The 115,343-nt window shown below is 51.1% G+C and carries 95 protein-coding genes (1 of these 95 running past the window's edge); 43 read left to right on the forward strand and 52 right to left on the reverse strand.

Translation table 11 applies throughout. From position 1 onward, the window contains the following. A partial coding sequence (locus JMI88_RS31265; protein ID WP_268906040.1) for an amidase family protein occupies positions 1-980 on the reverse strand: 980 nt, incomplete at its 3' end. Positions 981-1,291: 311 nt separating this feature from the next. Here JMI88_RS31265 and JMI88_RS31270 point away from each other — a divergent pair. From JMI88_RS31270 to JMI88_RS31295, 6 genes are all read left to right on the forward strand, one after another. Beyond that, complete coding sequence (locus JMI88_RS31270; protein WP_201365972.1) at positions 1,292-1,531, forward strand: DUF8691 family protein; 240 nt, start codon at positions 1,292-1,294, stop codon at positions 1,529-1,531. After that, the gene (locus tag JMI88_RS31275; RefSeq protein ID WP_201365973.1) at positions 1,528-2,196 is read left to right on the forward strand and encodes an RNA polymerase sigma factor; all 669 of its coding nucleotides are present in this window, start codon (positions 1,528-1,530) and stop codon (positions 2,194-2,196) included. Before JMI88_RS31270 ends, JMI88_RS31275 begins: the two co-directional genes overlap by 4 nt. Before the next feature lie 121 nt (positions 2,197-2,317). Then, the gene (locus JMI88_RS31280; RefSeq protein ID WP_201365974.1) at positions 2,318-3,424 is read left to right on the forward strand and encodes a glucose 1-dehydrogenase; all 1,107 of its coding nucleotides are present in this window, start codon (positions 2,318-2,320) and stop codon (positions 3,422-3,424) included. A gap of 16 nt (positions 3,425-3,440) precedes the next feature. After that, on the forward strand, positions 3,441-4,706 hold the full coding sequence (locus JMI88_RS31285; protein WP_201365975.1) for a glycoside hydrolase family 15 protein: 1,266 nt from the start codon (positions 3,441-3,443) through the stop codon (positions 4,704-4,706). Next, entirely contained in the window at positions 4,694-5,269 is a 576-nt protein-coding gene (locus tag JMI88_RS40935) for a glycoside hydrolase family 15 protein (protein ID WP_201365976.1), read from the forward strand. Before JMI88_RS31285 ends, JMI88_RS40935 begins: the two co-directional genes overlap by 13 nt. Positions 5,270-5,315: 46 nt before the next feature. Beyond that, a complete protein-coding gene (locus JMI88_RS31295) occupies positions 5,316-6,143 on the forward strand; it encodes an MIP/aquaporin family protein (RefSeq protein WP_201365977.1) in 828 nt (275 codons plus the stop codon). Positions 6,144-6,191: 48 nt separating this feature from the next. Here JMI88_RS31295 and JMI88_RS31300 read toward each other — a convergent pair whose 3' ends face one another. After that, positions 6,192-6,863 carry a phosphoribosyltransferase gene (locus tag JMI88_RS31300; protein WP_201365978.1) on the reverse strand — a complete coding sequence of 224 codons (672 nt, stop codon included), beginning with the start codon at positions 6,861-6,863 and terminating at the stop codon, positions 6,192-6,194. Between the two features lie 521 nt (positions 6,864-7,384). On the opposite strand from JMI88_RS31300, the gene lysA reads away from it, so the two are divergent. After that, positions 7,385-8,674, forward strand: a complete 1,290-nt coding sequence (lysA, locus tag JMI88_RS31305; RefSeq protein WP_201365979.1) for a diaminopimelate decarboxylase — start codon at positions 7,385-7,387, stop codon at positions 8,672-8,674. A 75-nt stretch (positions 8,675-8,749) separates the two neighbouring features. On the opposite strand, the gene JMI88_RS31310 is transcribed toward lysA, so the two are convergent. Next, on the reverse strand, positions 8,750-11,374 hold the full coding sequence (locus JMI88_RS31310; RefSeq protein ID WP_201365980.1) for a family 43 glycosylhydrolase: 2,625 nt from the start codon (positions 11,372-11,374) through the stop codon (positions 8,750-8,752). Between the two features lie 198 nt (positions 11,375-11,572). After that, a complete protein-coding gene (locus JMI88_RS31315) occupies positions 11,573-12,538 on the reverse strand; it encodes a PhzF family phenazine biosynthesis protein (protein WP_201365981.1) in 966 nt (321 codons plus the stop codon). 717 nt (positions 12,539-13,255) lie between these two features. Between JMI88_RS31315 and JMI88_RS31320 the strand changes: the two genes are divergently transcribed. Further along, positions 13,256-15,007: an ABC transporter ATP-binding protein gene (locus JMI88_RS31320; protein ID WP_201365982.1), complete on the forward strand. Its 1,752-nt coding sequence runs from the start codon at positions 13,256-13,258 to the stop codon at positions 15,005-15,007. Next, positions 15,004-16,797, forward strand: a complete 1,794-nt coding sequence (locus JMI88_RS31325; RefSeq protein WP_201365983.1) for an ATP-binding cassette domain-containing protein — start codon at positions 15,004-15,006, stop codon at positions 16,795-16,797. Before JMI88_RS31320 ends, JMI88_RS31325 begins: the two co-directional genes overlap by 4 nt. A gap of 70 nt (positions 16,798-16,867) precedes the next feature. Here JMI88_RS31325 and JMI88_RS31330 read toward each other — a convergent pair whose 3' ends face one another. Both JMI88_RS31330 and JMI88_RS31335 read right to left on the reverse strand, forming a co-directional pair. Beyond that, on the reverse strand, positions 16,868-17,734 hold the full coding sequence (locus tag JMI88_RS31330) for an SDR family oxidoreductase (protein ID WP_201365984.1): 867 nt from the start codon (positions 17,732-17,734) through the stop codon (positions 16,868-16,870). Positions 17,735-17,926: 192 nt separating this feature from the next. Beyond that, a complete protein-coding gene (locus tag JMI88_RS31335; RefSeq protein WP_201365985.1) occupies positions 17,927-18,754 on the reverse strand; it encodes a MerR family transcriptional regulator in 828 nt (275 codons plus the stop codon). A gap of 337 nt (positions 18,755-19,091) precedes the next feature. Between JMI88_RS31335 and JMI88_RS31340 the strand changes: the two genes are divergently transcribed. The 8 genes from JMI88_RS31340 (at position 19,092) to JMI88_RS31375 (ending at position 29,241) form a co-directional block, all read left to right on the forward strand. Next, entirely contained in the window at positions 19,092-19,736 is a 645-nt protein-coding gene (locus tag JMI88_RS31340; protein WP_201365986.1) for a TetR/AcrR family transcriptional regulator, read from the forward strand. Positions 19,737-19,760: 24 nt separating this feature from the next. Continuing rightward, positions 19,761-21,044: a glycosyltransferase gene (locus JMI88_RS31345; RefSeq protein WP_201365987.1), complete on the forward strand. Its 1,284-nt coding sequence runs from the start codon at positions 19,761-19,763 to the stop codon at positions 21,042-21,044. Positions 21,045-21,152: 108 nt separating this feature from the next. Next, positions 21,153-21,737, forward strand: a complete 585-nt coding sequence (locus JMI88_RS31350; protein WP_236023133.1) for an O-methyltransferase — start codon at positions 21,153-21,155, stop codon at positions 21,735-21,737. Positions 21,738-21,921: 184 nt separating this feature from the next. After that, a complete protein-coding gene (locus JMI88_RS31355) occupies positions 21,922-23,133 on the forward strand; it encodes an ROK family protein (RefSeq protein WP_201365988.1) in 1,212 nt (403 codons plus the stop codon). Positions 23,134-23,332: 199 nt separating this feature from the next. Then, positions 23,333-25,168 carry an alpha-galactosidase D gene (locus JMI88_RS31360; RefSeq protein WP_201365989.1) on the forward strand — a complete coding sequence of 612 codons (1,836 nt, stop codon included), beginning with the start codon at positions 23,333-23,335 and terminating at the stop codon, positions 25,166-25,168. 727 nt (positions 25,169-25,895) lie between these two features. After that, positions 25,896-27,257: an ABC transporter substrate-binding protein gene (locus JMI88_RS31365; protein WP_201365990.1), complete on the forward strand. Its 1,362-nt coding sequence runs from the start codon at positions 25,896-25,898 to the stop codon at positions 27,255-27,257. A 121-nt stretch (positions 27,258-27,378) separates the two neighbouring features. Next, the gene (locus JMI88_RS31370; protein WP_236023134.1) at positions 27,379-28,302 is read left to right on the forward strand and encodes a carbohydrate ABC transporter permease; all 924 of its coding nucleotides are present in this window, start codon (positions 27,379-27,381) and stop codon (positions 28,300-28,302) included. Between the two features lie 45 nt (positions 28,303-28,347). Beyond that, positions 28,348-29,241 carry a carbohydrate ABC transporter permease gene (locus tag JMI88_RS31375; RefSeq protein WP_201365991.1) on the forward strand — a complete coding sequence of 298 codons (894 nt, stop codon included), beginning with the start codon at positions 28,348-28,350 and terminating at the stop codon, positions 29,239-29,241. A gap of 374 nt (positions 29,242-29,615) precedes the next feature. Here JMI88_RS31375 and JMI88_RS31380 read toward each other — a convergent pair whose 3' ends face one another. Then, positions 29,616-30,074 (reverse strand): winged helix-turn-helix transcriptional regulator, encoded by a 459-nt coding sequence (locus JMI88_RS31380; protein WP_201365992.1) that lies wholly within the window; start codon positions 30,072-30,074, stop codon positions 29,616-29,618. Between the two features lie 168 nt (positions 30,075-30,242). On the opposite strand from JMI88_RS31380, the gene JMI88_RS31385 reads away from it, so the two are divergent. From JMI88_RS31385 to JMI88_RS31400, 4 genes are all read left to right on the forward strand, one after another. Then, entirely contained in the window at positions 30,243-30,722 is a 480-nt protein-coding gene (locus tag JMI88_RS31385; protein ID WP_201365993.1) for a DoxX family protein, read from the forward strand. A 257-nt stretch (positions 30,723-30,979) separates the two neighbouring features. Beyond that, positions 30,980-32,269, forward strand: coding sequence for an MFS transporter (locus JMI88_RS31390; RefSeq protein ID WP_201365994.1), 1,290 nt, complete (start codon positions 30,980-30,982; stop codon positions 32,267-32,269). Positions 32,270-32,697: 428 nt separating this feature from the next. Next, entirely contained in the window at positions 32,698-33,639 is a 942-nt protein-coding gene (locus JMI88_RS31395) for an LLM class flavin-dependent oxidoreductase (protein ID WP_201365995.1), read from the forward strand. A 163-nt stretch (positions 33,640-33,802) separates the two neighbouring features. Continuing rightward, positions 33,803-34,204 carry an ankyrin repeat domain-containing protein gene (locus JMI88_RS31400; RefSeq protein WP_201365996.1) on the forward strand — a complete coding sequence of 134 codons (402 nt, stop codon included), beginning with the start codon at positions 33,803-33,805 and terminating at the stop codon, positions 34,202-34,204. Positions 34,205-34,293: 89 nt separating this feature from the next. On the opposite strand, the gene JMI88_RS31405 is transcribed toward JMI88_RS31400, so the two are convergent. From JMI88_RS31405 to JMI88_RS31420, 4 genes are all read right to left on the reverse strand, one after another. Beyond that, positions 34,294-35,163: an NmrA family NAD(P)-binding protein gene (locus tag JMI88_RS31405; RefSeq protein WP_201366079.1), complete on the reverse strand. Its 870-nt coding sequence runs from the start codon at positions 35,161-35,163 to the stop codon at positions 34,294-34,296. 219 nt (positions 35,164-35,382) lie between these two features. Further along, a complete protein-coding gene (locus JMI88_RS31410) occupies positions 35,383-35,652 on the reverse strand; it encodes a DUF2277 domain-containing protein (RefSeq protein WP_201365997.1) in 270 nt (89 codons plus the stop codon). Positions 35,653-35,814: 162 nt separating this feature from the next. Then, positions 35,815-36,408 carry a class I SAM-dependent methyltransferase gene (locus JMI88_RS31415; protein ID WP_201365998.1) on the reverse strand — a complete coding sequence of 198 codons (594 nt, stop codon included), beginning with the start codon at positions 36,406-36,408 and terminating at the stop codon, positions 35,815-35,817. A 542-nt stretch (positions 36,409-36,950) separates the two neighbouring features. Next, positions 36,951-37,607, reverse strand: coding sequence for a TetR/AcrR family transcriptional regulator (locus tag JMI88_RS31420; protein WP_201365999.1), 657 nt, complete (start codon positions 37,605-37,607; stop codon positions 36,951-36,953). A 441-nt stretch (positions 37,608-38,048) separates the two neighbouring features. Between JMI88_RS31420 and JMI88_RS31425 the strand changes: the two genes are divergently transcribed. After that, complete coding sequence (locus JMI88_RS31425; RefSeq protein ID WP_201366000.1) at positions 38,049-39,560, forward strand: acyl-CoA synthetase; 1,512 nt, start codon at positions 38,049-38,051, stop codon at positions 39,558-39,560. A 47-nt stretch (positions 39,561-39,607) separates the two neighbouring features. On the opposite strand, the gene JMI88_RS31430 is transcribed toward JMI88_RS31425, so the two are convergent. Genes JMI88_RS31430 through JMI88_RS31450 form a run of 5 tightly spaced genes read right to left on the reverse strand, consistent with a single transcriptional unit; the run spans position 39,608 to position 44,010 of the window. Then, entirely contained in the window at positions 39,608-40,378 is a 771-nt protein-coding gene (locus tag JMI88_RS31430; protein WP_201366001.1) for a 3-hydroxybutyrate dehydrogenase, read from the reverse strand. Positions 40,379-40,425: 47 nt separating this feature from the next. Then, positions 40,426-41,157 carry an ABC transporter ATP-binding protein gene (locus tag JMI88_RS31435; RefSeq protein ID WP_201366002.1) on the reverse strand — a complete coding sequence of 244 codons (732 nt, stop codon included), beginning with the start codon at positions 41,155-41,157 and terminating at the stop codon, positions 40,426-40,428. Then, entirely contained in the window at positions 41,144-41,983 is an 840-nt protein-coding gene (locus tag JMI88_RS31440; protein WP_201366003.1) for an ABC transporter ATP-binding protein, read from the reverse strand. The genes JMI88_RS31435 and JMI88_RS31440 overlap by 14 nt, the downstream gene beginning before the upstream one ends. Next, entirely contained in the window at positions 41,976-43,076 is a 1,101-nt protein-coding gene (locus JMI88_RS31445; RefSeq protein WP_201366004.1) for a branched-chain amino acid ABC transporter permease, read from the reverse strand. Before JMI88_RS31445 ends, JMI88_RS31440 begins: the two co-directional genes overlap by 8 nt. A 16-nt stretch (positions 43,077-43,092) precedes the next feature. Then, positions 43,093-44,010: a branched-chain amino acid ABC transporter permease gene (locus JMI88_RS31450; RefSeq protein WP_201366005.1), complete on the reverse strand. Its 918-nt coding sequence runs from the start codon at positions 44,008-44,010 to the stop codon at positions 43,093-43,095. Between the two features lie 221 nt (positions 44,011-44,231). On the opposite strand from JMI88_RS31450, the gene JMI88_RS31455 reads away from it, so the two are divergent. Then, on the forward strand, positions 44,232-45,461 hold the full coding sequence (locus JMI88_RS31455) for an ABC transporter substrate-binding protein (RefSeq protein ID WP_201366006.1): 1,230 nt from the start codon (positions 44,232-44,234) through the stop codon (positions 45,459-45,461). An 80-nt stretch (positions 45,462-45,541) separates the two neighbouring features. Further along, entirely contained in the window at positions 45,542-46,405 is an 864-nt protein-coding gene (locus JMI88_RS31460) for an alpha/beta fold hydrolase (protein WP_201366007.1), read from the forward strand. Positions 46,406-46,579: 174 nt separating this feature from the next. Here JMI88_RS31460 and JMI88_RS31465 read toward each other — a convergent pair whose 3' ends face one another. The 3 genes from JMI88_RS31465 to JMI88_RS31475 form a co-directional block, all read right to left on the reverse strand. After that, complete coding sequence (locus JMI88_RS31465) at positions 46,580-48,235, reverse strand: extracellular catalytic domain type 1 short-chain-length polyhydroxyalkanoate depolymerase (RefSeq protein WP_201366008.1); 1,656 nt, start codon at positions 48,233-48,235, stop codon at positions 46,580-46,582. A gap of 430 nt (positions 48,236-48,665) precedes the next feature. After that, positions 48,666-49,358 carry a response regulator transcription factor gene (locus JMI88_RS31470; protein WP_201366009.1) on the reverse strand — a complete coding sequence of 231 codons (693 nt, stop codon included), beginning with the start codon at positions 49,356-49,358 and terminating at the stop codon, positions 48,666-48,668. Then, positions 49,280-51,649 (reverse strand): sensor histidine kinase, encoded by a 2,370-nt coding sequence (locus tag JMI88_RS31475; RefSeq protein WP_201366010.1) that lies wholly within the window; start codon positions 51,647-51,649, stop codon positions 49,280-49,282. The genes JMI88_RS31470 and JMI88_RS31475 overlap by 79 nt, the downstream gene beginning before the upstream one ends. 423 nt (positions 51,650-52,072) lie before the next feature. On the opposite strand from JMI88_RS31475, the gene JMI88_RS31480 reads away from it, so the two are divergent. The 3 genes from JMI88_RS31480 to JMI88_RS31490 all read left to right on the forward strand — a co-directional run bounded on the left by JMI88_RS31480 (position 52,073) and on the right by JMI88_RS31490 (position 56,534). Next, a complete protein-coding gene (locus JMI88_RS31480; protein ID WP_201366011.1) occupies positions 52,073-53,329 on the forward strand; it encodes an MFS transporter in 1,257 nt (418 codons plus the stop codon). 192 nt (positions 53,330-53,521) lie between these two features. After that, a complete protein-coding gene (locus tag JMI88_RS31485; protein WP_236023136.1) occupies positions 53,522-54,931 on the forward strand; it encodes an MFS transporter in 1,410 nt (469 codons plus the stop codon). Between the two features lie 397 nt (positions 54,932-55,328). After that, complete coding sequence (locus tag JMI88_RS31490) at positions 55,329-56,534, forward strand: WD40/YVTN/BNR-like repeat-containing protein (protein ID WP_201366012.1); 1,206 nt, start codon at positions 55,329-55,331, stop codon at positions 56,532-56,534. A gap of 69 nt (positions 56,535-56,603) precedes the next feature. Here the strand turns inward: JMI88_RS31490 and JMI88_RS31495 are convergent, their stop codons facing one another. Continuing rightward, complete coding sequence (locus JMI88_RS31495; protein ID WP_201366013.1) at positions 56,604-58,370, reverse strand: MOSC and FAD-binding oxidoreductase domain-containing protein; 1,767 nt, start codon at positions 58,368-58,370, stop codon at positions 56,604-56,606. A 371-nt stretch (positions 58,371-58,741) separates the two neighbouring features. Between JMI88_RS31495 and JMI88_RS31500 the strand changes: the two genes are divergently transcribed. Beyond that, entirely contained in the window at positions 58,742-59,287 is a 546-nt protein-coding gene (locus JMI88_RS31500) for a COG4315 family predicted lipoprotein (RefSeq protein ID WP_201366014.1), read from the forward strand. Positions 59,288-59,419: 132 nt separating this feature from the next. Here JMI88_RS31500 and JMI88_RS31505 read toward each other — a convergent pair whose 3' ends face one another. Beyond that, a complete protein-coding gene (locus tag JMI88_RS31505; RefSeq protein WP_201366015.1) occupies positions 59,420-60,301 on the reverse strand; it encodes a QcrA and Rieske domain-containing protein in 882 nt (293 codons plus the stop codon). Between the two features lie 78 nt (positions 60,302-60,379). Beyond that, complete coding sequence (locus JMI88_RS31510; RefSeq protein ID WP_201366016.1) at positions 60,380-60,919, reverse strand: RNA polymerase sigma factor; 540 nt, start codon at positions 60,917-60,919, stop codon at positions 60,380-60,382. 1,423 nt (positions 60,920-62,342) lie between these two features. On the opposite strand from JMI88_RS31510, the gene dnaK reads away from it, so the two are divergent. Further along, the gene (dnaK, locus tag JMI88_RS31515; RefSeq protein ID WP_201366017.1) at positions 62,343-64,256 is read left to right on the forward strand and encodes a molecular chaperone DnaK; all 1,914 of its coding nucleotides are present in this window, start codon (positions 62,343-62,345) and stop codon (positions 64,254-64,256) included. Between the two features lie 94 nt (positions 64,257-64,350). Next, positions 64,351-66,966 carry an ATP-dependent chaperone ClpB gene (clpB, locus tag JMI88_RS31520; protein WP_201366018.1) on the forward strand — a complete coding sequence of 872 codons (2,616 nt, stop codon included), beginning with the start codon at positions 64,351-64,353 and terminating at the stop codon, positions 66,964-66,966. Positions 66,967-67,006: 40 nt separating this feature from the next. Here clpB and JMI88_RS31525 read toward each other — a convergent pair whose 3' ends face one another. The 5 genes from JMI88_RS31525 to JMI88_RS31545 form a co-directional block, all read right to left on the reverse strand. Beyond that, positions 67,007-67,888: a tyrosine-type recombinase/integrase gene (locus JMI88_RS31525; RefSeq protein WP_201366019.1), complete on the reverse strand. Its 882-nt coding sequence runs from the start codon at positions 67,886-67,888 to the stop codon at positions 67,007-67,009. Positions 67,889-68,134: 246 nt separating this feature from the next. Further along, positions 68,135-69,379: a sensor histidine kinase gene (locus JMI88_RS31530; protein WP_201366020.1), complete on the reverse strand. Its 1,245-nt coding sequence runs from the start codon at positions 69,377-69,379 to the stop codon at positions 68,135-68,137. A 266-nt stretch (positions 69,380-69,645) separates the two neighbouring features. After that, on the reverse strand, positions 69,646-70,746 hold the full coding sequence (locus tag JMI88_RS31535) for a WD40/YVTN/BNR-like repeat-containing protein (protein ID WP_201366021.1): 1,101 nt from the start codon (positions 70,744-70,746) through the stop codon (positions 69,646-69,648). A gap of 33 nt (positions 70,747-70,779) precedes the next feature. Next, entirely contained in the window at positions 70,780-71,058 is a 279-nt protein-coding gene (locus JMI88_RS31540) for a MoaD/ThiS family protein (RefSeq protein WP_201366022.1), read from the reverse strand. A gap of 262 nt (positions 71,059-71,320) precedes the next feature. After that, the gene (locus tag JMI88_RS31545; RefSeq protein ID WP_201366023.1) at positions 71,321-72,235 is read right to left on the reverse strand and encodes a 2-deoxy-5-keto-D-gluconate 6-phosphate aldolase domain-containing protein; all 915 of its coding nucleotides are present in this window, start codon (positions 72,233-72,235) and stop codon (positions 71,321-71,323) included. Positions 72,236-72,677: 442 nt separating this feature from the next. Between JMI88_RS31545 and JMI88_RS31550 the strand changes: the two genes are divergently transcribed. Next, positions 72,678-75,032 carry a glycoside hydrolase gene (locus JMI88_RS31550; RefSeq protein WP_201366024.1) on the forward strand — a complete coding sequence of 785 codons (2,355 nt, stop codon included), beginning with the start codon at positions 72,678-72,680 and terminating at the stop codon, positions 75,030-75,032. 105 nt (positions 75,033-75,137) lie between these two features. On the opposite strand, the gene JMI88_RS31555 is transcribed toward JMI88_RS31550, so the two are convergent. The 4 genes from JMI88_RS31555 to JMI88_RS31570 all read right to left on the reverse strand — a co-directional run bounded on the left by JMI88_RS31555 (position 75,138) and on the right by JMI88_RS31570 (position 80,869). Continuing rightward, a complete protein-coding gene (locus JMI88_RS31555; protein WP_201366025.1) occupies positions 75,138-75,560 on the reverse strand; it encodes a PPOX class F420-dependent oxidoreductase in 423 nt (140 codons plus the stop codon). A gap of 267 nt (positions 75,561-75,827) precedes the next feature. After that, entirely contained in the window at positions 75,828-78,263 is a 2,436-nt protein-coding gene (locus JMI88_RS31560) for a phosphoketolase family protein (protein WP_201366026.1), read from the reverse strand. 413 nt (positions 78,264-78,676) lie between these two features. Then, positions 78,677-80,203 carry a M6 family metallopeptidase gene (locus tag JMI88_RS31565; RefSeq protein WP_201366027.1) on the reverse strand — a complete coding sequence of 509 codons (1,527 nt, stop codon included), beginning with the start codon at positions 80,201-80,203 and terminating at the stop codon, positions 78,677-78,679. 465 nt (positions 80,204-80,668) lie between these two features. Then, entirely contained in the window at positions 80,669-80,869 is a 201-nt protein-coding gene (locus tag JMI88_RS31570) for a hypothetical protein (protein ID WP_201366028.1), read from the reverse strand. 491 nt (positions 80,870-81,360) lie between these two features. Here JMI88_RS31570 and JMI88_RS31575 point away from each other — a divergent pair, with 491 nt between their 5' ends. After that, positions 81,361-81,894 (forward strand): NADPH-dependent FMN reductase, encoded by a 534-nt coding sequence (locus tag JMI88_RS31575; protein ID WP_201366029.1) that lies wholly within the window; start codon positions 81,361-81,363, stop codon positions 81,892-81,894. 505 nt (positions 81,895-82,399) lie between these two features. After that, complete coding sequence (locus JMI88_RS31585) at positions 82,400-83,257, forward strand: SDR family NAD(P)-dependent oxidoreductase (protein WP_201366030.1); 858 nt, start codon at positions 82,400-82,402, stop codon at positions 83,255-83,257. An 80-nt stretch (positions 83,258-83,337) separates the two neighbouring features. Here JMI88_RS31585 and JMI88_RS31590 read toward each other — a convergent pair whose 3' ends face one another. Next, the gene (locus JMI88_RS31590; RefSeq protein WP_201366031.1) at positions 83,338-85,203 is read right to left on the reverse strand and encodes a hypothetical protein; all 1,866 of its coding nucleotides are present in this window, start codon (positions 85,201-85,203) and stop codon (positions 83,338-83,340) included. Positions 85,204-85,578: 375 nt separating this feature from the next. Here JMI88_RS31590 and JMI88_RS31595 point away from each other — a divergent pair, with 375 nt between their 5' ends. Next, positions 85,579-85,905 carry a S24/S26 family peptidase gene (locus JMI88_RS31595; protein ID WP_201366032.1) on the forward strand — a complete coding sequence of 109 codons (327 nt, stop codon included), beginning with the start codon at positions 85,579-85,581 and terminating at the stop codon, positions 85,903-85,905. Between the two features lie 100 nt (positions 85,906-86,005). Here JMI88_RS31595 and JMI88_RS31600 read toward each other — a convergent pair whose 3' ends face one another. The 10 genes from JMI88_RS31600 to JMI88_RS31645 all read right to left on the reverse strand — a co-directional run bounded on the left by JMI88_RS31600 (position 86,006) and on the right by JMI88_RS31645 (position 94,289). Then, complete coding sequence (locus JMI88_RS31600) at positions 86,006-87,169, reverse strand: baeRF7 domain-containing protein (RefSeq protein WP_201366033.1); 1,164 nt, start codon at positions 87,167-87,169, stop codon at positions 86,006-86,008. 301 nt (positions 87,170-87,470) lie between these two features. Then, complete coding sequence (locus JMI88_RS31605; protein ID WP_201366034.1) at positions 87,471-87,881, reverse strand: nitroreductase family deazaflavin-dependent oxidoreductase; 411 nt, start codon at positions 87,879-87,881, stop codon at positions 87,471-87,473. A 55-nt stretch (positions 87,882-87,936) separates the two neighbouring features. Beyond that, positions 87,937-88,395, reverse strand: a complete 459-nt coding sequence (locus tag JMI88_RS31610; protein ID WP_201366035.1) for a hydrogenase maturation protease — start codon at positions 88,393-88,395, stop codon at positions 87,937-87,939. Positions 88,396-88,425: 30 nt separating this feature from the next. After that, positions 88,426-89,715, reverse strand: a complete 1,290-nt coding sequence (locus JMI88_RS31615) for a Ni/Fe hydrogenase subunit alpha (RefSeq protein WP_201366036.1) — start codon at positions 89,713-89,715, stop codon at positions 88,426-88,428. Continuing rightward, positions 89,705-90,484, reverse strand: a complete 780-nt coding sequence (locus JMI88_RS31620; protein ID WP_201366037.1) for an NADH-quinone oxidoreductase subunit B family protein — start codon at positions 90,482-90,484, stop codon at positions 89,705-89,707. Before JMI88_RS31620 ends, JMI88_RS31615 begins: the two co-directional genes overlap by 11 nt. 1 nt (position 90,485) lies before the next feature. Continuing rightward, on the reverse strand, positions 90,486-91,328 hold the full coding sequence (locus JMI88_RS31625; RefSeq protein WP_201366038.1) for an FAD/NAD(P)-binding protein: 843 nt from the start codon (positions 91,326-91,328) through the stop codon (positions 90,486-90,488). Continuing rightward, positions 91,325-91,795, reverse strand: a complete 471-nt coding sequence (locus JMI88_RS31630; protein WP_201366039.1) for a Crp/Fnr family transcriptional regulator — start codon at positions 91,793-91,795, stop codon at positions 91,325-91,327. The genes JMI88_RS31625 and JMI88_RS31630 overlap by 4 nt, the downstream gene beginning before the upstream one ends. A 2-nt stretch (positions 91,796-91,797) precedes the next feature. After that, a complete protein-coding gene (locus tag JMI88_RS31635; RefSeq protein ID WP_201366040.1) occupies positions 91,798-92,943 on the reverse strand; it encodes a 4Fe-4S dicluster domain-containing protein in 1,146 nt (381 codons plus the stop codon). Positions 92,944-93,237: 294 nt separating this feature from the next. Next, positions 93,238-93,921 carry a VOC family protein gene (locus tag JMI88_RS31640; RefSeq protein ID WP_201366041.1) on the reverse strand — a complete coding sequence of 228 codons (684 nt, stop codon included), beginning with the start codon at positions 93,919-93,921 and terminating at the stop codon, positions 93,238-93,240. Between the two features lie 107 nt (positions 93,922-94,028). Further along, positions 94,029-94,289 carry a hypothetical protein gene (locus tag JMI88_RS31645; RefSeq protein WP_201366042.1) on the reverse strand — a complete coding sequence of 87 codons (261 nt, stop codon included), beginning with the start codon at positions 94,287-94,289 and terminating at the stop codon, positions 94,029-94,031. Between the two features lie 207 nt (positions 94,290-94,496). Between JMI88_RS31645 and JMI88_RS31650 the strand changes: the two genes are divergently transcribed. Beyond that, on the forward strand, positions 94,497-95,432 hold the full coding sequence (locus JMI88_RS31650) for an NADP-dependent oxidoreductase (protein ID WP_201366043.1): 936 nt from the start codon (positions 94,497-94,499) through the stop codon (positions 95,430-95,432). Between the two features lie 163 nt (positions 95,433-95,595). On the opposite strand, the gene JMI88_RS31655 is transcribed toward JMI88_RS31650, so the two are convergent. Beyond that, a complete protein-coding gene (locus tag JMI88_RS31655; RefSeq protein WP_201366044.1) occupies positions 95,596-95,940 on the reverse strand; it encodes a hypothetical protein in 345 nt (114 codons plus the stop codon). 167 nt (positions 95,941-96,107) lie between these two features. After that, positions 96,108-96,530 carry a VOC family protein gene (locus tag JMI88_RS31660; RefSeq protein WP_201366045.1) on the reverse strand — a complete coding sequence of 141 codons (423 nt, stop codon included), beginning with the start codon at positions 96,528-96,530 and terminating at the stop codon, positions 96,108-96,110. Positions 96,531-96,876: 346 nt separating this feature from the next. Between JMI88_RS31660 and JMI88_RS31665 the strand changes: the two genes are divergently transcribed. After that, positions 96,877-97,710 carry an aldo/keto reductase gene (locus JMI88_RS31665; protein ID WP_308438873.1) on the forward strand — a complete coding sequence of 278 codons (834 nt, stop codon included), beginning with the start codon at positions 96,877-96,879 and terminating at the stop codon, positions 97,708-97,710. A 143-nt stretch (positions 97,711-97,853) separates the two neighbouring features. Here the strand turns inward: JMI88_RS31665 and JMI88_RS31670 are convergent, their stop codons facing one another. Beyond that, entirely contained in the window at positions 97,854-99,092 is a 1,239-nt protein-coding gene (locus JMI88_RS31670) for an MFS transporter (RefSeq protein WP_201366046.1), read from the reverse strand. 460 nt (positions 99,093-99,552) lie between these two features. Next, the gene (locus tag JMI88_RS31675) at positions 99,553-101,601 is read right to left on the reverse strand and encodes a beta-galactosidase (RefSeq protein ID WP_201366047.1); all 2,049 of its coding nucleotides are present in this window, start codon (positions 101,599-101,601) and stop codon (positions 99,553-99,555) included. A gap of 531 nt (positions 101,602-102,132) precedes the next feature. Here JMI88_RS31675 and JMI88_RS31680 point away from each other — a divergent pair. From JMI88_RS31680 to JMI88_RS31705, 6 genes are all read left to right on the forward strand, one after another. Beyond that, a complete protein-coding gene (locus tag JMI88_RS31680; RefSeq protein ID WP_201366048.1) occupies positions 102,133-103,041 on the forward strand; it encodes a DUF2785 domain-containing protein in 909 nt (302 codons plus the stop codon). A 254-nt stretch (positions 103,042-103,295) separates the two neighbouring features. Continuing rightward, positions 103,296-104,387 carry an amidohydrolase family protein gene (locus JMI88_RS31685; protein ID WP_201366049.1) on the forward strand — a complete coding sequence of 364 codons (1,092 nt, stop codon included), beginning with the start codon at positions 103,296-103,298 and terminating at the stop codon, positions 104,385-104,387. A gap of 18 nt (positions 104,388-104,405) precedes the next feature. Continuing rightward, positions 104,406-104,762, forward strand: a complete 357-nt coding sequence (locus JMI88_RS31690) for a Rieske (2Fe-2S) protein (protein ID WP_201366050.1) — start codon at positions 104,406-104,408, stop codon at positions 104,760-104,762. A 74-nt stretch (positions 104,763-104,836) separates the two neighbouring features. Beyond that, on the forward strand, positions 104,837-106,198 hold the full coding sequence (locus JMI88_RS31695) for an ABC transporter substrate-binding protein (protein ID WP_201366051.1): 1,362 nt from the start codon (positions 104,837-104,839) through the stop codon (positions 106,196-106,198). Between the two features lie 168 nt (positions 106,199-106,366). Beyond that, on the forward strand, positions 106,367-107,284 hold the full coding sequence (locus JMI88_RS31700; protein WP_201366052.1) for a carbohydrate ABC transporter permease: 918 nt from the start codon (positions 106,367-106,369) through the stop codon (positions 107,282-107,284). Between the two features lie 20 nt (positions 107,285-107,304). After that, positions 107,305-108,207, forward strand: a complete 903-nt coding sequence (locus JMI88_RS31705) for a carbohydrate ABC transporter permease (protein WP_201366053.1) — start codon at positions 107,305-107,307, stop codon at positions 108,205-108,207. Between the two features lie 63 nt (positions 108,208-108,270). Here the strand turns inward: JMI88_RS31705 and JMI88_RS31710 are convergent, their stop codons facing one another. Further along, complete coding sequence (locus JMI88_RS31710; protein WP_201366054.1) at positions 108,271-109,938, reverse strand: purine-cytosine permease family protein; 1,668 nt, start codon at positions 109,936-109,938, stop codon at positions 108,271-108,273. 499 nt (positions 109,939-110,437) lie between these two features. On the opposite strand from JMI88_RS31710, the gene JMI88_RS31715 reads away from it, so the two are divergent. Then, positions 110,438-110,731, forward strand: a complete 294-nt coding sequence (locus tag JMI88_RS31715; RefSeq protein WP_201366055.1) for a GNAT family N-acetyltransferase — start codon at positions 110,438-110,440, stop codon at positions 110,729-110,731. Positions 110,732-110,827: 96 nt separating this feature from the next. Here the strand turns inward: JMI88_RS31715 and JMI88_RS31720 are convergent, their stop codons facing one another. From JMI88_RS31720 to JMI88_RS31740, 5 genes are all read right to left on the reverse strand, one after another. Next, positions 110,828-111,181: a cupin domain-containing protein gene (locus tag JMI88_RS31720; protein ID WP_201366056.1), complete on the reverse strand. Its 354-nt coding sequence runs from the start codon at positions 111,179-111,181 to the stop codon at positions 110,828-110,830. A gap of 129 nt (positions 111,182-111,310) precedes the next feature. Further along, positions 111,311-112,306 (reverse strand): adenosine deaminase, encoded by a 996-nt coding sequence (gene add / locus JMI88_RS31725; protein WP_201366057.1) that lies wholly within the window; start codon positions 112,304-112,306, stop codon positions 111,311-111,313. A gap of 28 nt (positions 112,307-112,334) precedes the next feature. Beyond that, complete coding sequence (locus tag JMI88_RS31730) at positions 112,335-113,369, reverse strand: LacI family DNA-binding transcriptional regulator (protein WP_201366058.1); 1,035 nt, start codon at positions 113,367-113,369, stop codon at positions 112,335-112,337. Between the two features lie 257 nt (positions 113,370-113,626). Next, on the reverse strand, positions 113,627-114,502 hold the full coding sequence (locus JMI88_RS31735) for an alpha/beta hydrolase (protein ID WP_201366059.1): 876 nt from the start codon (positions 114,500-114,502) through the stop codon (positions 113,627-113,629). A 179-nt stretch (positions 114,503-114,681) separates the two neighbouring features. Further along, positions 114,682-115,343, reverse strand: partial view of a vWA domain-containing protein gene (locus JMI88_RS31740; RefSeq protein ID WP_201366060.1) — the 3' portion only. It continues 457 nt past the right edge of the window; only the last 662 of its 1,119 coding nucleotides appear in the window; its start codon lies off the right edge, out of view; it ends in the stop codon at positions 114,682-114,684.

Below are 115,343 nucleotides of genomic sequence, written 5' to 3' on the forward strand. Positions count from 1 at the left end.
ATGTGTTTGCCATAGCGATGCAAAGGAATGGATATCGAGTTGACTTGTGCGCCTGACTCTGAGAAGCGCTGTGCCGCCAGTGTAACCATTTCATCAACATCTTTTTCGTAAAGCTCCGGCCAGCCAAATCCTTCATTCACAACACCTATGAGTATCCCATGCGTATCAGAATGAAGCGCGCTGGTATAACGTTCCGGCTTGATGCCGCATTGACGTGGATCCAGACCATCCTCGCCCGCGATGACTTCGAGTAGTAGCGCCATATCAGCGGTTGTAGCCGCTAGCGGCCCGATATGGTCTAATGTTAGTTCAACGGGAAATACGCCTGTATAAGGTATGAGTCCATAGGTGGGTTTGAGACCATAAACACCACACCAGCTACCAGGTATGGTGATTGAACCACCCTGATCTCCACCAATAGCCATGTCACACGCACCCGCGGCTACAAGCGCCGCGCTGCCACTGGAGGAGCCGCCAGCCGCATAGGCTGGATTATGAGGATTAAGCACTGGACCAGTGGCGGCACTGAAGCTGCTGCCACAAAAGCTCAGGTTTTCACAAACAGCCTTCCCTGCAATTTCGCCACCGGCGTCCAGTATACGTGTCACAATGGTTGCATCACATTCGGGGACGTAGCCTTCCAGCACAGTAGAGCCATTCATCATTGGTACGCCAGCCAGACAGATATTATCCTTGAGCACAATACGCTTCCCTTTCAGAGGACCATCTGCCGCCCCCTGGATCGAGCATTGCTGATACCAGGCATTGAGCGGATTCACCTGTGGAGAAGGACGTTGACTCTGGCGGGATTGTGAATAGTGTACAGGTAATGGAGGTTCCGTGAGTTGATCAATACAGTGATATGACGCAAAGGTGGCTTCCATCACCGCAAGGAAAGCTTCCATATCTGCATCATTCACATGCATGTTGTATACACGGGCGGTTGAGCGTAACTGTTCCAGTGTAGGTTTCATTGGCATATCGAAATCTCTTCTCCCGTATCACTAGAGCAATACATGACAATGAAAAATAACCCACAACCTACAGTAAAGAATAACCCACCACGACAGGAGAGATCATTATTATACCATGTCTGTCGATCAATCATATAAGCATTGTGAACTGTACATGAGTCTCCCTGTTTTAAAAATGTCTGCCAGAAGCTGATCAAAAAAATTAATCCCCTGATTACTCCATTAGTATGCTGCCTTTGACATCATTGCCGATTACACTCTTCTCTGAAACCAGATAATCCGTACTAAACAGTACTGTCAAGGAGGCGAGAAGTGTGATGGCCATGTATGAAATTTGCGTTAAAGGCCATCTCGATCAAAACTGGTCGGAGTGGTTTGATGGTATGACATTCACCTATAAAGAGGACAGGGATACGGTTATTACCGGGCCAGTGATTGATCAGGCGGCGCTGCACAGCTTACTTGTCAAGATCTACGACTTAAATTTAACGCTACTTTCGGTGACCTGCATTAAACCAGATCCAGTATTTGATAGAAAGGAGGAGAAGCTCCGATGAAGGTAGAAACATCGTCATTACCTGCTCCCCCGTCCTGCAATGATGACTCGCGTGTCATTAATATGTTACGCAGTGGTGATGAGGCTGTGTTTATGTCCCTGGTCAGTTTCTATACAAATACTATGGTGAACCGCGCCATGAATTACGTAACGGCACGCACCGTTGCCGAAGAGGTTGTTCAGGAGACATGGTTAGCAGTCTTTGAGGGTATCAATTGCTTTAAGGGGCACTCCTCACTGAAAACCTGGATTTTTCGTATTCTTACCAATATCGCCAAGACACGTGCCCGGCGTGAAAGGCGCAGTATCCCTTTCTCACAGTTGGTTGACTATGGGAGAGATAGCGTCGGACCAGTCGTTGATGCCGATTGCGGCCTTGAGACAGAGCAACTGGCGCCGCACCAATGGGCATCATTCTCAACAAACTGGGAGGGGATTCCTGAAACATGTCTGCTGTCCCGGGAGCGGTGCACTTGTATTGAGGACGCAATTAAAGCTCTGGTACCCAGTCAGCGGGTAATCATTATTTTGCGCGATATTGAAGGCTGTACTCCCGAAGAGACCTGTCATAAGCTCGGTATTTCTGAGGGTAATCAGCGCGTCCTGCTCCACCGTGCCCGCGCCAGGGTACGTCAGATGCTTGAACACTACTTCGCTGAACAGTGAAATACTCGCACCTTTATATCCCTTCAAGTGACCTGTAACGAAGCACACGGTTGTAAGACTGTATTAAGCACACAGAGAAAATGCATGCAAGTACTGCGCAGCTCATAAAGGAGGACAACCGATGAAAGCGTTAGCAGTTTACCCGGGTAAGCCAAATTCGATGCACCTTGAGGATGTGCCTATGCCAGATGTGCGCGATATCGCCGGTGGACGGGGTGTACTGGTAAAGGTATTGCGTGTCGGTGTTGATGGTACAGATAAAGAAATCAACGCCGCAGAGTATGGCAATGCACCTGAAGGGGAGGGATTCCTGATTACCGGTCATGAGAACTTTGGCCAGATTGTCGAGATCGGTCCTAACGTCCCGAGTACATTACGTCCGGGAACGTATGTGGTTGCAACTGTGAGAAGACCAGGGCATAGTATCTATGATGCCATCGGTTTACAGGATATGACCACCGATGATGTGTACTTTGAACGAGGCATTAATATGTGCCATGGTTACCTTACCGAGTATTATATTGAGGATGCCGCAAACATTGTGCCACTCCCTGCTACGCTACGTGAAGTTGGCGTCTTGTTAGAGCCACTTACCGTCGCTGAAAAAGGGATCAATCAAGCATACGAAATCCAAAGAAGGCTCAAGGTCTGGCAACCTCAACGCGCAGCGGTTATTGGTGCTGGCACGATTGGCTTGCTTGCAACGATGGCGATGCGGCTACGCGGCCTTGAGGTAATGTGTTACTCACGGCGCTTACCACCATACCATAATAGTGATCTGCTGATCGAACTGGGCGCTCACTATGTAAGCTCACAACAATCTTCCCTGATTGATGCGAGCGCAAAGTATGGACCGTTCGACATTATCTTTGAAGCATCAGGTTTTAGTCCACTGGCCTTTCAAGCTGCCGAGGCGCTTGGCAAGAATGGTGTGCTGGTCTTATCGAGCGTAACGGGTGGCGAGAAAAAAGTTGAAGTGAATGCTGATAAAATCAATCAAGGCTTTGTGCTGGGCAATAAAGTGATGGCTGGCACTGTCAATGCCTCGCGCGCAGATTTTGTCAGCGGGGTCAATGATCTGGTGAAAGCTGAAGCATTCTACCCTGGTTGGTTGAGCAAGTTGCTCACTACCCGCGTGCAAGGGCTGGATAACTACTCTGAGATGTTGCGCCATCTCACTGAAGATAAGGAAGCGATCAAAGTCTATCTTGAGATTGCGCAGGCATAAAATGAGGAGACACATCATGACTAATTTGCCGATTGCCGATTATGCGCTACTATCGGATTGCCGGTCAGCCGCGCTGGTAAGTCGTGGCGGTTCTATTGATTGGCTCTGCTTTCCACGTTTCGACGGCCCCTCAGTCTTTGCGCGTTTGCTTGATGAGCAGGCTGGTCACTGGTCAATCTCACCCACCAACACGCATGAGGTGAGCCGTCGTTACATTGCAGAGACAATGGCACTTGAGACAACCTTTCACACTCCAACTGGGAGTGTTGTGCTTGTGGATGCTATGGCCATGGGACGTAATGAGCGCGGACATGACCTGGGCATTGACTCGCCTGGCATTGTGCTGCGTTCTGTGTCATGCCAGAGTGGCACTGTTGAGATCGATTTTGAGTATGCTCCCCGCTTTGAATATGGCCTTATTTATCCTCTGCTGAAGCCTATCCCGGAAGGGATCGTTGCCCGTGGTGGCGCGGATATTCTGGCCTTATCCTCTACCGTTGATTTGGCGATCGAGGGCTCACGTGCTTATGCACGCTTCACGCTCCACGCTGGCGAACAGGTAAACTTTGCCGTGCAGCATCGAGCAAGCTGGGAAACAATTTCTCGGATGTATACACAGCGAGAGATTGCTGAATACTTACAAGACACTATTACGGGCTGGCGTACCTGGTCAGCCTTGCATCAAATGTATGAAGGACCCTGGCGTGACCTGGTTCATCACAGCGGTCGTGTCTTGCAAGCACTTATGTTTCGTCCTACAGGCGCTATTGTTGCAGCGCCGACCACATCCTTGCCCGAATCCGTGGGTGGAGAGCGCAACTGGGATTATCGCTTTACCTGGATTCGTGATGCCTGTTTGACATTGGATGCGTTGTGGGTCGCGGCCTGCCCCGACGAAGCGCATTGGTTCTTTTCCTGGATGGCTGGGGCGGTCGCAACTCAGATTAAACGTGGTGCTGATTTGCAGATTATGTTTGGCGTTGGTGGTGAGCACGATTTGAGTGAACGCACACTGAAGCAACTGGTTGGCTGGCGTAATAGTTATCCTGTACGTGTCGGCAATGGGGCCTGGGAGCAGCGTCAAATCGATGTCTACGGTGAACTTCTCAGCGCTGTACGCCGTCTGCGTGATCAGCTTGGTGGACTTGACGATGCGACACGTAGTTTCCTGGTTGAGGTCGCTAATGCGGCCGCCGCTCGCTGGCAGGAACGCGATCAGGGGATCTGGGAGGTGCGGGGGAGCCGCGTGATTTCCTTTATTCAAAGCTTATGTGTTGGGTAGCACTCGATCGTGCGATTGATCTCGCTCCTATCTTAAATGCCCATGAGCGTATTGCGGCCTGGACAGCTACACGTGAGCAGATCCGGGATGCCATTCTCAAGCAGGGTTGGAGTGAGCGTGCACAGGCTTTTGCGCAGGCTTTTGGCACTGATGAGCTGGATGCCTCTACGTTGATGATGCCCGTTGTTGGTTTCTTACCTGCTACCGATCCTCGTATGCGTTCCACCATTGACGCCATTGCTGAACGTCTTACCGACGAGCATGGCCTGGTATACCGCTATCGCTCAACCGATGGTCTGGCGGGAGAAGAAGGTACCTTCTTGCTCTGCACATTCTGGCTGGCTCAGGCGCAAGCACTGGCGGGAGAGGTTAAACAGGCCAGAGAAACTTTTGAACATGCGATTGTCTATGCGAATGATGTCGGATTGCTCTCTGAAGAGGTTGATCCGATGAGCAACGAGTTACTAGGTAATTTTCCTCAAGCATTCAGCCATATCGGTCTTGTGAATGCGGCCTGGGCGATTTCGCAGGCAGAAGCCAGTACCCCGGTACTTAGCTTTTAGCAGCAACCTCTGGCATAGCAAAGCTAAAGAAAGGAGCGAGAGTGCAATGCGTAGGCATAGCTGGTGGAAACGTCTCCATTGGCCTGAATATGGGGCTGAGTTCCTTGGAACCGCGTTTCTCGTCTTCGCGGGTATCAGTGCGGTCATCTTTGATTTTGATCCGAGCTTACCACCCGTGCATATTCTTGCCAATACGAGCCTGCGTATGCTTCTCACGGGCCTCCTATTCGCTGGTAGCGGTACGCTGGTTGCACTCTCCCCGATTGGTATGCTCAGTGGTGGACATATCAATCCAGCTGTCACACTTGCCTTCTGGATACAAGGCAAAATGCACCATTCTGACCTGGCGGGCTACCTGCTGGGTCAGTTCCTGGGTGCAATCCTTGGAAGTATGCTCCTCGTTCTGGTTTGGGGTAAACACGCCTCCACCATCAGTTACGGTCGAACAGTGCCCGGACCAGACTATCCACTCGCCTTCGTCTTTTTTGCTGAGGTTGGTCTGACCATGTTACTTGTGCTCGCCATCTTTGTATTCGTCAGTCATCATCATCTCATGCGTTGGACACCCTTCATGGTTTGGATTTTGGTGGCCGTCATGGTCTGGCAAGAAGCTCCCATTTCTGGTACCAGTCTCAATCCCGCACGTAGTTTTGGGCCTGCGCTTATCTCCTGGTTCTGGCAAGATCAATGGCTATATTTCATTGCCCCTCTACTAGGAGCCCTCCTGGCAGTCGGGATCTTTCGTCTGCTGACTCGTGGTGAACGCGACGTGCTAACCGGTAAGTTGTTTCACGTTCCCCATTATCGCAGTGTCTTCAAAAACGTCAGTGCCCCCTGCAAATCTGCTGATGAGAAACCATATTTAAACATCTAGCGCCTTCCTTCAATTGGTAGCATATTCGCTCAAGCGAAAACATTGCGTTTAGATGTTTTTGCAAGCATCCGGTCGCTCATGGCTGGCCTGTTCAAGCAAGGCGCGTACCTCTTCGTCGCTGGTTTGCTCAAAGTGTTCATACCAGCTACCAACAGAGTAGAGCATATCCTTCTTCAAAGGACAGATGACCTCATTTCCCTGGGCCGTAAGTTCATCACAGGTTGTAGTAGCAGCAACAGGGACTGCAATAATCGGATGGAAAGCTTGCAATTGTTTTACTACGGTTACGGCGGCACGCATGCTCGCTCCCGTTGCTATCCCATCATCCACCAGCACAACGGTACGACCGCGAACGTCATAGGCCGGGCGATTGCCTCGATAGAGCCATTCTCGTCGCTCCAATTCATGCTGTTCGCGTGCCGTAACCTTATCAATTACGACCTCGGGGATCTTTAAAGTGCCGACAACGTCTTTATTGAGTATGCGCACACCACCGGAAGCTATCGCTCCCATCGCCAGTTCTTCTTGCCCTGGCACACCAAGCTTACGGACAATCATAACATCCAGGGGAGCGTGAAGCTGGCAGGCAACCTCAAAGGCAACAGGAACGCCACCTCGAGGCAATGCCAGCACCAACACATCTGGACGATCTCGATATGCTGTCAATTGCGCTGCCAATTGTTGGCCTGCTTCTGTCCGATCACGAAATTGCTTCATCATGATGATTCCTCTTTCGTTCTTCACGATTCAGCTGTGTCCGATCTTTTCTCCCTATTATTGCACAAAACCAGACCAGGATAATGGCCGCGCTTATAATGGGTCGACTTGCCCGTAAATCGGCTCACTACTAGCTGTTGCTTCCAGCAAGTGTTGCAGTTTAGTTCGTGTTACCGCGTCCGGCGTGTAGATCATGAGCCTGACATCAGGATTGCTGAGCACCTGTAAGGTGAAATGCTCGAACTCTAGATATCCTAACGTCGGGTGCTCGATGATTTTGTGGCCATCCAATACACTCCGATGGAGCGCAAAACACAATTTATTCAGTGGTGCAAAAAGTGCGCACTGCGCACTTTTTGCACCACTGAATAAAAAATGTGCGGCCGCGCATGCGGCCGCCCACAAGAGAGTGATTGATTCCCATCATGATGGGAATCAATCACTCTCTTGCAGCCCTCTTACTGTATAATAATCAATTAAACCGTGATACTATTTAAAGATAATAATGTTCTAAGGATGGATAAATGGCAGAAAAGCAGCTCCCTTTTACACAGCAGCAAATTGAGAAAATTATTGAAATGTATCCAACACCATTTCATATTTACGATGAAAAGGGTATTCGCCAGTCGGTTCGTAATCTGCGTCAGGCCTTCGATTGGGCTGATGGCTTTATCAATTTTTTTGCCGTGAAGGCGCTCCCTAATCCCTATATTCTGCAAATAATCAAAGAGGAAGGCTTCGGTGCAGACTGTAGCTCTTTGCCAGAATTGATGCTGGCTGAAAGCGTCGGCCTGACTGGTGAAGATATCATGTTTACCTCGAATGAAACTCCTGCTAGCGAATATCGCAAGGCCAGCGAGGCGGGCGCCATTATTAACCTGGATGATATCAGCCATATTGATTATTTAGAGAAGTATGTTGGCATTCCAGATTTGATCAGTTTCCGCTATAATCCTGGGCCGCAACGGGATGGTAATGCCATCATTGGTAATCCGAAGGATGCTAAATATGGGCTGACATATGACCAGCTTTTTCAGGCCTACGCGCTGATGAAACAGAAAGGCGTGAAGCGCTTTGGACTCCACTCCATGATTGCTTCTAATGAGCTCAACCCACAGTATTTTGTTGATACCGCCAGCATGCTTTTCGACCTGATCGTTGAGCTTTCCCGACAGGTAGGCATTACGTTTTCGTTTGCCAACCTTGGCGGCGGTATTGGTATTTCTTACAGACCCGACCAGGAGGCATTCGATTTATCCACATTTTCTCGTGAGGTAAAAGCGCTCTATAAGAGTAAAATTGTCAAGAATGGCCTGCACCCTTTAAAGATCGTCATGGAGTGTGGTAGGCTTATCACTGGTCCTCATGGTTACCTGGTCGCGACTGTGCTGCATAAAAAAGAGACCTATAAAGATTATGTCGGACTCGATGCCTGCATGACCAACCTGATGCGGCCAGCTTTGTATGGTGCGTATCACCACATTACCGTTTTAGGGCAAGAGGAGCAGCCAGCATCACACACATATGATGTGGTTGGGTCGTTATGCGAGAACTTTGATAAGTTCGCCATCGATCGAAATTTACCACAGATCAACATTGGTGATACTGTCATTATTCATGACACTGGGGCCCATGGACATGCGATGGGCTTTAATTATAATGGTAAATTGCGCTCGGCTGAACTATTGTTGAGAGAAAACGGCGATATCCAGTTAATCAGGCGAGCAGAAACAGTAGCGGATTATTTTAGCACCCTGGATTTTGCTGGCCTGTCGCCATCTATGACGAAAACTGAAGAGATTTCAAAATTGTAATCAGAGAGGGACTTCTTATGAATGTTGAAGGAGAAGCCAGATAACCCCGGCTTCTCCTTCACTATAGCTCATCGATCAGGGCTGGCTATAGACGTGGACGTAATCAAAGTTGGCGGGAATAGTATTGACAGGTCCAGACGAAAAGGCGAACAGACCAATCTTGATGGGATATGCTGCTGAGACAGCACTGAGATCCCATGAGTTTCCTCTAACCCAGTGAACACCATCCAGACTGCTATAGGGCGTGTAGACATTGCCATTGCGATAGACGCGCAGCCAGGTGGTTACCGTTGGCTTCGTGGCCGTACTGCCGTTCATGGTTGGCTGAGGATTTGAGAGGTAATCCCAACTCTCACCTTCCAATGGACACTGCTGGGCAGTATAGGTTTTGATGGCAATGTTGCTGCCTGGAGCTGGCTGTACGTCGCAGGTCGTTCGATCACCTGGGACAGGCTCCAGCGTTTCATGGCCGGCAATAACCTTATTCAACGATTCATGATGCGTGACGCCCACTTTAATGTAGTGGTCATCATCGCTATAGACGAGCAAACCCGCTTGCTGATAGTTCGTGTTTGGATCAAATGTCATTTTGGTTTCAAACATATAGTTACCAGCGGGCGCATTCTCTAGCAGCAGATTGGTGGCGCTATTCGAGTTGCGATAGAGATCACCATTGATGGTAATCGAGAGTTGCCCGTTTGCCAGCGAATGCCGCGTGGGATCTTCATGCACCCATGACCACTGCGATCCCAATGTGCTGTTGAACTCATCAGAGTACTGTGAGAGCATAGAACCTGCAGATGGCGCTGGCTGTGGCGGTGCCACGTGACGGCTTAATGATGCGCTGGCCATATTGTCGAAGTCGGCCGTTGCATTCTCGGTGATAAAACCAACCTTGCCATCGTTCAGATGGAAGGAGGCGGGAAATGCTCGCTCCTGTACCGCGATCGGGTCGCGCTGCGAGTCAGAGAGAGTAAAGCGGAAGTTCGCCTGACCCGGCTGGCTGGTAACGTCATCAACGGCCAGGTGATGCCAGTCAGAGGGATCAAAGTTGGCCGGTAGCGGCGTGGCTTGCTCGCTCTGGATGGGGTGCCCATCTTGATAGGGAACGGTTACCAGTGTTTTGTTGACAGGATCAATGAAGGCGGCAATAAATGCGCCTTGATTGTCGCTCTGGTTATAAGCAACAAATCCACCATAGCGTCCGGCTGCTCCCGCTTTTTGCAGGCGCAGATCGAACTCTGTACGATCTCCCAGAGGGACTGTTTTCTGGCTGACGAGCAGAGCCTGGCCATCCGGTCCTGTTTGCGCGACATAGCCGCCAGAGGTGGCATCTCCAGTGGTGCTTTGCCAGTTTCCACTCAACGCATTCCAGTTCGTACTCAGATCACTATTGCTTGCCCCATTGAAGTTATCGCCAAAGGTTGGTGTGGTAACCGGAGCAATGTTGGTGAGCGATGGGCCTTTGCCATCATTGACGATCGGCCAGCCGTCTGCTGTCCAGTCTATGCGATCCATCAATAGCTGGCGGTAAGTGATGCCTGAGCCATTGACCCAGCCATTATTCGCATCAACGCCGTGATAGATGATCCAATCCTGGCCAGCGAGGTCAGTAATGATGGCATTATGTCCTATACCTCGCCACTTATTGCCGTTCTGCTTAAGCGTGGGATAACCACCACCCTGCGCTCCACTATTGACGCCCGCTGGATCGGTAGAAGGGCGCTGTGTCGGTACAGGCTGCCCGCTGGGCGTCTCCATAGGATAGCCGTTCTGATCGACAAACGGTCCCAATGGTGAGGTAGCACGGCTAACTTCGACGCTATAAGCAGTCTCAGGACCAACGCAGCAATTAGCCGCGGAAGAGAAGTTGTAGTAATACGCCTTGCCATTGACATCGTGACGGATGATATACGTGCCCTCATAGTGATCCCAGTGTCCGACCTGATATACAGAACCAGTAACCTGCAAACCATCGGATGCTAATTTCTGAACCACCGTACCACCAAAGAAGCTACCGTAATACATATAGCGCTGGCCGTCGTGGTCGGTAAAGACCGCGGGATCAATGGTCCAGTAATAGCAATTTGGATCGGTATTGAAGACGCAGGAACGTGGTGGAACAATTGGTCCATGCTGGAAGCTACCGCCAGCTGAAGGACCCGCATCCTGCCACGGACCAGCCGGATTATCAGCTACCGCCACACCGATCGAACTGGGGCCCGCCCCTGTGCCATATTTCGGCAGAGCTTTGGTGTTCGAAACCGTATAGTACATATAATATTTGTGGTTGAAGTACTGGATATCGGGTGCCCAGAGGCCAGCGGTGGGATCCACCCAATCAGGCCGACTCGAGAAGGCATCGCCCACAAATTGCCAGTGTACCAGATCTGTCGAGCGATGAATGGGAAGAATATGGAATGAACCATCCTGCCAGCGATCCGAGGTGGCAATGACATAGTAATATCCATCCAGTCCTTTGGTTATGGCTGGATCAGGGGAAGTCTGAGCAATAATTGGATTGCTATAGGTCTGACTGACCTGAATGCTTGCTGGCGCTGACGCGGTATGCGTTACAGCTTTGGCTTGTGCCGCGCTGGCAGAAAGCGCAAATAATAACAGCACAACCAGCGGAATAGCACTATAGCCATGAGACGGTTTCAATAGCGCAGACCTCGCTATTGTGAATAGCCGTGGCATATGCAGCTCCTTTGCCTGAAAATGCAGAATCCTTGCGAATGTATAAATACCTCTTTTTGATATTTACAACGATGTAAATCAAATGTAACATGCGAAATTCTCTTTTGTCAATGTATATAAGGCATCAAGACAAGTTTCCTACCCATACCGTATCTCACAGGCCGGAGTGGATCATGCGCTACGCTTCTTTGAGCTAGATCATGGCTTCACACCTGATGATCTAAAATGGTGCTGTGGAAGATAAAAAGTGCCCTCGTAAACAGGGACGGCGCTTCCACCCACTTCTACCGATAGGGCCGCTCCTGGTTGAGCCTGGAGATGGATATGTAGAAAACTTGGGCGCTCCATTTTCGTTCCTTGTTCTATTACCAGTGTGGTCTCGTTCTGAAACGGTACCAGCCCATGTTCAACCAGGTAAGCACCTAGTGGTCCGGCCGCACTTCCTGTAGCGGCATCTTCGACGATACTGCCTTGATAGGGCTTTAGCATGCGCGCAAAAACAGACAGCTGTTCCTGTCCCTCGGCCTGCTCCTCAAGCGCAAAGACATAAAGCTTGAGCGGCGCTATTCCTTGAAAACATTGCCCTAACTTCACCATGTTAATCACTACCTGGTCGACAAGGGACTTGTTCTTTACGGGCACATAGATAAATGGATTACCAGCTGAGGCTAATTGGATTGGTGCCCGCTCAAGCAGGTCGGTGGCCCGCAGCCCTAATGCCTCTACGATAGCCTCCCGATTTTCAAATGGCGGTTGAAAGGTTACAGGGGGAAGTGTTATCCAGAGAAATTGTGGGTGAGTCGGCTCCCCAGAGAGTCGGACGGCGACCGGACCAACCCCTTCTTCCAGGATGATATGCTGAGTATCTGTTAAAATAGACTGATTGGTGGCGAGCACAAAAGCTGTGCCGATCGTTGGGTGACCAGCAAAGGGTACCTCGCCCGCTGGCGTAAAAATCCTGATCCGAGCATGGGTACCGGCCTGCGAGGCTGGAAAAACAAAGGTGGTTTCAGAGTAATTCAGCTCTCTGGTGATCGCAAGCATATCCTGCTCGGTCAGGCCAGTTCCATCCAGAAACACCGCTAGCTGGTTTCCATTGAAAAGCTGGTTGGTAAAAACATCAACAACACGAAAGTGGTATGGACGACGATCTTTATCTGACATATATCTTCTCTCACTTATAAATAAATTAATGGATTAATTGTACAAGATTGCTGGCTTGAATATCCAGAAAGGAAGATCCGTCCATGTTTATTTTTCACAAGAAGCGGGCTTTGGATGGATTTTGAGCAGCTATTCAATTATTCCATCGCAAAGCTTGACTTTCAGATAAACATGAGTTATTATTCGCCTATCTTACTTTTGGAGGTATCGTTCATCATGCATTCATTCACAGCTAAGGCGTTGCTAAACTAAGTGAGCTGTGTCCACAACTAAACACGGTCGTTTTTGGGCGGGTCATCACTATGATTTCGCTTCTATAAGTGCGACCATACTCTTTCTTAGATAGGCTACAGATCTGTTCTACTCTTTTCTGTAGACTTCATTTTCGCTTTTCACTACCAGCCCACTTAGCCTCGTGGGGCTCTTTTTGCATGCCTGCTCATTGCAGGTAGCAGCACATTGCCTTCCTTTTAGCATCACCGCTCTCCACTAACATAGCCATACCTTATTGTTGGCTACCCTCTGTTCGTATCGAGCACGGAATATCCTGCATGCGCATGCCGTGTGCACCTATGTTCGAAAAATGCATTTACAATGCTCCTGAGCAAAAGGAAGAAAATAGATTAACAGATTCATGCACATTCAGCTAAAACACTATCATAATGCCTTTTTTCCTGTTCAGTTAGCTGCCGTTCGCGGCGAGATGAGGAGTTTTTCATGCGCTCTTTTCAGTCATTGAACCGCTACCGGCGGCTGTTGACCCGCTATCTACGGCCTCAGTGGCCGTGGATGATGCTGCTAGCTGTGATCCTGTGCGGTACCATCTCCGTGCAGGTGGCTACACCACTGGTGGCCAGCCACTTCATCGATCAAGCCACCTCTGGCGGAGATCTAAACAATTTGATCGTCCTGGCGCTGTTGACCATGGGCCTGGCTCTGGCGGGACAGGGGCTGGCTGTTGCCGAAACCTACGTGGCTGAGAATGTGAGCTGGACGGCCACCAACGCGCTGCGCGCCGACCTTATAGAGCATCTGCTACGGTTGGATGCCACGTTCCACACGGCCCACACGCCGGGCGAGCTGATTGAGCGGGTGGATGGTGACGTTGCTACCCTGGCTCGCTTCTTCTCGCGCTTTGTAGTCTATGTGCTCGGCAACGCCGCCCTGCTGGTGGGTATACTCGGTCTGCTCTATCACGTGGACTGGCGCGTGGGCCTGGGGATGAGTGCTTTCGTCGTGCTGGCCCTGGTAGCCATGCTGCGCATTCGCGCCGTTGCCACACCCTCCTGGACTGCCGAGCGCCAGGCCAGCGCCGATTTCTATGGCTTCCTGGGCGAGTATCTGGCTGGACTACAGGATATCCGGTCTAGCGGAGCGGGCGCGTTTGTGCTGCGTCGTTGCGCCGAACTGATGCGGTCATGGCTGGCCATGACGCGCAAGGCGCAGATGTGGGGCTATAGTCTGGGCGCTACCAGTCTGGGACTGTTTGCGTTCGGTACAGCGGCCGCTTTTGCCTTGAGTGCCATGCTGTTCAGGTCCGGCACGCTGACCATTGGTATGGTCTATCTGATCTTTCAGTGTACCGAGATGCTGCGCCAGCCAACCGAGCAGATCCGTAATGAAGTACAGGACTTGCAGCAGGCGGACGCCAGCATGGCCCGTGTCGAGGCGCTCCTGAGTACAGTGCCGCGTGTGGTCGCCGGGACCGGTGCCGCGCTACCGCCGGGGCCACTGGCGGTGGAGATGGACGACGTTTCATTTGGCTATGCGGAAGACGCCCTGGTTCTGCGCGATGTCAGCGTGTCGCTTGCGCCGGGCCGTGTGCTGGGCGTAGTGGGACATACAGGCAGCGGTAAGACAACGTTGACAAGGCTCCTCTTGCGCTTTTACGATCCATCAGCCGGAGTCGTACGTCTGGGAGGCGTGGATCTGAGAGAGGTTCACCTTGCGGCGCTGCGTGCGCGCATCGGCCTGGTCACCCAGGAGGTGCACCTTTTCCATGCCAGCGTGCGCGACAACCTGACCATCTTCGACGACAACGTGCCAGATGAGCAGATTAGCGCTGTGCTGGATACTCTGGGTCTGACCAGCTGGCTACGGGAACTGCCAGCTGGACTGGACACACAGCTCTTGTCCGGCGGTGCCGGTCTCTCCGATGGACAGGCACAGGTGCTGGCCTGCGCGCGCATCTTGCTGCGCGATCCCGACCTGGTGATCCTGGATGAGGCATCGTCGCGCCTGGACCCGGCCACGGATCGGCTGGTGCATACAGCACTTGGTCGGCTTCTTGAAGGCCGTACCGGCATCATCATAGCCCATCGGCTCGACACTATCGCATACGCTGATGACATCCTGGTCCTGGAGGACGGTCAGGTGCGCGAGCATGGACCACGTCTTGCCCTGGCTGCTGATCCCACCTCGCGCTTTGCCGGGTTGCTGCGGATCGCTACTGAGGAGGTTACCATATGAAAAAGGTCCCAACATGGCGTTACCTGCTGGAAATGGTGCGCTACAAACTCTGGCTCTATCTGCTCCACGGGCTGTTGTGGGGCACGTTCAACCTGTCAGTGCTCGTGGCAGGGCTACTTGCTCGCGCCTTCTTCGATACGCTCACCGGCCGGGCACACCTGCCCGGAGGCACAACAGGGGTGATCACGCTGCTGGTGGTGCTCACAGTGTGCCGTGTGGCCTTGTGGCTCACTGCTGGCTCTGTCGAAATTCTCATGCGCTTCACGATGAGCAATCTGCTGCGCCGCAACCTGCTGCGCCGCGTCCTGGATCGTCCTGGCGCCTATGCTCTGCCCTACTCTATAGGTGAGGCCATCAGCCGCTTTCGCGACGATGCCTACCAGGCTGAGGACAGCGTGGATTGGAGCGACGAGATTGTGGGCCAGGGCCTGTTTGCCCTGGTGGCATTTCTGGTCCTTCTGCAGATTGACGCACGCATGACCCTGATCGCCATCCTGCCACTCGTGGTTGTAGCAGTAGTAGCGCGGCGGGCGAGCACGGCGCTGGGCCGCTACCGCGCGGCCAGCAGCCAGGCCACCAGCCAGGTTACCGGAGCCATCGGTGATATCCTGGCGGCCGTGCAGACAGTACAGGCCACCGGCGCTGAAGAGCGAACTGTGGCACGCTTCCGACGGCTGAACGAGCAGCGCCGCACAGCTATGCTGGCTGATCGCCTGGCGACGCAAGCTCTGGACGCCATCACGGATAACACAGCGAGCATAGGCACGGGCCTGATCATGTTGCTGGCCGCCGGCAGCATGCGCGGTGGTAGCATGACGGTGGGCGACTTCGCCTTGTTTGTCTCATACCTGGGCTTCATCGCCGACTTTACCTCCGGAATTGGCCGGTTCCTGGCCCACTACCGGCAGACCGGGGTCGCCTTCGAGCGCATGAACACCTTATTAGGTAATGCTCCGCCAACTGCGCTGGTGGAGCATGCTCCCATGCATCTGCGCGGCCCTTTGCCCGACGTGCCACCACCGGCGCGCAGCGAAACCGATCGGTTGGACCTCGTGGAGGCGCGGGGGCTGACCTATCGCCACCCGCAGTCGGGGCGCGGCATCGCCGCGGTAGACCTGTGCCTGCCACGCGGCACCCTCACGGTGGTGACGGGGCGCGTCGGCTCAGGCAAGACAACGCTTCTGCAGGCCCTCCTGGGCTTGCTGCCCATAGAGAAAGGGGAAATCCGGTGGAACGGCCACGTTGTGGATGACGCGGCTTCCTTCTTTGTGCCGCCCCACGCGGCGTACACGGCACAGGTGCCGCGCCTGTTCAGCGAGACGCTCAAGCAGAATATCCTTCTGGGGCTACCAGACGACCCTGCGGCCCTGGCCACCGCTTTGCGAGGTGCCGTCCTGGAACACGACCTGCAAGCACTGGAAGCAGGATTGGAAACGCCAGTAGGTACTCGCGGCGTCAAGCTCTCAGGTGGACAGGTGCAGCGAACGGCTGCGGCACGCATGCTGGTGCGAGGCGCGGGGTTACTGGTGATCGATGACCTGTCCAGCGCATTGGACGTCGAGACCGAACGTGCCCTCTGGGAACGCATCTTTGAACGTGAAGATGCCACCTGCCTTGTTGTCACGCACCGGCGTGCCGCCATGCAGCGTGCCGACCACATCATCGTCCTTAAAGACGGTAAGGTCGACGCCGAAAGCACGCTGGACAAGCTGCTAGCAACCAGCGAAGAGATGCGAAAGCTGTGGCAGGGCGATTACGACGATCCCGACAGAGAAAATGCATCGTTGTAATGCATAACGTAAGTACTTCAGATAGGAATGAGCTTTCATCCTACCTGGAGCACTTATCCGCGCCGGAGCATCACTCCTCTGATGAGATCGTCGCCTTCAGAACATCCCGCACGGACCGCGGCTTCCGACCTATCAGACGGGCGAGCGTCGGGTCGATCCGGCTGAATTCGCCTTGTCGGCTCGCTCGGAAGAGTCCCAGAAACATATCAGCCCTCTCCTCTGGCAGACCGTGAGCTACCAGGCCTGCCCGATACTCAGCGTCCGACACAACGATCCGGCGGATAGGGTGGTGTGCCAGCTCCGAGGCAATAGCTGCAATGCCGTCCAGGTCGATTGCCTCGGAGGCCGTAAGATCAGGGGTCACACCATCGAGGGCGCCCTCCTCACTCAAAGCCACAGCCGTTACCTCGGCCAGGTCGGCATGGGTCGTCCAGGCAACCGGTCCATCCTCCGGAGCGACCAGTTCACCCGTCTGAAGGGCGTTGCCAAGCAGCATGAGTCCCGACGCCGTGTAGAAACCATTGCGGAGCGCCGTAAAGGCTACTCCTGAATCCCTGAGTGCCACCTCAGTGGCGGCATGGTCAACCATAGGAGGAAAGAACGATGTCGGGGACGATCCCATGTGGCTTGTATAGAGGATGCGGCGGGTGCCTGCCTCTCTGGCCATATCGATCGCCGTACGATGCTGACGGACCGCCGCCTCACCCTGGCTGTTACATGACACGATGAGAACCTGCGATGCCCCCTCAAAGGCGTAGGTAAGGCTCGCGGGGTCGTCGAAATCCCCCCGGCGGACGCGGACACCCAACTCCTGAAGTCCTTGCGCCTTCTCCGTGTCTCGGACGCTCACGCCGATCTGCTCGGGGGAGACGCGTGCTAGCAGTTGCTCCACCACTGCCCGACCAAGCTGGCCGTTGGCTCCAGTTACAATAATCATAATACCCTCCTGTTGCTCTTTGATCTACGTATCGTTATGTTCGTGCGAAGTATTACTGTTGTCAGCATGTATTCTTCTCCTAACTGGCAGCAATGCCAGCGAGAGTCACCATATGTCAATTGAATCCGTTAACGGAAGGTGTTTTTTCCTCTTCTCTCCTTTTTGGTGATTATTTATCAGACCGCCGCTCGTTCATGACACTTTCTCAACCGGAAACTGAATCTCGGTGAGCACATCGTCAAGATGTGCTCCTCGGCGCAGACAAATCTTCCGGCGTGGCCCAATGATGGTGTAGGCATTATTTTCCATCCAGGTTCCCAATGCTTGATAGGCCGGCATCACCAGCGAAGGAGATCCATGATGGAGCGTACTGGCCATGTGGGAGCATGCTGGCAACTCGCATCGTGTCAGCCGTCCCTCGCTCCGTGTGATCAGGGTATCGGTGTCTCGCCAATCAACAGGTGCGACAATCTCTACTGAATCTGAGATCTGCTCGTCCTCACGCATAGAATGAAGGACGAGCAGATGATCGACGGGCTTGACCTCATAGCGCTTCAACATAGCGTCGATCGCGTCAATCCAGTGCGCCTGATACGCCAGATCGGTCGCCGCCAGGTGCAGAGAGACCCCTGTGATCGGTTTGACCGCTTTGAGTACAACCTCATAGTCCGGCATACAACTGCCCTGCTCAAGGGATCGTAGACGTGCTTCGATGCGTACGAGCTGCTCCTGTTCAGCCTGGATACGCTGCTGGAGTTGTGCCTGTCTGAGTCGCAGCATCCCCTGCAATGCATCAGGAGAAATACTTTCGTCCAGAAGCTCGGCGATCTGTGTGAGTCCCAGTCCAAGCTCTTTGAATGCCAGAATGCGATGCAGGTGCGGCAACTGATCCATCGTATAGAACCGATAGCCAGTCTCAGGATCGACATGGACCGGCTTGAGCAGTCCGATCTCGTCGTAGTAACGCAGGGTGGTCATCGACACCTCGGCCAGTCTGGCAAAATCGCGAATCTTTAACATTTCATCTCATCTCTTCCTGATTGTTTACAGATAGGTGAACAGCTCTTGTCATCAGCATACAACGTTCAGGTAGGGTGAAAGTCAAGAGGGGTGCGATGTGAAAAATGTCACTCACGCTATAAACCACGCGCCACATATTGTATCCTCCACATTCTCCCTCTTACATCTCGTGCTATAATATGACCACAGTCAATTAATGACCGTACTCATATTATGAATATGATCATTCTTGTCAGGCTGGAGCAGGGCCTGCCAGAGACACTGGACTATGAGATGCAACAATTGGAATGAAAATCCCCAAAAGGTAATATTCATTACGGAGGCGTTTAAATACCATATGAGTCGTTTACGTGAACAGAATAAACAGCGCACTTTTGAGCAGATCAAGCAGGCAGCCAGAACGCTGTTTGAGCGCAAAGGATATGCAGCGACCACGACCCGTGAGATCGCCGAGGAGGCACAGATCGCGACGGGCACCCTTTTCCTATATGTACAGGATAAAGCAGAACTCTTGATTCTGCTCTATGCTGATGTCTTCGGTGACCTGATAGATGAGACCTTTGCGACGGTTCCTGAGGATCGGCCACTGCCAGATATTCTCCTGCATATCTTCGGTCCCTTCTTCGAACTGTATGGACGTCACCCTGAGAATGCGCGCCACTTCTTGAAAGAGTTGCTCTTCCACGAGGGTGAACGCAGGCAGCATCAGCAGGTCACCAAGCAGAACGAGGAACTTATACGACGGCTGATCCAGATCGTCCAGCGAGCACAGGAGCGCGGCGAGATCCGTCAGGATGTTGATCCTCACCAGGCGGCGGGCAGCTTTTTCGCTATCTACTTCGCGGCCGTGACAGCCTGGCTGGGCAGTTTTCTGGTTATGAACTCGGCTTCGCTGGGCCAACTGCGGTCGCTGTTCGAACTGCAGATCAGGGGTATGCTGCCACCGGATGCAGAATCTGCCATACAACAAGCTATGCGCTAAACAACAGAAAGAAGGTCATCAGCAATGCGTATTGTGGTTATGACGTCGGGTTCGCGTGGTGATGTACAACCTTATATTGCGCTGGGACTGGGTTTACAGCGAGCAGGCTACCAGGTCTGCATGCTCACACACAGCATCTTCGCGCCCATGATTGAGCAATATGGCCTCGAATTTGCCGCGCTCAGCGGCGATCCGCGCGCAATAGTGGAGAGCGAGGAGGGGCTGCGGCTCCTCGAAACCGGTGGAAACGCGGTGCGCTTTGTGCGCAGATTGTTCGCCGAGAGCAAAAAAAATCAGGTGGCTATGACACGCGCTGCCGAGCGTGTGCTACCCGGCGCGCACCTCCTGTTATATTCAGTCCTCTGCTTTGCCGGCTCGTACGTCGCCGAAGCGCTCAATATACCAGCCATGCTGGTGCCGCTACAACCGATACTGCCGACGCGGGCCTTTCCATATCCAACCGGCTTCTCGCGCTCGCTGGGTAGCGTTGGCAATCTGCTGACCCACAGGCTCGTCAACATGGGCATCTGGCAATTGATGCGCTCAACCATGCAACCGATCCGGCACGAGCTTGGCCTACCACCGATTCCTGTCTGGGGATCGATCTCCTGGCTCTACAAGCAGCACCAGCCTGTACTGCTCGGCTACAGCCCGCTGATCCTGCCCCGTCCCGCGGACTGGCCTGATTGGGTACACGTCACTGGCTACTGGTTCCTGGATGCTCCATCAACCTGGCAACCGCCTGCTGACCTGCTAGACTTTCTGGCGGCCGGACCACCACCCGTCTACATCGGATTTGGAAGCATGGCGAGCCGCAAGGCGGAAGAGACCACCAATATTATTCTGAACGCCTTAGCGCGTTCGGATCAACGAGGTATCATCGCCACCGGCTGGGGAGGATTAAGTAACTCAGACCTGCCCGACAACGTCTTTAAACTAGAGGAAGCGCCGCACGATTGGCTCTTTCCTCGCATGGCTGCCGTGGTCCATCATGGGGGCAGCGGCACGACGGCGGCGGGATTGCGCGCCGGTGTCCCGAACATTGTAGTGCCTTTCTTCGCCGATCAACCCTTCTGGGGGGAACGTGTCTATCGCCTGGGCGTTGCGGCAAAACCTATTCCGCGTCAGCACCTTACAGCCGAGAACCTGGCTGCAGCGATCACCACCACCATTTCGGATCAGGCCATGAGCGCCCGTGCTGCCGATCTGGGCGCTCGCATCCGAGCCGAAGATGGAGTAGGCAACGCCACCCACATCATACGAAATCTCATAAGTTCGGAGCTTGCCTCCGATTTACCTCGACATTGATAGGGCTCCGGTTATAGTAAAAAGTATTGGTAACAGACTTATATATAGCACAATGTACCTAATCAGCAACGATTGTGCTGATAGATTATCAAGGAAGGATGGTTGATCATGGATCAGGAATTGCAAACACTACTCGCTGAATTGTATGAGGAGGGACAGCGCAACGATGCGCAGGAGCAAGAGCGCCGCAAGAAGAGGCTAAACCTGGAACCGGAAACCGCTCAACTGCTCAGCGTACTGGTGCGTAGCGGCAAGCGGACCCGCTTGCTGGAGATTGGTACCTCCAATGGCTATAGCACGATCTGGCTGGCCTGGGCGGCCCATAGCACAGGCGGAAGCGTTGTAAGCATAGATCGCGAAGAGGAGAAGCACCGCCTGGCCGATGCCAATCTGCGCCGGGCTGGCCTGCGCGAAGTGGTGCAGTTGGTACAGGGAGATGCCACCAGCATCGTCGCGGAACTAACAGGTCCTTTCGATTTTGTCTTTTTCGATGCGGACCGCTTCAGCGCACCTGCGCAGCTTAAACTTCTGCTGCCCAAACTTACTCCGGATGTGCTGGTACTGGCCGACAATGCGCGCTCTCACCCGGAGGAAATCGCTGCTTATCTGGCAACGGTGCAACAACTCCCCAAATTTGAGCACATGGTTTTGCCTGTAGGCAAGGGACTCAGCCTCGCCTATCGCCAGGGGTAGTGAAAATCTGCAAGTCCCCAGGTGGCGCAAGCGGAGAAACGCAATATATGCGTCTTCGCCGCTTTTCTTTTGGCAAAAATTTTTTTGTTTACTGAGGGATTATAAAGCATTGACGCATAGAAATTTTATCATTATAATTAATTCAGTCACTATCTGAATTAATTCAACAATGTGGAGGAGTCGCGTGGGCAAAGTCGTCTCCGTTGATCGCAATCTCATGCGTAGCATGAATCAGAGCACGCTGCTGAATCTGATTCGTACTCACGCCCCGGTGTCACGGACACAACTCGTGCAACTCTCAGGCCTGAGCACTGGCACAGTGGTCAGTATTGCTACTGATCTGCTGAAGCAAGAGTTCATTATGGAGCAGGGAGTTGCTGATTCAAACCTGGGGCGCAAAGCAGGATTATTGCGCGTCCACCCCAGCGGAGCCTATGTGCTTGGGCTCAGTCTGGTAGAGAACGATGAAATCGCGGTGGTGCTTCTCAATCTGCTGGGAGAGATTGTCCAGAGCTCTTGCTGGCAGGCACAATTGCATGACTCTGCCGTGAATGTGGTTCAGGTGATCACGGAAAAAGTGGAGGCATTCCTGAAGGAATGCCAGGTACCTCGCGAAAAGATCCTGGGGCTTGGCTGTGGTTTTCCGGGGAACGTTAATGCCCAGACAGGCAGCAGTGTGGATAACTGGATTCACAACTGGCATGATCTGGCCATCAGTTCTCCACTTTCTCAGGCGCTGCAGATGCCAGTCTATCTTGATAATGTCGTCAATTGTCTGGGGAGTTATGAGAAACTCTTTGGCCACGGCAAGCCATATCGTGATTTTCTGGTTATCACCCTGGGACGCGGCGTGGGTATGGCCATGATTCTCAATGATGATCTCTATAGAGGTTCACGCGGCTGGGGCGGCGAATTCGGGCATATTCCCTGTGTGCCAGGTGGCCGACGTTGTGAATGCGGCAATCTGGGCTGTCTGGAGGCATATGTTGCGGATCATGGTATCATCGCCAGCTATCGTGAGCTCTGCCAGACCTTACCGGATGACGCGCGGTTACCAGCCAATCTTTCGCTCGACGAGATCCGGACCGCTGCCCGTGAGGGGAACGAGTTACTGGGTAACCTGTTAATACAGGCAGGACAACACTTAGGAACAGCCCTGGCCTCAATGGTCAATGTCTTTAATCCCGAGTGTATTATCCTGACCGGTGCCCATGTGCATCCGAATGATGTTCTTTTTGCGTCGATGCGCGTGACCATGCACAGGCATATTTTTTCTCGCCTGGGTGATGACCTGCCATTGGTGATTACGCCAGTGACCAACACGCGCTGGGCACAGGGAGCTGGTACCCTCGTGCTGCGGCACTTCTTTCTGTCACCAGCACAGGTGAACGTGTAGGTAACGCATCCCGTCTGTGCTTCAAACATCTGATCAGGTAGTGAATATTACCCGATGACAGGTCATCAGTGCCTGCTTGTCGGACGCAAAAAAGGATGGCATACGTTCTTTTCTGCCAGGGAGCTATAGAGAGTTTGATGGTCGTTCCATCGGACACTATTATCTGTTTTCAAGAGACACCATACAAGGAGGTCATGGTATGTTTCAACACTGGAAGTTTCCTCGTTCTGTCACCTTTCATGCTTCTCGTATATTTTTCCTTCTTATACTGGTTGTCCTGAGCCTGGGCACTTATCTTAGCGCCACATCTACAGCCGAGGCTAAAAGCAACGAACCAGCAGCCTCCAATGGCCTGGCCCAGACGCCTTATATGGGCTGGAGCAGTTGGAGTCTGGAATCAACCAAATACGCGGGCTATGGCACCAACTGGCTCAATGCGGCCAACGTCAAAGCTCAGGCGGACGCCATGCATGCGAAATTGCAGTCCCACGGTTATCAGTATGTCAATATCGATGCTGGCTGGTGGATGGACTATAACTGGAATCCAACGTTTGATGTCTATGGGCGCCCGATTCCATTTCCTGCTCGCTTCCCGGATGGTATGGCCAGTGTGGCCAGCTACATACATCAGCTGGGCTTGAAGGTGGGTATCTACTATGGCGCGGGATTGGATTTTGCGGTCTATAATAACAATTATCCGATCTATGGCACCAGCTGTCATGCGCAAGATATCGCTGTGCAGCCACTAAAGAAGACCAATGGCTGGCTGGGTGCCTATGCGATTGATTACTCGAAGCCGTGCGCGCAGGCCTATATCAATTCTATTGCCAATGAGTTTGCCAGTTGGGGCGTTGACTTCATGAAGTTGGATGGCGTTACCCCTGGCTCCTTCATCAATAATCCTGCTACCTCTGACAATCGGGGCGACGTCAAAGCCTGGTCCCAGGCCTTAATTCAGACCGGACGACCAATCCAGTTTGTCGTCTCCTGGTCGCTGGATCATAACTATGCCGACTACTGGAAAACCTATAGCAATGGCTGGCGCATCGACACCGATGTGGAATGCTACTGCAATACTCTGGTGACCTGGAATAACTCTGTCAAGCAACGCTTCACCGATGTGGTTCCCTGGATTAATGATGCTGGACAGGGAGGATGGAACAATCTGGATTCGCTGGACGTGGGTAGCGGCAGCATGGATGGGTTGAACAACGATGAGCGCCAGACTTACATGACGCTGTGGGCCATCGAGGCGGCTCCTCTGTATACCGGTGACGATCTGACAAAGTTAGACGATTACGGTCTTTCTCTGCTCACCAACGATGAAGTGATCGCCATCGATCAGGCTGGTCACCCGGCCAGGCCAGTGGCTCAATCCAGCAACCAGCAGGTCTGGTATGCCAAAAACAGCGATGGCTCCTATACGGTCGCGCTCTTCAATCTGGACAATACGGCCGCTACGGTCAAAGCAAACTGGCAGGATCTTGGCTTCGCAGGTACAGCGAGTGTACGTGATGTCTGGCAGCATAGCGATCTAGGACAGGCAACCGATAGTTATAGCGCCAACTTGCCTGCGCATGGTTCCCGCCTGCTGACCGTGAAACTGGACCCACATCGCTCACATCCTGTCCCACCTTTCTACGGCGACAAAGCTGTGTCCTACGAGGCTGAATCCCCAACCAATAATACGCTCGGTGGCAATGCTCAGATTGTCGTTTGTTCCACCTGTTCTGGAAGCGAGAAAGTGGGCAATCTGGGTGCCGGCGGCAGCGTCCAGTTTAACACCATCACTAAAAAGAAAGCTGGCATCTACACCATGACCATGTATTACACGGACGGTGATAGCCAGCGGTCAATGTATATCAGTGTCAATGGAGGATCAGGCGTGCTGTTGGACTTCCATGGGCTCAGCAATAATAACTGGAACCAGGTCCAGGCCATGCAGGTCTCGATCCAACTAAACTCCGGAACCAATACTATCAAATTCTATAATAACGAAGGTTACGCGCCCGACCTTGATCGGATTACAGTCTGATCATTTTGACACTCCCCGGCTAAAAAAGGGCGAGAACAAGCGCAAAGATCGATCTTTGCGCTTGTTTTTATTTAGACGAACGGGATGTGTGGAGCTTTTCCTGCTTTATCCATCGCTGCCTGACCCTCCCCCCCATGTCCACGAACAATGGCATCTCCATCACGGAGACTTTTTGTCTTCCCTACATTTTGCAGCTCATTAATTTCCATTTTATAATTCGTCTTTGGATATTTAAGTATGTTTTTTTATTCTATTTTCGATCACAATATATATGTATAATTTTTAATCATCCTGATCAAAATATCTTTGTCATGGTGCAGGACAGGTGGGCTTCACCACAACAAAGACAGAACCTGGGAGCGCATGCGCTCGTCCGTAAAGGACCGATACGCTTCCCATGGTCATAACGAGCGTATCGGTCCTTTCTTCAAACTCTGCTACTGAAGTACATTATTTAGCTCTACTATCTATTTTGATTTACTAATCTCACACTATTTTTCTAATCAAAAAGACATTTTATACACAGCAAAATAGTGATTATTACAGCCATATTATGTTATACTTTTCTATAAGCAAGCGTCGATTCAGTGGGTATGTTCATGCTTAGTACAATAATGATCGTTTGTTGTACAGCTACATTGGAAAACAACGTTGTTTGAGCACTGTCATGAGTGGTATAGACTTTTAGAGGTCTAGGCTATTCAGAGCTCAATGTGAGGAGCCCTACATGAGTATACAGCATTGGCTACGTAAACCACGTTTTCTTTTGCTCTTTTTATTTCTGCTCTCGATCATTCTTGGGGCCTGTGGCAATAGCACGGGCGGTCCAAAAGAGGTGGTCTTTTGGACCAGTATCACCGACGATATCGGGATAAAAGCCCAACGCGACATTGCCGATGCCTTCAACAAGGCGAATCCCGACCTCCATGTTCGTGTCGTGCCTGAGCCAACTACGGGCACGGGTGATTCAACCGCTCTTATCACTTCTGTCCGTGGTGGAGTGGGTCCTGATGTTTATTTAATTGACCGCTTTACGGTTGGACAACAGGCTGCCCTTGGCCTTTTAAGCGATTTATATCCTTATACGAGTAAAGAGAGCCAGGATATTTCTAAGCAATATGTTCCTTTCGCCTGGTCCGAAACTCTCTTTCAAAATCATCCTTATGCTCTTCCGATGGATACCGATGCTCGCGCGCTGTACTATAACAAAACAGTTTTGCGCGAAGCTGGCATCGATCCTTCTATTCTTGATCCAAAGAATGGACCAATCAAGTTGAGCAAGTTGAAGGAGCTTGCATTTAAGGTCAACCATAAGGACGCGCAAGGTAATTATGATCGCGTAGGTTTTATTCCCTGGTCTGGCCAGGCTTTCCATACCACGTGGGCGCTTGATTATGGAGCTCAGTTCTTCGATAACAATACCTGCCAGTTGACCGCGCTAGAACCAGCTATGCTGAATACATTTAATATGTACCATGACTGGTCACAGGCATTGGATTATCAGAAGATCAGTACCTTCACTGCAACGTATCAGCCCGCCAACGCCCTTCCTTCGCAGAATCCCTTCTACACTAACCATCTGGCCTTCAAAATCGATGGCGACTGGGATCTCGCAAGCATTAAGCAATATGTGCCGAAACTGGATTATGGCGTGACGTATATGCCGGTTCCTGATGATCGCACGACACCATTTACGTGGTCGGGCGGCTTTGCGCTGGCGATTCCGACGGGCGCTCATAATGCGGATGGTGGCTATCGTTTTATGCGCTTTATGGCCGGTCCTGATGGCCAGCGTATCTATACAAAAGAAACCAGCCATCTACCAACCTGGAAATCTCTGCTAGATGAGAAGCAACTCTTCGATCCAGGGCATACGTTCTTTGCCAATATCCTCTCGTTCTCGGTCAGTCGCCCGCCATTGCCGGTCGGTGGTCAGATCAGCGACGAACTCGGTTCAGTTCAGGATAAGGTGGACTTCAATACTGCCACTCCCAAAGAGGCCTTGCAGGAATTCTATAATCGAGTACAGCCACAAATGCAGCAGTATTGCCCATTTAAACTGGAAGGCTGGAGTAACCCTTACAAATAAACTGACTGGCTTACACCATGAACCCGCTAGTCACTGCTTTGCTTGCTTTGTCGATAAACGATGACGTTGTAATGCTGGAGGTACGCGCTTCCTGCGTCCTTACACATAAGGAGACAGTGTTGTGTTAGCAGTAAAGTCTTCTCCGAAATCTGCGCCGAAACTTACTCGACGAGATCGTGTTAATCTTACGAAGGGCCTGCTCTTTATCAGCCCCTGGATTCTCGGCCTGGTGATCTTTGTTCTCTATCCGATGATCTACTCTATCGTGCTAAGCTTTGCACGCTACTCGGGCTTCAAGGATCCAGTCTGGCTGGGATTCCAGAATTATACGCGCCTGTTTGGGGATAGCCTCTTCTGGCTGTCTTTGGGTAATACGCTTTACTATGTCCTCTGGGCTGTTCCTGTGGGTATTGTGGTGGCTATCTTGCTGGCGGTTGCCATGAATCGTGATGTGCGCGAGGTGGGTATCTATCGCGCGATCCTCTACCTACCCTCGATCTTGCCGGCTTTTGCGATGGCCTTCATCTTTATTGTGCTGGTCAATCCTCAATACGGCATTGTCAATTTTATTTTCTCCTTGTTTGGGGCACCCACCCAGAACTTCCTGGGCGATCCGACGGGAGCGAAGAATGTGATTATTGCCCTTGCTCAGTTGGGAGCAGGCAATGCGGCTCTGATCTTCCTGGCCGGCCTGCGGGGCATACCCGATACGCTCTATGATGCTGCGAGGATTGATGGCGCCGGGACCTTCCGCCGCTTTTTCTCGATCACGCTTCCTCTGTTGTCGCCGATCATCCTGTTCAATTTGATTACTGCCCTCAGCGGTGGTCTGCAAATTTTCCAGCAAGCCTATATTATGACCAATGGTGGTCCTAATAATGGCACCTTGTTCTACCTGCTCTATCTCTACCGCAATGCCTTCGCCTACGCTCAATTGGGCTACGCCTGTGCTCTCTCTCTGGTTCTCTTTATCATTGGTCTGGCCCTGGCTGGCGTACTCTTTACTGTGTCACAACGCTTTGTGAACTACGAACTGGTTGGCTAAGTGCAGGATAAGTTAGAACAACATCATCATCGGGAGGATACAGCTATGAGTACCCAGGTCATGGATAAAAAAGATGTAGAGACAAGTGAAATGACGCGCTATCGTCGGCGTGCCACAATGCAGCGTATCACGCAAACGACCGGCCCGCGTCTTTTCCTGATCATTATGTGCCTCATCTATATTGTGCCGTTTTATTGGATGTTGAGTACTGCGCTTAAGTCGACGACTGATCTGGCACAGTTCCCACCCAAATTTTTTCCGACAGCATTGCACTTCGAAAATTTTGGGCTGGCAGTAAGTACGATTCCCTTTGGCATCTACTTTGGCAACACTGTACTTATTACCGTCCTGACTATCATTGGTTCGGTGCTAGCCAATCTGGTAGTAGCCTATGGCTTTGCGTGTATTGAATGGCCGGGACGCGATAAGGTCTTCTATATCGTGCTGGCGACCATGTTTATTCCTTTCCCGATCGCCATTGTGCCGCAATTTGATCTGTTTGCCCGCTTGCATTGGATCAATACGATTCTACCGCTGGTCGTGCCTCACTTCTTTGCCGGTGCCTTCTTCATTTTTATGCTGCGCCAGTTTCTGCTGCAGATTCCGAAAGAACTGATTGAAGCATCACGCATGGATGGGGCTACTGAGTTGCAGATTATGTGGAATGTCATTCTACCACTGTCGCGTCCCGCGCTGGCGGCCGTGGCTCTCTTCTCAGGTATCAGCGCCTGGAATGACTTTATGGGACCATTGATCTATCTACAGGATGACATGAAACGTACGCTGGCGATCGGCCTGCAGGTTTTTCGCTCGACTCACGATATCCAGTTCAACCTGCTGATGGCGGCTTCATTTCTTACGGTGCTGCCGCTGATCATTCTGTTCCTATTTAGCCAGCGCTTTTTCATTAAGGGCGTTACGGTTGGTAGTATCAAATAGGTGGAGTCGTCACCTATTTGATACTATGGCTTGCCAGCCCGGGGGCGCTGACGCCCCTACAGGTGTAGGTTTTTCAGGGGCATTGCCCCTGAGACCCCTTGATGCCGCCCTTCGGGCGGCTGGGGAAAGGAAGAGTCGGGGCACAGCCCCCGGTCCCCCAGTCAAGGGGCTCGGCCGCCCCTTGCATCCCCGCTTTCCATAGCTTCTGACGCCCCCAGGCTTTTGTATATAGTGTTGCCAGGCGTGCGCACCGCGCACGCCTGGCAACACTATATACAACTTTTTGAGCGCCGAAGGCGCGTACAGTCAGGGGCCGAAGGCACGAAACACATGCTTGAGCTCAATATTTTTGCGGGTTACCGCATAGTAGCTAGCTATAGGAATTGGCTGACCAGGCTGTCAGGGCCAGTAAAAACAGCGCGTCCATCTTGCACCGTCTGGCGTATCAGTCGAATCATCTTTTCTTTGTCGGCATTCATGAGTGCAATCCAGGCGGCCGGCGCCCCGGTTTGGGGATCATGCACAGCGCTCCAACCAGCCATTTCTACCAGGATCGGAATCAGGTCAAGCCCTTTTTCGGTCAGGATGAACGTCTCTTTTCGCTTATCTGAGTCAGATGGTCTTTTCTCCAGGATACCCTTTTGCTCTAACAAGGCCAGGCGGTCGGCCAGAATGTTGGTTGCGATCCTCTCTTCAGACGCTAAGAACTCTCCATAGGTTTTCTTCCCGAAGTAGACGATATCACGGATGATCAGGAGCGACCATGGGTCGCCAATTGTTTCTAAGGCATAGTTGATGGGGCAATCTGAGCGCCTCTGGCGTTTGTGCTTCATATTTGTTTCATTCTACTGCTTGGGGATCAGTACTTAGTGGAAAATGCATTGAAAAAAGCTTGTTTACATTTCCGGTTTTACTTCGGGCCGTGAGAATAGTATAGCATCTACACTTGCAAATTGCAAGTAATATCTGCTAACCATACGCATAAGAGAAGGAGAAGAGACATGAGTCAAGTAGTAAGCAGTCAACAGAAGAACGCTAGCGGCACTATCTCAAAAAGCGGGGGACTACTGATAGCCTCTACCCTCTGGGTCATTCAGGGGTTGCTGGCACTCATCTTTCTGTTCGCAGGAGGTATGAAGCTGATCACGCCGATCGAGACGTTAGCGGCGCTCATGCCACTACCTCTACCCGGACTCTTTCTGCGCTTCATCGGCACCGCCGAGGTAGCCGGGGCAATCGGTCTGATTCTGCCCACCCTCCTACGCATTCGGCCCGGCCTGACACCATTGGCTGCCTGTGGATTAGTGATCATCATGATCGGCGCGACAGGATATACGGTCCTGAGTGGAAGCCTCGTCGGTGCGCTGATGCCGCTACTGGTGGGACTATTCTGCCTGTCCGTTGTCTATGGCCGCCAGGCCAGTTTGATAGCGGACCCGCTCTTTGGGCGCTTCTTTCGCAAGCCGGGCAAAGCGTCGTAAGTGAGAAGATAGAAGAGGCGCCGTTCAAGATTTCGGCAATCCAAGCAGCGGCGCCTCCTCTGCCTGACAGCATCTCTTACTCTGAACTCTCGACATGGTAAGAGACCGAAACATATAGAAGGATACAACAAACCTTTATATTCAATTAACATTACATTTCCAGTTTCATTAAGGGCAAACGGAAGAGATAAAAAGAGGCTTGCAAAATGCAAGCTACGTACGAAACACCGAGAACACCAAGGAAAGGGTGACTCCTCATGCATACAACGCTCATGGATCAAGAAGTTGTCAGCACAACGAATATGGATATGGTAAGAGCTGAATCCACTACAACGGCTCCTGGCAAAACAACACGCTCGATCACCACTGCTCTAATGTTTCTAATCGGCTGCATCACCTTGTTGATGACCGGGTTTGCTATCATTATGCCGATCTTCCCTCAGCGCCTACAGGCCCTGGGGCTGGGAGCCGAAACCCTGGCGATGATGGAGGGGGCCTTTGGTCTGGGCATGTTCCTTTTTAGTACTCCCATGGGAACCTGGTCAGGTCGCATTGGCCGCAAACCAGTGCTCTTTATTTCCCTGGCCGGATTTATCGTTACTAATATACTCCTTGCCTCGGTCAATATCCCTCTGCTCTTTATCCTCATCCGTTTTGTTGAGGGTATGTTGATTGCTGGTTTGATGCCTGCTTCTATGGCTATGATCGGCGATACCATTCCTCTGGAGAGGCAGGGACGCTGGATCGGCTATATTACGACGGCGCAGGCGACCGGGATTGCGCTGGGCCCCGGAATTGGCGGCTTCCTCTCTCAAGTTATGGGATTTACTGGCCCGTTCTTTCTTTCAGCTGGCATTGCGTTGCTGGCTTCTCTGCTGGCTGTGTTTCTGGTGCCAGAGACGCTGCCAAAGCATAAACGCATCCAGGCGCAGCAGCCACAGGCAAAGTCCACATCAAAGCGCTCACAAACAAAGGAGTCGAACTTTTCTGGCTTGATCTGGCTAGTTGCTCCGTTCCTGCTGATCGATTTTGGTCTGATTTTCACATATCCCTTCGTGTTTCCGCAATACCCCTTCTTCTTTGAGAAGGTGCTCCACTATAGTACAGCGCAATACGGCATGATTATCAGTGTCTTTGGTCTGGCGATGGCCATTTCACCACTCTTCCTGGGGCGCCTCTCAGAGAAGTGGTCAAAGAAGCCACTTATCGTGATTGGTAGCGTGCTCTTCGGTGCCCTCAATATATTCATGTTTGCCGCTCCCCTCTATCCACTCTTACTGGTAGGGGCAGCATTGGCAGGACTGGGCAGCGCTCTCGCCGGGCCAGCGCTAGGCGGCATCTACCTGGGTGTCTCGAATGAGAGAAATCGCGGCCAATTGATGGGTATACGCGGTTCGGCCATCTCAGCAGCTGTGATGCTCGGTCCGATAGCTCAGGCCCTGGTCGGACATTGGATTACACCACAGATAACCTTCGCCATCGGTGTCATTCTGTCACTGGCATTGGTCGCGGTCGCCTCTATCCTGTTAAAAAACCCGCAAAGGTAGGTTAGAGGCTTGCCTCGTTCCATCACGCACAAGCGCCTGCAAGGGCCAATACATTCATCGTAGGTTCGACTCTTGCGGTCGATTTGCCCCACCGTTTGTGGGGCCCTGTGTCCTTGCCGCTTAGCCCCTTGTGACATCACACCTCTGCCCACGCGGTGCCCAAAAGGAAGGTCCGCTTTTGGGCACCGCGTGCGGCGACGTGATAGTGAAGAGCGGAGCCGAGTCGTAGGGACACAGGGCCGCCACGCTGCGGCGGGCAGCAAGCGGGCGCTGAGGCCCGCGCCCACGGATTTTCTCTTGTCGTGTTGCATTCTCTTCTTAATTGTCGTCTCAATGAAATGTATTGCTCGCAAGGGGGCATCTACAGGCAGCATATACGGGTAATAAGGTATACTTATGGGGACAACGAGAAAGGGTGCTCATAAAATATGACGACATTTCCAGTTGGCGTAGTTATTTTTCCTCCTACCTCCCAGAAAGTGTTGCAGGGAATCAAACAGGCAGAGCAGGCTGGAATTCCAATGGCCTGGGTACCATCCTGGCCAGTGGGTCCCGATGGCTTCAGTATCGTGACGGCTGCGGCGGTCCAGACAAGCAGTATAGGACTGGGCACGGGTATCTCCATTACCTATCCCTGCCATCCTTTGGCCCGCGCCAATCAAGCTTTGGTGACGGGTGAGCTCGCTCCTCAACGTTTCCGCCTGGGCATAGGCGCCAGCCATCAACCTGCCATTGAAGGAACGTACGGACTCAAGTTCGCCAGACCCATCGGTCATATGAAAGAATATATCGCCGTGCTGCGAGGGATGTTGTGGGAGGGTCGCATTGACCTCGATGGAGAATATTACCAGGTCCATGCGGAACTTCCACCTATGGTCACGCCTCCATGCATCCCCATTGTGATCGCGGCCTTGCGCAAAAATATGTTGCGCCTCGCAGGTGAGGTTGCGGATGGCGCCATGCTGATCTGGTCCCCTCCATCTTACGTGCGCTCTGTCGCGATTCCCAATATGGAGGAGGGCGCGCGCCTGGCGAATCGTCCGCGACCACCTCTGATCGTTAGCGCACCAATTGTCCTTACGAAGGACTTCACCATCGTGAGCAAAATCGCCCAGGCGGCTTTCTCAGTCTACTCGTCTTTCCCCACCTATCGCCATATGTTCATGGAGGCAGGCTATCCACTCAAGGCCGATGGCACGCTCAGCGATGAATTGATTCATGAACTCTTCCTGTATGGGGATGAGGATACTATTCGCCAGCGCCTCTATGCCCTGCACGAGGCCGGAGCCGATGAGATTATCACAACCATCAATCCACACGATCCTTCACGCGACTATAGAACTATTCTGGAAATTCTTGCCAGCCTCTAGCCTCTACACTGTCGTTTCTGCGGCCTGCTCGTGAAATAGAAGAATATCTGCACTTGCTCGCCGCAACCTCTTAAAGTGATTTTGGAGAAGCGCATCATCCTTTTTTGTGGCATACTCATCCTGAGATTGCACACTGTATAACATATATTAAAGGAGAAGGCTCATGGAGAACAAAGCCGCCCTCGATCCAACTCTTGTCAATGAGTTTGTTGCCAATGCTCATGGAAATGCTGAGCGAGTCGCCGCACTTTTGGAGCAAGAGCCAACGCTCATAAATGCCGCCTGGGACTGGGGTGGAGGTGATTGGGAAACAGCCCTGGGGGCCGCCGCTCATATGGGCAGAAAAGATATTGCCCACTATCTGCTTGAAAAAGGCGCCAGGATAGATATCTTTGCCGCCGCGATGCTCGGACAGGTAGAAATTGTTCAGGCTATCCTCCAGGCATTTCCACATGCCCGCCATTTGCGCGGGCCGCATGGAATTTCGTTGCTTGATCATGCAAAAGCAGGCGGCGAAGAAGCATCCTTCATTGTGAAATTGCTTCAAACACAGGAAGCCATCTAATATCTGGTTACCAGGCCATTTTGAGGTTAACTCGCAACTCTCAGCGCACAACTAAAGCGGGTTAACCTCAAAAAGATGCTTAAAAAGTTCTAGACACGGAATGCGCTGGCGTGGTCGATCGCCCATTCGCTGTACGTGTGCGCTGGCCTTCCCATAATCTCTTCTACTGTACGCGAAACTGGCTCCGGTTCCGTTACAAATCCGGCCCAGGCATTGAGCATGCCATCCACCATTGCGGGCGGCATCTGGGTCAGCATCTGCTGACGCACGATCTCCGGCGAGATTTCTTCGTAGCGCAATGGACGTCCGATTGCTTGACTGATAGCGTGCACCTGCTCAACCTGGGTCAGCGCCTGTGGTCCGGTCAGCACATACTTCGCTCCATTATGTCTGTCGCTGGTCAACACGCGCACTGCCACAGTTGCAATATCTTGCTCATGAATCAGCGACCTGGCTGCCGTCCCATAGGGCCAGCGCACAACACCATCGGATCGGATCTGCTGTGCCCAGCCTAATGTGTTGGTGGCGAATCCGCTGACACGTAGAAAGGTCCACGCCAGACCAGACTGCTCGATCAGCCGCTCGATGTTGGCGTGAAAATCATTAATCGGATCGGCCTGCTGTGCCAGGCCCTCGCGTATGCCCATTGATGAGAGATATACGATGCGAGGCGCGTGCTGCTTGAGCACACCAAGCACGGCCGGAGCGAAGCTGATCGGCAGCGCCGGCCACACCAGAAACACAGCCTCAACCCCCTCCAGACCCTCATTCAGAGTATCTGGCACCGACAGGTCGCCGCGCACAACTTCAACCCCACTCGGCAGGTCAGCAGTGTCGGGATTGCGCACCAGCGCACGCACAGGAACGCCCATCTTTAGTAACTGGGACACCACGCATCGGCCAACATTACCGGTCGCTCCGGTAACCAGAACAAGGCCTTTTTTATCTAAAAATGCTATTTCACCCCGTACTCATCTCATGCTATCCTTTCGCGTCATTCCGGCTCTATGCTCTTAAATATATGCGGAAGTTCAGTGCTTATATCAGAAAGAGTGTAATGCATCGACAGGTATCTCGCCTTGTCTGAAAGACCAGTTATCTTCCTGTACTTTAGAACTAAGGCTTTCCTGTACTCCATCTAAAACTTTGGGATGAGATAAGATTCGCAAGGCTCTCTATTAGCGTGAAAACCTTTGGGCGTTGCGCGCGCGCGCTTTAACAGCCTCTTCTGCGCGGTCCTTCGTGGGGGCGTTCGTTTCAAGCGAGTTGAGAAGAGTTCGAGTGGAGGCGGCTATCTCCTCAACGGCTACCAGGAATGCTGCTTCATTGGCTTTCGATGGCTGGTTAAAGCCGCTTACTTTACGCACAAATTGCAATGCGGCCAGTCGGATCTCTTCCTCAGTCACGGCTGGCTCAAAATTGAAGAGGGGCTTGATATTTCTGCACATAAACGCTACCTTTCTGTTGTCAGAGCTACCAGGTGTTTAAATACAACTTTCCCTTTTATAAGGAAGCATAAGGAAAGGCTCGAGTATATATTCTTCCACATGTTAATCAAAACGGAACATATTATCGTCGCCTTCTTCCTCTCACCTGGCAGCTATCAGACGCTACTTGATACCCAGGGCGCAGACACTGGCGATTGGTTTCATAGTCTTGAACTCTAGCCTGGTTTGCTGAAAACCGGCATTTCTCAACCAGGTCAAAAGGTCCGCTCCAACGTCTTTGACTTCCTGGTCCGTTTTGGCCCAGACAGGTTGGACGACGAGCGCGATTCTTCCTCCTTTTTTGAGGACGCGATACATTTCTTTCACTCCAGTCAGTTGATCTGGCCAGATGTGTACAGAGTTAGCAGACAGAGTAAGGTCAAATAAGTTATCTTCGAATGGGAGCGTGAGCGCCGAGCCTTCTCGCAAGGAAACATGCTTGCGCTGAATAGACTCCTTATTGCGTCGTGTCGCTTGTTTTACCATCAGCGGTGAAGCATCAACACCAGCAATGAATCCTTCAGGTACCCGCGTTGCCAGCTCCTGAATCAGTACACCAGGACCAAAACCAACTTCAAGGATATGATCTCCTGGCTGGAGATCAAGCAGTGAGATCGTCCAGAGGTTACGCTGTTTGGTGAAACGAGCCATAATCATGGCGCCCAGGCGACCAGCAAGCCCCTGTGGATGTGCGAACGCCACATCTAGCAGTGTCATGAATCTAGCCTCCTTGTGTTCATTATCACTTCTCTCGTTATATACGGATTACATTCACCGCGGTTATATAGCGAAAAATATTATTTGATTCATCTGTCAATCATGAATTTACTGCGAGAAGGAGATTTCTGCTTCTCTAGCCAATGAAATATTCCAGTGGACCAGCACAAAATGAGCCTGCTGGCACTATAGCAATTGGGATAAGCCAGGCATAGGGGGCGCGCCCTGCAGCATTTTTTGTGCAGTTCGTAGGCGCCATATCGCTGAGATTTATCGCACAAAAAATGCGTACGATTGGATGGTCGAAAAGAAAGAAGTAGGGATCGGCATATCACATCACATCTCCCACATAGCACAGCCACTTGTTATTTTCAATCAATCCACAACATTAATTTCCCATCATGTGCCGCTAAACATTCCTAATATCATTAAATTGTTCACGCTTAAAGTATAATTCATAATAAAACATAAGAGCTCTATTCTTGCTGATCTATCCTCTTATGGGTCTGCTACTATTTTTCTGTAATACATATAAAACCGGTTTAATGCTCTTTTTTGGGAGAAATATGCGCGGCCAGGCCGTTAGAGATAAATTCCATCATCGAGTCAAAGACACTTTCTGGCAGTTCGTCGCTGCTCGCTCCTGGTCCGCCTTCTGGTGGCCAGATTAACCAGCGTAGAGCAATGAAGTGTCCGATGCCCATCAATGTATAGGCGATGGCTTCTGGGTCCAGTTTGCGAATGCTTCCATTGTCCATAGCTTCTTGCAGGCCACGAATATAGCCCTGGCTGATCTTATGATAGTAGGCATAAAACGCTTCGGGCGCCACACGCTCCGCTTCCTGGACAATACTATAGATGCGTCGGTGCCTGGCAACAAACTTGAAGAAAGCCTGGAAGCCACGGCGCTCAATCTCGATACGATTGGGAGCATTCGCGATGGCGGCGCGCATTTCCGCCCGCAGGCGTTCGCCGATATCTCTGACCAGTTCTTCGAAGATGGTACGCTTGCTGTGAAAATAGATATAGTAAGTGCCCTGAGCTACACCTGCACGCCTGGTGATTTCTGAGATGCTGGCTTCGTAGTACCCTAGCTCGCCAAAAACCTCTTCGGCGGCATCCAGAATCTTGCGTCGCGTGGCTTCTCCACGCGCGGTAACGGGCATCAAAGAATTCTCAGTTTCATTGCCTCTGCTCATTATCTGTCCTCTAGCTCTACGAGCTTAAATAATATGACATATGACCCATTTATCATATTATACAATAACCCTTTGATTGGTGAATTTTAAAAAGTGTCTGAAAACAAGACGGTTCGCGCCTTCGGCCCCTGACGCTACGCGCTTACAGCGCTCAAAAAGGTTTCTTATTCATTGGTGCAAATTGTGCTGAGCACAATTTGCACCAATGAATAAGAAAGTGTCAGATTCCTGTAGCATCCGCATGTACAGTGCATGGGTTTGCGCGCCTCCCGTGATCGGGATGTCCTTTCATGGTTGGTGCAGCAGGGGCGCTCTGATTCCCAACATATTACGACCGCCATCACAAATTGCAGGAGCAGTAGAAGATTCGGCTGATTTCTTATACAATATTTAAGGAAGGGATTCAACAGAGAACAATGTGGTTCGACACGGAGGTGATCTATGACGTTCATTACTCTTGGCGAGTGGTTGGCCCGACGCGAATTTCTCAGTCCTCATAAAGTAGGCTTGATCGATGAGGAGACTGGACTACACTTTACCTATCGCATGCTCAATCTGCGTGCCCGTGCCCTGGCTGCCTATCTACAGCAACAGTATCATCTGCGCCAGGGCGAGCGCGTAGCCATCGTGGCCTTCAACGCACCTGAGTATCTGGATGCTTTTTTTGCCTGCACATTACTGGGTGCGATACTGGTTCCGGTCAACTGGCGCTTGACCGTGCGTGAGCTCGGCATCATTCTAAACGATTGTCAGCCGGTATTGCTTTTATATGACTCTGCCCATGAGGAACTGGTCAATTCATTGAAGGTATGCTGCAAGGTGCACTCAGTGCTCGCCTTCTGCGATTTTCCTGGCGAGCAGACAGCACTGGCTGATCAGCTTCGACCGTTCGCGACAACAGATGGCGAGGATGTGACACTCATCCTATATACTTCAGGTACAACCGGTATGCCCAAAGGGGTAATGCTCTCGCAACGTATGATCACCTGGAATGCCATCAATACGCAGATTAGCTGGGGACTACATGAAACAGATATTGCGCCCACCTTCGCCCCTTTTTTCCATGCCAGTGGCCTCAATGTGCTGACGACGCCCCTCTATCACCTTGGAGGAACTGTCGTACTGCTGCGTAGTTCCGCCCCCCAGGCTATATTGTCTGTCATCGAAAAGCAGCGCTGTACGGTTGTGTTCGCGGTCCCCACCGTTTTTCAACATATGTTGCAGCATCCAGATTTTGCCAGCACTGATTTTTCTTCTGTGCGCTTCTTTATTACTGGTGGATCGCCATGTCCTCTGCATGTAATTGCAGGCTATGCTGAGCGTGGGTTGGGATTTCGCCAGGGCTACGGATTGACTGAGGTGGGCGTGAACTGCTTTAGTCTGGCTCCCGAGCATGCTGTCAGTAAAGCCGGCTCGGTTGGACATCCTATTTTCCATTCGCGGGCCCGTATCGTTGATGAATTTGATCAGGATGTGCCCGCAGGTGAGGTGGGTGAACTGGCTCTGGCCGGTCCACACGTTTGTTCTGGCTACTGGCAACAACCAGAGGCTACGGCCAATGCCTATCGCGATGGCTGGTGGCATACGGGGGACCAGGTGCGCTGCGACGCGGATGGCTTTTATTATATTGTTGGGCGTCAGAAAGATATGTTTATTTCCGGTGGCGAGAACATTTATCCGGCCGAGGTTGAAAACGTGATCATCACCCATCCCAAGATACTGGAAGTGGCGGTCATTCCACAGCCCGACGCGCGCTGGGGCGAGGTCGGACTGGCAGTGGTCGTGCCACGAATTCCGGGCAGCTTGAGTTCTGAAGAGATCCTTAGCTTTTGCGAGGGGAAACTTGCTCGCTACAAGCTCCCCCGCGCGGTGCGATTCGTGGAGGCGCTGCCACGCAACGTTATGGGCAAGATCATGAAGGCTGAACTGGTCAAAGAATTTCAATGTACATGAAAAGGTATCCAGACCAGCACCTGGCAAGCAGCGCGCTGGCTGAATGCTTAGTGAGCAGCCCAGCCACAATCGATCATTTGTGAGCTCCCGGTAATACCGCTGGCGGCGTCGCTACATAGATAGGTTGCCAGTTGGGCGACCTCGGCAGGCTCTAGCAGACGCTTGATGGCACCTTCGGTTACCATGATCTTCTCGACCACTTCGCTTTCCGGGATGCCATGGACCTTGGCCTGGGCGGCAATCTGCTTCTCGACCAGTGGTGTGCGTACGTAGGATGGGCAGATGGCGTTGCAGGTTACGCCATGCTCGGCCGCTTCCAGTGCCGTGACACGCGTCAGCCCGAGCAGGCCATGCTTGGCCGTGACATATGCCGACTTGAAGGCAGAGGCGCGCACAGCATGGACCGATGCGATGTTGATGATGCGCCCCCACTTACGTTTGTACATATCTGGCAATACTGCCTGCGTCAACAGAAAAGGCGCGGTCAGCATAATCTCAATAATCTGGCGCCATTTCTCTTCGGGGAACTCAACGATCGATGCAACGTGCTGAATACCAGCGTTGTTTACCAGAATATCTACCTGTCCCTCAGCCTGCATGGTAGTCGCGACCAGCGTGCGTACATCCTCTGGCGAGGTCATATCCGCTGCCTGGAAGCGCGCACCTGCTAGCTCTGCGGCGGCCGCCTTGCCACGTTCAACGTCCACGTCTGAGAGAGTGACCCGCACGCCTTGGGCCGCCAGATCCTGAGCAACTGCCAGGCCAATACCGGAAGCTGCTCCGGTGACAATAGCTACTTTTCCACTCAAGCTATTCATAGCAACAAAGACTCCTTCTCGTTGATGTTAAATATTTTTAAATATACTCATCCACCCATGTATAATTCTTGTACGCCACCCATGTATAATTCTTGTACGGCTGAATTAGCTGTCAGGGTTGTTGCCTCACCATTAAGTACAATGCTGCCACCCTGTAAGATATAAGCGCTGTGCGCGACATCCAGGGCCTGGTGGGCATTCTGTTCAACCAGTACGATGGTTAAACCTTCTGCGCGATTCAGCTGCTCGATAACTTCAAATACGGTTTCAACGATGATTGGAGCCAGGCCCTGCGATGGCTCATCCAGCAAGAGCAGCCGTGGATGCGACATCAAGGCTCGTCCGATCGCCAGCATCTGACCCTCACCTCCACTCAGGCTGGCCGCGTGGGCATGCAGGCGCGTCTTTAAACGTGGGAAATGCTCCAGAATGCGTTCGATATCCTGCTCAATCTCAGCATGGGAATGGCGAGTGTAGGCTCCCATTAATAGGTTTTCGCGGACCGTCAGGGAGCCGAACAGGTCGCGCCCCTCTGGTACCAGGGCCAGTCCTTCGCGCAGTCGTCTTTCCGCCGAGAGGCGCTCCAGTGGCTTGCCAGCAAACTCGACGCTACCTGATTTAATGGGGATCAGTCCACTGAGCGCGCGCATCAGGGTGGTTTTGCCAGCTCCATTGGAACCTAAAATAGCGACGATAGCTCCCTGAGCGACGTCGAATGATAGGCCATGCAGTACTTCGAGTGAACCGTAGCCAACGTACAGTTGCTCAACCTTCAACATGCGATGCCCCCTGTGATGTCTGTTCCTGCTGTATCTTTTTGCTGGCCGCACGTCCCAGATAGGCTTCCAGCACGGCAGGATCGCTCAAGACGGTTCTGGGCTCGCCCTCGGCCAGCTTGCTACCATAATCCAGCACACAGACGCGATCGGCCACCGCCTGTACAAGTCGCATATTGTGCTCGATTAAAAGCAGAGTAGTACCCAGTTCTTTTTGCCAGAAGCGCAGGCGGGTAGCCAGTTCCTGCACCTCCTGGGGCGGCACACCTGCCGCTGGCTCGTCGAGCAACACCAGGCGCGGCTGCAACACCAGGGCGCGCGCCACGCCGATCAATTTCTGGACCCCGAAGGGTAAAGAGCCCGCGCTACGCTGGGCGTAGCTATCTAATCCAAGCAATTCCAGGGTCTCCATGGCATGCTGGCGTGCGCTGGCGTCTTCGCGTTTACTGAGACCGAAGGGCAGGATGCCCGATAGGATACCTGCGCGCAAGCGGGTGTGCTGGGCGGTCAACAAATTATCCAGGACGGTCATGCTATCGAACAGCTGCAGTTGTTGGAAGGTGCGCCCGATGCCGAGCGCGGCTCGCTTGTGGGCTGATAACGACAACAACTCCTGGCCCGCGAACTGAATGCGGCCAGCCGCTGGCTTGATCAGTCCGCTGATACAGTTGAGCACAGTGGTCTTACCAGCTCCATTAGGACCCACCAGGGCGAAGATCTCACCCTCAGTAATTTGCAGGCGCAGTTCGTTGATGGCCGTGAGGCCACCAAAGCGTACCGTCAGGTTATGAATCTCCAGCAATGGACTTGTTGGCGCGACTTCAGTCATTGCTTCCCTCCCCTTTATGGCTGCGCTGCAGCCAGTTGCCGGCACGTGTTCCCAGGCTACTCAATCCGCTGGGGAAGAAGATCAGGACGAGTAGTAACAATAGTCCATAGATACCTGTGAACAGGGTTGAGATCTGTAGTTGAAATGAACCAATCATCATGGGACTGGGCAATTGACCTAGCAGCAGGGGAAGAAAACCAACAAAGATAGCTCCTAGGATTGAGCCGACCAGCGAGCCCAGGCCGCCTACGACGATCATGGCCAGAAATGCGATGGTCTGGTCTGCGCTGGACATGCTTGATGAGGCGGTGGTGGCCCAGGTGGCATATAGGGCACCAGCCAGCCCGGTCATGGCGGCGCTGATTACAAATGCCTGCAGCTTATATTTCGTCAGGTTGATGCCAAATGCTTCGGCCGCCGTTTCATTGTCGCGAATAGCCACCCAGGCCCGCCCAACCCGCGAATGGAGCAGATGATAGCTTAAGAATAGCAAGATGACAACGATAGCAAAAATGAAGTAATAAAGTGTATGGTCATCGTTCAAAAAGTCTGGCAGGTTGCTCAGATCATAATTCTGGCGTCCCGCCGTGGTGTCCCAGAAATTCAGCAGTGCGCCAACGGTAGTGACCAGTCCCAGAGTCGCTACAGCCAGGTGCGCGCCGGAGATACGCAGGGCAGGGCTGCCGACGACAAGGCCTAGAATTGCCGAGACGAGCACCGCAGCCAGGATACCAACCCAGTAGGGCTGCCCAATATCACTGCTCAACCAGGTAAGTATATAAGCGCTGACACCAAAGAAGGCGGCATTTCCTAGCGCGGGCTGGGCAGCATAGCCAGTCAGAATATTCTGTGCCAGAGCGGCCAGAATAAAAATGCCAATCAGCGAGATATGGTGTAACTGGAAACCAGAGCTGACACCAAAGATCTGGTCATAGAGCAGTGGCAGTAGGATAAGCACGAGAATACCAGCGATGCTGACCAGCCAGCGAGGTTGCCTGAAAAGGGATAAACCTGGACCGTTCTCCCTCCGAGCCTCTGCCTGTACCGCCCCTCCTGGTGCTATCTCCTGATCCATTGTCGGCTTCTGTGCCATAGCTGCAACTCCTTTGCTACACACGCCGCAGTAGCGCACGGCCGCGCAATCCTTGCGGTCTGATCAGCAACACAATCACAAAACCGACAAAGATCAATGTGTCGCGAATCGCCGGATTGCTGATATCCAGTGATCCCAGTGTATGCCCGGCCAGGAAGTAGGCCAGTAGATTACTGACCAGTCCAACAAGAATGCCGCCAATGAGAGATCCTGGCAGGCTGTCTAACCCACCCAGAACGGCTCCGATAAACGCTGGCAGCAAAATAGGGTCCATGAACTGCACATTGATTAGATTACTCTGGCCTGCCAGTAAAATACCGCAGACCGCCGCCAGAAACGCGCTCAAGGCCCAGATCAGCATAAAGATACGTCCCACGGACGCGCCCATCAGGCGCGTTGCCGGGATACTATCGGCCATAGCGCGCATGGCGATGCCCAGTCGGGTGTGCATCAGGAAAAGGTTTAAGGCCAGCATTAAAGTCGTGGTAACGACCAGGATCACAAGGTCAATGGCTGAAATATAGAGTCCTCCCAGGTGGATAGCGTGTCCTTCAAAAGGTGTGGAGAAGTGCTGCACCTCAGCCAGTTGCGGCCAGATGGCCTGCGTGATTGTTTCTAGCACCAGGGCCAGTGCCAGGGTGGCGATGGCTTTGGTAAACACAGGCGCATGCAGGACGGGACGGGCGAAACCACGTTCCAGTACGATACCCAGCAGTGGAGCAAATAAAAGTGTGATGCATAGCGCCAGCCAGAAGTTGAGTCGTGGTCCCGTCAACAAAATATACATAAAACAGGCGCACAGGGCAGAGATGGCCCCATAAGCAAAGTTCAGCACCCCCGTGGTGCGGTAGATCAAAACAATCCCCAGCGTTAATAGCCCATACAGACTGCCTGTTACCAGTCCTGCTATAACGACTTGCAAAAATGCGATCATTGCATCTGCCCTCGGCGGCTATACCTTCTATTCATTAGCGAGCATCAACATGACAGGTGAGTCATGTCTTATGTATCATGCCATGAAGATGACGTTACTGTCAAGAGATGTTTTTTTGCGCTCTTGACATTTCATGCTCATATCGGTTATATGTGAAACATGACTCATGTATCATATTCCTGACCACATAGATGTGGTGTTAACAAAGGGAGCGAGACGGCATGGATCTTTTTGTACGGCTTCGGATCGGGAAACGCTATGCAGCGTTGCTGGTGGTGGTGGCTGCTATGTTTACGCTGGCTGCATGTGGCGGCAATGGAACAACAACCACGACGGCGGCCAGCGTACCCGGCGTCAGCAACGATACGATTACAATTGGTGCGGTACTGGATACGACGGGCCCGCTGAAGGTGATCTGCGCGCCAATCCTGGCTGGCGACCAGCTCTATTTTAACAAGATCAATGCGGCCGGCGGTATTAACGGACGCAAGGTGAAACTGGTACAGGTAAGCGATGATGGGAACTCGACCAAGACCAAGGGTGCGGTACGCCAGCTGTTTGAGCAGGATAACGCCTTCGCACTTTTCCAGGTATGTGGCTCGGGCAATGCCAATGTTGCCGAAAGCTATACCAATTCTAAGGGTATTCCTCTGGTTGATCCCATTGGTGGTGGCTCCAAGTTCAATGATGCGCAGGGGAAAGCCCTACCCTGGGTCTGGATGACTCAGCCCAATTATGGGGATGAAGGCCATGTCATCGGCTATTATTTGTCCAGTAAGCAGCATGCTAAAACAGTAGGCTTGCTTTATGAGGACGACGTATTAGGCTTGCAGCAAAAAACGACGCTGGGCGAATCGCTGCAAAAAAATGGTGCCCAGTTAGTTGCTTCGGTAGGCTATAACGCTGCCCAGACCGACTTTACGGCGGCGGTACAGACATTAAAGGCCAAGCATCCGGATGTTATCGTCCTCAATGGCTTGCCTGGTCCTACCGCTAAATTCATTGCCACAGCTACCAGCCAGGGATATCATCCGCCCATGGGCTATCTGGCCAACTATCCGATGGCCGATAATTCCTGGGCAAAAGTCCTGGGACCCGCTGGTGAAGGTATCTATGTGAGCGGCTATACCAGCACGGCTTCGCCGGTTGGTCAGGAATATCTAAAGGCTACCTCTTCTGACGCGGTGTTTAGTGCGTACAAATTCTATGGCTATATCAATTCCAAGATCTTCTCGGATGCATTGAGCAAAGCGGGAAAAACTTTGACCCGCGATAGCCTGCGCAACGCTCTAGATCATGATTTCAATAACTATGACACTGGATTTGGTCCCAGCCTGACCTGGACGCCTGACCAGCACGGAGGGGTCAGCGATTTTATGTTCCTGCAGATCAAAAATTCTCAGCTCACACCGGTCAGCGATTTTATCAAGGCGTCACAGGTCTGGCAGTAGATAGTCGCAATCTGACACTTTCTGTCCTGTTAGTCCTGGAGGTATCTTTACCTCCAGGCTTTTTATAAGGGGTCAAATCTATGCCAATGCAACCAGTCAGCGATACATTTGTGGCTACCAGCAAACTCACACACCATTATGTCCAGTGGGGAGAACAGGGACCACCCATCGTCTGTGCCCATGGCTTGACAGCCAATGCATTCTTCTTCCAGGCGATTGCGGAAGACCTGGCGCGCGATCATCGTGTGTTTGCCTACGATCTGCGCGGACGAGGTAAAAGCGACCGGCCGGAACACGGCTACAGTGTGCCCATCCATGCGGCGGACCTGTCCGCGCTCATCAGCGCTCTGCAGTTGGAACGCCCCATCATCCTTGGACACTCCCTTGGCGCTCTGGTCGCTTTGTATTTTGCGGCCCACTATCCAACGCAACTCAGCAAACTGATTCTGGCGGATAGCGGGGCTCCCCTTCCCTGGAATAAAGTTGAGGACCAGCCTGCCTGGTTGACAGCGGCCATCAGCCGCCTGGGAGTTGCGGTCCCTTCGTATCAAGAATACATCCAGCGCCTGAAGGCGGCACCATTTCTGGGACCCTACTGGAACGAGTATGTGGATGTCTACTTTGAGCACGATGTGGAGAGGCTGAGCGATGGATCAGTTATCTCTCGCAGCTATCGCGAAGGCATTCTAGAGGAGGGACTGAATTTAGTCGAGGACAAACCTGAAGAACAATGGGCCATGGTGCAGGTGCCAACCTTGATTCTACGCGCCGGTCAGGGATTGGTATCACCCGATGATCAACTCCTCTCAGAAGCCTCTGCTGCCACCATGCATCAGGCCATCAAAAATAGCCAGTTCGTAAATTTTCCGACCCTTAACCACTATACCTTACTATTCAATGTAGAGCCAGAGCCGCTCAAGGTTATGCGCGCCTTTATCGCCTGACCTCACCCGGAGAGGTGCAACACACATGCTGCACCTCTCCATAAAAAACCTCACACGATGGCACATGCACCCAAACGACGAAACCGTTTGATCATGCCCCGACATGCTCGCCATCCATGCGCGACGCCTCTTCAACACGACACGCCAACAGGGCGACACAATTGTCAGAGCTGTCTAGTGGTATTGAACTGTCAACACGGGCACATAGGAGCTGCCTGAATCTCCGCTGTAGAAATCCATGACGTCCATTTGATAGGTGTTGTTGGTTGCTTGCTGGAAGTGGATACGAAACTGTGTATGCCCATTCAGATTGATGTAGCTGAAGGCGCTGGAGGCAATGCTGTCGCTGGTTGCCTGATTGGTCTGCGTAGGCACCACATTGAAGTAGCCAACGTTAGCCTGACCGGGGCTGGCATTGTAGTCAGCCTGCTCCAGCGCGTAATTGCCATTGAAGCCGCCAATCGGTGAGATGTCCGCACTGATCGAGCCCAGATCCCCTTGATAGTAGTAGGGATCGTAGCGGTAAAGGGTCAGGGTGACACTGGTGATGGTCGATCCTGCAGGTATCTTGCTGGTGTCAAAAGAGACAATGCTTACTTCAGCCTGGTTGAGCGAGGTTGAACCCACCTGGAGATATGCCAGCGAGCCCATCGGAACCCCATCATTGGGATAGATATAACCATCTTCGGCTGCCAGCGAGGTGAGGGTGATACTGTGGGTCGGTGGCGGTGTTGGAGTTGGTGTCGGTGTTGTTCCTGGTGTTGGGGTTGGCGTCGGTGTTGTTCCTGGTGTTGGGGTTGGTGTCGGACTCTGACCATTCCTGGGATGGTTCATGAAAAATGTATACATCGCGTTGGTCGCGCTGGGTCCCTTGGGATCGGTATAGGAGCCGCTGCTGCTCCCACCAGACCAGGCATGGCCCATGCTATTAATTTTCCAGTACTCTTCGATCTCGCTGCCACTATTGTCATTCCAGGTCTGAACGGTGTAGGAGTAGCCCCCAGAAACCTGGCCATTGGTGTTGGTCGAGGGACTGCTGAAACTGGCATTGTAGCTTCCGTTTGAGGCCAGGTGATCGGTCTGCATCCACTGTTGGATAACCTGGTCGCCATTGACCGGATAGACGGTGTAGTCGCTCTGCCCCTGGAAATCAATGGTGGGGACGACACGCGCCGCGCTGCCCATGGCGTTATACGCGGCCTGCCCCTGCTGCGTCGGATTGGGTCCGCCCTGCGACTGCGCCGTGGTGGCTGATGTCAGCGAAGTAGCAGCCTGATATTCCAGCCCGGAGTGTACCCCGATAGCGGCAAAGATATCGGGATAGGTGGCGCCCATGATCACGCTCATCGCGGCGCCTGCAGACATGCCAGCCACATAGACACGATTGCTGTCAATCGTCCACTGGGAGGTTGTTTGCTCTACCGTCTGAGCAATACCAGCAATGATGGCCGGCTCACCACTCCCACGCGCCTGGTCAGCAGTTTGAAACCAGTTCCAGCACGAGGACGAGTTATAGGTGCTTGTTTGCTGTGGATACACCACAATAAACTGCTTCTGGTCCGCCAGGGCATTCATCTGTGTGCCATTGGCGAAGTCCGTCGGGTTTTGTGTACATCCATGCAGCATTACAATCATTGGGACGGCGGTGCCAACCTGGTAGTTAGCAGGGGTGTAGACATAGTAGGGACGACTGCCAGCGGGACCGTTGTAGGTGTATTGGGTAAAACTGCTGCTGCTGGCGTGCACCCATTGAATAAACGAAGCAGTAAACATCAGTAAAGTGACCAGGACCAGTGCCAGGGCAGCAAGGCTGCGAAGCAATTTTGACATGAAAGCCCCCTCTCACAACTATGTTATGAAATAACTATCCGCATCTCGATGCGGATAGTTGCAAACTCCGCTCAACGATGAGCAAATAAAGAGTCAGGCTAAAAAATTCAGGTCCTCAAAATATCTACCCGGACAGCTTAAACAGGCAGGATGTACAGTTGCCACATTACAAGGACATGACACATGATTCATATATCAGATAAATAAACAAATTGTCAAGAGAACAATAGAGGGCAATGACAAACGTCAATTGCCCACAACCGCTCTCGGAGTACTGCGGAATTGTGCTGCGATCAGATCTCCCCATAGTTCAGAAATTGAGCATGCTAACTACCTGCTTGCTCTAAACATGACGCATGAGTCATGTATCATATTTCTAAAAATTTGTCAAGCTATAGCAGACTACACGTGCAAAAATCGCAGGAAAAGTTTAGCCGACCATGTAATAACCAATACCCGGCTCGGTAAGGATGTGGGCAGGCTGTGAAGGATTTGTTTCGAGCTTGCGACGCAGACGACCGATATAGACGCGCAGGTATTCGGACTCGCTGCGATACTCGGCGCCCCAGACGCGTCTGAGCAGGGCCTCGTGGGTAAAAATCTTGCCTGGATGCAGGGCAAGCTCCTGCAGCAGATCAAATTCTGTTGGTGACAGCTTGACCAGGGTGCTATCTTTCCAGGCGCGCCGCTGCTCAAAGTCGATCTCAAGGTTACCGAAGCGTCTCGTTCCGACCGAAATTGGATGGTCGGCCCAGTGGTTACGTCGTAGCACCGCTTTAATGCGGGCCATCAACTCACCGATACTAAAAGGCTTGGTCAGGTAGTCGTCGGCTCCTTGCTCCAAGGCCACGATTTTATCGGCATCTTCGCCCAGGGCGGTCAGGATAATAATCGGTACTGTGCTGCTCTGCCGGATACGGCGGCAAACTTCCAGTCCATCCATCCGTGGCATCATGATATCCAGGATGACCAGCGCAAAATTGTTTTTCTCAAACAGGGCCAGGGCCTCCAATCCGTTGCTGGCCAGCGAGACTTTAAAGGACCTTAGCTCCAGGTTGCGCTGCACGAAATCCTGGATGCCTGGCTCGTCATCCACGACGAGGATGTGTTTTTCCTGTGGCATACATTGACACTCTTTCTATGTTTACTAGAAGACTTCTTCCAGCTTAAAGGGACGTGATGGAGAATTGGAGAGATGGAGTAGACGCGCTGGCAACCAGATATGGAAGATGGCGCCGGTTGTTCCATCACTGCGGTTCTCGGCCCAGATTCGCCCCCGTGAGCTTCGACAAAACCACGGCAGATAGCCAGCCCCAGTCCGACACCGCTGCTACTGCGCTCACGACCGCCATCGACCTGATAAAAACTTTCAAAGATATGTTCAGTCAGGTCGGCTGGCAAGCCGGGACCGTTGTCTTCCAGGCTTAAACGGATTCCACTTTCTTCTGTTTCCTGGGTGTAGCGTACGGCGATGGCTATTTCGGCGTTCGCGCCCGCATAGCGCTTTGCGTTCTCCAACAGATTGCGCAAGACCATCTCGATACGGCGCTGATCGATATAGACGACCGGCACTTCTGCCGGCAGAGAGAGGCATATCTGCAGCTGCCTGTTCTCGTCATTTTCTATAACCCTGGTCAGTAAAATATCCAGGCGGCATAGACGAGGTGCAAGTTTAAGGGTGCCAGCCTCGAGCTGCGACATCTCCAGCAGACTGGTCACCAGTTCGGCCATGCGGTCCTCCTCTTCGACTATACGAAGCAAAAAGTCTCGCTGCATGGTTTCATCAACTTCGACGTCGGTCTCGAGCAGGCTGGTTGCGTACCCTTTGATCGTTGTTAGTGGCGTGCGCAATTCGTGCGAGACGATGGCCAGCAGATTCTGCTTGACCTGTTCGGCTTCATTCTGCCGCGTTACGTCGCTCATGATTTTTCCCCGGCCAATTACCTGGCCGGCCATGTCTCGTACCTGGAACAGACGCATGCGTATGTGGCGCCGGGAAGGGACGAGTTGACCAAGTTGATTGTAGTAGCCATGAACCTGGAACTCTATTACCTGCGATCCGGTGCCGCTTTCGGCATGATGCAAGGCCTCTAGATATACCTCTGGCTTCTCTACCAGGGCCTCCATGCGCTCAGTCAAGTGCTTGCGCTGAAAAGTATCCTGGGCGACGGTCGGGGTCGACATGCCGACGAACTGTGTGAAGCGCTGATTGGCGTATACGACTTCGCCCGCTGGATCTTCTAGCAGTACCCCTTCGTTCATGCTGCATAACAGGGCATCCAGGGTTTGCAGACGTGTATAACTCTGCTCGTCGCTTTTGCGGAAGAGCGTGTGGATCTCTTCTTCCATATCAGAGAAGGCGTTCACCAGGCGTCCAATCTCGTCTTGCCGACTCTTCTCTCTCACCAGCAGTCGGTGATCGGTCACTTTCCTGGATTGATCGGGCTTGATCATGGTGGCGGCCTGGGCCAGCCGAGAGAGGGGAGCCACTACCCAACCGTGCATGACAAACCAGAAAACGCTGGCACCAACCAGCAGCATGATCAAAGCCATGATCAGGCTGTGCTGAAAGCTAATGACGGTGGCAAATGTATCGTCGACGGGTCGACCGACCGCGACAACCCAGTCAGTTTCATGAATCGGCACGTAGCTATATAGCCAGTCGCGCTGCTCCTCCCTGGTTATCACGTTGCCGGCGTTACCATGCAGGGCATTGCTCAGGCCAGGTATACGCTGTAGCAACGGAATGTTAGCAGGCGCTCCTTGCGCATTCACAATCGATGTGCCCTGCTTATCCATGATCCAGATACGCATCTCGCCATTATTTTTAAACTGTCCCTGTATAGACGACAAGTGTGGATACAATTGTTGTTGCTGTAATGTGAGCATGATCATTCCGGCTAGTTGATGCTGAGCATTGGTAATGGGGGTTGCCAGCACAACGCTATAGGTATGGGTCTCCTGATCACGCTGTCCTATCAGCAGATAGGTCTGGCGTGAATCATGCAATCGCTGCAAATATGACGCTATACTGGCACTTTGCTGCAATTTCAGGTTAGATTGAGGATCCGTGAGTAGTAGCTTTCCTGTTGCATCGTAAACGAGATACTGGCTGATCTCGGGGTGGATGCGTTTAGAAATGTCTAATTGAGCGGCAAGCTGCGTGCGGTTTAGTTGAGATGCGGCTGGGCTCTGGGCCTGTTCCTGCGCCTCTTTAACCGTTCCCTGCACATAGGTCTCTACATCCTGAGCAAGTGCCTGGGCCAGGCTTAAGTCCGCCTGTTGCGCGCTCTGTTGCAGCGCATCGCGTTGAAAAAAATAGAGTTCAGCGCCACCAAGCACTAGCGGAATCACAAACAGACCATAGAAGACCAGTAGTTGCAATGCTATTTTGCGTTCCAGTATTTTCAGCATAGTTTAGCCTCGCTCAAGAAACGGTGCTTTAGTGGTTATAGTATGCTTCAATATGACGAGCAATTCAACCTATTTGCTCTCCCCCCTCCAAAATATTTATATTTTTGTTTACATCAACGTATATTCTGTTTACGGCTTTGTTACTTTCTACTTGTATACTTACCTTTAAATAAAGCGATTGTCAGCCAGTATTGAAAAAGCGGATGCTACGCGCCTTCGGCCCCTGACGCTACGTGCCTGTGGCGCTCACAATGTGTTATATAGTGGGGCGGAAATCGCGCCGGGCGCGATTTCCGCCCCACTATATAACACAGGCTTGGCCGCGTATGCGGACGCATGTAAGGGAGCTATTCGCTTCCCATAAAAGCGAACAGTGCTCATAAGCTGGTATCCTGAACTGCAGTATATAAACTGGGAGGTTTAATGACAACTCTGCGTTTTGATACTGTTGAGGATATAGATGCCGAAGAGTCGATGGTTCCGATTATCGCCGCCAGTACGATCGGCGCTGCTATCGAGTGGTTGGATTTTTTTTATTATGGTTTTCTGGCTGTCACGGTATTTCCCGCCGTATTCTTTCCAGGTCTCAATCCCTATGCGGGCATGATTGCTTCGTTCACAACAAATTTTGTGGGCTTTGTAGCGCGACCTCTGGGCAGCATTTTCTTTGGTCACTTTGGCGACCGCATCGGACGTAAGCCTACGCTGGCTACCACACTGCTATTGATTGGCATTGCGACCATGTTGATAGGTGTACTTCCTGGCTATACGACAATCGGTATGCTGGCGCCGTTGCTGCTGGCGCTACTGCGCTTTTTACAGGGCGTTGGAGTTGGCGGCGAATGGGGCGGTTCAATCCTGTTGACAATGGAGTTTGGCAATCCTGGTCGGCGCGGGCTTTTGACTAGCTGGCCGCAGACGGGCGCATTTGTGGGCCTGGGTCTGTCTGTAGCTTCGCTGCTTCTCTTTAAAAGTCTCTATCCCGGGGATGCCTTCCAGAGTGTGGGATGGCGGATGCCGTTTCTCTTAAGTACGATGCTGCTGCTGGTAGGATTGTATATCCGTCTGCGTATCCCTGAAACGCCGGCTTTTTTAAGCGTTCAGGCACGGCAGCAGTCGAACAGTATTGTGCGCCAGGCCTGGCGAGGTTACTGGCGTGAAGTCTTGCTTTCAGCTCTGGTCCGCTCAGGAGAACAGGCGCCGTTCTACATTTTTACGACCTTTATGCTTTCATATGGCGTAGAAACACTACACTGGGATGCCTCGCTGCTCTATCGTGGTCTGATCCTGGCTTCGCTGGTGGCCTGCATTACCATTCCTACCTTTGGCGCTCTCTCCGATCGCTTTGGGCGACGGCAGGTAACCATGTATGGGGCGCTGCTGATGTGTGGCTGGGCCTTTCCGTATTTTTTACTTTTTAATACTGGTAATCCGGTGTTGCTAATGCTGGCAATTGCGTTCTCACTGGGAGGTTGCCATGCCTGCCTCTATGGACCCCAGGCAGCCTTAATCGCTGAACGCTTTCCAACTCAATTTCGCTACACAGGTGCAACCCTTGGCTACCAGCTAGCTTCAATTATCGCCGGGGGCCCGCCCCTATCGTCGCAACATATCTGCTTAGCCGGGCCCAGCCGTTCAACTCGGACTACCCTGTCTGGGTATTCATCGCTCTTTATTTGATTGTTATGGCCCTGATATCGCTGCTGGCAGCTTTCTGCCTGCAAGACTATACAGGCCAAAACACAGTTGAAGATCTGACATAGCCAGAGGAGGTGCAATACAGAATACCTATAAGTGCATCAACGGCGATACACTTTTTGATTTCAGGAACATAGCTTTTTTCAACCTGATATATTCCAAAGGAGGATTATAATGAGTACGAATATTTCGTCAGTGGACGAACCAACTCCTCAACAGATGCGTACGGTAATTATTTCCAGTACAGTGGGCACTGCCATCGAGTGGTATGATTTTTTCCTCTATGGCACAATGGCCACTCTGGTATTCCCCAAGCTCTTTTTCCCGGCATCCGATCACATTGTAGGAACCTTGCTCTCATTATTAACCTTTCTGGTTGGCTTTATCGCTCGCCCTTTCGGTGGCGCAATTTTTGGACACCTGGGAGACAAGATCGGGCGTAAGTCTACGCTGGTGGCTACGCTGCTGTTGATGGGCATCTCCACCTTTATCATCGGTATTTTGCCCGGCTATGCTACGCTGGGTGTGTTCGCGGCTCTCCTGGTAACGCTGATGCGCCTATGTCAGGGTCTGGGAGTCGGTGGCGAATGGGGCGGCTCGGTCCTGCTGGCAATGGAATATGGGCATAAAAACAAACGTGGTTACTGGGCTAGCTGGCCTCAGCTTGGCGCTCCACTGGGATTAGCCCTTTCGACCATTGTGGTTGATATTGTCCAGGCCTCTATGGGAACCGCGAACTTCCTGTCCTGGGGATGGCGTATTCCTTTCTTTGTCAGCGCTCTGCTCATTATCATCGGCCTCTATATTCGCTTGCGTGTGATGGAAACTCCGCTCTTCGCGAAAGTCAAGGAGCAGAAACGTGAAGCTGATGCTCCTCTGCTGCACGCTTTCCGACACAGTACACCGGAGATTTTACTCAGTGCGGGCTCGCGTTTTGTTGAACAGGCACCGTTCTATCTTTTCGCCACATTTGTGGTCACCTATGGTGTCGACAAGCTGCTCCTCAACAAAACGATGATTTTGAATAGCATCGTTGCTGCCGCCATCTTAGAGATGTGCACCATTCCCCTCTTTGGGGCGCTCTCCGATCGCTTTGGGCGCCGCCGTTGGTATCTGATCGGCTGCGTACTGATGGTTGTTTTCGCCTTCCCATACTTCTTGTTAATGAATAGCGGCTCAACCGCGCTCTTTGTGCTGGCTGTCATCCTTTCGCTGGCCATCTTCCATTCCTGGGTCTATGGTCCACAGGCAGCTCTGATCGCCGAACGCTTCAGCACTCGCTCACGTTATAGTGGCGCCTCGCTTGGCTATCAGCTGGCAGCCCCACTGGCTGGAGGACTGGCCCCGATTATCGCGTTGCTGCTCCTTAACGGCAAAACCAATCTGTCGGCCCTTGGGCTGACTGGTGTTGTTATCAACATCGGTGCGGGCTCCTGGCAAGCCGTTTCAATCTACATGATCATCCTGGCAGCGATCTCGTTCGCGTCAGTGCTCGGCCTGAAAGAACTGGCGCACGCAGATATCTCCAGCGTCGAAGAAGATAAAGTCTCTTCTGATGTACTCATTCTGGCCACCGAAGACTAACACCTCGTTGCCTCCGCTGTACCACAGCCCTGCTCTGACAGAGCAGGGCTGTTCTATTTCCTTATAATTTGTAGTGTGCAAATCACTTACAACCGCCGATAGCGCCATCTATGTCAAAATCAACGCCTGGCTTGAAAGTGTGAGCTTCCTCACAATGTGAGATTCTTCACTTTTTAGGAGCAATTATCAAAAAGTCAGATGCATCATTTTATGTAGAAAGTATGATGCATCTTTACTTTTTATTGTATATGCGACCCTGGTATGAAGCTTTTTTATAAAGCTTGATGGATATACCGTCAAGCAAGGTCTAATTTTTCTTATATATACATGCCGACAAGCATGGAAAGAAGTTAAGAACATGGGTAAATATCATATGACATGGATGAAAAGGAGATATATGCACAGAGCGCCAATGCGCCTGGCAGGGATCCCGCTATTCCTCTTTGTGGCTCTGGCCCTTCTACTGGCCGCCTGTAGCAATACAGATGCAACGTCAGCATCTACGCCGCCAGCGGCAACACAGGGAACCGTAGCGCCAACATCGTCTAATACAGTCGCATCAAGCACGACAAGTTTAAATATGGGCGGTACCACCAAACCGACCTTGCCGCTGAAGTCGATCCGTATGCTCGATACACAGAACGGCTGGGCACTGACCGCCAGTTCCATCCTGAGAACTGCCGATGGTGGGGTCCATTGGAAAGATGTTACGCCGGCCAATGCAGGTCTCAATCAGTTCGCTAGAGGTGATTTCCTTAATGGTCAGTATGCCTGGATTGCGATCCCACCAGCCAACATGCAAGAGGGAGCGGGCATCGCTATTCTGCGTACCAGCAATGGTGGCATAAGCTGGCGAAGATCGAAAGTGAACGATCCGCTGGTGTCGATCATCGATGTACCGCACTTTCTGAATGCGCAACAGGGCTGGCTTGAAGCTTCCAGCACACCCGGCGCCGGTCATGCTGGATCCGATATCTGGCACTCGATCGATGGTGGACAGACCTGGACGAAACTCTCCAGCAATGCCGATTCCAGTGGCCTCAGATTAGCCTATGTCAACGGCATCTCTTTTAAAGATGCACTGAACGGTATTGCAGCCGGCAACCTTGGTGCTGGTGGAGACAATTCTGTTCCTTCTATAGCTATCACACATACGGGTGGAAAGACCTGGCAGGTCATGTTGTTGCCACATCTACTGGGTGGCTATACCATGATCTCGAATAACTCGCAGCCACCAGTCTTCTTTGGCAATGTCGTTTTATTACCGGTAAATGTCAGTACACCGAGCGGCAATATGCTTGTCCTGTATCGTTCAAATGATAGTGGTCAGCACTGGTTTCAGACGAGCGTGGTCCACATCACAGCCCAGAACACCTATGTCCTTGACCCATCTTATGCCTGGGCGACCGATACCAAAAGCGGTAAGTTCTATCGTACCACTGATGGTGGCAACCACTGGAATCTCGCATCCAACACTGTGTACAACTTGCAAGCATTGAGCTTCCCCAGTGCCAGCGCAGGATGGGGCATCTCCAATCAGTCGCTCTTGCACACGACTGATGGTGGAAAAACCTGGCAGCCAATACACTACACCATTCAATAACATTTGTATATCGAATAATAAAGTGGCCGGGGTGAAACGGCAATTCACCCCGGCCACTTTATTATTCGATTAGAGATCTATCACGATTTCACTCTGAGGCCGCGAGCAACAAATCAATACATTTCCCTCAGCAGGTGGTTCAAGTGGCTCGGGTTGATAGCTAACGGTGCCAGAAATCAGACCACTTTCACAGCTATGACAGACGCCCGTTCTGCATGACCACCTTACTGGAACATCGCAGGCCTCGGCAAGTTCTAGTAGGCTCTGAAAAGAGGGATCCCAATGGACGGTCAGGCCACTGCGGGCAAATGAAATTGATGGTCCCACACCAGCAGGTCTAGCTGGCAGATGCGGTGCGCGCGGAGGCGTTTTAACTACACCAGGATTAAGTGCTGCGCCCGGACCAAAGCTTTCTGTATGGAGATGATCAGCGGAAATACCCCAGTTAGTGAGACCGGCCGTGAAGTCTTGCATGAATGCCGGTGGTCCACACAGGTAAAAGTCTGCATCGCGGGGCACACCAATCTCTTGCAGAACGGACACACTGAGGTGACCTGGAGCATCAAAGTCCTGCCCAGGACGATCTTGAGTACCAGGCCGACTGTAGCATATATGACGATGACTATTGCCCAGTTTCTCCAGTAGGATGTTGGATTCCTGCGCAAAGGGGTGTTCGCTATGGTTGCGTGCGCCATATAGCCACCATACTTCCCGTGGAGATGCTTCGCTAACCAGCGCATACAGCATTGACAACACCGGGGTTGCGCCTACGCCTGCACTGAGCATAACAAGAGGTTGCTGGCTCTGGGGACGGTAGGTGAAACTACCTCGCGGCGCACTTACCTCCAGCACATCACCAACGCGTACCTGGTGATGCACATAAGCACTGGCCACGCCATGTTCCTCAAGTTTAACGCTCACACGATAGGCATTAGTATTCGGTGCGCTGGAGAGCGTGTAGTTGCGTAACAGTGGTGGCGCATCAGAATCAGGACGCAGACGCAGAACGACGAATTGGCCCGGGAGAGCAGCAATGAGGGGACGTTCATCTGTCGAGACAAGGACCAGTGAAAGTACGCTATTACTCTCGCGCTCAATGAGCTCAACCTTCAAAGGACGGAAGCCTGGCCATGCGGGTGATGGGCCACTGGCGGCAGGTGCGAGGCCAGCATTCCCTCCTGCATTCCCGGCCATCACCTGCTCAAGAAGAGCCTGAAATGAATGTTTCCAACCGGGGCTCAATGCTGGGATACGCAGGGCTCTCTCCAGCTGCTCGCGGGAATGGCCAGATAGGTAGAGCAATGAGCTGGTCTCAGAAACAGTCATACGTTCAGGACCATCGGCCACCTTGATTATCTCGTCGCCAGTTTCCACCTCTCCTTCTTCTAGCACACGGAAGTAGAAGCCCGGCTTTTTATGCGCGACCAGTAGCGCTGCCATCCTGGGCTCATTCATGCGGATACCAACACGATAACACGTAACACGCGGCTGTGTGACCTCAAACAGGGCTCGACCAATACGATACTGATCACCAATGCAGACCTCTTCATCGGACAGGCCATCGATCGTAAAATTTTCTCCAAATTGTCCAAAGACAAAATCGTTGCGACCTAGTTGTTGCTCCCAGTAACGGTAAGCAGCGATCTGATAAACAAAAACCGCGCGATTTTCACCACCATGACCAGTCAGGTCTCCTTGCCCATCACCATCAATATTGAGTTTTCTCACCATCCTCTTGCCTGACACAGCCTCCTTCCAGATAGCGGTTCGCACCGTCTCTCCATGCCACGCGATATCGCGAGGAAGCCCAACGTTTACTGATAGCAATTGCGCCATATCCCCGTCCTTTATTCTATATGCAAGCTTGCGAACCCTGCTATTAGCTATGCACGCATATCATAACCAATGGCTTCATCTATCAAAAAATGAAGGACACCTCCATCACGCAGACTTAATCAGTCTGGTAACACCTTTTGTTAGAAGCGAACGAGAGATCATCCTTATGTAGATATTACCTAAAAAGATGAGGCGTGCCAGTGGCTCCAGCAAGCGCTCTCCCGAGCGCACACCGAGGGCTTGAATTGCCGGCTATGCGCCACTGTAACCTCTACACGTACATCCTTATTAGGAAGGATCACTTTGTTGAGCCTGCTATCGCCGTCTCAATTCCGACATAGCATCCTTATCAAGGAAAGGAACAGTGACAGATGTTTAAACGCTTTCTACTACTCCCACTCGTGCTGGTTTTTGCCTTATTGCTGGCATCATGCGGTAATTCAACTTCAAGTAATTCTTACTCCACAACCAGTACTGGCAGTACTAAGGCGACCAGCACACCAACTGCTGCATCGACGACTAGCAATCCGGTCGTCAAGACAACAAAAGCAACGGTCAACGGTTCGTCACAGCTTATCTTGACCGACGCGAAAGGTATGACACTTTATTACTTTACGCCGGATACGGCCACGACTTCAGCTTGCACCAATAGCTGTGCTTCAACCTGGCCTCCGCTTTTCTTTGATGGTACGGGCTCAGTCCCTCATGTGTCCTCACTACAGGGAACATTTAACCTGCTGGACACGGCCAGCAAGAAACAGGTCTCCTACAATGGTCATCCGCTCTATACATATGCGGGCGATAGCGCGGCCGGCCAGACTAATGGCGAGGGCATTGGCGGCAAATGGTTTGTGGCAACGTCCACTTTAAAAGCGCAGGGCACACCGCAAACAAAGCCTGCCAACAATGGCTATTAAAGGAAAGCAATAAGGTTTTTTTATTCGTTGGTGCCACACGGTCACACAGCGCTGTGTGACCGTGTGGCACCAACGAATAAAAAGGGTACGGCCGCGCATGCGGACGCCCGTGAGGGGGCGCATTGATTCCCATCACCAGGGTTCCACAGACGCACTAGAATGTACCTGTGGAACCTTGACATAAACTTTCCCATCTTCAACTTTTGTCTGCAGGAGAGTAAGGGGAGGTAGTTCATATCTATAGTGGGTGTTCAGATTGATGCCAGCTTCTGTGAAGATAGCACTATGGCATGGACAATGAAAACAGCGATCGGCATCTTTCCATTGCACAATACATCCCATGTGCGTACAGGCAGCGGATAAGGCGGTAATATTTGCATTGGCATCGCCATTGTTTTTTGTGCTCTGCGTGTTGCGCAGGACATAGCCGGTGAGAGTTGGCGCGGCAAACCGGACCGCCGTCTGGCCTAAATCGGCCAGCATCACTACAAAGTGCCAGGTGGTGGGAATACCAGTCTCGATTTCGAGCCTGGTAGAAGGATCTTGTAGCGGTGTGGGTGTCTCGCTTACTCTTCTGGCTGCTATCTGCTGCTCGATGACATTTTCTGCTCCCCCACCAACCACCAGTGCCGCGGCCGCGACCGCTCCTCCCATCAATAGGCGACGACGTGAAAAGAAGCGCACCGGCTTCCAATTTTCCTTTTTTCGCTTTCGCTCTCGCGGCTCGTGCATGGGATCCGCACTATTTGCTTTGTCGTCAGGGTTGGTGGTTGGCAATGACGACTCTTCAGCATTGATTTCCAACAATCGCTGCTTCAGGTGCTCGACAAAATCTGGTCGCGGCTCGACATTCTCTGGTGCAGCGGCCCGAAAAAACGCCGCCATTTGATAGATGCGCGCCTGCTCAGGAGTCAAATCTGCTGGAGGATGCGCCACCTTGCCAGACTGTAATCGCTCTATATAGCGCTCCAGTTCCAGATAATTTTCAAATCTTTCCTGATCATCGCCCGCCATGGTTGCTCTCCATTACGTTTCTTAAAATCAAATTTACATTGCATACAATTTAATTATATGGAATTAAATTGTATGCAGCTAATACTTATCCATGATAGTAGCTTCAAGCTCTGCAGCTCGCTTGAGTGCGCGAAATTGCAATACCTTCACATTTGCTTCTGTCAGGCCGAGTTTCTGGGCCGTTTCCTTTATCGAAAGATTTAGCAGAAAACGACATATGAGTACTTCACGGTAATGCTCTGGCAGAAGGCGTAACAGAGAATGAGCTTTCTCTACAGGCGATACATTTATCTCTGTCAGCGTTGGCTCCGCTGGACCTTCCCAACCTTTATCTAACAACTCCTCCAGTGAACTAAGGGATACGCGATAATAGTTTCTCCAATAGTCAGCAATGGTCGTACGCGCTACCTGGAAAAGCCATTTCTGTATACTCTGCTGACCCCGTTCAGCATTCATGCTGCGGGCAGCTTTCATAAATATTTGAGCACTCAGATCTTCCGCCTCTTCCCGATTACCAACCTTACTATAAACGTAACGATAGATTATCCCAAGATGTTCCTGGTAAAAGGTTTGAAACGCCTCTTGTGCTTGCCCATGTGAATCGCCAGGTGTATTCACACTGCCTCTCCAGTATCATTTTTACATTCCAGTATCATTTTTACATTAAAGCAATCGCATATATAAACATACGTTACCAGGTTACACTTTAAGCACAGATTTTCGAACTCAAAAAAAAGGAGCCCATTTGTTGAGGCAAAACACGCGCATTAGCTCACTTAGCCTTCTTCCTTGCAGGCTTCATGCCTGGATTATTTTTGAAAATGGAATAGAAACGCCGTCGGCCTTGTTCTGAAATATGTAAGCATAATGGCAGAGGTAGTTGGTAAGAGAGATATACTACGATTAGGGTCTCATTACAAACACTCGTTAGTAAAAGAAAGCGGTCTTCCCATGTTGTGCACTTCATCCTCTTCTTCTGTGCAATCGGCTCAAGACTTCGTACAGCGAGCTTTAGTATCCCCGCAAAATGTTGTCCAGATTGCGGCCTCGACGTTACGTGCGCAATTGAATGATACAAAGATATCCCTGCGTTCGGAGCGAGTAAACGCTGCAGAACCGCTTGTGCTACCTATTTCCAAAACTCATAGTCTGTCACTTCCTAACCATGGCTGGGAAAGTGTTGCGCTCAGTCTGCAACAAGCGCAAGGTCAGGTTGAAATTAGCGCCACGTCACAGGAACAGATGCTTTTGTTCAGCTATGATCGCCTGTCAGCCTCAGGGGAACTCTACCCCACTCGCATGATGCTCCGTGGTAATGTGGTTACTTTGCAGACACCTGCCCGGGTGGACAGTCATTGTTCATGTCCAAACTAATCCCTGGATGAGTTTGCACTCCCAGATTCAGCAATCTTTTTTCTTGCCTTGCTGAATCTGGGAGTTTTTTTGCATATCTCCCGGATTCTTACAAAAACATATATTGAGCAAAACACGCTACAAGTAAACAGAAAATTTATTTTTGTTTCTACTATTAGAAGATAATCTAAACTATAAATACTTGACAAGAGCGTAACCATCACCGTATACTTTGTCTAATAATCAAAAGGGCTGTATTAAAACATGACCTTCTACAATTGCTAGCGCATACACGAGATAAGTTGCATTATTTTATTAAATTCAACATTATCGCCTCGATAATTGCTATAAGCCATACAAAAATAACCTGCGAAACGCACACTTAACAGAGTCAGCGATTTCGCCTGCTATCCTCTCAGGAATTATCATTCATTCCTTTTTATACGCATGTATAAAAAAATAAGGCCCGCCCAAACCAATCATGGCAAAAATTCAGACCGTTGATCTTGTATTGGCAACCTGCTATATGCAGGCAGCATCCATCTAAGGAAAACAAACGATTCGTCCCACTCACGTGTGCATTGCAAGCGCATCATTTATTAAAAAATGAGTGGCTTGCAATTTATAAATTATGAATGCTGACGAAAAGGAGTCTCATCGAGACTTTTCTGAAAGGAAACAAGTAGCAATGGCGAAAGTAATTGGCATTGATCTGGGGACAACCAATTCAGCAATGGCTGTCATCGAGGCTGGTGAACCAACCGTTATGGAGAACAGCGAGGGGTCACGTATCACACCTTCGGTCGTGGCAATCACAAAAAATGGTGAGCGACTGGTCGGTCAGGTGGCAAAGCGTCAGGCCGTCACAAATCCAGAAAATACCATTTTTTCGATCAAACGCCTGATGGGGCGCAAATTCAATGATCCTGAAGTACAGCGCACCATAAAAATGGTGCCTTATAAGATCACCCCTGCACCTAATGGCGATGTGCGCGTGTTGATGGGTGGACGAGAATATAGTCCACCAGAGATCTCAGCCATGATTCTGCAAAAATTGCGCATTGATGCAGAGGCGAAATTGGGTGAGCGTATCACCCAGGCTGTGATTACGGTTCCTGCTTACTTTAACGATTCGCAGCGCCAGGCAACCAAGGATGCTGGCACAATCGCGGGCATGGAAGTCTTACGTATCATTAACGAGCCGACCGCGGCTTCACTGGCCTACGGACTGGATAAGAAACACGACGAGATTATCGCTGTCTATGACCTTGGTGGAGGAACATTCGATATATCGATTCTACAACTGGGGGAGGGCGTCTTTGAGGTTAAGGCTACTAATGGCGATACGCATTTAGGCGGTGACGACTTTGACCAACGTATCATCGATTGGCTGGTAGGTGAGTTCCGCAAAGATCAAGGCATCGATCTGAGCAAGGATCGCATGGCGCTGCAGCGCTTGAAGGAAGCGGCTGAGCGCGCCAAGGTTGAGTTGTCGTCTTCACAGCAAACAGAGATTAACCTGCCTTTCATTACCGCGGATGCCAGTGGCCCACGTCATATGATAATCACATTGACGAGACCTAAACTGGAGCAACTGGTGGGCGATCTGATTGAGAAAACACGTGGCCCCGTTATGAAGGCTCTGGAAGATGCAGGCGTCAAGCCTAACGAGGTCAATGAAGTAGTTCTAGTTGGTGGCCAGACTCGTATGCCGGCGGTGGTTGATATGGTGCGGAAGATTTTCGGCAAAGAGCCGCATAAGGGCGTCAATCCTGACGAGGTGGTGGCTGTCGGCGCCGCCATTCAGGCAGGCGTGCTACAGGGTGAAATGAAGGACGTTCTGCTGCTCGACGTTACGCCTCTCTCATTAGGTGTTGAAACTATGGGCGGCGTAATGACGAAGTTGATCGAACGTAACACAACCATTCCGGCGCACAAGAGCGAGATCTTTAGCACCGCGGAAGATAATCAGTCGGCGGTAGACATCCATGTCCTCCAGGGTGAGCGCGAATTGGCGCGCGACAATAAGAGTCTGGGACGCTTCAGGTTGGAGGGCATTGCCCCGGCGCCGCGTGGGGTGCCGCAAATCGAGGTGGCCTTTGATATTGATGCCAATGGCATCCTCCACGTCACGGCTAGAGACAAGGCGACTGGTCGCGAGCAAAAGATTACGATTACGGCCTCCAGCGGTCTCTCCACGGAGGAGGTCGAAAAATTGGTGCGTGACGCCGAGCAACACGCGCAGGAAGACAAGCAGCGACGTGAGGAGATCGAAACACGCAATCGCGCGGACAGCGTGGCTTACCAGGCAGAGCGCACATTGAAGGATGTCGGCGACAAACTTTCTCCTGACTTGCGCAGTTCGATCGAAGAGAAAATAAAGACGGTACGCGATGCATTATCCAGCAATGATATGACGCGTATACGTTCTGCTACCAGCGAACTAGAAAATGCGATGCAAAGCATCGGCCCTGAAGTTTACACTCAGGCCGGACCAGCATCCGCAGGCGCAGGCGCGGGCACAGGCCCTGCCGGGGGCACAACATCTGATAGTGGCGGCGGTGATAGTGGCACCGTCGAGGGTGAATATCGCGAAGTCTAAGCTAGTCCGTCATGCTCACTTTGAAAGGGTTCTAAACGGAGAGAACTCCTTCAAAGTGAGCAAAGCATGTTTGCTGAGGTGTAGAGAAAGAGCAATGAACATTGAGCATTTTACGGATAAATCACGGGAAGCAGTAAGTACTGCGGCCCAGATTGCGCGCGAGCGTAATCATAGTCAGGTTGAAGTTGAACATTTACTAGCTGCTTTGCTTTCTCAAGATGGTGGTGTGGTACAACAAGTGATTTCTAAAGTAGGGGGTGATCTTGAAGCAGCGCAGAAGATAATCAATGACGAGCTAGGACGTATGCCTCAAGTTTATGGTGGGAGTGAACCTGGTATTTCTCCTCGCCTACGCAAATTGTTGGAAGATGCCTGGCATGAAATGAATAACTTCCATGATGAGTATCTTAGTGTCGAGCATCTATTGCTGGCTATGTTCAATATTAAAGATGGGGCAGTGCCACGTGTGTTACAGGCAGCAGGGCTCACACGAGACAATGTGCTACAGGCCCTCACTTCCATCAGAGGTGCGCAGCGTGTCACCGATCAAAATCCAGAAGGCAAGTACGAGGCACTGGAGAAATATGGCCGCAATCTAACCGTACTGGCCCGGCAAGGAAAGCTCGATCCAGTCATTGGACGCGACGAAGAGATCCGACGCGTGATTCAGGTCTTAAGTCGGCGTACTAAAAATAATCCTGTGTTAATCGGAGAGCCTGGCGTTGGCAAAACGGCTATCGTTGAAGGATTAGCTTTGCGTATCGTGCGTGGCGATGTGCCAAAAAATCTGGCCAATAAACAGATCATTGCCCTGGATCTGAGTGCGCTGGTGGCTGGTGCAAAGTATCGAGGTGAGTTTGAGGATCGTTTGAAGGCAGTGCTAAAAGAGGTGACAAGCTCTGAAGGAAATATCATTCTCTTTATTGATGAGTTACATACCCTGGTTGGCGCCGGTGCTGCTGAGGGGGCAATGGATGCCTCTAATATGCTTAAACCGATGCTGGCCCGTGGCGAACTGCATTGCATCGGAGCGACTACCTTAGATGAGTATCGTAAGTATATTGAAAAAGATGCAGCTTTAGAGCGCCGCTTCCAGCCAATTATCGTTGAGCCACCTTCGGTTGAAGATACTATTAGTATTTTGCGCGGCCTTAAACAACGTTACGAGGTTCATCATGGAGTGCGCATTACTGATAGCGCCATTGTAGCTGCTGCTGTTCTTTCTGATCGCTACATCACTGATCGTTTCTTGCCCGATAAGGCTATTGATCTTATCGATGAGGCTGCCAGCCACTTGCGTGTGGAGTTGGATAGTACTCCTACAGAAATTGACACGCTGGATCGACGCATTCGTCAGTTGCAAGTTGAACTTGAAGCGCTCAAAAAAGAGACGGATGAAGCCAGTAAGGAACGGTTGGCCCGTGTCACACAGGAAATCAGTACACTGCAAGAGCAGCTGGATGCACTGGAGCTGGCCTTCGAGCGTGAACGTGCACCGGTTGAGGCTATGCAGCGCCTGACGAAAGAACTGGAACAGGCACAGGTTGAGCTCGAAAAAGCTGAGCGTGAATATAACTTTGAGAAGGCCGCTGTACTGCGTCATGGCACGATCCCTAAGCTGGAGCAACAAATCACAGAGACAGAGGCGCAGCTGACCAATATTAAGGAGAAGAGGTTACTTAAAGAAGAGGTCGATGCTGAGGATATTGCTGAAGTTGTCGCCAAGTGGACGCATATTCCGGTCTCTAGACTTATGGAGGGCGAGATTGAGAAGTTGGTCCATATGGAGAACCGCTTGCGAGAACGTGTTGTGGGCCAGGAGCTGGCTCTAAAAGCGGTTTCCGATGCCATTCGTCGCGCACGCGCAGGCTTACAAGATCCTCGTCGTCCACTCGCCAGCTTCCTTTTCCTTGGACCCACCGGCGTGGGAAAAACGGAGCTAGCTCGCGCCCTGGCAGAATTCCTTTTTGACGATGAACACGCGATTATTCGCATTGATATGTCCGAGTACATGGAAAAATATAGCGTGTCGCGCCTGATCGGAGCTCCTCCTGGATACGTTGGCTATGAGGAAGGGGGCCAGCTCACGGAAGCCGTGCGCCGTCGGCCTTATAGTGTTGTGCTGTTCGATGAGATCGAGAAAGCGGCGCCAGAAGTTTTCAATACGTTGCTGCAGCTCCTCGATGACGGCCGCTTGACCGATGGTCAGGGGCGCACCGTTGATTTCAAGAATACCGTCATCATTATGACCAGCAATGTGGGAGCAGACTGGCTTAAGGAGCTCGAAGGGTTGAGTGAGGATGAGGTGCAACGCCAGGTGCGTCAGCGCTTGCGCGAAGAGGGCTTCCGCCCCGAGTTTATCAATCGTATTGATGAAATTGTTGTCTTCCACCCCATCACGCGTGAGCAGATGAAGAACATCGTCAACATTCAACTCAATCGATTACGACCACGCTTAGCTGACCGCCACATAGAGCTCCAGGTCACGGATGCCGCGCTGGATTTGTTAGCAGACATAGGCTACGATCCACAGTTTGGAGCTCGTTCGCTTAAACGTGTCATCCAACGAGAAATTGAAAATCGTATCGCCGGAGATATTCTTAGCGGCGTCATTCACGATGGCGACACCATTAAGATCGATGCCAGAGACGGTAAAATTGTGATAGAGGCGATAAAAGCTCCATCACAACAAGCCACCTATGCAAGCTAATAAAAAAAGGGCGATGGGACTGACATCCCATCGCCCCCTACTAGAAGGTAGCAATTGATCCTTTGTTTATGATGACTCCAAGATACTGCGCTAGATTTTCTAAAGACCACCCGGCATCTCTAGCCCGAAAAGCAAAGTCGCGACGTAAATCGTGGAAAGTCAGTTCCTGGATTACAGAGAATTGAGCCTTACTAGACCGCGCTTTCAAGGCGCGAAACCAGTAATGTATGCCTTCTTCTGTTAGTCGTTCGCTGCGCTGTGACGTAAACACATAGGTTCGTGTAGTATTGCTCGTGGCTTGCAAGTAGTTGTGAAGTGGCTCCCTCGCTTCTTCTAAAAGATCGATATCTCGCCATTTACTCCCTTTGTAACCAACATGGAGATAACCAGACCTGGTATCTATATGAACATGCATCATTTGCAACCAGGAAACATCACTTACACGACAGCCGGCCCAATAGCCTAAAGCAAAGAGAGCTGTTCCCCGATAATCGTTTTCTTGAGCAACTAATGAACAGAGAATTGAGCGTTGCTCATTTGAGAGGTGCGAAGGGATCACAGGTGGTGCTGGAGGAAGGTCGACACCACGGGTGGGGTTGCGTTGCAACACCCCTTTTTCTTCAATCAAGAATTGCGAGAAATTACTAATGGTTGATTTCACACGTATACGATGGTTGATACTTAGCCCATCTTGCTCCAGGTGGCGTAAATACTCCTCAACCGCAGGTTTGGTCAATAATGCTGGCTGAAAATGTCCTTGATCTCCAAGTCTCTGTACCAGCCATGCAATAAAATGACGCACTGTGCGCAAATAGGCCTCGGTTGTTCCTTCGGCTTTCCCAGCAAGAAACTGCTTGTACTGATCCAGTAAGGTATGAGTTTCTACAAGCACATTCTCTCCTGGGAGCGACGACCATGACATGGCTCATTCCTTCTACTCAAAATAGCGCAAAGCTGCGAAGTGAAGCCAACCGACCAAGGCGCATTAGCATTACCCGCGCTCAAAATGAACCATCGTCAGTGTCTCCTGAAGCCCTTGCGCTGCTGACGTTGGAGGTCAATGATGAATAAACCAGCTATTATCATTGCTGATGATACACCTGAAATTCTACACAAGTTAAAAAAAGGATTTGGAGCAAAAATATAGCGACATAGTGCTCTCCCATCTTTAATTGTCTAAAGCATCAGGTATTTGACAATCACTTAGCGGAAGGGTAAACCAGAACATAGATCCCTTTCCTGGAGTACTCTCGACCCCCACCTGTCCCCCATGTTGTTCCACAATTGCCAGGCAAAGGGATAAACCAATGCCCAATCCAACATGAGGTGTCTCATCATCCTCTTCATCATCATTTGGTGCCGTACCAGGCGAAGCACGATAGAAACGTTTCCAGATACGTTGTTGCTCCTCCTGCGAAAGACCTGGTCCCTCATCCTTCACTGCTACGCGAACAGAGTTTTCGTTAGTTGTCAGAGTGATGACAACAGGCGTTGATCCTCTGGCATACTTGAATGCATTGGAAAGATAATTCGAGACAACTTGTTCCAGGCGATCAGGATCTCCATATACCAATATTGAATCAGAAGGACGATTCCAGACAATGCGGTGTCTGGACCTCATTCCTTCAAAGCGTTCGATTGCGTGGTCGATACAATCAACAAGATTACAGCATGTTCGTTCCAGATGTAAGGTATTGCGTTGAATACGTGATGCATCTAAGAGATCATCAACCAGCCGTGTCTCTAATACAGCTGATCGTTCGGCATAGCTAAGTGTTTTGAGCAGCGACATTATCTGTGGATGAAGATGAGCAATTTCTGGTGCAGAAAGCAAATATTTCTGAATTTTTCTGCGCGCAAACTGGATATTTCCTTGAATACCGGTCAGAGGCGTCTTCAATTCGTGGCAAATAATTCCAATAAATTCTTCGAGCTGGTGCTGAGACTCTTTGCTGATGTTTTCTTGTTCCTGTGCATGGATGCGAGCCTGTTCACGTTGATAGACTATGCTACTTATCATAATACCAGTCAGCATAAAAAACACTACTGATAGCAACTCATCAAAATCCAATACACTGAAAGCCATTTGAGGAAACAATTTGCCAAGCAGAAACGGCTGAAAAAACAAATCGAGAATAAGACCGCTCCCAACCAGAAGCAAACAGAGAGAAGGGCCAACACCCCAGACAGCGGCGGCAATCGTCACAATCAGCAACAATAGGGTATTGACATATGTTGGAGTAATAGGAACATGTTTTTGCCACACCATATACGCAACAAGCAAGATCAGACATGCAAGCGGAATAGTAATGATATACCCATAGCAAGGATGGCGCCATGCTGGGAGCGGGACCTTAATAGACCGATAAGATAAGGGATACTTATTATGCTTCGGGCCTTGGAATTGGTTCATCGCCTTTGCCTTTTCCTTAAACATCTCATCCATACATGCATCTATGCCATACTATTCATTGTACCCCCATAGAACAAACTGTTGTTATCATATGCGACATGTGAAAACTAAGACGCTGGAAAATGCCAACAGCCAGGCGCTCATACAGAGCAAAAAGCGATCCCGGCAAAATCTCTTTCTCGATGATTCTTCGGCCCGCTAAAACGCCACAGCGCAGGCGTTTCAACGTTCGCTGTGGCGGATAAGACAGGTTTTTAGGAAAGTTGTCAGGGTAGATAGGTCGCGCTGACGGAGTAGATGGTGGGAAGATAGTCGGCGATCAGTTGCCAGCGGTCGCCTCGATCATTGCTGGCGAACAGTTGGCCTGTATTAGTGCCGACATAGACGCCACAGGGGTCGAGCTCATCTGTACACATGGCATGACGTAACACTCCCAGGCGCACATTTGGTCCACCAGGCAGCCCACGCGTTAGCGCTTCCCATTCCTCACCCGCATTCTGGGTGCGATAGACTGTAAACTGTTCGCTGATATTGTGGCGTCCCTCTCCTTCAACGATAGCATAGAGCGTTTCGGGATGATGCTGATCGAGGGCAAGTGGAAAACCAAAATCAGAGGATAGGTTACTGTGCACGTCAATCCAGTCATCACCGGCATTCAGGCTTTTGTACAGGCCGCAGTGATTCTGTTGATACAGCACATTCGGCTCTTTGGGATGCTGCAGTAAGCGATGGATGCATTGACCGAACTCTGGATAGCGATCGGGCTGAAAATCGGCGCGTGTATTCTTATTCGCGAACTTCCAACTTTTGCCACCATCATCGGTGCGCAGGCAGCCGACGGCGGATATCCCCACCCACATGCGCTCAGGGTTGGTTGGATCGGCCACGATGGAATGCAGGCAAAGACCACCTGCACCAGGCTCCCAGCGCTCACGAGTAGGATGTTCGAGCAGACCAGCATTCGGCTCCCAGGTCTCGCCACTATTTGTACTGATCCAGAGGCACGCTGGATCAGTACCAGCGTAGACGACGTCAGGCTCCTGGGGACGCCCGGGCTCAATATACCAGATGTTTTTCAGGCTCAGGCTGCTGTCAGGCGCGAACTGAATACCCCGGCGCGGCTCCTGCCAGGTCTGACCAAAATCATCGCTATAACGCACAAAAGAGCCGAAGAAATCGCCATTGTCAGCGGCGAAGAGCCGATAGTCAGCGCGTGGATCAAAAACAGCATAAAAAATACGGCCATTAAGCGTTGTGTTCTCAACCGTCCAATGCACCCGATCAGGCGAAGAGAGTAGGAAGAGTCCTCGTTTCGTCCCAACCGTCAGCACAACTGTACCCGAGGGATACCTTTTCCGTTGCGTCATTACTCGTGCTCCTTTACGAAATTGTAGCAGTGATCAACCTCCAGCAACCGAAGGAATAACGCGAATGCGTACTCCCGCGGTGACGGGCGTATCAAGACCTTGTAGATAACGAATGTTGGCCTGGTCAATAAAGATATTGACATATGAGCGTAGCTCACCAGTTTCGTAGCAGAGATGGAAACGAAGGCCGGGAAATTGGTGTTCCATATTCTCAATAATGTCGCGAATCGTTGTCCCCTCTACATCCAGGCGAGCCTGCTGATTGGTTCTCTCGCGCAACATCGGCGGGAGAATCACTTGAGCGGTTGGCATAACCATTGACCTCTTACATATTTATAGCGCTCCAAAGCGGTCGGAAATAGTATGATGAATTTCTAAATGACAGTATAAGCGTGGAGAGCTAGAAAAACTTCTTCCATCTTGCTCTTTTGATCTGCATGTCCTTAAAAGGAGACGAATCCGGATTTCAAAAGTTAAGTTCCATAGTATTTTGTCAGCTACATAGTAAAACAGGAAGCATTTGTCTGAAATGCTTCCTGTACTTATAAATCTGGTTGCTTTATTGCGTTGTAGATTAAGGTGCAACGGCGTGTTTCCCGGTTTCGAAGACCTGGCACCATTCTTCAAAGTTTTTCGCGATCTGCTCTGCCGCCTGCTCCATGGAAAGTTGCTTCTTCTCAAAGGCGACGACGGAGGCCCAGAAACTGGTACGACCAACGGCAAAACCGATGAAGCCGGGCACGCTGGCGGCGGTTTGCAGCCAGTGCACAACACGATCTCGACTTGCGCCTCGCCCCAGCACAATCAGGCCTACATTGTTGCGGTTATTTCTGCGCGCAGCTTCGACCATTTTTTCGCAGTCTGCCCGGGTGTCCAATCCTTCAATCTTCCATACATCGGGCTCAACGCCGGCGTTTTGCAGTTCCTGCACGGCTTGCACCATTAGCTTCGGACGCAGTTGAGTGTCATAGGCGTCTTTGTCGTTATCGAGCGACTCGAGTTGTTGCTCCTCTGCAGGTACAAGGAGCTCAAACATGAATAGTCGCTGCGTCTGTTGCAGGTAATCTGAGAGCCGTTTGAGGCGCTGGGCCTGGCGGTGATTCATGGCACGATCCCCTTCAGGATTGTAGCGTACCAGCACCTTGGCAAAGGTGGGATTGATAGCTTCAATATGGAGAGCAAAATCATCGCCATACTCGAAATCAAATTCCTCCTGGCCGCTTTTCTCTACAGAAACGGCTGTGATTATGCCATGTTGAACGGCATCACGTAAAATGCGAATGCCATAGTGCTCATCGACAAGGATACCTGCAGCATCTTTGGGAACACGCGCTTTCTTGAAGCCCTCATAGATCACCTGTTTACTTTCTGCCACTATCTCTGCTTGCTCAACATTCAATGGCTCCTTCCAATTAAACAGGCCTTTAATGTATGAGGCACGATGATCAAACGGTAAGATATAGAGTGGTTTCGTGTATCCTGTGACCATTTTATCTGTCCCTTTCGTTATCCCAATAACTTTTCTCAGACACGATAGAATGTTTCCTACGTAACGTTTCACGCTATCCGGTAGTCAGTGCCACACGCGCTCGTAACGTTGCTATCCTCAGGATCAGGGAAGAGGCAACATAATAGCACATCACATCGGGAACGTCTGGCAGACAAAAAAAGTTTCCCCGCTATATGGGTCCCCTATGATGAACTGTATACATACATCTGGAAGGATTGTGCTCTTCATGTTACAATTTATAATATTGCACTCCTGGCGGAAACTTATAAGACTACAGTTTCAAAAATATTGTCTAACGAGATAATATCAATTTAGAATTGTATTCTTTTCTCAAGTTTTCTGCATCTTTCGTCAGGCTGGCAGATATATTCGTATGCTGTGGTACGGACGTATACTTGTGCTTACATGCAAAGGAGTATATATGACAATGGTAGGTCATAATGGAAAACGGCGTGTCCAGGTGCTGGCACGGTTGGTAGTACTGGCATCCATTATTGCAGCAGGAACACTGGTGTTCGTAGACAATGGGCAGAAGGCGTACGCAGACTATAGTGTGACTGTGTATCCAAGTCAGCAATTTCAAACTATTCAAGGCTGGGGCACGAGCATGGCCTGGTGGGCCAACTGGGCGGGTAGCTTGAATGATAGCCAGCGTGTACCGCTCGCCGATAAGCTATTTGATCCTAATGCCGGCATCGGACTCAATGTTCTGCGCTATAACTTTGGCGCCGATGGTCCTGGCAATGTTTGCCATAATTCTATTGCCAGCGGCAAAGCCGGTATTTATACTAATATTCCCACTTATGAGCCAACCAATGGTAACTATGACTGGACCCAGGACGCCAATCAGCGCTGGGTACTGCAGGCGGCACAGAGCCGAGGAGCAAATATCTTTGAGGGCTTTGTCAATTCGCCTCCGGCCTGGATGACCAGCAATAGTTGTACATCTGGCGCCAACGGGAACGCAGAGAATCTCAGCAGCAGCCATTACGATGATTTTACCAGCTATTTGTCCACGATTGCCCAGCATTTTCATGATACCTGGGGTATGCCGCTCCAGACAATCGAGCCGTTTAACGAGCCAACTCCAGGTTATTGGAACTATAATGGTAATCAAGAAGGCACCAACATTTCTACCGGCACGCAAAATACGCTTGTAAATAAGCTGGGCGCAAAACTAGACCAGACTGGAGTGTCGGCCTATTCGCAGGTGGCCGCGCCCGATGATACCTCCGTTGATCGATCCAATAATGACTACAATTCCTATGATAGCAGTGCGAAAGCTTATGTGGTGCAATATAATACGCACACCTATGGCGGCAGCAATAGTGATCGTGACTACGCTTATAACAACATCGGCCAGGCCGGCAATAAGCAGCTATGGATGTCGGAGTGGGGAACAGGAACGCAGAGCAGTCCGATTGCCGCTGGCATCACCTTATCGCAAGAGATTCTCACTGATGAACAACACCTGCATCCATCCTCCTGGGTCATCTGGCAGGCCGCCGATAACTATTTTTCATCGAGCGGCTCGGGCAACGGTGGTTCAACCAGTGATTTATGGGGACTGGCCAGCACCGATAGCAATGGCAATATTATCTACCCTTCCCGCTATTATACCATGGGTAACTACAGTAAGTTTGTTCGTCCAGGCTATAAGATGATCGAGAATAGCGATAGCAATACCTTTAGCGCATATGACGCAGGTTCGAATACGCTGGTCCTCGTCTCCACCAATAGCTCATCCAATAGCACGAACGTTACCTATAACCTTTCCAACTTTAACGGCGTAGGGAGCACGGCAACCCCTTACCAGACAACAGCCAGCCAGAATCTGGCCCAGCTTGCGAACGTCACCGTTAGCAATAATGCTTTTACCAGTGCGCTGCCAGCACAATCTATCACGACCTTTGTAATTCATAATGTTACCTATACCGGCGCAGGGGCAGCCACTGAAGTGGATGATTCTGTGCAGGGTACGGGGCTCAATCAGTTTAACTATTCCGCTAACTGGGGGCATTGTACGGGTGGCTGTGGCAACGATACATCGGGTCTATACAATGGTAGCAATAGCTGGAGCGGCACGGCCGGAGCTACGGCCAGCGTGCAGTTTAACGGCTCACGCATCCGCCTCTTTGGGGTGAAAGATACCAATGAGGGTATCGCCACGATCTCGATCGATGGTGGAACAGCCATGGAAGTGGATTTCTACGCCGCCCACCGTGCTGGCAATCAGCTGATGTGGGAAAGTCCGCTGCTCTCCACAGGAACGCATACGCTCAAAGTTACGGTCACGGGCCGTAAAAATCCACAGAGCAGCAACACCTGGCCAGCGCTCGATCGGGTAGAAATCGATCCTCCCGCAGCGACAAATCTGCTCTCCAATGCAGGTTTTGAAAGCGGCAGCCTGTCACCATGGTATGGAGAACTTCATCCATCATTGGCTGGCATCGAGACCAACTATCCGCACACCGGCACCTATGATGCGTACCTGCACCCAACCTCTTCAAGTGATGTCGGCCTTGTCCAGATCATTACGGCGCCGGCCTCACGCACCTACACGCTGTCGGCTTATGCCGCCAATAACATTGGCAATGTGCAATTTGGAGCCGACGTCAATGGCACGCAGGTAAGAAATCTCAATGTTACCGGTAATGTCGGCTATCAGCTCTACACAACCACCTTCACTGCTACGGCGGGGCAAAGCATCAAGGTATGGTACTATGCGCACTCCATCAATGGCTGGGCCACCATCGACGACGTTAGCCTCACCTGAAACATGACCATCTTCGTCTGTATGTGATAGAGTAAATAACAACGACACGGCCGCCTGGAGATTCATTTGCTCTCCAGGCGGCCGTGTCGTTGTTATTGCAGCCGATTAATCAGTGATGCGCGGCTCAAAAAGGATTTTTTCCGGCGTCATGCGCGCAATGACGGACCCCGGCTGGGCGTTCAATTTTCCATACTTCGCCGCGTCATTATCGCCAACATAGCGAGCGGCGATGCGCGTCGACCAATCTAAGAGATCCTTGGGATCTTCCTGAAGGTCGACGGGTCCTTCCACAGTCAGGTATGCGTATGGACGCTGCTCATCATCAACACATAAGCTCGCTCTTCCCACGCGTCGCATGTTTTTCGCCTTGACAGATTGTGCACCCGTTTCAAAAACAATAGTATCGTTATCTAATACAAACCAGATGGGTACGACATGTGCTCGCCCATCTTCACGCGCCGTGGCCAGTTTTCCTGTATATGTGCCTCTGGAAAGAAAGGCACGCTGCTCCTCAGTAAGATGCGCCATAGCTTCTCCCTTTCTTCAAAATGCACTCTATGTTAACACGAAAAAATTTAGCGTCTCGTTTCTGTATATAACCTCTAGAGAGGAAATGCATGTAGAGCTTTTTAGCTCTTTTTTTTAAGAAGTAGCCCATCTTATCCTTCCACCCAGACTCATTGTGCGCAAATCGACAGCACCTGCAGCAAAAGATCTGTAACGATATTCAAATGTATCTTGATGCGAAAAACCGGAGCTCAGAGAGCCCCGGCCTGCTGCTTGCTTACAAAAGATTTAGTGCCACTTCCATTCTACGATCTCTTTTGGATCCGAGCCGTAGGCTTGAATGTAATTACGGTGATCGGCCAGTCGATATTCATACTGGCTTATCAAACTATTAGCACGCGCAGCGACACGGGGATTCCGGACAGCGGCGTTACGAATAGCTTGAACCACCAGGTCATAGCGACTGGTGCCATTGCGCACATTCATATCAAATGGCGTCGTTGTTGTTCCTTCCTCACGATAGCCATTGATGATCAAGCGATCAATATTGTGGCGGCCAAACAACAATTGTTGCGCCGCCGATGGATAACCATGAAAATTGATAATCACAGGACGATCAGAGGTAAAAAGCGCCTCGAACATATCCTGCTTCAAGCCGTGAGGGTGAGCCGATTCATGCTGGAGCACAAACAAATCTGTCACATTGACGACGCGCACCCTTATCTCGGGCAGTTCATCGCGCAAGATCTGTGCGGCCGCTAATACTTCCAGCGTTGTGTTGTCGCCAATGCCAACCAGGACGACATCGGGATCAACGCCTTCATCTGTGCTAGCCCAGGACCAGATTGACGCGCCGGCCCGGCAGTGGGCGATCGCTTCGTCCATCGAGAGCCATTGTGGCATGCGCTGCTTGTTGGCAATTATAAGATTAACTTTACCAGTGCTCTGTAGACAATGATCCATTGTACAGACAAGACAGTTAGCATCAGGCGGCAGGTAGACACGGGCCACCGAAGCTTTTTTATTCAGCACGGAGTTGATAAAGCCTGGATTCTGATGGGAGAAGCCGTTATGCTCCTGCCGCCATAAGGTTGAGGTTTCCAGGTAATTGAGCGATGGCACAGGGAGGCGCCAGGGAAATTCGCCGGAAACCTTCAGGAATTTGGAGAACTGGTCCGCCATCGAAACAATAATATTTAAGAACGCTTCATAGGTTGGAAACAGGCCATGACGGCCAGTAAGGATATAGCCCTGTAACCAGGCCTGGCAATCGTGTTCACTGAGAACTTCAATCACCTGTCCACCCTGTGCGGCCACCTTTTCATTATGTGGAGGCACGGGCCATTCGTATTCGCGCGGCTTCACATCCAGTACCGCGCCCAGCTTATTTGACTGTAATTCATCAGGACTAAAGATGCGGAAAAGGTGAGGGTTACGGCGAATTACCTCGCGCAGGTAGAGGGCAACCTGTTCCATACTGCTGACATTAGTACCACCACGACGAGATGGCATGCCACGATCCACTTTCACCGCAAAATCGGTAATCGGAGGCAGGTCCAGGTCCTTCATGATCTTCCCACCATACGTATGTGGATTCTTCCCCATGCGGCGATCGCCGGTCGGACATTGCTCTAAGATCTCTGTTTTTGGTCGCCCTTCATCCGTAACAAGCTCTTCAATATGGTAGGAGCGCAACCATTGTTCCAGTAAAGCCAGATGTTCAGGATTCGTCTTTGGATCCTCGATTGGTACCTGGTGGGAGCGATAGGAGCCAACAATCGGTTCTCCATCTAACTCTTTAATCGCCGTCATCCCCTTGGGGGTTCGCATGATAATCAACGGCCAGCGGGGCTTGACCTGCGGCTTTCCCTGGCGTGCCGCTTGCTGAATGGATCGGATTTCCTCGTAGGCCCAATCCAGCGCGGCATACATTTGCGCGTCGAGGTCATCGTTCTCATCACCTTCAACAAATTGGATCTTGTATCCATAGCCAGTGAAGAGGCTGATAAGCTCCTCATCAGTCATGGTGCCATAGATGGTTGGATTAGAAATTTTATATCCGTTCAGGTGCAGAATTGGTAGTACGGCGCCCGATTCGGCCGGATTAAGGAACTTATAGCTATGCCAGGCAGTGGCGGTCGGGCCTGTCTCGGCTTCACCATCGCCTACAATACAGGCGACAATAAGGTCTGGATTATCCATGGCCGCGCCGAAGGCTGTGGCCAGTGCATATCCAAGCTCTCCACCTTCGTGAATCGTGCCAGGGACGCCTGGATAGAGATGGCTGGGGAAGCCACCAGGCCAGGAAAAACTGCGAATGAGGTTATGCAGTCCCTGTTTATCAAAGGTGAGATTTGGATAGAAATCATGGAGCGAACCTTCGAGATAGAGATTGGCAAGATTGGCTGGCGCTCCATGGCCCGGCCCGGTCACTAAAAACATATCTAAATCATGCTGCATAATCAGCCGATTTAAATGGGCGTATACGAGATTGATGCCCGGGCTCGTTCCCCAGTGGCCCAGCAAACGATCTTTGATATGCTCAGGCTTCAAAGGCTGCTCAAGCAGAACATTATCTCTCAAATATATCTGCGCTGCAGCCAGGTAATTAGTAAAACGGCGGTAACGAGCAATAGCATCTAATTTATCGGCATGTCTCTTACGAATATTCGCGGCCTCAATCGACTTTATAGTAGAGGTATCGTTAATTAACTGTTTCGCCATAGCCCCGTTTCTCTTTCTTAACAATAAAAAAGGTTTTATATCTCTTGCGTAAAACCTTTTCCTATCTATCTTCACAACATCCGCTCGGGTTTAACTGTCAGGGACCAGGAGGAAACCCTCCTGGTGTTTATACGAAATAGAGTGAAAAAAGAGAAACAATCAAAAACGTGGATGTCTATATGGTCGCGCCTGCGGCCCCTGACGCTACGCGCCTGCGGCGCTCAATAGGTCTTTTATGCGTTGGTGCACCATTCGCGCAAAGCGCGAATGGTGCACCAACGCATAAAAATAGCTCGGGCGCGCATGCGCCCGCCCGTACGGGGGCGCTTTGCTTCCCATCGTGACAGGTTTCAGACACACTCTGATCCTGTTGTCATATAACTCTACACATGTAGAGCTATATGAGCTTATTGTTAATTGGTAGCGACAGCTACATCATCCACATAGAAAGATGTGGGATTCTTGCTGCCATTGGTGCCTGCAAATGTGACCTCTACCGTCTGTCCTTTGTAGGAGCTAATATCGAATGAGGAGCTCTGCCATTGATTCGTCGTGCTACCATCACTCAACTTTTGCACCGTACTCAGGACAGTTCCACTCGTGTTACGAATTTGAATCGAAAGAAAATCATAGGAATGTGTGGTTTCGGTTGTGGTGACATACCAGTAATAGCTTAGGGTAGCCGATGTGCTGCTGGCCGGTATCGTCACCGTCTGGTATATCGTGTCCTGACAATTGTTATAGCCACATAAGTATGCTTCCCAGGAGCCTGTATGAGGATTTGAGTTATCAACTATTTCATATCCTCCGCTTGAGCTCTCTACCCAGGGCGCACTGCCATTCTCAAAGCCACCATTCTGGAGCAAGTTACCAGTTGGAGTTGGCGTCGGTGTAATAGTAGGCTGTGGTGTCGGAGTTGGGGTAGTAGTGGGCTGCGGTGTTGGCGTTGGCGTATTAGTGGGTTGTGGCGTTGGCGTCGGTGCGGGACCCGAGCTACCAGAAGCTAGCCATTCAGTCCCGTTGGGGAAAAGGATATTATCCTGTCCCGCTGGATCGTTCCAGCCATTATAGCAGGTATTTCCAGAAGAGCAGGTGCCATCGTCAATTGCTGAGCTATCACCCATAGCCAGTACACGGCCATTGCCATAGGAGCTACCAGAGAAAAAGACTCCAGTTGTGCCGGTATTCGAGTAGCTGTTGCGGTAAATAATACCGTGGGCAGCAGGATTATCAGTTTTATTCAAGGTTTCAGTGGTGCCGTTACGAATAATGCTTCCCTGGGCCGTACCAAAGGGTCCATTCAAGAGAGGATCACCGTTGGGGGTATCGTTGCTGGGATTTTCGGAAGCGATGTTCAGGGAATCAAACTGAATGCCAAACACATCGCTCTTGACCCCGTTGTTATTCATCAGGTCGTTGAAAATCTTGAGCGAGTCATAACCATCGTTGTTGCGGTCGCTACCAGTATGGTCAGCAATCATAAATAATCCACCACCATTGTTCACAAAGTTCAGAATGGCGGTCTTCTCGCTACTAGTAAATAGTGTATTCGGCTCGGGGAGCACAAAGGCATTGAAGTGGCTCAGGTCTTGTGGATTGCTGCTATTGCCATAGGTAATTGCACTGGTATTTGTTTTCAGGCTATAACGGCCAGTCTTCTGCAACGCAACGCCCCAGGCGCTTATCCCGCCAGTCCAATCGGTTTCCACTTGAGGATTTGGATTCTGAGTCAGTGGATCTGGCTGGCTGGTACTGATAATCCAGTCGGCATTACCAGCTGTCTCAGCATGCGCATTATCAAAAAGAACATTGTAAGTAGTCGAGGCATGGGCAACATGAAGGAGTGACGATTGCGGCACAAAGAGAATCGTGCCCAGGCTAAATAAGAAAACAAAGAGAACAACGAAGAGTATGCGTAGACGTACATGTGGTTGCGACATAGCATCCTTTCCTTTTCGCAGTCACGTTTGAACCATATAATGCCGGCACATACGTCTGCCGACAACTATGTGCGACATTTGCTATAGGTTCTTTTTTTGCCCCTGTTGTTGGCAGCAGACAGGAAGCACAACATGCAGATGGGTGACGAGCGAGAAATAGCTGGCTATACTTCATAACGGCATAAACCATAACTCTTCCTCTATCGGAAATTATATATGGTATTAGCCAAAAAATCACCATCCTAAAGGGCTGAGTTCAGCATGAACCACAATTTCTAATCTTTTCTAATAAAACCATGCGGAATAGATATGTGGATTTTAACAGTTCTCATCTAGCGCAACGATCATTAACTGTAAATATAGTTCTTCCCACTCAGTTTATAGCCATGCCCGTGCTCATGTAAAAACGTAAACAAAAAATAGCTGCCCCATCTTGTACAGATGGGGCAGCTAGTAAAAATCGTTTTACTCTCGATAGCCACCGATAGCAATGATCCTCCGCCGAAGCATGTTATCCCTCAGCTTGAATGAGCCTAGCTCACGTGGAGGTAAAGGTTGGGGGTTGAGACCTCCATTTACCTGCTCCAATTGTTCTTCCGTTAGCTCGATCGCAGGAAAATTGAACTTTTCCATGCCTTGCTCGTGATCATACTGTCTTTTCTTCATCAGGTCATTCTCCTTGTTGAAAGTCACTAGGACTATAAGCAATGTTCATCTGCGCATAGTATACGTAGCTAGTCTTAGGCAGAATATGACACGCCTCACAAAAACTCTTTATAATATTTCACTATATGAAACGATCTAATCGGTGGCTATCAGATTGGCTGATGACGTTTCTTGGTCGTTGCACTCCATGCACTGCTCCATTAAGGTTCCACTTCCGTACCTGCATTAGCAGCACAAGCACAGCAAGGGCTCAGAAGGTAAAGAGGAGGAGCGTTCAGAAAAGGCTACCAGTTATATTCTGTGTGCCAAAGGTCATAAAATCGACGACGAAATGCATCAAGACTGCCGTAGATAGAATAATGTTGACTTCAAGTCGACTTGAATATGTACACTCTATGTCAGCTCTTCTTTATGTCAATTGAGGGGCATTCACTGCATGATATATAACCCTTCATTGGGAATAGTTTTTTGTGATAGAGAGGAAAATATCTATGAATATTCTGACGATTTCTGGCAGCCTGCGCGCCAGTTCTAGCAATACACGTCTCGTCAAGGCGATTATGCGCCTGGCCCCTGCTGGCATTGAGACACAGTTGTACCAGGGACTGGCCGACCTTCCTCATTTTACGCCTGACCTTGATGGAGGTAATCCTCCTGCATCGGTACTGACGCTACGCCAACAACTTCAGGCGGCCGATGGCGTGCTCATATGCACGCCTGAATATGCATTTGGGGTGCCGGGCACACTCAAAAATGCGCTCGACTGGACCGTGTCATCAGGCGATTTCTCAGAAAAACCGGTGGCTGCGATCAGCGCCTCTCCTCTATGGAGCGGCGGAGATAAGGCGCATGCATCATTGCTGCTGACATTGACCGCCCTGGGAGCCAACATTCTCGAAGAGGGGAAAATCATTATACCAATGATTAATAAAAAATTGGATGCCGATGGTAATATAGTAGATCCCGCGCTGTTAGAGGATCTCAAAACCGTCTTTAGCACCTTCCAGCGTTCATTTGATAAATAAAGATTAAAAATATTCTTGCGCCTGAAATAGAACCTGATCCAGCAGGTTCTATTTCAGGTGCAGCTAACTGCAAGCTTACCCTGTTCTACGAGATAAGCGTATTAAAAATTGAAAGCTTCGTAGAAGTCGCCAATCTGAACAAGACCATCACGAGGAGGGGCTGGAGGCCCATATGTTTTCCCCTGGGCTGCATCGTTATTCTGGCCCGGTGTGTTGGCATCAAATTGATGATTGATGCTCGCCAGCGTGGGCAGTCCAAAACGACGCTCAATGAACTTCAGAATAGAACTATGCTCGTATAATTGACCGGAAACGTAGCCACGTGCGGATACAGCAGCATTTACGATTGCTCATTGACAATATGGTATGATAATTGTCGAAGCAAAGTATGCTCCGGTGGCTCCTCACCTTCAATGAGCAGCCATCCCATATTTAGCTCGGCTTATGCCTCTTGCATACAAGTGCTCCCTACAAAACCTGTGTAAAGAATAGGATGGATCCACTTATGCCAACAACAGTCGCATTTCACCAGCGCTATGGTCAATGGGCCTTAGTCACGGGCGCGGCTTCAGGACTGGGAAAAGAATTTACGAATCAGCTTGCGGCACGTCAACTTAATGTCGTTGCCGTCGATATCCAACTCGATAAACTCCAGGAACAGGTTTCGTCCTTGCAGCAACAGTATGGCGTACAGGCCAGGGCACTGGTCACTGATTTGGCCGATCCCGCATTCCTTGAACAGGTACAGCGGGAAACAGCCGAGCTGGAGATAGGTCTGGTCGCCAACGTTGCCGGACTCTCTTCAGTTGGGCCGCTGCTTGATGTTCCGCTGGAGACGCTACAGCGCCAGATTGCAATTAATTGCTATGCTCCATTGACGTTGTCGCATCACTTCGGACGCTTGATGCGAGACCGTGGGCGAGGCGGTATTATTTTCTTTTCATCCGCTTCCGCCTTGCAGGGCACCGCGCTCGTGACAAACTACGCGGCCACCAAAGCATACAATTTGATTCTGGCCGAGGGACTATGGGATGAGCTACGCGGTTCAGGAGTTGATGTGTTAGGCTTTGCACCTGGAGCTACCAATACGCCCGGCTTCCATCATGCGCAACCACGCTATACGGCGATTCCCATGCCCTACATGGAGGCTGCTCCAACGGTTGCTGAAGCGATAGCCGCTCTGGGACGTACCCCGAGCCACATCGCCGGGCGCGGCAATAGAGCTGCCGCATTCTTAACCACGCGCATTCTACCACGCAAGCAGGCTATCAAGCTCTTTGGTGACAACATGAGAAAACTCTATCCTCATCACGCGCAACATGCACCCGGCAAGCATGCTGCGCCAGAGAAACTTGAAAAGTAATAGCATAAAGATAACGACCGCAGATATGATACTAACATGCATATCTCTGTGGTCGTTATCTTTATGTCTAATAGCTAAGATTACGATTTGCCATGCAGATCGATCTGGAAATAAATTTCCTTAGTAAAGTTACCATAGACGCCATCAATCACGTCGCTTCTGGCATTCCCGCTTCTGGACACGGTAAAGGTTGGAGAATGACAGAAGTCGTCATCTGAGCAACCAGGATATTTGGAAATATCAAGCTGCACGGCAGGCAGCAGCTGAGTACCATCGGTATCGCTATCGCTACCCGGATAGATGTTCAGCGTCTTACCATCCTTGTTCATCGTGATCAGGTAAAAACGCCCCTCGCTATCCTGAGTGATGCGCGCTTTTGTGCCAAGCGAAATATCCTGCTTCTCGTCTTTCACAATCTTGCCGTTCTCTATAATGACATGGTGCAACCCATCGTACAGGTTATTATAGAGGATGTGCACCCTGTTAGAGCTATCAATATAGCTATCCGTCAGATACGTGATGTCGTAATCGGTATTGTTTTTCGGCTGTATCTCCGTGACTTTGACAGGTGTCAATTGTGGATCTGTCGCGGTCACATCCTTGGTGTAAAAATACCCGATGGCATTAAAGATGTAATTGAAGCCGGAAGACGATGGCAATCCGAGCTCGGGCCGCTTGACGTCGCGCATAGCTGTAATAGTCAGATCGCCCTTATCGCCGAGGAAGAAAAAGGCATAGGTATAGCGACAATCCAGGGTATTTGTATGGAAGGTCCACTTCTGCGTTGTCGAGGAATAATAGGACCAGAGGAAATGGCCCGGCACATCCTCGGCGGTCTGGTAAACGACCATGTCACCATTGGTATTAATAGTCGCACCACTATAGCCTTGATCTGTCGACCAGCCTCCGCTTATATCCTCACTATCAAAGGTCTTGCCCAGATCCTTTGAAAATAGGTGCACTAATTTACCCTTAGTGCCTGGCCAGGCGAACAGATGAAGCTCATCATTGGGCCCGACAAGAAGATTGACTGGCTCGGTTCCAGCGTCGTGGCTGATATTTATATTTGTTATCTTTACTTCTTCCCAATTGCGATCTGTGGATCGGTGCATCAGATGCCAGGTGCGATCATGTTGACCTGTGCCTGCATCGATATAGATAGTAAAAATATCTCCAGTGGAGGTGCGTACAATACGGCTTTTCTGTACGCCCCAGCTATTGGGAACATATACGCCATTCTGTCCAAAAGCGCCATCAGTGACCTGTTCAAGGCTTGTCAATGCAGGATTGGGCTCCGGTGTTGCGGTAGCGGTTGGCGTCACCGATGGTGTGCTGGTCGGGGTTACAGTTGGTGTTGGCGTCGCTGACGCTGTACTAGTCGAAGTAGCAGTTGGTGTTGGCGTCGCTGACGCTGTGCTGGTTGCGCAAGTTTGTGCAGAATCCGGCGTTGGTGTGCTGGTCGGATTTGCTGGTTGCGTAGAGGTTGGATTAGGAACTTCTGTCGAGGATGGTGGATTGGTTGGTTGCGTCGTCCTATTCGTAGAGCCTGTGGTAGGCGCAGATGTGGGCTGCGTCGTCACTGGATACGAAGGTTGATCCGCCACAGGACCTGTTGAGTTGGCGGGAGGATAACTGGTTGAAGGTGGAAAATTATTGGTTGGCGTTGAGGTGTCTGCGCTTGGTTGATTGGTAGACGGATAGGTTGGTGTGATGGAAGGCACATCCGCATTCGTCTGCGTCGACGCGAATCCAGGCACAATAGAAGTTAATCCATCGTTCGAGTGAATCGTACTGGCCTGCAGGCTGCGCCAGAGCGGCGCGCTAGCTTTAGCCGGCGAGAACTCACCGAATACGGATACAAGCGAAACAATAAATATAAGCACAACCAGCACACATGCTACCCGGCGCTCGCGCGTTTTCCAGAGCAGCGGAAGTGTGGCTGGCACATTTTTCCCTCTAGATAGCTGGCGTTGAACAGATGCAAAAATACTGCTGGAAACAGTTAAACACTTAAACAACGCCCTACGAAAAGCGAATAAAAGCCTATTCAATGTACATATTCCTTCCCTGGATAGCTTGCTGATGGCACCAAATCTATTGCAGCGCTGCCCTATTCGATGCGTGTGCTTTATTTTTTATCGCTGGCATGAGGTAAAAATAGTTTTCTTTATTATTGTATGCATTAATTAGATTATATGCCCTTCAAAGGATTATTTCAACCTTCGCACCTTTAAGTTTTATTTGTGCTACCATTACATATGAGATCAATTACACCATCTGCTCGCTTAAATTTGATAATTGTGTATATTCGGGAGTCTTGAATGAATTGGGCAACATTTGCTATAGAGAAGCTGCGAAAGGGTCAGCAGGCGCAGGTCAAGCCTCGCGGCCACTCGATGACCGGGAAAGTCAATGATGGAGATCTGGTCACCCTCCAGCCATGTTCTCCAGAGCAATTGCAGGTGGGAGACATTGTCCTGGTGCAGGTCAAAGGAAATGTCTACCTGCATTTAATTAAAGCCATTGACCAGAAACGGTTTCTGATTGGTAATAATCGTGGGGGCATCAATGGCTGGGTTGGACCCCATGCCATCTATGGGCAAGCAATTCAGGTTGAGGGACGTGTTCTGAAGCATCGCATAGTCTGAAATCCGGTTGGGATCAGTTTTTATCATCAGGAGCGCTCACCTGTGCTCGGTGCAGGTGAGCGCTCAGATTTTCTAGCACGGCGCGCCAGAGAGCAGATCATCAATAGCGGAACACGGCTGCGGCCAGTTGACCACCGATGGCGTCGGGTTGATCGAGGATATAGACTGCTCCGCCATGCAGGACGCTCTGGGTAGCCGCTCGCTCCAGAAGATCGTCATCCCCGGGCACGGCGGTTTCATGCACTTCCATGGCCTCGGTTAGAGGATTGAAGCGCCCCCATTGCTCCCGGTCACGCACGATAAACAGGGTGGCAATGCGTCCTTCGTAGGCGGCGGGAACAACCAGGCTGATATTGTTAGATGCGCTCTCCGTACCGGCATACTCCTGATACTGTGCCAGCGCCTCATGTTGTGCTTGCGACAGGGATGGTTCGGCCAGCGGCAAGACTTTCTCATGCAGCGTTTGGGCCAACATCTCATCTGGATTGCCCGCCAGGCTACTTTCAAGCAGGTGAGGATAGGTATTGAACTTGCGGTACAGAGCCGTAAGGTATTCTACCCCTGCGAGTACCATCGGGACGGTTTCGTCATGCAGGAGCTCATGTAAGCCATGATTGATCTGATGAAAGTATCGCGACAGATGTTCTTTCGCTTCGTCGCTCTCACCTTTGCCATGAAAGATCAGCGCGTGTCGTCCGCCTTTTTCTACCAGCGCTCCTGAGCCACTGCTGTGGTATTGGAGTTCTTTTTCTGGCTGATCATATTGCAGCGTCACTGCGAGACTCTCGGGAACCCGCTCTGGTAAGAGTACCTCCTGCATCGTATAGCGCGTCCCCTCAAGCAATCTGATCTCTTTTTGCGAAAGCGCCAGCACGTAGAAACGTCCATCGTTGGCTAGAAAAGATAGCAAGGGCTTGAGATAGAAGTGGGAGCTGATTACCAGTTGCTCTTTGACTTGCTCTGGCAGGCGATAGCAATGAAACTGCTCTAAATTACGGAAGATGGCCAAACCCTGGCCTGGCTCCTGCCAGAACTCCTTGTCGTCGAGCAGTTTCAGCAGAGGCTTCAGAAGTGCATCTTTCATGGCCGAAACATGCACATTCTGCTCCAGCTGCTTCTCGATCTCGCGCAGTTGGTTGCGCAGTCGAATTGGGTTCTGTTGTGTCTCCGGACCAACCTGCTCGATAGGCAGAAACAATGAAATGCACGGATCATAATGCTCTTCCATCAGCGTCTTTACTTCAAATCTGGATGGTATCTGCATAGGATTATTCTCCTCTTCCGCTCATTAAAATTGCTCTCGCGTATGAAATCGCTTGCTACATTTTGCCTGTTTTTAGGATGGGGACAACAAGCTCAAAAATTGAGACAAACAAAAGAGAAAACAGACCACTGTTGTTTCTTCCACCGCATGCATGACGATTCATTTAGTGAACGAATCAGATCATCCCGATGTGACATTATGACGCTACTTCCAAATATCATTCTCCTATATAGAGAGCCAGGCCGCAGCAACTACCATTAATCAGGTGTGCTGCGGCCTGGCTCTCTATGTTCTGGATGAGCTATTTGGTGGGCCGCTCAAGCGCTATGATGGGAATCTCGCGCGATGTCTTCTTTTGATATTCTGCATACGGAGGGAATACATCTGCTGCTCGGGCGAATGCCTTCTCGCGCTCAGCGCCGGTGAGGACTTTAGCGGTGGTATTGAATTTCTCGGTGCCAACCTCGACAGTAACTTCGGGATGGGCGAGTATATTCAGGTACCATTCGGGATGTTTGGGATTTCCGCCTTTTGAGGCAACGGCCAGAATACGATCGCCGTCGGGCACATACATCAATGGAATGATGCGCTGTTGACCCGTTTTGGCCCCGGTAGTGGTCAGGAGGATCAATGGGGCCCAACCTTCAACCTGGCCGCCATTGGAGCGAAACTCCTTGATAACCCCTTCATTTCTTTCTTGCCATGGATTCATATATCAGGTTTGCCTTTCTATCTATTGAAGAAAAACTTGTCATGCGATGCATTTTTTATTTTATCATATGAGGCTGAGCGTCCCGGCAAATCAGCTCTACTACCTCTTGCACAGCACGTTTAACGGCTGGCGAGAGTGAGGTTCCAGCACAGAAATTTTCTCCTTCAATGCCATAAATGAGCAGCTTCGGTGGCAGTTTGTTTAGTGCCCGGGCCAGTTGAATGGCTTCCCAGACACCAAATGCATGCGACGAGCAAAGAGTGAGATCAGAAGGCGCTATATTTGAGTGGAGATCAAGGCGATGCACCGTTCCTGGAGTTGCCCCCGACGAAACAGCATCGATCAGGATGATCCATTCAGCTTGCGTCCAGGTATCCAGCAGCCACGCGCCGTCGCCATCAGACTCAAGGCAGATCACGTCGTCTGGTAGTTGCTTCTCTTTCAGCGCCTGGATGACAAGCAGTCCCGCGCCATCATCGCTGCGATAGCTGTTGCCAATCCCGATCACTAGCATACGTGACCTCCTTCTGCGGCCAGACCCGCTTTACTCGTGTTTAATATGGACATGCAAAAAATGCGTCGCGCAAGATAGGCAGGGATCATAATTGCGAATCGCTTGCTCGCACTTCCAGGTAAGCTCGTTGTCGGGCAGGTGGATGACGCGCGCTATATAATTCCTGAGATCTTGTTCAATGGTCTTTTGATTCTGCGAGGTTGGAGGGATGATCCTGGCGTCCCGAATGATGCCTTGCTCATCAATGGTATACCTGTGATAAAGTACGCCGCGCGGAGCTTCAGTACAGGCATAGCCGGTCGCGTTCCGTGGTTGAAGCGAAATAGCAGCCCGATCAGGAATCTCATACTGCTCAATGATCCTCAAGGCTTCATCGAAGGCGTAGAGAACCTCTATGCTGCGCACAATAATGCTTTTAAAAGGATTCAGGCAGGTCGCGTTCATACCCACGGATCGGGCGACTTCTTGCGCCAGGGGCGAGAGGCGGTCGAAGTTGAGATTGTAGCGCGCCAATGGTCCGGTGAAGTAGGCACCTCTCTCTTTCAGTCGCGAGTGGAGCGCATTTGAATATGGCACCTGCTCTTCAATAAAATGGTTATCATACTCGCGGGCGCTAATATCGAGACCCTTATTCGAAATCACACGTCCTTCGTTCATTGGATATTCGTCTAGATGGCCGAGCGAGACAAATTCATAGTTTTGCTGGAAGTCAGGAAAGGGTAACTGAGCCACCCAGCGTACTGTTTCCAGCGCACCTTCTCTGCCCCGGCGTAATTGTTCTAGCAGCGGAGCAAATTCCTTCGGCGCGGGGACCTTGTAAAAGCCACCGATCCTGACGTTGACCGGATGCACGGCCCGCCCACCAAGGAACTCGATGATGGCATTGCCTGCCTTCTTCATCTGTAAGCCGCGCTGCACTATGTCAGGATAGTCCTGGGCCATTTGCCAGACAGAAGAGTAGCCGAGAAAATCAGGAGCATGCAGCATGTACACATGGAGCGTATGGCTCTCGATCCATTCTCCACAATAGAGCAGTCGTCGCAGGGCGCGCAACTGTCCCTCCACTTTGACCTGGCAGGCGTCTTCCATGGCATGCACTGCACTCATCTGATAGGCCACCGGACAGATGCCGCAGATGCGAGCGGTAATATCGGGTGCTTCACCGAATGCGCGCCCACGCAATAGTGCTTCAAAGAAGCGTGGTGGTTCGATGATCTTTAATTTAACATCCTGCACCAGGTCATCTTTCATTTTAATGAAGAGGCTGCCTTCACCTTCGACACGAGCCAGGTAATCTATGATAATATTTTTATTCTTCATACGACGTGCTCTCTCGACGAAATGGCTCAGCATACGCATTAAATGTCCGCAACTGACGCCTGATCTCTGCGGGTGCCATCCCCCCACGGCGAAAATACCGGCTTAATGACACGAGATTGGGTGTTTCCTTTGGACCATAGCAGCCATAGCAACCCCGGTTAAACGAGGGACAGATGGCCCCACAACCAGCATGGGTTACGGGACCAAGGCAGGGCGTGCCATGCGCGACCATGACGCAGACATTGCCCTGTTGCTTGCACTCCACACACACGCTGTGAGCAGGGATGTTGGGCTTCCTGTGCTGCAAAAAAGCATTGATGACCTCCAACAACTGGTGTTTGTTTATGGGACAGCCCTGCAGTTCAAAGTCGACCGTGACGTGAGAGGAGATAGGAGTAGAGGTACCTAACGTCTTAATATACTGTGGAGAGGCATAGACCAGCGTGATAAATTCCTGCACATTCTGAAAGTTGCGCAGTGCTTGAATGCCGCCCGCGGTAGCACAGGCTCCGATGGTCACGAGATATTTAGAGGCCCGCCGAATGTGCTGGATACGTTCGACCTCCTCTGGTGTGGTGATCGACCCCTCTACCAGAGAGAGGTCATATGGACCGCTCACTACCGCCCGGGACGCTTCATGGAAGTTCGCGATCTCAAGTGTTCCGGCCAGCGCCAGCAGTTCATCTTCACAGTCTAATAAGCTCAACTGGCACCCATCGCAGGAGGCGAACTTCCAGACTGCCAGCTTCGGTTTCTGTCCCTGGGTCATATCAGATCTCCCGTTTGAATAGCAGGTCTCGTACCCGATTGTAGGCAATTACAGGACCGTCCTTACAGACAAAAGTGGGGCCATACTGGCAGTGACCACAGAAGCCGATGGCGCATTTCATATTGCGCTCCATCGAGATAAATATTTGCTCACCTGGAACACCACACTTCTCTAGCTCGGTGGCGGCAAAGCGCATCATTATCTCTGGTCCACAGACGAACGCTAGCGTGTTCGCTGGCTCAAAAAGCGCGCGCGCGATCAGTCGGGTCACGACTCCAACACTACCACGCCAGCTATTTGTGGCCCGGTCAACCGTTACGACGACATCCAGGTCGAGTTGAGCGCGCCAGCGTTCACAGTCTTTGCGGTAGAGAATATCTTCAGGCGTGCGCGCACCATAGAGCAGGGTAACACGGCCAAATGCCTGGCGATTGGCAATAATCTGGCACATAACAGAGCGCAATGGGGCCAGTCCCAAACCACCTGCCACCAGGAGCAAGTCTTTCCCTTGAGCTTGATCAAGAGGCCAGGGTTGACCAAAGGGGCCGCGCACGCCAAGCACAGCACCAGGTAGCAAGATTTGTAGCGCGTTTGAGACATTTCCAACGGCGCGAATGGTATGGATCAGCGGATCCGGGTGATCCGGGTCTCCGCTGATGGAGATCGGTATTTCTCCCACCCCAAATACATACAGCATGTTGAATTGCCCACACAAGAAGGAAGGGATATTCCCTTTATCTGCTGGCTCAAGATCGAGGGTAAATATATTGGGAAGTTCGTCGAGCCTGCGCTGTATTCGGTACCACCGTGGCAGCATGGGATCGTTCCTGTCTACCAGCATCATCCACCTTCCACTCTCGTCTGATATACGTCGAGCAGTTGTAAGCGCGTCATTTGCAGTCTTTGCATGATGATGTATGCTACTCGCTTGACGAGCTTGTATCCAAACACATGATCGGTCTCACACATGCGACGCAGGGGCGCTCCATGCAGCGCAATGGCCTCCACCTTTTCGATGACGTGGGCGCTAAAGTGCCAGCGATACGGCTCAAATAACCATGACCAGCCCAGCACTTCGCCCGCCTCGATAGTTTCGATGGAAATACTACCGCGATCGGCGGCAAAGGTTTCCAGCACAACTTTTCCTTCTGTGAGGATATAGAAATACTCGGCTGGCTCTCCTTCGTGAAAGATGTACTGATTGGAGTCATAGGCAACCGACGTGGCCAGGTCGGCTATCTGGTGGAGATAATAGAGTGGCAGTCCTTTGAAGAAGGGATGGGCAGCCAGGATCTGTTCGCAAGTTTGCATGGCTACAACTCCTTTTGCTCACTTTCATAGATCGCGCGCACCTCTTCCGTGATGTCGATGGCTACCGGGCACCAGGTAATGCAGCGGCCACAGCCCACACAGCCCGATGAGCCAAACTGATCATACCAGGTTGAGAGTTTATGCGTCATCCACTGCCGATAACGCGCTTTGGGTGAAGCACGTACGCTTCCTCCATACAGATACGAGAAGTCCACGTTAAAACACGAATCCCACTTGCGCACACGCTCGGTCTCTTTACCTGCCAGATCGGTAGCGTCCTCTACAGTGGTGCAAAAACAGGTCGGACAAACCATGGTGCAATTGGTGCAGCTCAGGCAGCGTTGTGCCACGTCGTTCCAGCGCGGATGTTCCAGATTACGCGCCAGCAAGTCTTTTAAGTCATGCGGAGAAGTAGCCATCTGGCGTCCCATCGATTGAGCCGTATGCTCTACCACCTGCTCGGCCTGCGCAAGTTCATCAGCACGGGCCTGCCGACAATCAAGGGCACACATCACATCCGCTCCCAACTCACTGCCAACCTGGACCACAAAGAAGTGCTTATACGCATCTATGATTTCTGTCAGCGCTAAATCGTAGCCAAAAGTTGCTCGCGGCCCAGTCTGCATCGAGGTACAGAAGCAAGTTCCTCCGGCCTGCCCGCAGTTGACGGCAACAATAAAAAGATCCTTTCTGCGCTCCTGATAGATTGGATCTACATGAGCATCCTGTAAAAACACGCGATCTTGAATGGCAATGGCATGCAGTTCACAGGAGCGAACACCAATAAAGGCATATTTGGGAGTGATATGATCTTCTTCGACTATATGAATGGAGTGTCCATCGCGCTGTGCACGCCACAGGCGTATGATTGGAGGATGGAGAAATTGCTTCCATGAATGTGGACCAACTGCGTAGCCAAAGAAGGCATCATCGTGGCGCTGCTTGAGTCGGTAACTTCCTCCATCCTGTTCATCTGTGTAGCCCCTGGGGAGGCTGGCAGTCGAGGTCAACGTATCATAGACAATAGCCTCATTGCGCACGGTTGGGCCAATCACCTGATATCCTCTGTGCTGCAAGGTTATGAACAGTTGCTCCAATTGCTCACACTGCATTATCAGCTGATCATTGATGGATGATGAGGAGTGCATGATACGCCTCCTGTCCGGCTCAATACCAACCAGGTTTCGTTAGAAGACCACACATGAAGCTCAACAACCGTAGCCAGAAATCGCTTTTATTGTTTACACGCTCCCATAAAGATTAAGAATACATCCTGAATATTCCACCCCACACACGAAAAACTCATCTAGTGACGGGAATTGTTTCGATGTATCTATGATTATTTATTCGGTTTTAGAGCGAGAAGATCAAAAACGCCCGCAAGAGGCACACCTATGTGTTGCTTTTTCGTGCATGCGTAGAAGCGTCCCCCGCGGGCGCTTCTACGCATGCACGGTGATGGTGTATGGATAGGGGGAGAGCTGGAACTGCTCTTCGCGCTGTCCACTGATTACGATCTGGGCGGGGGAGACAACTGCCGATACTGTTTCCGTGGGTAGCCAGGGACGACCTGCTTTCACCACCACTAATTGTCCGAAGATGTCGCCCAGATACGCAAAGACATCAGCGATCTGGCCTGGAACGGGATACGAGACGATCCCCTGCTGTTTCTCCAGTTGCGCGGCAATGGCCGGTACATCCTCTACCGGCAGGCCAATCTCGCTCAGGCGCAAGACATCTCGGGGTCCAAATGCTCCAGGCGTTTCATGATCCAGACCATTATGCACCATATATTCCAGGATGTTGTCGGCGGCATCACCAAAGTAGAACGAACGTGCATTGAGACCCGAAAAGAAGATTTCGTCTTCGCCCGTTTTAGTTGGCAGAATGGGCATGCGTTGGCCAATCCAATTTTTGGCCTGCTGAAATTTGTTGCGCGGAATCGTAAAGGCGATATGGTAAAGCACCTCTTGCTGTGTTTCCTGAAAACTGAGTCGGGTTGTGCCAGCCTGAACAGTGAAAGAAGTGGCCGTCTCAGCGATCAGGGGTAACTCCAATACGGTACTATAAAATGTTTTCTGCTCAGCCAGATGTCTGGTTTGTATAGTTAATTCTTGAATATACATGACTTTTCATTCCTCCTGTATAGCTTTCTATCTACTTACTGTTTGTAACCACCCTACCACTCTATTCACGTTCATGAATACCACGGGGATAGTATCTCTCACACTTGCTATAGTAACACCGTGCAAAAGGCAGGGATCGTCCTGTACAAACGGGCAATGAATTGCCCCGATCGAGTCGCATACACCTGAAAGATCATCAACCACAGAGTGACAATCAATAAACCGGTAAAAGGACGTCGCTCAAATTTTTGCCAAAAGAGCAAAGTAACAAGAAAAGAGACCAAACCATCGTAGGTTCGGCCCTCAGCGGCCGATTGGAGCCCGCCGCAGCGTGGCGACCCCGTATCCGGCCGGTTTGGCTCCATCACCGCCGCCCCCTCGACCAGAGAGGGATCCCCCGAGACCCCTTGGAAGCACCCGGCAAGACTTCGCCGCGAAGTGAAGTGATCTCGGGTAAACGCGACGATGAGTACTCGTGTATTTCGCCCATACGATATGGAAGTTACCAACGAAATACATAAACGTGTTAAAAAGGAGAGTTCTTTGCGAGAAAAGAAAAAAGGAGTTTATTTGTTATGGCAAAACAAGCCCAGGCAATATGTATTCACAATTACGGCGGTCCAGAAGAGCTCAAGCTTGAGCAGGTGCAGGTTCCTGATCCTCAGACAGACGAGGTGCTCGTCCGTGTTCGGGCCGTTGGCGTAAATCCGGTTGATTGGAAAATTACCGAGGGATGGTTAAAAGATGTCCTATCGATACAGTTCCCCTACATACCCGGTCGCGACATCGCGGGTATCGTTGAAGAGGTGGGTCCTGGAGTAACGGCTTTCCAGAAAGGACAGGCGGTTTTTGGGCAGAGCGCCAAAGGTGGATATGCCGAGTATACTCCTGCTTCGATTAATACCCTGGCGCTAAAACCTGACGCCATCAGCTTTGAAGAGGCTGCGACCATCCCCGTGGGAGCAACGACTGCATGGCAGGGTCTCTTTGACCACGGCAACCTTCAGCCGGGACAGACCGTTCTCATCCAGGGTGCCTCTGGTGGCGTTGGCCTGTTCGCGGTCCAGTTCGCCCATTGGAAGGGGGCACGTGTCATCGGCACCACCTCAAGCGCGAGCGTCGATTTTGTGCGTTCGCTTGGCGCCGATACCGTGATTGATTATACATCCACATCTGTCGAGCAGGCCGTTCATGACGTGGACCTTGTCTTCGATACCGTGGGGGGCCCAACGCTTGCCTCATCGCTCAAGGCACTGAAAAACGGAGGCACTCTGGTAACGATCGCGGGTCAGCCAGAGGAGGCGCAGGTGCGGGAGAAAAATGCACGTGTTGAGTGGTTCTCAGCCCAGGTCTCTCACGACCTCTTAGCAACCTTCGCAAAACTAATAGAAGAGGGGCAACTGAAAGTCGTGATTGAAGCTACTTATCCTCTCGCCGAGGCGGCTCAGGCGCATCAACGCAGCAAAACCGGCCATGGTCGGGGCCGTATTGTCCTCAAAGTCGCCGACTGACATCTAACAACAGTGACGGCACCACTATTCACCTGAAACCGGGCGCGGCCTTTGATCAGGGGATGATGTAGGAGAGAAAATAAAAAGGCAGAGCTTCATAAGAGCCATTAATGGCTCTTATGAAGCTCTTTGCTTTCTGCTATAGCAACCGCGATAAACTATGTTACAAATTCATAGCTATTTTCTTTCGGCCAACTTTTTGTGCATTTTTTGAATGCTCGTGGCAGGGCGGCAGCTTCCCCTGGCAGTGTAACCATAGAGCTGGCGTCTCCTCCGACACATCCAATAGATAAATGGCTGTCTCACAACTATCGACGACCATGCGCGACATCTTTTGTAGAAAATGGGGCGCCTTCTTGTTGAGATGTTTGATTAGCTCTTCCGCCTTCCATCCTTTGGCATCGATATCAGAAAGAGTGATAATCTCCAGGTTGATATCGATGACATGCTTGGGGTATCTACTATTTAACCCTTGTAAGCATACGCTAAGAATATCTTCTAAATACATCAGCAGGCCTCCTGTGAAAGATCCTAACGATCACCGCTTCACAAATTCGATAGTCATAAGCTACACGCTCTACTATCGTCAACAGAGGACAAGATGTATGTAATTCTTCGCGTGTTCAATCAATATCAACAATTGTCGCCATTACCCGCCAGTGCTCCAGCCGGGCTTTACCAGCGCGCATCGGCCTGCGCTTGCGGCGAATCACTAACGATTTGCATAAGCTCAATGGCATTTCCATCTGGATCGTTGAGCCAGTATTGCAAATTATGGTCCATACCCCTGATGGCCTCGCCAGTAATCTCTACGCCCCTGCCTTTAAGTTGCTGCAATGTGGCGGCCATATCGTCCACCAGCAAGCAAAAGTGATTGTAACCAACGTTTTGACCACGCGGCCGATTCTCACCGGCGCCGCCAGGAAATAGCTCAATAAAATTGCCTGGGGAAACCTGAATATAAACAATCCAGGGCGATGGGGTACCTTCTCGATCAAGCCTGAATGCCTCTCTGAAACCTAATTTCTGGCAGTAAAAATCAAGAGATTTCGCCAGGTCAGAAATGTAAAAAGCGACATGTCCAATACCAGTAATCATTACCACGATCCTTTCTAATCCATATGAATATACTCTTTTATATGAGTTGAACACGAAAAAAAGTTCTTGTCAAGCAATTTACCACTTATTTATACCCATTATTTGGAGTAAAATCAATAAATTAATCATATTTATCGCCTATCTTCATGATAATGAATCTTCCTCGATATTGACGCCAGTCCACAGTTTAGGGCATATCACATATATATGGGAATATAAACAAAGAAGGAAATGTTTGTATAAGAGTAAGACAAATCGGGAAATTTAAAAAGGACAATGTCTGAGTATTTGTGTGCTCTTCAACAGGCTTGTCTCTCCCTTATGAAAAATCAGAAGGACCAGACTTTTGACTAATATTCAACATATCACTGATACGACGAAACTTAATAACGGCGTTCAGATGCCATGGCTTGGCTTTGGTGTTTTTCAAACGAAAGAAGGCGACGAGGTCATCAATGCGGTTCGCGATGCTCTGGAAACTGGCTATCGCTCAATTGATACGGCCGCCGCGTATGGCAATGAGACTGGTGTGGGGACAGCCATTAAACAGAGTGGCGTGTCACGCGGTGATCTTTTTGTGACGACGAAGGTATGGAACTCTAATCAGGGCTATGATTCGACGTTGCGCGCTTTTGACGAGAGCCGCAAGAAGCTGGGTCTTGATGTCATCGACCTGTATTTGATCCACTGGCCGGTCAAGGGCAAATATAAAGATACCTGGAAGGCCATGGAGAGATTGTATCGCGATGGGAGCGTACGTGCTATTGGCGTCAGTAACTTCCATGTCCATCATCTCAATGACCTGCTGCAGAACAGCGAAGTAGTGCCAGCCGTCAACCAGATCGAGCTGCATCCGTTGCTCAGTCAAACTGAACTGCGCAGTTTCTGCCAGCAAAAAGGTATCCAGGTTGAAGCCTGGAGTCCACTGATTCGGGGTAGGCAAGATATTTCTCTGCTGAAAGAGCTTGCCGATAAGTATCACAAATCGCCAGCACAGATCATCCTGCGCTGGGATCTGCAGCATGGCATCGTAACCATTCCGAAATCGATCCATACCGAGCGCATCCGCGAAAATGCGAGTGTGTTTGATTTCACGCTCTCCGATGAAGACATGCAGCGCCTGGATGGTTTGAACCGCAATGAGCGCACCGGCGCCGATCCAGACAACTTCAATTTCTAAACCTATTCTGATCTGGATCAGCAAAGCCCCCTCCAATGAATGGATTGGAGGGGGCTTTTTGTGATCTGACGAGGTTGCTGAGAAGTAGCCTGGGGAACACTCGGCGACGATTTTCTCATTGCCCCGACTGGCATACTAAGAAGCTATATGATGTCCTGCTTTTTGGCCCGCACTACTTGTGCAGGCAACCTCCGTTCAAGCCAGAGCAGACTCATTCCTGACGCGGATACCAATCCTGCCAGGAAGAACCAGGGCAGAGCTGGAGTCACCACGTAGAGGTTCGAAAACAGGGCCGGGGTCAATGCGCTGGCGACTCCCCACGAGAACTCATACATAGCCAGGTAGCGTCCACGAAGGGCCACAGGACCCAGGTCGGCAACCAGTGAACTTGCGGTTGGGCCATACAATATGGATGCCAATGTATGGATAGAAACAACAAGAAACAGGTAAGGAATCACCAGGAAAACAGGGATGATCAGCGCCAGGGCAAAGCAACCGCACGATATACACCACGCAAGAGCGGCCGCCCCGAGGGCTCTGGTACGACGGAATGGCTCCATAAGGCGAACAACGAGCGTTTGACAGCCGATTATCAGCAGCGAATTGAGCATCAAAGCAGGACCAGGTACCCAGCCGGGAGCATGAACAGCTTCGGTCACGTAGACCGGAAAGGCCGTTCCCAGCATCATTGAGCATAGGGGAAAGGAAATGTTGCTGATCAAAAAGATGATGAACAGGCGATTCTGTAAAATGGTTGTATATGGTACCATTGCTACCTGCTCATGGTGCCTCTGTCCTGGCTCTGACAAACGCAGCAAAAGACAGCCCGCCACCAGGTAACAGAGAGCACTGCTCCCGATCAGCATGCGATAAATGTCTGGATTATTCGTTGCCAGGACAAGGCCCGCCAGCAAGCCGCCAATCCCCAGACCAACATTGCGTATGACCCCGACAAGTCCGAACCAACGATCCAGCTCATGAGGAGAGGCCATATCGACGATGAGTGATGCGCTGGCCGCGAAAAAGATTCTGCCACCCGCCGTTACCAGAAAAGCCATCCCAAACAAGACGGGAACCGTATGCACAAAGAGGTAGCCGAGAAATCCGATCGCCTGGATAAGCTGGCTGATAGCGGTTATACGTCGGGCGCCAAAACGATCTACCAGACTCCCTGTAATCAATGACACCGGCAGTGCGCAGACGGTAGCGATAGTCAGAGCCAGCCCGATGACGGGCAAGGGAAAGTTGGCCGTGACCTGGAAATAGAGAATTGAGAGAGGGAGAAACAATCCCGCTCCGAACGCGTCGATGATCAATACAAGCAGAAAACCGTATCTTCCTTGTGTCTCTGGAAAACCAAAATGGTCCTTCCATTTGTTCATAGATCCTCCTACAAACAAAAAAAGAGGAGCTGGCAGCATACCTTTTCGGCAGCTTGCCAGCTCCTCTTCTCTAAAAATAGCACCCCGCAAATGGATGCAATTGCTTAGATTTCACATGCTTCCCGCGTCATATGTCGCCTTAAGAAGCCAGAGAAAAGGGGTACAATTACCCACAAGGGAGACGCGCTATAAAACATCGGGCGCCACAGATTTGCTTTACACAGCGCCCTGCGTATGGAAACGTCTCTCGGCTGGAAGTTACAATAGAAACTCTTTTCGTTATCATAATCAAGAGATCTGCTCAATTATAACATAGTGAGTGAGTCTCGGCCACCTCTTAAATAGCAAGCCATCGTGGTAAGGAACGGGGTCAATGGATCTCTTATCCCCTTCTCATGGTCGCGCCTGCAAACATTTGAATGGCACCCACCAGGTAAGTAATATCAGTACAGAGACATCTTCATTGGTATACAGGAATGAGAATTGCGACTCCGAGGGCGGGCAGTTGTATTACCTGTTCATATATGTATTGGGTAAGCACGTCGCGCATAGGTTCTGACAGCGTAATGCACTGCGCCTCTTGCAGATGGTTGAGTAAGAAGTAGGCAACCATTTTTCCTTCGCGGCGCGTGACTTCAACCCCTCGGGGAACCTGCAGCGGCGCGGTCAGTCCCAGGCGGCTCTGCAACATTTTCATCAGCGCATCTACTCCGGCAGCATCTGGGCGGGTCGCCACATAAAATGCCTGGCCCAGGCCATAATGATACTCGGTAATCGCTGGTCGGCCAGCATAGAAATCTTGTCCAAAGATGGCTATTGCCTGCGCCCCCTCCAGTTGCACGATGTCGCACCAGTGCTCACAATTATAGGTGCCGCTCCAATCGTCTGTCTCTTGCAGGCAGAACAGGGTATTCGTCTTTCCTGCGGGTAGCGGATCAAACTCTTCGACCCAGATGCCCAGGGTGCGCCGTAATGGCCCAGGGAATCCACCCAACCAGGCACGATGGCTCTCATCGACCATGCCGCTGAAGTAGGTGGTCAGAAAGGTGCCTCCCTCCTTGACATACTGCTCAATGGCCGCGCCCTGTTCCTCGCTCACCATGGTAAAAAGGGGCGCGATCACCAGTTGATAGTTATCCAGTGGCTGATCGGGAGATATGATATCAACGGCAATGTTACGTTTCCATAATGCCCTGTAGTAATGCTGCAGTTCCGCGATATAGTTGAAGTGGCGGCTAGGTGTGTGTCGATTTTCTACTGCCCACCAGTTGGGCCAGCTCATCATCAGTGCCACACGCGCCTGCATATGTGTCTCCAACAAAGCAGGCTCCAGCAGCTTGAGTTCCGCGCCCAGAGCGGCAACTTCTTGAAAAATGCGCGTCTGTTCGTGTCCGGCATGACCTACGATGGCGCCATGATACATTTCTCTGCCGCCCCGCGCCTGGCGCCATTGAAAAAACATGACGGAGTTCGATCCGTGCGCCAGCGCCTGGTAACTCTGCAGGCGCATCACTCCCGGACGCTTGAGCGGATTCTCCTGATGCCACTGCACCTGGCTGGGCGTTTGCTCCAGCAATAGCCAGGGCTGCTTCTGCTTCAGGCTACGCATAAAATCATAATGAAAAGCGGCCACATCGGGGGTGGCATTGTAACGGGGATAAGAATCCCAGCTGATGATATCCTGATGCTGCGCCCAGCTAAAATAGTCGATATGACGCGTCAGGCCGTGGAAATTGGTCATCACTGGCACATGCGGCGTTACATCGCGCAATATAGCGACTTCCCCTAGATATCCTTCGAGATTCATGTCCGACAAGAAATGTTGATAGTCAATCTGTAGGGCTGGCAGGCTATGCTCGCCAATACTACTGGGAGGCTGCACCTGCTCCCAGGCGGTGTAAGTACGGCTCCAGATAGAGGTAATCCAGTGGCGATTGAGCTCATCCAGGCGACCATAACGCTGCTGCAGCCAGCCGCGAAAGCGCATAGCACAGTGATCGCAATAACAGGCAGGACCATATTCGTTGCTGACATGCCAGAGTAGCAGGGCACGATGGTCGCGATAGCGCTCAGCCAGCCTGCGCACTAAATCCTGCCCGAGCCGACGAAAGTGCTCGTTGGTGGGACAATAGTTGAGCCGTACGCCAGGCTTATGCCGGACCCCTGTCTCGTCTACTGGTAAAACATCTGGATAGGCCACCGATAGCCAGGCTGGCTGGGCCGCCGTTGCGGTTCCCAGACAGGCAAAGATCTGCTGCTCCGCCAGTAGTTCGAGGATGTCATCTAACCACTCAAAGGTAAAGTGATCTTCCGCCGGCTGCAGCGCCGCCCAGCTGAAGATGCCCAGCGAAACCAGGTTCACGCCAGCCTTGCGCATCAGGCGCACATCCTCCTGCCAGATCTCGCGCCAATTCTTATCCACCATCCATTGCTCAGGATTGTAGTCGCCCCCATAAAAAACAGCGGGAAACTTGAGCTTGCTCCCTCGCTGCACAGATTGGTACATCATATCTCCACCCTCCAACATATCCACTGATCCGCGTCGCGCACGCATCTATACTGCCATTTCTATAGTTGATAGCCGTCACACATAGTATTTTTTTTAGTATAAGCTGCAAATACAAACCTTAAACAGATCTCGCGCATACTCAAGTCTACACAATCTCAGAGCCATCTCCGCTCTTTTCAACCAAAAAACGGCATGGTATGTGTGCATAAAAACGTACAAGAAACCCGAGACCCATAGGTTCGGACCTTGCGTCCGATTTCTCCCTCCACACACGTAACGTTCCCTCGTAGATTCAAACCTCGCGTCCGATTTCTTCCCCCACGCACGTAACACGCCCTGCCAGATATGATCTTCGAGGAGAAAAGCTAGATACACGAAATGTATTGTCCACAAAAAGGCCTTGTCTCTATCAGCTGGCAAAAGATAAAATGGCCTTATACTTGAGAACTTCTTGTTTGGCTAGCGGCTCAATGGGCATACAGAAACTCGTGGAGGCGTGGCAAACATAATAATAAACAGTAAAGGTTCATTATGGACAAATTATTCTGGGGCTCGATTGCGCGTAACCATTTTCAGGTTCCGGCTGGCTATAGCGTTGAGCAGCTAACGCCGGAATTGTTGCATCGGCTGGGCGAGCCCGATCCCGAGTTGCGCGACTACTATATCTATTCAACCCTCGAAAATTGGATTCAAGAAGGCTTCTATAATCATGCAGCGCTGCGTTCTATGATTATGCAGTTGGCAGAGAATATGCGGCACGAGTTAGGTACGCAGGGAGACGATACGGTACTGCTGCGCTCATTTTCTGCCCTGACCCTCTCCGATGTTCTCAAATACGATAATAAGCATCCTTTTCTGGCCAGAAGTGAAGTCCACGGCATTCTGGAGCAGGCCATCGATTATCTGGTAAGCGAGCAGGATTTGCGCGGTTATGTCACCGGTAAAGGTTGGCTGCACGCGCTGGCCCATGCCGGGGATCTCCTGGGGGTGCTCGCCCGCAACCGCCATATCGGGGATGTCGAGCTCAAGCGTATGATGGCCGCCATTGCGGAACGGGTGACGCTGCCAACCGATTATAGCTATATGACATTGGAGGAGGAGCGCCTGGCTCTGGTCGTGATTGCGGCTCTGACGCGCGATATCCTCTCTCCGACCTTCTGGCCCTGGTGGGGCAGGCAAATGGCTCAGGTAGAAGAACGCATGCGCTGGGAAGATACCGTGCGCTTTGCGCAGCCTCCCGATATCTGTGCCTACCATAATACAAAATTATTCTTGCATAGCCTGTACTTTCAACTGACTATCACTGGCTATAAAATGCGCGGTACGCAGGAGTTGGTCGAAACGATCAGGCAAACCCTGAATCGGCTTGATCCAGGCTTCTTCTCGGCAGATGTCATTAAGATCCTTGATGCAGATATCCACACCGAGGACTTAACATAGCCGTTCAAAAATTTTTTCGCTCTTTACAACTCTTGCAATAAGCGTTACTATAAGAGAAACAATCTATGTTGACAAAATCAATCAACTTTGTCGACATAAGAGGATTGCCCTTACATTAATGGTTGTCCTCTGTTTATCGTTTATGTATGGACAACTAGACGAGTAGAAGACGTTTCACGCTCCTGATGATGTCAAAGGGCAGTTGTGGGGTACAATAAAGGAGTGAAGGTACTTTGAGTGAAAGGATGCGAGTAATGACGACAACTGATACCTCTAACCGTCAGTCTACTGGTGGATCGAAGTACACAGGTCCAATTATCGATACCGACATACATGAGACGTTTACTAAATGGACCGACCTGGTACCATATTTGAAGGAGCCGTGGCGCGGTTTGATTACCAATGGTGCCTGGCAGGGCACAGGTAATCCTCATGTACACTGGGCCAGCCATGGTGTGAACCGTGGCGACTCTCAACCCGCTGATGGCTCTCCGGCTGGCTCAAACTATGAGTTGCTGCGTAAGCAGGTGCTGGACCTCTATCCAATCAAGCATGCTATCTTAACTGGACAATTTATGCCGGCGGTAATGCCGATGCAGTTTGAGTTCGCGACCGCGCTGGCCAATGCCTATAATAATTTTGTGATTGATCATTGGCTGGCTCTAGATCCTCGCCTTTGTGCCAGTATTCAGCTGGCTCCTCAAGATCCCCAGGCAGCCGCCCGCGAGATCGATCGTCTGGGTCCCGATCCTCGCTTTGTGCAGATCTTACTGCCTATCGGACAGTGGTCCTATGGCGATCCTTTCTATCATCCGATCTTTGAAGCGGCTGCCCGCCATAATCTGGTGGTGGCATTCCATCACACGGGAGCTGTGGAAAGCGCTCTCGGTAAGGGCCGCTATTATATCGAGTGGCACATCAATGTGCCGCAGGGAGCCATGGCAACCCTGACCAGCCTGGTCGTCAATGGTGTCTTTGATAAGTTCCCCACGCTGCGCTTCTGTGTTCTGGAAAGCGGCTATAGCTGGCTGCCTCATCTGCTCTGGCGCATGGACCAGAATTATCGCTCACTCCATCTGGAGGTACCCTGGGTCAAACAACTTCCCTCTAAATATATTCGTGAGCGCGTGAAATTCTCGACGCAGCCAACTGAGGATACCAGTGTGGAAAACTGGCTGCGCCTGCATGAGATGCTGGAAACCGATAAGCTGCTGGTCTTCGCCACCGATTATCCCCACTGGGACTTCGATTCGCCTGAGGAGTCTGTGCCGCGTGGCCTTCCTGCTGATTTACGGCAGAAGATTTTCTACGATAATGCGCGCGAGCTCTTTGGATTTGAGGACTAGAAGGGAGTTTCAGAGAAGATGCAGTATCATGTTTGCCACGAAACAGATGTTCCGCGTGGTGAGAAACGCAGCTATACCGTCAAAAATATTCCAGTTGTGGTGGTCCATAGTGAGCATGATGAGTTTTATGCCATCTATGGTATCTGCCCCCACCAGCGTAGCCCTCTTGGCGAGGGCACACTGGTGGGCCTGACTGAGGCTACGCAGCCGGGCGAGGAATTCGCCATTGTGCGCAAGGGCGAGATTATTCGCTGCCCATGGCATGGCTTTGGCTTCGATGTCAAAACGGGCGCCTGCCTGACCGAGCCAGATAAGTTCCGTGTGCGCACTTACCCCATTAAGGTCGATAATCACGAAATCTATCTGGAGATTTAATCATCTCTTTCATTTCTTTATTATTTCTCTGGCAGCCAGAATGCCCTGGCGCAAGGAAAGGTGGATATCTTTTTATGGGATTTATTCCTCAGCAGCCCATAAATGCTCATTCGGCAAACTCTATTTCAACGCAAAAGCTGACACGCCGTACGCTGCTCGGCAATGGAGTGAAGGCGGGCGTCGGTGCCACGATGCTCGGTCCACTCCTGGCAGCGTGCGGTGAAGACGCATCTTCGTCATCCAGGCCCAATGGCCCGGTAACGATCCAATACGCGGCCCTGAATGATCAGACCGGCGAGCAGGCAGCCGAAATTGCTCGTTTCAATGATCTGCATAAGGGTAAAATCAAGGTTGAGTATCAGCAGCTGCCTCCGGTCTCGACTGATCAATACGGCAAATTCGTGAGCGCGTTCCGGGCCCAATCAGAAGTACCTGACGTTGTCCATATTGATGTGACGTGGCCAGCGCAGTTCGCCAGTTCTGGCTGGCTGGAGCCTCTCGATCGCTATGCCTCCGCCGATTATTTGAAGCAGTTCTATCCCAGCGCAAGCAATGTGGCTAAGATCGATGGCAAAATTTACGGCATCCAACGCTACCTGGATATTGGATTGCTCTACTACCGCACCGACCTGGTGAAAAAGTATGGTGGCCAGGTGCCCCAGACCAGGGCCGATATGGAAGCCATGGCGACAAAAATTCTGGCTGGCGAGAAGTCAAACGGCGTTCAATATGGCTACGTGATGCAGGGCAAAAAGATCGAGGCTATCGTTGATGAGTGGCTGGAGTTCCTCTGGGGCGCCGGTGGCAACATTGGCAATCCAGGTAGCCTGAAGGTCGATGACGCCACCAGCATCGATGCACTCCAATATATGCACGATCTGATCTACAGCAAAAAACTGTCCCCGACTGGCACCAATACGTATGCGCCGAACGATGCTCTCAACCTATTCAATAATGGTCAGGCCCCTTTTATGCGCAACTGGGTCTTTGCGTATACGCTGGCGAATAATCCAAAGAATTCGAAGGTGGCCGGTAAGGTGGGAATTGCGCCCACACTTTCCCTCAGTGGCAGCAAGGGACAGGGCTGCACCGGCGGCTGGGTGCTGGCCATCAATGCCAATTCTAAATATAAAGATGAGGCATGGGCCTTTATCGACTTCATGCTTAGCAAAGAGACACAGACCTCGATGGCCCAGAATGCCGGATTGGTCTCGACGCGTCCCGATGTGATCAGTGATCCGGCGCTCCAGTCCAAACATCCACAATTCAAAGATCTGGCCACCATTTTGAACGGTGGTCATAATCGGCCGCAACTAAAAACCTATAACCAGTTCACGACGCCACTGCAGGCCGCCATCAATGGTGTTCTCAGCAATCAGCAGTCGGCAGCAGATGCGCTGCATGGAGTGCAATCTCAGATTGCTTCTCTGGCTTAACATTGGGATGCCCGGGCTGTTCACCTTGAACAATGCCCGGGGACTCCTTGCTGATCTATCTCTTACCAACCTCTGTCTGCGGTCTAATGGGAGATTGATCCCTCAAGAGATGATCTGTTCCCTTCGATTTCACGTCTGTTCATACAGAGAAAAAGGATTACAACGCATATGGCGGTAGTTCGTTCACGCACTAAGAGAAGTATTCTGGAACGTCGAGAGGAGCGACTGGCCTGGGCTATGCTGACTCCTGTCCTGGTCGCGCTGCTGGCTATGGGAGTCTATCCTGCGGTAAGTACTATCTGGTATTCGTTCCATAAAGGCGGCTCATTCGGCCTGGGTATGTCATTGGCTGGTTTTGATGGCTATATACGCCTGGCCCATGACATACAATTCTGGAATGCTCTGAAATTCTCTCTGCTCTTTAGCCTGATTACAGTGGCGGGGCAAATGATCCTTGGCACGGCGCTGGCGCTGTTCGCGAATATGAAATTTCGTGGTCGCTGGTTGGTGCGCACGGCTATCCTGCTGCCGTGGGCTATTCCGACCGCCACCAATTCGGTCATCTGGGCCTATATCTTTAATGATCAGTATGGCCTGGTGAATAGCCTCTTGCTGCGACTCCATATCATCGATCATGCGCACCTGATCAACTGGCTCGGCTCGGCCCCGCTGGCGGTAACGCTGATCTATGTGCTGGCGATCTGGAAGGCAAATTCACTGGTAGCGCTGCTGGTGCTGGCTGGTCTACAGTCCATTCCAGAGGAAACGATTGAAGCGGCCCGTGTGGATGGCGCGTCCTCCTGGCAGGCGCTGTGGCGCATAACGCTGCCATTAGTGCGCCCAACCCTGGTGGTGACGCTGGTGCTGCGCACAATCGAGTCGTTGCAGTCATTTGATTTGATCAGCGCCTTTACTAATGGCGCACCCGGCAACGCCACCCAGAACCTGGGGCTCTACATCAATCTGCAAATTCAGCAGTTCGGCGACTTTCCCTATGGCTCGAATATCGCCATCGTGCTGATGCTGATTACCTTTGCCTTTATCATCGTCTACCTGCGTACCCTGTATCGCCCCGGTGTAAGCTAAAAGTTGAGAGGATTCTATATATGGCACAGACACTTCAAGCAGAGCACCAGCACCAGGCGCAGCCCAGTTCGGTGAGGACGAAACAACCGCGCCGCAGGCCTATTTTCTTTCTGACCAGTACGATCATTTATGTGATCTCCGCACTCATCCTCCTGATCCAGTTCTTTCCAATGCTCTGGGCATTGGCAACATCTTTGATGACGTCACAGGAGACCACGACGGTCCCGGCCACGTTGCTGCCAGCACATCCTACGCTCACCAGCTATGTGGAGGCTTTACAGGGCGAGATCGGCCACTACTATGTAAATAGTGTGATTACGGCCAGCGTTTCTACGGTGATCACGATGGTGCTGGCTACTCTGGCAGCCTATGCCTTTGCACGGCTACGCTTTCGCTGGAAAAATATCATCCTGCTGCTGGTCCTTTTCTTTTCGCTCTTTCCACCACTGGTCCAGGTCATTCCAATCTACCAGATTTTGCATAGTCTGCATCTGCTGAATACGCTGCCGGGCTTGATTTTGCCATACTCTGTCTTTGGCTTGCCGCTGGCGGTGCTGGTCCTGATGGCTTTTTTCCAGGATGTGCCGGTCGAGCTTGAGGAGGCGGCTATCGTGGATGGACTTTCGCGCTTTCGAGCGTTCATACAAATCATTTTGCCAGTGACTATACCCGGCTTATTTGCGACCGCTATTATTGTGTTTGTCGGCAACTGGAATGAATATCTGTTTGCTTTGAACTATACCAGCACCAAAACATATACGCTGCCGGTCGGCATCGTAACCGTCAGTCAGACCGAGTTTACAACCAATTTCGCCATTCTCTCGGCGGCTACGATCCTTTCGGTGATACCACTGGTGGTCTTAATTATGCTGCTTGAACGGCGTGTAGTCTCCGGCCTGACGGCAGGCGCGCTCAAAGGTTAGTTTAAAAGAAGCCGGAGTGCAATTGCACTCCGGCCAGCGTTATCTTTAAACAATAAAGCTCAACTACTTACGCATACTCACTTCGATGACGCCTGGCTTTTTACACATGTCGTGGCAGTTCTTTTCCAGGGTGCAACAGAGCGAGCAAATGTCACCTTCATGATAGGGGCAGTAGGTCATGTCAGGCGTTTCATAGTCATCGGTACAGGTTACACAGTTCAGAGCATGTGTATCTCCCTCTTCAGCACTATGCCCCAATGCATCCGGACGAGCCACATAGTATTTACCCTTGGTGAGGATGGCAATAATGGGCGAAAGCACAAAGGCGAGCACGATAGCTAGAAAGGGCGAGAAGGCCTGCGCTGTCGATCCCAGTACGCCAAAGAAGGCGATAATGGAAAGAACTGAGGCGATAAACATAGACCCAAAGCCGACAGGATTGATGGTGTAGAGATGAGCCCGTTTAAATTCAATGTATGAAGGACTGAGCTTAAGTAGAGGCTTGTTAATGACCAGGTCAGCTACCACGGCTCCAATCCAGGCAATCGCGACATTGGAGTAAAAACCCAGGACGGTATTCAAGAATCCAAAGACACCAAATTCCATCAGGAGCAGCGAGATACCGACATTTAAGAAGAGCCAGACCACGCGCCCCGGATGCCAATGCAGCATGCGTGAGAAGAAATTAGACCAGGAGAGAGAACCTGAGTAGGCATTGGTGACGTTAATCTTAACCTGGGAGAGAAAGACAAAGACGGTCGCGATGGTAAGAGCGATAAAGGGTGCTGGAATCAGCACGCCAAAACCTTTGATCAGTTGCTGAATGGGCTCTACCGCCAGCGTTGCCCCCAATGCTCCAAAGATATAAAAGGCCAGGAAACCACCACCCAACTGCTTGAGTGCACCCAGAATGACCCAGCCCGGCCCAGCGCTGATAACCGCAGTCCACCACTTACCACTATTCTTCTCGGTCTTTTCGGGCATGAATCTAAGATAGTCTACTTGCTCACCAATCTGGGCGATCAATGAGAGGGCAACTCCTGCCCCTAAACCAATTGAGAGAAAGTTTACGCTAGCACCACCCTTAGCGTTTCCAGTGAAATGGGTCCATGCTCCATAAGCACCAGGATCCTTGAATAAAATTGCCAGAAACGGAGCCACCAATAGCACTAACCAGATGGGCTGTGTCCAGACCTGCAATTTGGAAAGCAGGGTCATGCCGAACACAACCAGGGGTATGATCAATAAAGAACAAATGAGATATGCCCATGGTAGCGGGAGGCCAAAGTAGACATTGATGCCCTGCGCCATGATTGAGCCTTCCAGGGCGAAAAAGATAAAGGTAAAACTCGCATAGATGATGGAGGTAATGGTGGAACCCAGATATCCAAAGCCTGCTCCTCGCGTCAGCAGGTCCATGTCAATGTTGTATTTAGCCGAGTAATAAGCAATTGGAATACCTGTCAAAAAGATCACTACTGCAGCCAGGATTACCGCCCAGACCCCACTGGCAAAACCATAGGTAACAAAAATCGAGGCTCCAATGGCGAAATCGGCCAGATACGCAATGCCTCCCAGTGCAGAAGTGGCAACAGCATATTCACTCCATTTACGAAATGATTGTGGCGCATAACGCAGTGAGTAATCCTCCATTACAGGATTATTCACCAGATTGTTGAATTGCCGTTTCGGCTTGTTACTTTCTTGTTCAGGTGTCATTGATTCGATCATTGCCTGCATTCCTTCCCTTAATAGCTAACTCTTACCAGATATTCCATTCAATCGCATGTCCGGTACTAACAAAACAATTCGCAATGATAAGCCAGGACACAGAACCTTCCTTTCCCACATATAAGGCCACAGCACATGAGACCTACCACTCTCATAACGCCGAGAATGCCAATGATCACAAAAAAACAATTCAGCAACAATGCCGCGTCATCACCATCGAAATAACCAATAGTGCATATTGCACAATAATCGTTTAAAATTAAGAGTAGTATATTCTTTATCCCTTAATCAACTGTCAAATAAACCACTTTCACAAGTCCTAGTTTGGGCAAATATTACAAAAATATCGCAAGATACTCGAATAAAATATACTCTCAGTGATTACACAGAACACTCTTGCATCATTGCACTGACAACTTTAAGCTCTACAGCATTTTGGGGGAATGAAGTTCTTGCATGCAATGTTCTCAACAGTAAACATTCTATAGGAGGAAAGAATATGAGCAATGAACCTGAGGTTATCAATAACACAGCGGAGCACCGTTATGAAATTCATCTCAATGATCAGGTAGCGATACTCACCTATCAACGCGAAGGGCAACACATCGTTTACCAGCACACGGGAGTCCCTCCGGCACTTGAGCATCATGGTCTGGGAAGCATCTTAGCCCATGCCGCGCTTGAGGATGCGCGGGCCGCCCACCTATCGGTTGTCCCTTCGTGTCCATTTGTAGCAAAATATATCCAACATCATCCCGAATATCAATCATTGGTCGACAATTTAAACAAATAAAAAATCACCAATCACACAACAAGAAAAACAAAAACGTTGTTATTGTGATAAGAGCGGGCGGAGAGGATTTGGTTACATTCTTCGCCCGCTTTGTGGCTAGCGGACAACTTTTCCGTAGATGTGGCCACCCTGAAAATCCAGGCCTACATATGGTTCGTCGCCAACGACCCAGGCATCGTGCCCCGGAGGCAATAGTTGTGCGTCACCTGGCCCGATTTCGCTTTCCGTCCCATCATCCATCTTTACATGCAGGCGACCAGATAGTCCATAGTTAAAATGCGGCACTTCGCAGCTGCTTGTGCCAACAGTTGGCTTGACGTGCTCTGACCAGCGCCAACCAGGCTCAAATGTCAGCTTCATAAGAGCGAGCTCACCAAAATTAATCACTTCCACTTTGGTTTTGGGCAAGGACCTGACTTCATCTGGTGTGTTGAGGCTTTTTGTTTGCATCTCGGCCATAATTTTCCTCGCTTGCGACTAGTAAACTATACCTGCAATCAGATTTCCGCTTAACTAGCTTACCATGCCAGGCGACTCGAATACAACATCATCTGTTTATATAATTGTCAATTTGCCACTTTAGTCGCAGTTAGCATACATAGTTCGTAAGCGTTCGATCAGGCGACTCTTTGTTTCCTCTGGTAAGAAGGAGGCCTGCAAGGCGCGCAGGTTGCAGTGCAGAAAGTGTTCTTTGCCCCACTGAAAATACTGATGGAGATGCTCATATTCCTGCTTGAGCGTTACCGGGGTAATCGTTCGATTATCTGTATTGACACTCAGTGACACTCCCTGTTGATAAAGCTGGTTAATGGGATGGTCGACATACGTATCATACATGTTGGTCTGGAGATTTGAGGCTGGACAAAGCTCAAGGTGGATCTGCTCTGCTCGTAGTTTTTCAACCAGCGTGGGATCCTCAATGCTTCTGGCACCATGACCGATGCGCGTTGGTTCCAGATATCGCAAAGTTTCCCAGACGCTCTCGGCTCCCAAAGCTTCGCCAGCATGTGCCGTACGGAAAATGCCTTGCTCAATCGCGTATTCAAAGGCGCCAATGTGCTCGTCCAGTGGATAGCCCGCTTCGTCGCCCGCGATATCCAGTCCTACAACATTGGTCCCACGAAACTGCTCGACCAGGTGTACGGTTTGCATGCTTTCTTCAGCGTGAAAGTGGCGCAAGATACACAGAATAAGCCGCGCTTCCACGCCTGTGGTGGTGATAGCATTGGTCAGCGCCGCGTTTACGACCTCAACAACCTCTTCGGGCGACATACCTTGTTGGGTATGGAGCAAGGGAGCAAAGCGGATTTCCGCATAGAGTACATTGTCGCGCTTTAGCTGGTCCATCACATCATCAACGACCATGCGCAAATGTTCTGGAGTCTGCATGAGCGCGATGCATCTGGGCGCACGCTTCAGAAAATCAGCCAGATTTGTGCATCTGGCGGGCCCGACAAATTCATGGCGATAGGTTTCTTCCGTGATTGTGGGATCAATGGCGTGTACAACCTGGTAGCTCAATGAGCAATCCAGGTGCTGGTGAAGTTCAACTTTTGGATAGGCTTGGATATTCATCCTGAATCATTCCTTACAATAAATATTTTTATTTATCTTCAATGGCTGCCGTTGAGCCTCGTACTACTAATGATAGTAGTAGAGGATCAAAATGGGGAGTCTGTTTCTTTTCCAGTACACTGAGAAGCAGGGCGATCGTCTGCTCTCCCAATGTGTCAGTGGGAATAGCAACCGTAGTCAGTTCTGGCACAAGAATACGACTGACCAGGCTATCGTCAAAGCCAGTGACCGAGAGGTCGCGTGGAATGGAGAGGTGCAGCGCATAGGCCGCTTTATAGACGCCTGCCGCCAGCATATCGCTGTCACAAACAATGGCGGAAGGCGCATCCGCCAGCGTGAGCAACTGATAGGCTGCCTGATAGGATGCCTCCAGGGTGAAGGCTGACCGCAACTGGTAGTCGTCTCGATACGGAATGTTGTGCTGCAGTAGCGTTTCTCGATAGACGCGGTGACGCAGCCGAAACGTTTCATCATCGGGGGCGGCGGCCAGATGAGCGATGCGTGTATGCCCCAATTGGATAAGATGCTGCATCATGTCTGACATGCCATGCTGGATATCGAGCAATAGTGAAGGCATCTCATCAGTAAAACCGTCAACGAGGATGGCTTTATCGCGTAACAGTTCTTGCAGCGGCGCGGTAGGTACGCGCATGGTATATAGCACCCAACCCTCCACCGCATAAGTCGTGAAAGCCTCATTGATGAGTTGCTGCCAGTCCTGAATATCTTTGAGAGTAATCAAGATAACCGAGTAGCCTTCTTTTCTGGCCGCTCGTTCCGCTCCCTCAAAAACAGCCGCGAAAAAGGGATTGTTAACATCTGGCACCACCAGAGCAATGACGTGTGAACGACCCGAACGCAACGTACGAGCCGCGCTATTAGGCGCGTAGCCTAACTCTCTGGCCGCGCTCAAGATCGCTTCCTGGCTTTTCTTCCCTACGCGCCCGGCGGCCTTTCCGCCCAGCACGAGTGAGACGGCCGCCTGCGAGACACCCGCTCGTCGCGCCACATCCACGCTGGTAGGCACACTACGCTGTCCTATATCGGTTGACTCTTCGCCCATACATTTCCTTCAAGCCCAATGCATTATACGTATAACCACAACCATTGTAACTGAAATACCCACTGCTGTCAAGCAAGTGGAAGCGCCACATAAGGCTTTTCAACATTGTATCGTAACGGCTCGAAGAGAAAAAAGTGATGTGTCTCGGAAACAAAAAAACGTGCATGCTTTTTCCATTTTCAAATTTCTCTGTACTTGATTCTGGGCCCCCTGGAAATTTCATAGTGGCAAATTTCCAGGGGATCGATGAGAGGGTATTACTGACCCAGGTGCTGCTGGAAAAACGCGAGTGCGTGCATGCCTAGCTTTTCCCAGGGAGTGTCTGACCACGGCAGCAGTTGTTGCTGGCGCAAATTGTGATAGGCACTTTCAATGGGGGTAAATTCGACTTCGTTTCCAGCATCTTTGAGGGCTCGGGTAAAGCGTTCGGCCTGCTCAAAGGGGACAGTTTCATCCAGGATGCCATGAACGATCTGGAATGGCGGAACACCGGAACCTACATGGTAAAAGGGGCTGGCAAGGCGCATGAGGTCCTCGCGTTCAGAGATCATGCCTCCAAAGAGTTGCGTCACGGGCGAAGGGGCATCATTAATTAGCTCACCGCCAGCACTCAAGAAATCGTAGGGAGCACAACGAGCAATCACTGCCTGTACGCGACTAGAGTATGCTGGTGAACCGCATTTGCCTTCGAGATCGGGAAGGTCACCTGTCACTCCCAGTAAAGCTGCAAGATGGCCTCCAGCCGAGTCTCCCCATACTCCGATACGATCAGGATCGATATGGTACTCTTGCGCATGGGCACGCAACCAGCGCACCGCCGCTTTTGCATCGTGAATCTGGGCCGGGAAAGGTGCGAAGCGACTTAAGCGGTAGCTGATGCTAACGGTAATAAAGCCATGCGCCGCCAGCAAAGGATTCACCCAGGGGTAAAAACCGCTGCTTCTGTCTCCTTCCGCCCATCCTCCTCCATGAATGTAGATGATGGCGGGCACCGGCGAGTCAGGCACAGGAGAAGGAACGAGCAGGTCCAGATAAAGCGGAGCTTCCCAGGGAGGCACATCGGGAACTTCTCCATACTGAAGCGCGGGCAAGAGTGTGCATGAATATGGACATCCAGGTAGAGCCAGTTGCATGAGTGGTATCTCCTTCTGTATCGCTCGTGTTCCTCATCATGAGAAACACACCTGTTTTGGCCCTTCTAGCATACACCAGAGATGTCAAGAGGCTGAAGGCTGCGGACTATTTGGATGGGGTACACTCTTACAGCAGATCAACACGCAAAACGCGGAAGATGCTTTTGAGATAGAAATAATCAGTCGGGAATCAGGCGTACTGCCTCACCAAAGGGTACTTTATTGATGTCTATCCCACCGGCAGAAATTACCCACAGTACTGGCGGAGCAGGACTCTCAGTAGGGAATGTGCCATAGCCGTCGGTGAAATAGATGCAAACCGCTGCATGGGGGGAAGGATCGTCAGCGGCGACAAGCTGAAAGAACGGTCGAAAATCAGTGCCACCACCGCCCTTTGGATCAGGAATTGCGGCACCCGGCAGCAATGGATAGGGTCCGCAGCAAGCTGCGTCGGCATAATACAATACCGCCTCTAGATGTGGGTAGGCTCCCAGGATACTCTGTATCTCGCTGAGAAATTGGGTAATCTCAGCCGTGCCAAGGGAACCGCTGGTGTCAACCGCGATATAGATTTTGACGGACTCGCCGGCCAGGGCATCCAGGTAGAGTCCCCGCCCGATAAAGCGCCGATCGTAGTTTTGGAAATCGACCGGCGTTTGCACGAGGAAGCGCCATAAATAGGCGCGCCAGTCAAGCTGGGCGGGACGCAGGTGCGCCAGTTCGCGGCGTAATCCTGCCGGTAACGTGCCATGGCCTGACATCTCCATGATCGCCTGGGCCTGCTGCAAGGCATCACGCCAGTATTGCTCAAGCACAGCATATTCACCGGGCAAGAGCGCAC

The sequence above is a fragment of the Dictyobacter formicarum genome (assembly GCF_016587435.1).

What these genes read in the sequence shown, in the direction of transcription:
- JMI88_RS31730 (WP_201366058.1), bottom strand. Translation starts at nt 113,369, where the DNA reads ATGGGCGAAGAGTCAACCGATATAGGACAGCGTAGTGTGCCTACCAGC.
- JMI88_RS31650 (WP_201366043.1), top strand. Translation starts at nt 94,497, where the DNA reads ATGGCAAAACAAGCCCAGGCAATATGTATTCACAATTACGGCGGTCCA.
- JMI88_RS31525 (WP_201366019.1), bottom strand. Translation starts at nt 67,888, where the DNA reads ATGTCATGGTCGTCGCTCCCAGGAGAGAATGTGCTTGTAGAAACTCAT.
- JMI88_RS31410 (WP_201365997.1), bottom strand. Translation starts at nt 35,652, where the DNA reads ATGTGCAGAAATATCAAGCCCCTCTTCAATTTTGAGCCAGCCGTGACT.
- JMI88_RS31375 (WP_201365991.1), top strand. Translation starts at nt 28,348, where the DNA reads ATGAGTACCCAGGTCATGGATAAAAAAGATGTAGAGACAAGTGAAATG.
- JMI88_RS31610 (WP_201366035.1), bottom strand. Translation starts at nt 88,395, where the DNA reads ATGCTAGTGATCGGGATTGGCAACAGCTATCGCAGCGATGATGGCGCG.
- JMI88_RS31480 (WP_201366011.1), top strand. Translation starts at nt 52,073, where the DNA reads ATGACAACTCTGCGTTTTGATACTGTTGAGGATATAGATGCCGAAGAG.
- JMI88_RS31310 (WP_201365980.1), bottom strand. Translation starts at nt 11,374, where the DNA reads ATGCCACGGCTATTCACAATAGCGAGGTCTGCGCTATTGAAACCGTCT.
- add (WP_201366057.1), bottom strand. Translation starts at nt 112,306, where the DNA reads ATGAATATCCAAGCCTATCCAAAAGTTGAACTTCACCAGCACCTGGAT.
- JMI88_RS31720 (WP_201366056.1), bottom strand. Translation starts at nt 111,181, where the DNA reads ATGCAAACAAAAAGCCTCAACACACCAGATGAAGTCAGGTCCTTGCCC.
- JMI88_RS31505 (WP_201366015.1), bottom strand. Translation starts at nt 60,301, where the DNA reads ATGGCGGGCGATGATCAGGAAAGATTTGAAAATTATCTGGAACTGGAG.
- JMI88_RS31315 (WP_201365981.1), bottom strand. Translation starts at nt 12,538, where the DNA reads ATGTCAGATAAAGATCGTCGTCCATACCACTTTCGTGTTGTTGATGTT.
- JMI88_RS31450 (WP_201366005.1), bottom strand. Translation starts at nt 44,010, where the DNA reads ATGATCGCATTTTTGCAAGTCGTTATAGCAGGACTGGTAACAGGCAGT.
- JMI88_RS31635 (WP_201366040.1), bottom strand. Translation starts at nt 92,943, where the DNA reads ATGCACTCCTCATCATCCATCAATGATCAGCTGATAATGCAGTGTGAG.
- JMI88_RS31565 (WP_201366027.1), bottom strand. Translation starts at nt 80,203, where the DNA reads ATGTCGCAACCACATGTACGTCTACGCATACTCTTCGTTGTTCTCTTT.
- JMI88_RS31380 (WP_201365992.1), bottom strand. Translation starts at nt 30,074, where the DNA reads ATGAAGCACAAACGCCAGAGGCGCTCAGATTGCCCCATCAACTATGCC.
- JMI88_RS31675 (WP_201366047.1), bottom strand. Translation starts at nt 101,601, where the DNA reads ATGATGTACCAATCTGTGCAGCGAGGGAGCAAGCTCAAGTTTCCCGCT.
- JMI88_RS31570 (WP_201366028.1), bottom strand. Translation starts at nt 80,869, where the DNA reads ATGAAGAAAAGACAGTATGATCACGAGCAAGGCATGGAAAAGTTCAAT.
- JMI88_RS40935 (WP_201365976.1), top strand. Translation starts at nt 4,694, where the DNA reads ATGTGTTGGGTAGCACTCGATCGTGCGATTGATCTCGCTCCTATCTTA.
- JMI88_RS31615 (WP_201366036.1), bottom strand. Translation starts at nt 89,715, where the DNA reads ATGAAGAATAAAAATATTATCATAGATTACCTGGCTCGTGTCGAAGGT.
- JMI88_RS31465 (WP_201366008.1), bottom strand. Translation starts at nt 48,235, where the DNA reads ATGTCAAAATTGCTTCGCAGCCTTGCTGCCCTGGCACTGGTCCTGGTC.
- JMI88_RS31690 (WP_201366050.1), top strand. Translation starts at nt 104,406, where the DNA reads ATGCAGTATCATGTTTGCCACGAAACAGATGTTCCGCGTGGTGAGAAA.
- JMI88_RS31285 (WP_201365975.1), top strand. Translation starts at nt 3,441, where the DNA reads ATGACTAATTTGCCGATTGCCGATTATGCGCTACTATCGGATTGCCGG.
- JMI88_RS31625 (WP_201366038.1), bottom strand. Translation starts at nt 91,328, where the DNA reads ATGATGCTGGTAGACAGGAACGATCCCATGCTGCCACGGTGGTACCGA.
- JMI88_RS31435 (WP_201366002.1), bottom strand. Translation starts at nt 41,157, where the DNA reads ATGTTGAAGGTTGAGCAACTGTACGTTGGCTACGGTTCACTCGAAGTA.
- JMI88_RS31540 (WP_201366022.1), bottom strand. Translation starts at nt 71,058, where the DNA reads ATGCCAACCGCTCAAGTGATTCTCCCGCCGATGTTGCGCGAGAGAACC.
- JMI88_RS31495 (WP_201366013.1), bottom strand. Translation starts at nt 58,370, where the DNA reads ATGGCGCAATTGCTATCAGTAAACGTTGGGCTTCCTCGCGATATCGCG.
- JMI88_RS31670 (WP_201366046.1), bottom strand. Translation starts at nt 99,092, where the DNA reads ATGAACAAATGGAAGGACCATTTTGGTTTTCCAGAGACACAAGGAAGA.
- JMI88_RS31425 (WP_201366000.1), top strand. Translation starts at nt 38,049, where the DNA reads ATGACGTTCATTACTCTTGGCGAGTGGTTGGCCCGACGCGAATTTCTC.
- JMI88_RS31325 (WP_201365983.1), top strand. Translation starts at nt 15,004, where the DNA reads ATGAAAAAGGTCCCAACATGGCGTTACCTGCTGGAAATGGTGCGCTAC.
- dnaK (WP_201366017.1), top strand. Translation starts at nt 62,343, where the DNA reads ATGGCGAAAGTAATTGGCATTGATCTGGGGACAACCAATTCAGCAATG.
- JMI88_RS31420 (WP_201365999.1), bottom strand. Translation starts at nt 37,607, where the DNA reads ATGAGCAGAGGCAATGAAACTGAGAATTCTTTGATGCCCGTTACCGCG.
- JMI88_RS31400 (WP_201365996.1), top strand. Translation starts at nt 33,803, where the DNA reads ATGGAGAACAAAGCCGCCCTCGATCCAACTCTTGTCAATGAGTTTGTT.
- JMI88_RS31500 (WP_201366014.1), top strand. Translation starts at nt 58,742, where the DNA reads ATGTTTAAACGCTTTCTACTACTCCCACTCGTGCTGGTTTTTGCCTTA.
- JMI88_RS31385 (WP_201365993.1), top strand. Translation starts at nt 30,243, where the DNA reads ATGAGTCAAGTAGTAAGCAGTCAACAGAAGAACGCTAGCGGCACTATC.
- JMI88_RS31680 (WP_201366048.1), top strand. Translation starts at nt 102,133, where the DNA reads ATGGACAAATTATTCTGGGGCTCGATTGCGCGTAACCATTTTCAGGTT.
- JMI88_RS31320 (WP_201365982.1), top strand. Translation starts at nt 13,256, where the DNA reads ATGCGCTCTTTTCAGTCATTGAACCGCTACCGGCGGCTGTTGACCCGC.
- JMI88_RS31530 (WP_201366020.1), bottom strand. Translation starts at nt 69,379, where the DNA reads ATGAACCAATTCCAAGGCCCGAAGCATAATAAGTATCCCTTATCTTAT.
- JMI88_RS31600 (WP_201366033.1), bottom strand. Translation starts at nt 87,169, where the DNA reads ATGCAGATACCATCCAGATTTGAAGTAAAGACGCTGATGGAAGAGCAT.
- JMI88_RS31555 (WP_201366025.1), bottom strand. Translation starts at nt 75,560, where the DNA reads ATGGCGCATCTTACTGAGGAGCAGCGTGCCTTTCTTTCCAGAGGCACA.
- JMI88_RS31545 (WP_201366023.1), bottom strand. Translation starts at nt 72,235, where the DNA reads ATGGTCACAGGATACACGAAACCACTCTATATCTTACCGTTTGATCAT.
- JMI88_RS31735 (WP_201366059.1), bottom strand. Translation starts at nt 114,502, where the DNA reads ATGCAACTGGCTCTACCTGGATGTCCATATTCATGCACACTCTTGCCC.
- JMI88_RS31655 (WP_201366044.1), bottom strand. Translation starts at nt 95,940, where the DNA reads ATGTATTTAGAAGATATTCTTAGCGTATGCTTACAAGGGTTAAATAGT.
- JMI88_RS31395 (WP_201365995.1), top strand. Translation starts at nt 32,698, where the DNA reads ATGACGACATTTCCAGTTGGCGTAGTTATTTTTCCTCCTACCTCCCAG.
- JMI88_RS31585 (WP_201366030.1), top strand. Translation starts at nt 82,400, where the DNA reads ATGCCAACAACAGTCGCATTTCACCAGCGCTATGGTCAATGGGCCTTA.
- JMI88_RS31455 (WP_201366006.1), top strand. Translation starts at nt 44,232, where the DNA reads ATGGATCTTTTTGTACGGCTTCGGATCGGGAAACGCTATGCAGCGTTG.
- JMI88_RS31470 (WP_201366009.1), bottom strand. Translation starts at nt 49,358, where the DNA reads ATGCCACAGGAAAAACACATCCTCGTCGTGGATGACGAGCCAGGCATC.
- JMI88_RS31335 (WP_201365985.1), bottom strand. Translation starts at nt 18,754, where the DNA reads ATGTTAAAGATTCGCGATTTTGCCAGACTGGCCGAGGTGTCGATGACC.
- JMI88_RS31490 (WP_201366012.1), top strand. Translation starts at nt 55,329, where the DNA reads ATGCACAGAGCGCCAATGCGCCTGGCAGGGATCCCGCTATTCCTCTTT.
- JMI88_RS31560 (WP_201366026.1), bottom strand. Translation starts at nt 78,263, where the DNA reads ATGGCGAAACAGTTAATTAACGATACCTCTACTATAAAGTCGATTGAG.
- JMI88_RS31350 (WP_236023133.1), top strand. Translation starts at nt 21,153, where the DNA reads ATGGATCAGGAATTGCAAACACTACTCGCTGAATTGTATGAGGAGGGA.
- JMI88_RS31700 (WP_201366052.1), top strand. Translation starts at nt 106,367, where the DNA reads ATGGCGGTAGTTCGTTCACGCACTAAGAGAAGTATTCTGGAACGTCGA.
- JMI88_RS31695 (WP_201366051.1), top strand. Translation starts at nt 104,837, where the DNA reads ATGGGATTTATTCCTCAGCAGCCCATAAATGCTCATTCGGCAAACTCT.
- JMI88_RS31340 (WP_201365986.1), top strand. Translation starts at nt 19,092, where the DNA reads ATGAGTCGTTTACGTGAACAGAATAAACAGCGCACTTTTGAGCAGATC.
- JMI88_RS31715 (WP_201366055.1), top strand. Translation starts at nt 110,438, where the DNA reads ATGAGCAATGAACCTGAGGTTATCAATAACACAGCGGAGCACCGTTAT.
- lysA (WP_201365979.1), top strand. Translation starts at nt 7,385, where the DNA reads ATGGCAGAAAAGCAGCTCCCTTTTACACAGCAGCAAATTGAGAAAATT.
- JMI88_RS31475 (WP_201366010.1), bottom strand. Translation starts at nt 51,649, where the DNA reads ATGCTGAAAATACTGGAACGCAAAATAGCATTGCAACTACTGGTCTTC.
- JMI88_RS31605 (WP_201366034.1), bottom strand. Translation starts at nt 87,881, where the DNA reads ATGAATCCATGGCAAGAAAGAAATGAAGGGGTTATCAAGGAGTTTCGC.
- JMI88_RS31295 (WP_201365977.1), top strand. Translation starts at nt 5,316, where the DNA reads ATGCGTAGGCATAGCTGGTGGAAACGTCTCCATTGGCCTGAATATGGG.
- JMI88_RS31275 (WP_201365973.1), top strand. Translation starts at nt 1,528, where the DNA reads ATGAAGGTAGAAACATCGTCATTACCTGCTCCCCCGTCCTGCAATGAT.
- JMI88_RS31485 (WP_236023136.1), top strand. Translation starts at nt 53,522, where the DNA reads ATGAGTACGAATATTTCGTCAGTGGACGAACCAACTCCTCAACAGATG.
- JMI88_RS31445 (WP_201366004.1), bottom strand. Translation starts at nt 43,076, where the DNA reads ATGGCACAGAAGCCGACAATGGATCAGGAGATAGCACCAGGAGGGGCG.
- JMI88_RS31430 (WP_201366001.1), bottom strand. Translation starts at nt 40,378, where the DNA reads ATGAATAGCTTGAGTGGAAAAGTAGCTATTGTCACCGGAGCAGCTTCC.
- JMI88_RS31360 (WP_201365989.1), top strand. Translation starts at nt 23,333, where the DNA reads ATGTTTCAACACTGGAAGTTTCCTCGTTCTGTCACCTTTCATGCTTCT.
- JMI88_RS31270 (WP_201365972.1), top strand. Translation starts at nt 1,292, where the DNA reads ATGGCCATGTATGAAATTTGCGTTAAAGGCCATCTCGATCAAAACTGG.
- JMI88_RS31390 (WP_201365994.1), top strand. Translation starts at nt 30,980, where the DNA reads ATGCATACAACGCTCATGGATCAAGAAGTTGTCAGCACAACGAATATG.
- JMI88_RS31620 (WP_201366037.1), bottom strand. Translation starts at nt 90,484, where the DNA reads ATGACCCAGGGACAGAAACCGAAGCTGGCAGTCTGGAAGTTCGCCTCC.
- JMI88_RS31415 (WP_201365998.1), bottom strand. Translation starts at nt 36,408, where the DNA reads ATGACACTGCTAGATGTGGCGTTCGCACATCCACAGGGGCTTGCTGGT.
- JMI88_RS31330 (WP_201365984.1), bottom strand. Translation starts at nt 17,734, where the DNA reads ATGATTATTGTAACTGGAGCCAACGGCCAGCTTGGTCGGGCAGTGGTG.
- JMI88_RS31660 (WP_201366045.1), bottom strand. Translation starts at nt 96,530, where the DNA reads ATGATTACTGGTATTGGACATGTCGCTTTTTACATTTCTGACCTGGCG.
- JMI88_RS31575 (WP_201366029.1), top strand. Translation starts at nt 81,361, where the DNA reads ATGAATATTCTGACGATTTCTGGCAGCCTGCGCGCCAGTTCTAGCAAT.
- JMI88_RS31710 (WP_201366054.1), bottom strand. Translation starts at nt 109,938, where the DNA reads ATGATCGAATCAATGACACCTGAACAAGAAAGTAACAAGCCGAAACGG.
- JMI88_RS31595 (WP_201366032.1), top strand. Translation starts at nt 85,579, where the DNA reads ATGAATTGGGCAACATTTGCTATAGAGAAGCTGCGAAAGGGTCAGCAG.
- JMI88_RS31550 (WP_201366024.1), top strand. Translation starts at nt 72,678, where the DNA reads ATGACAATGGTAGGTCATAATGGAAAACGGCGTGTCCAGGTGCTGGCA.
- JMI88_RS31280 (WP_201365974.1), top strand. Translation starts at nt 2,318, where the DNA reads ATGAAAGCGTTAGCAGTTTACCCGGGTAAGCCAAATTCGATGCACCTT.
- JMI88_RS31460 (WP_201366007.1), top strand. Translation starts at nt 45,542, where the DNA reads ATGCCAATGCAACCAGTCAGCGATACATTTGTGGCTACCAGCAAACTC.
- JMI88_RS31535 (WP_201366021.1), bottom strand. Translation starts at nt 70,746, where the DNA reads ATGACGCAACGGAAAAGGTATCCCTCGGGTACAGTTGTGCTGACGGTT.
- JMI88_RS31685 (WP_201366049.1), top strand. Translation starts at nt 103,296, where the DNA reads ATGACGACAACTGATACCTCTAACCGTCAGTCTACTGGTGGATCGAAG.
- JMI88_RS31705 (WP_201366053.1), top strand. Translation starts at nt 107,305, where the DNA reads ATGGCACAGACACTTCAAGCAGAGCACCAGCACCAGGCGCAGCCCAGT.
- JMI88_RS31640 (WP_201366041.1), bottom strand. Translation starts at nt 93,921, where the DNA reads ATGTATATTCAAGAATTAACTATACAAACCAGACATCTGGCTGAGCAG.
- JMI88_RS31440 (WP_201366003.1), bottom strand. Translation starts at nt 41,983, where the DNA reads ATGACTGAAGTCGCGCCAACAAGTCCATTGCTGGAGATTCATAACCTG.
- clpB (WP_201366018.1), top strand. Translation starts at nt 64,351, where the DNA reads ATGAACATTGAGCATTTTACGGATAAATCACGGGAAGCAGTAAGTACT.
- JMI88_RS31345 (WP_201365987.1), top strand. Translation starts at nt 19,761, where the DNA reads ATGCGTATTGTGGTTATGACGTCGGGTTCGCGTGGTGATGTACAACCT.
- JMI88_RS31630 (WP_201366039.1), bottom strand. Translation starts at nt 91,795, where the DNA reads ATGCAAACTTGCGAACAGATCCTGGCTGCCCATCCCTTCTTCAAAGGA.
- JMI88_RS31365 (WP_201365990.1), top strand. Translation starts at nt 25,896, where the DNA reads ATGAGTATACAGCATTGGCTACGTAAACCACGTTTTCTTTTGCTCTTT.
- JMI88_RS31300 (WP_201365978.1), bottom strand. Translation starts at nt 6,863, where the DNA reads ATGATGAAGCAATTTCGTGATCGGACAGAAGCAGGCCAACAATTGGCA.